Source organism: Pseudomonas sp. VE 267-6A, assembly GCF_024126555.1.
GTDB classification, from domain to species: Bacteria; Pseudomonadota; Gammaproteobacteria; order Pseudomonadales; family Pseudomonadaceae; genus Aquipseudomonas; species Aquipseudomonas palmensis.
Map to the genome: position 1 here is coordinate 1 of NZ_JAMYBY010000023.1, position 103,049 is coordinate 103,049.

91 protein-coding genes and 2 tRNA genes are annotated in these 103,049 nt (G+C 64.8%); 39 read left to right on the forward strand and 54 right to left on the reverse strand.

Going from position 1 to position 103,049, the window contains the following annotated elements; genetic code table 11:
• Positions 1-312: 312 nt before the first annotated feature.
• On the forward strand, positions 313-1,200 hold the full coding sequence (gene rhtA / locus NJH59_RS22515) for a threonine/homoserine exporter RhtA (protein WP_043859839.1): 888 nt from the start codon (positions 313-315) through the stop codon (positions 1,198-1,200).
• A gap of 181 nt (positions 1,201-1,381) precedes the next feature.
• The gene (locus NJH59_RS22520; RefSeq protein WP_043859840.1) at positions 1,382-1,663 is read left to right on the forward strand and encodes a hypothetical protein; all 282 of its coding nucleotides are present in this window, start codon (positions 1,382-1,384) and stop codon (positions 1,661-1,663) included.
• A 43-nt stretch (positions 1,664-1,706) separates the two neighbouring features.
• Here the strand turns inward: NJH59_RS22520 and NJH59_RS22525 are convergent, their stop codons facing one another.
• From NJH59_RS22525 to NJH59_RS22540, 4 genes are all read right to left on the reverse strand, one after another.
• Entirely contained in the window at positions 1,707-3,515 is a 1,809-nt protein-coding gene (locus tag NJH59_RS22525) for an aminopeptidase P family protein (RefSeq protein WP_253087337.1), read from the reverse strand.
• 54 nt (positions 3,516-3,569) lie between these two features.
• Entirely contained in the window at positions 3,570-4,730 is a 1,161-nt protein-coding gene (locus NJH59_RS22530; RefSeq protein WP_253087338.1) for an aminotransferase class V-fold PLP-dependent enzyme, read from the reverse strand.
• A 105-nt stretch (positions 4,731-4,835) separates the two neighbouring features.
• Entirely contained in the window at positions 4,836-6,275 is a 1,440-nt protein-coding gene (locus tag NJH59_RS22535; RefSeq protein WP_253087339.1) for an FAD/NAD(P)-binding protein, read from the reverse strand.
• 77 nt (positions 6,276-6,352) lie between these two features.
• Positions 6,353-7,333 carry a GlxA family transcriptional regulator gene (locus NJH59_RS22540; protein ID WP_058540605.1) on the reverse strand — a complete coding sequence of 327 codons (981 nt, stop codon included), beginning with the start codon at positions 7,331-7,333 and terminating at the stop codon, positions 6,353-6,355.
• A gap of 104 nt (positions 7,334-7,437) precedes the next feature.
• On the opposite strand from NJH59_RS22540, the gene NJH59_RS22545 reads away from it, so the two are divergent.
• Positions 7,438-7,995: a cysteine hydrolase family protein gene (locus NJH59_RS22545; protein ID WP_054915728.1), complete on the forward strand. Its 558-nt coding sequence runs from the start codon at positions 7,438-7,440 to the stop codon at positions 7,993-7,995.
• A gap of 7 nt (positions 7,996-8,002) precedes the next feature.
• Here the strand turns inward: NJH59_RS22545 and NJH59_RS22550 are convergent, their stop codons facing one another.
• Entirely contained in the window at positions 8,003-8,566 is a 564-nt protein-coding gene (locus tag NJH59_RS22550) for a helix-turn-helix domain-containing protein (protein WP_043859845.1), read from the reverse strand.
• Positions 8,567-8,650: 84 nt separating this feature from the next.
• On the opposite strand from NJH59_RS22550, the gene NJH59_RS22555 reads away from it, so the two are divergent.
• The 7 genes from NJH59_RS22555 (at position 8,651) to NJH59_RS22585 (ending at position 15,820) form a co-directional block, all read left to right on the forward strand.
• Positions 8,651-9,598 carry a DMT family transporter gene (locus tag NJH59_RS22555; protein WP_078480523.1) on the forward strand — a complete coding sequence of 316 codons (948 nt, stop codon included), beginning with the start codon at positions 8,651-8,653 and terminating at the stop codon, positions 9,596-9,598.
• Positions 9,599-9,747: 149 nt separating this feature from the next.
• On the forward strand, positions 9,748-12,666 hold the full coding sequence (locus NJH59_RS22560) for a monovalent cation/H+ antiporter subunit A (RefSeq protein ID WP_054915726.1): 2,919 nt from the start codon (positions 9,748-9,750) through the stop codon (positions 12,664-12,666).
• Positions 12,666-13,010 (forward strand): Na+/H+ antiporter subunit C, encoded by a 345-nt coding sequence (locus NJH59_RS22565; RefSeq protein ID WP_007986256.1) that lies wholly within the window; start codon positions 12,666-12,668, stop codon positions 13,008-13,010. Before NJH59_RS22560 ends, NJH59_RS22565 begins: the two co-directional genes overlap by 1 nt.
• Positions 13,007-14,692 carry a monovalent cation/H+ antiporter subunit D gene (locus tag NJH59_RS22570; protein ID WP_043860101.1) on the forward strand — a complete coding sequence of 562 codons (1,686 nt, stop codon included), beginning with the start codon at positions 13,007-13,009 and terminating at the stop codon, positions 14,690-14,692. The genes NJH59_RS22565 and NJH59_RS22570 overlap by 4 nt, the downstream gene beginning before the upstream one ends.
• Entirely contained in the window at positions 14,689-15,177 is a 489-nt protein-coding gene (locus NJH59_RS22575; protein ID WP_043860102.1) for a Na+/H+ antiporter subunit E, read from the forward strand. The genes NJH59_RS22570 and NJH59_RS22575 overlap by 4 nt, the downstream gene beginning before the upstream one ends.
• Positions 15,174-15,452 carry a K+/H+ antiporter subunit F gene (locus NJH59_RS22580; protein WP_043860103.1) on the forward strand — a complete coding sequence of 93 codons (279 nt, stop codon included), beginning with the start codon at positions 15,174-15,176 and terminating at the stop codon, positions 15,450-15,452. The genes NJH59_RS22575 and NJH59_RS22580 overlap by 4 nt, the downstream gene beginning before the upstream one ends.
• Positions 15,449-15,820: a Na+/H+ antiporter subunit G gene (locus NJH59_RS22585; RefSeq protein ID WP_043860104.1), complete on the forward strand. Its 372-nt coding sequence runs from the start codon at positions 15,449-15,451 to the stop codon at positions 15,818-15,820. The genes NJH59_RS22580 and NJH59_RS22585 overlap by 4 nt, the downstream gene beginning before the upstream one ends.
• Before the next feature lie 9 nt (positions 15,821-15,829).
• Here NJH59_RS22585 and NJH59_RS22590 read toward each other — a convergent pair whose 3' ends face one another.
• The 18 genes from NJH59_RS22590 to NJH59_RS22675 form a co-directional block, all read right to left on the reverse strand.
• Positions 15,830-16,039: a hypothetical protein gene (locus NJH59_RS22590; RefSeq protein WP_235384112.1), complete on the reverse strand. Its 210-nt coding sequence runs from the start codon at positions 16,037-16,039 to the stop codon at positions 15,830-15,832.
• Positions 16,036-16,503, reverse strand: a complete 468-nt coding sequence (locus NJH59_RS22595; protein WP_043860106.1) for a hypothetical protein — start codon at positions 16,501-16,503, stop codon at positions 16,036-16,038. The genes NJH59_RS22590 and NJH59_RS22595 overlap by 4 nt, the downstream gene beginning before the upstream one ends.
• Before the next feature lie 535 nt (positions 16,504-17,038).
• A complete protein-coding gene (locus NJH59_RS22600; protein WP_054915725.1) occupies positions 17,039-17,248 on the reverse strand; it encodes a hypothetical protein in 210 nt (69 codons plus the stop codon).
• A 117-nt stretch (positions 17,249-17,365) separates the two neighbouring features.
• Positions 17,366-18,973, reverse strand: a complete 1,608-nt coding sequence (locus NJH59_RS22605) for a methyl-accepting chemotaxis protein (protein ID WP_043860108.1) — start codon at positions 18,971-18,973, stop codon at positions 17,366-17,368.
• Positions 18,974-19,135: 162 nt separating this feature from the next.
• Positions 19,136-19,540, reverse strand: coding sequence for a TraR/DksA C4-type zinc finger protein (locus NJH59_RS22610; protein ID WP_043860109.1), 405 nt, complete (start codon positions 19,538-19,540; stop codon positions 19,136-19,138).
• 250 nt (positions 19,541-19,790) lie between these two features.
• On the reverse strand, positions 19,791-21,473 hold the full coding sequence (locus NJH59_RS22615) for a NahK/ErcS family hybrid sensor histidine kinase/response regulator (RefSeq protein ID WP_054915724.1): 1,683 nt from the start codon (positions 21,471-21,473) through the stop codon (positions 19,791-19,793).
• Positions 21,457-22,620 carry an alcohol dehydrogenase-like regulatory protein ErcA gene (gene ercA / locus NJH59_RS22620; RefSeq protein ID WP_043860111.1) on the reverse strand — a complete coding sequence of 388 codons (1,164 nt, stop codon included), beginning with the start codon at positions 22,618-22,620 and terminating at the stop codon, positions 21,457-21,459. Before ercA ends, NJH59_RS22615 begins: the two co-directional genes overlap by 17 nt.
• Positions 22,621-22,742: 122 nt before the next feature.
• Positions 22,743-22,814 carry a pyrroloquinoline quinone precursor peptide PqqA gene (gene pqqA / locus NJH59_RS22625; RefSeq protein WP_020289857.1) on the reverse strand — a complete coding sequence of 24 codons (72 nt, stop codon included), beginning with the start codon at positions 22,812-22,814 and terminating at the stop codon, positions 22,743-22,745.
• A 109-nt stretch (positions 22,815-22,923) separates the two neighbouring features.
• Entirely contained in the window at positions 22,924-24,444 is a 1,521-nt protein-coding gene (locus NJH59_RS22630) for an aldehyde dehydrogenase family protein (RefSeq protein ID WP_043860112.1), read from the reverse strand.
• A 130-nt stretch (positions 24,445-24,574) separates the two neighbouring features.
• The gene (locus NJH59_RS22635) at positions 24,575-29,152 is read right to left on the reverse strand and encodes a hypothetical protein (protein WP_253087340.1); all 4,578 of its coding nucleotides are present in this window, start codon (positions 29,150-29,152) and stop codon (positions 24,575-24,577) included.
• 72 nt (positions 29,153-29,224) lie between these two features.
• Positions 29,225-29,998 carry an enoyl-CoA hydratase gene (locus NJH59_RS22640; RefSeq protein WP_043860114.1) on the reverse strand — a complete coding sequence of 258 codons (774 nt, stop codon included), beginning with the start codon at positions 29,996-29,998 and terminating at the stop codon, positions 29,225-29,227.
• Between the two features lie 14 nt (positions 29,999-30,012).
• Positions 30,013-31,140, reverse strand: a complete 1,128-nt coding sequence (locus NJH59_RS22645; protein WP_043860115.1) for an acyl-CoA dehydrogenase — start codon at positions 31,138-31,140, stop codon at positions 30,013-30,015.
• Positions 31,141-31,148: 8 nt separating this feature from the next.
• The gene (locus NJH59_RS22650; RefSeq protein WP_058541898.1) at positions 31,149-32,342 is read right to left on the reverse strand and encodes an acetyl-CoA C-acyltransferase; all 1,194 of its coding nucleotides are present in this window, start codon (positions 32,340-32,342) and stop codon (positions 31,149-31,151) included.
• A gap of 14 nt (positions 32,343-32,356) precedes the next feature.
• Complete coding sequence (locus NJH59_RS22655; protein ID WP_058541897.1) at positions 32,357-33,124, reverse strand: SDR family NAD(P)-dependent oxidoreductase; 768 nt, start codon at positions 33,122-33,124, stop codon at positions 32,357-32,359.
• 9 nt (positions 33,125-33,133) lie between these two features.
• Positions 33,134-34,786, reverse strand: a complete 1,653-nt coding sequence (locus NJH59_RS22660; RefSeq protein ID WP_253087341.1) for an AMP-binding protein — start codon at positions 34,784-34,786, stop codon at positions 33,134-33,136.
• A gap of 136 nt (positions 34,787-34,922) precedes the next feature.
• Entirely contained in the window at positions 34,923-39,491 is a 4,569-nt protein-coding gene (locus NJH59_RS22665; protein ID WP_253087342.1) for an NEL-type E3 ubiquitin ligase domain-containing protein, read from the reverse strand.
• Positions 39,492-39,573: 82 nt separating this feature from the next.
• Positions 39,574-40,587, reverse strand: a complete 1,014-nt coding sequence (locus NJH59_RS22670; RefSeq protein ID WP_043859675.1) for an AraC family transcriptional regulator — start codon at positions 40,585-40,587, stop codon at positions 39,574-39,576.
• A 73-nt stretch (positions 40,588-40,660) separates the two neighbouring features.
• Positions 40,661-41,521: a LysR substrate-binding domain-containing protein gene (locus NJH59_RS22675; protein ID WP_058541894.1), complete on the reverse strand. Its 861-nt coding sequence runs from the start codon at positions 41,519-41,521 to the stop codon at positions 40,661-40,663.
• A gap of 112 nt (positions 41,522-41,633) precedes the next feature.
• Here NJH59_RS22675 and NJH59_RS22680 point away from each other — a divergent pair, with 112 nt between their 5' ends.
• A complete protein-coding gene (locus tag NJH59_RS22680; RefSeq protein ID WP_210014510.1) occupies positions 41,634-42,740 on the forward strand; it encodes a 2-aminoethylphosphonate--pyruvate transaminase in 1,107 nt (368 codons plus the stop codon).
• 49 nt (positions 42,741-42,789) lie between these two features.
• The gene (phnX, locus tag NJH59_RS22685; RefSeq protein ID WP_100634742.1) at positions 42,790-43,617 is read left to right on the forward strand and encodes a phosphonoacetaldehyde hydrolase; all 828 of its coding nucleotides are present in this window, start codon (positions 42,790-42,792) and stop codon (positions 43,615-43,617) included.
• Positions 43,618-43,717: 100 nt separating this feature from the next.
• On the opposite strand, the gene NJH59_RS22690 is transcribed toward phnX, so the two are convergent.
• Positions 43,718-44,272, reverse strand: a complete 555-nt coding sequence (locus NJH59_RS22690; protein WP_100634741.1) for an NADPH-dependent FMN reductase — start codon at positions 44,270-44,272, stop codon at positions 43,718-43,720.
• A 147-nt stretch (positions 44,273-44,419) separates the two neighbouring features.
• Here NJH59_RS22690 and NJH59_RS22695 point away from each other — a divergent pair, with 147 nt between their 5' ends.
• Positions 44,420-44,638, forward strand: a complete 219-nt coding sequence (locus NJH59_RS22695) for a hypothetical protein (RefSeq protein WP_043859680.1) — start codon at positions 44,420-44,422, stop codon at positions 44,636-44,638.
• 111 nt (positions 44,639-44,749) lie between these two features.
• On the opposite strand, the gene NJH59_RS22700 is transcribed toward NJH59_RS22695, so the two are convergent.
• Both NJH59_RS22700 and NJH59_RS22705 read right to left on the reverse strand, forming a co-directional pair.
• Positions 44,750-44,826, reverse strand: a tRNA-Val gene (locus tag NJH59_RS22700).
• Between the two features lie 157 nt (positions 44,827-44,983).
• Positions 44,984-45,060: transfer RNA gene (locus NJH59_RS22705), tRNA-Val, on the reverse strand.
• 204 nt (positions 45,061-45,264) lie between these two features.
• Between NJH59_RS22705 and NJH59_RS22710 the strand changes: the two genes are divergently transcribed.
• Positions 45,265-46,548, forward strand: coding sequence for an FAD-binding oxidoreductase (locus NJH59_RS22710; protein ID WP_043863032.1), 1,284 nt, complete (start codon positions 45,265-45,267; stop codon positions 46,546-46,548).
• Positions 46,549-46,566: 18 nt separating this feature from the next.
• On the opposite strand, the gene NJH59_RS22715 is transcribed toward NJH59_RS22710, so the two are convergent.
• Positions 46,567-47,304: a peptidase C39 family protein gene (locus NJH59_RS22715; protein ID WP_054915713.1), complete on the reverse strand. Its 738-nt coding sequence runs from the start codon at positions 47,302-47,304 to the stop codon at positions 46,567-46,569.
• 156 nt (positions 47,305-47,460) lie between these two features.
• On the opposite strand from NJH59_RS22715, the gene NJH59_RS22720 reads away from it, so the two are divergent.
• Positions 47,461-47,634: a hypothetical protein gene (locus NJH59_RS22720; RefSeq protein WP_167400240.1), complete on the forward strand. Its 174-nt coding sequence runs from the start codon at positions 47,461-47,463 to the stop codon at positions 47,632-47,634.
• Between the two features lie 82 nt (positions 47,635-47,716).
• Here the strand turns inward: NJH59_RS22720 and NJH59_RS22725 are convergent, their stop codons facing one another.
• Together NJH59_RS22725 and NJH59_RS22730 are read right to left on the reverse strand one after the other, a co-directional pair.
• Positions 47,717-48,475, reverse strand: a complete 759-nt coding sequence (locus NJH59_RS22725; protein ID WP_043863034.1) for a TerC family protein — start codon at positions 48,473-48,475, stop codon at positions 47,717-47,719.
• A gap of 31 nt (positions 48,476-48,506) precedes the next feature.
• The gene (locus NJH59_RS22730; protein ID WP_078480500.1) at positions 48,507-48,761 is read right to left on the reverse strand and encodes a hypothetical protein; all 255 of its coding nucleotides are present in this window, start codon (positions 48,759-48,761) and stop codon (positions 48,507-48,509) included.
• Positions 48,762-48,876: 115 nt separating this feature from the next.
• Between NJH59_RS22730 and nhaR the strand changes: the two genes are divergently transcribed.
• Positions 48,877-49,782 (forward strand): transcriptional activator NhaR, encoded by a 906-nt coding sequence (gene nhaR / locus NJH59_RS22735; RefSeq protein WP_043863167.1) that lies wholly within the window; start codon positions 48,877-48,879, stop codon positions 49,780-49,782.
• Between the two features lie 242 nt (positions 49,783-50,024).
• Complete coding sequence (sstT, locus tag NJH59_RS22740) at positions 50,025-51,236, forward strand: serine/threonine transporter SstT (RefSeq protein WP_043863036.1); 1,212 nt, start codon at positions 50,025-50,027, stop codon at positions 51,234-51,236.
• 65 nt (positions 51,237-51,301) lie between these two features.
• Here sstT and NJH59_RS22745 read toward each other — a convergent pair whose 3' ends face one another.
• Complete coding sequence (locus NJH59_RS22745) at positions 51,302-51,811, reverse strand: DUF1993 family protein (RefSeq protein ID WP_043863037.1); 510 nt, start codon at positions 51,809-51,811, stop codon at positions 51,302-51,304.
• A gap of 124 nt (positions 51,812-51,935) precedes the next feature.
• On the opposite strand from NJH59_RS22745, the gene NJH59_RS22750 reads away from it, so the two are divergent.
• Complete coding sequence (locus NJH59_RS22750; RefSeq protein WP_253087343.1) at positions 51,936-52,580, forward strand: DUF480 domain-containing protein; 645 nt, start codon at positions 51,936-51,938, stop codon at positions 52,578-52,580.
• 87 nt (positions 52,581-52,667) lie between these two features.
• Here the strand turns inward: NJH59_RS22750 and NJH59_RS22755 are convergent, their stop codons facing one another.
• Entirely contained in the window at positions 52,668-53,483 is an 816-nt protein-coding gene (locus tag NJH59_RS22755) for a shikimate 5-dehydrogenase (RefSeq protein ID WP_043863039.1), read from the reverse strand.
• A 192-nt stretch (positions 53,484-53,675) separates the two neighbouring features.
• Here NJH59_RS22755 and NJH59_RS22760 point away from each other — a divergent pair, with 192 nt between their 5' ends.
• The 6 genes from NJH59_RS22760 to NJH59_RS22785 all read left to right on the forward strand — a co-directional run bounded on the left by NJH59_RS22760 (position 53,676) and on the right by NJH59_RS22785 (position 59,798).
• Positions 53,676-54,038 (forward strand): hypothetical protein, encoded by a 363-nt coding sequence (locus NJH59_RS22760; RefSeq protein ID WP_253087344.1) that lies wholly within the window; start codon positions 53,676-53,678, stop codon positions 54,036-54,038.
• Between the two features lie 121 nt (positions 54,039-54,159).
• Positions 54,160-54,348, forward strand: a complete 189-nt coding sequence (locus NJH59_RS22765) for a hypothetical protein (protein ID WP_043863041.1) — start codon at positions 54,160-54,162, stop codon at positions 54,346-54,348.
• 191 nt (positions 54,349-54,539) lie between these two features.
• Positions 54,540-55,463, forward strand: a complete 924-nt coding sequence (gene pbpG, locus NJH59_RS22770) for a D-alanyl-D-alanine endopeptidase (RefSeq protein WP_043863168.1) — start codon at positions 54,540-54,542, stop codon at positions 55,461-55,463.
• 185 nt (positions 55,464-55,648) lie between these two features.
• Positions 55,649-57,001 (forward strand): pyoverdine-tailoring dipeptidase-like protein PvdM, encoded by a 1,353-nt coding sequence (pvdM, locus tag NJH59_RS22775; protein ID WP_104572294.1) that lies wholly within the window; start codon positions 55,649-55,651, stop codon positions 56,999-57,001.
• Between the two features lie 18 nt (positions 57,002-57,019).
• The gene (locus NJH59_RS22780) at positions 57,020-58,303 is read left to right on the forward strand and encodes an aminotransferase class V-fold PLP-dependent enzyme (protein ID WP_253087345.1); all 1,284 of its coding nucleotides are present in this window, start codon (positions 57,020-57,022) and stop codon (positions 58,301-58,303) included.
• A gap of 160 nt (positions 58,304-58,463) precedes the next feature.
• Positions 58,464-59,798, forward strand: a complete 1,335-nt coding sequence (locus tag NJH59_RS22785) for a SidA/IucD/PvdA family monooxygenase (protein WP_104572292.1) — start codon at positions 58,464-58,466, stop codon at positions 59,796-59,798.
• 15 nt (positions 59,799-59,813) lie between these two features.
• Here NJH59_RS22785 and NJH59_RS22790 read toward each other — a convergent pair whose 3' ends face one another.
• From NJH59_RS22790 to NJH59_RS22825, 8 genes are all read right to left on the reverse strand, one after another.
• Positions 59,814-60,893 (reverse strand): DUF1615 domain-containing protein, encoded by a 1,080-nt coding sequence (locus NJH59_RS22790; protein WP_253087346.1) that lies wholly within the window; start codon positions 60,891-60,893, stop codon positions 59,814-59,816.
• A 63-nt stretch (positions 60,894-60,956) separates the two neighbouring features.
• The gene (locus NJH59_RS22795; protein ID WP_054915706.1) at positions 60,957-61,625 is read right to left on the reverse strand and encodes a hypothetical protein; all 669 of its coding nucleotides are present in this window, start codon (positions 61,623-61,625) and stop codon (positions 60,957-60,959) included.
• Between the two features lie 78 nt (positions 61,626-61,703).
• Positions 61,704-62,198: a DUF1543 domain-containing protein gene (locus tag NJH59_RS22800; protein WP_043863045.1), complete on the reverse strand. Its 495-nt coding sequence runs from the start codon at positions 62,196-62,198 to the stop codon at positions 61,704-61,706.
• 13 nt (positions 62,199-62,211) lie between these two features.
• Positions 62,212-62,763, reverse strand: coding sequence for a hydrolase (locus NJH59_RS22805; protein WP_253087347.1), 552 nt, complete (start codon positions 62,761-62,763; stop codon positions 62,212-62,214).
• A 117-nt stretch (positions 62,764-62,880) separates the two neighbouring features.
• Entirely contained in the window at positions 62,881-63,600 is a 720-nt protein-coding gene (locus NJH59_RS22810; RefSeq protein WP_043863047.1) for an alpha/beta fold hydrolase, read from the reverse strand.
• Positions 63,601-63,610: 10 nt separating this feature from the next.
• Positions 63,611-63,835, reverse strand: coding sequence for an MbtH family protein (locus NJH59_RS22815; protein WP_043863048.1), 225 nt, complete (start codon positions 63,833-63,835; stop codon positions 63,611-63,613).
• Positions 63,836-63,957: 122 nt separating this feature from the next.
• On the reverse strand, positions 63,958-65,304 hold the full coding sequence (locus tag NJH59_RS22820; RefSeq protein WP_054915704.1) for an endonuclease/exonuclease/phosphatase family protein: 1,347 nt from the start codon (positions 65,302-65,304) through the stop codon (positions 63,958-63,960).
• Between the two features lie 18 nt (positions 65,305-65,322).
• Entirely contained in the window at positions 65,323-66,177 is an 855-nt protein-coding gene (locus NJH59_RS22825; RefSeq protein WP_253087348.1) for a hypothetical protein, read from the reverse strand.
• A 247-nt stretch (positions 66,178-66,424) separates the two neighbouring features.
• Between NJH59_RS22825 and NJH59_RS22830 the strand changes: the two genes are divergently transcribed.
• The 4 genes from NJH59_RS22830 (at position 66,425) to NJH59_RS22845 (ending at position 70,867) form a co-directional block, all read left to right on the forward strand.
• Entirely contained in the window at positions 66,425-67,039 is a 615-nt protein-coding gene (locus NJH59_RS22830) for a LysE family transporter (protein ID WP_043863051.1), read from the forward strand.
• 61 nt (positions 67,040-67,100) lie between these two features.
• On the forward strand, positions 67,101-68,111 hold the full coding sequence (locus tag NJH59_RS22835; protein WP_123752233.1) for an ABC transporter substrate-binding protein: 1,011 nt from the start codon (positions 67,101-67,103) through the stop codon (positions 68,109-68,111).
• Positions 68,108-68,953: a proline/glycine betaine ABC transporter permease gene (locus NJH59_RS22840; RefSeq protein WP_043863053.1), complete on the forward strand. Its 846-nt coding sequence runs from the start codon at positions 68,108-68,110 to the stop codon at positions 68,951-68,953. Before NJH59_RS22835 ends, NJH59_RS22840 begins: the two co-directional genes overlap by 4 nt.
• A 240-nt stretch (positions 68,954-69,193) precedes the next feature.
• Positions 69,194-70,867, forward strand: coding sequence for an ABC-F family ATP-binding cassette domain-containing protein (locus tag NJH59_RS22845; RefSeq protein WP_253087349.1), 1,674 nt, complete (start codon positions 69,194-69,196; stop codon positions 70,865-70,867).
• Here the strand turns inward: NJH59_RS22845 and NJH59_RS22850 are convergent.
• The gene (locus tag NJH59_RS22850; protein ID WP_253087350.1) at positions 70,778-71,308 is read right to left on the reverse strand and encodes a cysteine hydrolase family protein; all 531 of its coding nucleotides are present in this window, start codon (positions 71,306-71,308) and stop codon (positions 70,778-70,780) included. The two genes, NJH59_RS22845 and NJH59_RS22850, sit on opposite strands and share 90 nt — an antisense overlap.
• Positions 71,309-71,683: 375 nt before the next feature.
• Here NJH59_RS22850 and NJH59_RS22855 point away from each other — a divergent pair, with 375 nt between their 5' ends.
• From NJH59_RS22855 to NJH59_RS22865, 3 genes are all read left to right on the forward strand, one after another.
• A complete protein-coding gene (locus NJH59_RS22855; RefSeq protein ID WP_043863056.1) occupies positions 71,684-72,703 on the forward strand; it encodes a branched-chain amino acid aminotransferase in 1,020 nt (339 codons plus the stop codon).
• 170 nt (positions 72,704-72,873) lie between these two features.
• The gene (locus NJH59_RS22860; protein WP_043863057.1) at positions 72,874-73,554 is read left to right on the forward strand and encodes a response regulator transcription factor; all 681 of its coding nucleotides are present in this window, start codon (positions 72,874-72,876) and stop codon (positions 73,552-73,554) included.
• The gene (locus NJH59_RS22865; protein ID WP_054915700.1) at positions 73,532-74,920 is read left to right on the forward strand and encodes a HAMP domain-containing sensor histidine kinase; all 1,389 of its coding nucleotides are present in this window, start codon (positions 73,532-73,534) and stop codon (positions 74,918-74,920) included. The genes NJH59_RS22860 and NJH59_RS22865 overlap by 23 nt, the downstream gene beginning before the upstream one ends.
• Positions 74,921-75,023: 103 nt before the next feature.
• Here the strand turns inward: NJH59_RS22865 and cysS are convergent, their stop codons facing one another.
• Both cysS and NJH59_RS22875 read right to left on the reverse strand, forming a co-directional pair.
• Entirely contained in the window at positions 75,024-76,406 is a 1,383-nt protein-coding gene (cysS, locus tag NJH59_RS22870) for a cysteine--tRNA ligase (protein WP_253087351.1), read from the reverse strand.
• Between the two features lie 10 nt (positions 76,407-76,416).
• The gene (locus NJH59_RS22875) at positions 76,417-78,120 is read right to left on the reverse strand and encodes a glutamine--tRNA ligase/YqeY domain fusion protein (protein WP_043863060.1); all 1,704 of its coding nucleotides are present in this window, start codon (positions 78,118-78,120) and stop codon (positions 76,417-76,419) included.
• Between the two features lie 236 nt (positions 78,121-78,356).
• Between NJH59_RS22875 and NJH59_RS22880 the strand changes: the two genes are divergently transcribed.
• Entirely contained in the window at positions 78,357-78,860 is a 504-nt protein-coding gene (locus NJH59_RS22880) for a peptidylprolyl isomerase (protein WP_043863061.1), read from the forward strand.
• Positions 78,857-79,579, forward strand: coding sequence for a UDP-2,3-diacylglucosamine diphosphatase (gene lpxH / locus NJH59_RS22885; protein ID WP_043863062.1), 723 nt, complete (start codon positions 78,857-78,859; stop codon positions 79,577-79,579). Before NJH59_RS22880 ends, lpxH begins: the two co-directional genes overlap by 4 nt.
• Before the next feature lie 127 nt (positions 79,580-79,706).
• Here the strand turns inward: lpxH and NJH59_RS22890 are convergent, their stop codons facing one another.
• The 5 genes from NJH59_RS22890 to NJH59_RS22910 form a co-directional block, all read right to left on the reverse strand.
• On the reverse strand, positions 79,707-81,236 hold the full coding sequence (locus NJH59_RS22890) for a DHA2 family efflux MFS transporter permease subunit (protein ID WP_043863063.1): 1,530 nt from the start codon (positions 81,234-81,236) through the stop codon (positions 79,707-79,709).
• On the reverse strand, positions 81,233-82,435 hold the full coding sequence (locus tag NJH59_RS22895; RefSeq protein WP_043863064.1) for an HlyD family efflux transporter periplasmic adaptor subunit: 1,203 nt from the start codon (positions 82,433-82,435) through the stop codon (positions 81,233-81,235). Before NJH59_RS22895 ends, NJH59_RS22890 begins: the two co-directional genes overlap by 4 nt.
• 18 nt (positions 82,436-82,453) lie before the next feature.
• Positions 82,454-83,920: an efflux transporter outer membrane subunit gene (locus tag NJH59_RS22900; protein WP_213607268.1), complete on the reverse strand. Its 1,467-nt coding sequence runs from the start codon at positions 83,918-83,920 to the stop codon at positions 82,454-82,456.
• A complete protein-coding gene (locus tag NJH59_RS22905) occupies positions 83,917-84,390 on the reverse strand; it encodes a MarR family transcriptional regulator (protein ID WP_043863066.1) in 474 nt (157 codons plus the stop codon). Before NJH59_RS22905 ends, NJH59_RS22900 begins: the two co-directional genes overlap by 4 nt.
• Positions 84,391-84,581: 191 nt before the next feature.
• Positions 84,582-85,187 (reverse strand): tRNA isopentenyl-2-thiomethyl-A-37 hydroxylase MiaE, encoded by a 606-nt coding sequence (locus NJH59_RS22910; RefSeq protein ID WP_043863067.1) that lies wholly within the window; start codon positions 85,185-85,187, stop codon positions 84,582-84,584.
• Positions 85,188-85,346: 159 nt separating this feature from the next.
• Here NJH59_RS22910 and NJH59_RS22915 point away from each other — a divergent pair, with 159 nt between their 5' ends.
• Positions 85,347-86,213, forward strand: coding sequence for a universal stress protein (locus NJH59_RS22915; RefSeq protein ID WP_043863068.1), 867 nt, complete (start codon positions 85,347-85,349; stop codon positions 86,211-86,213).
• Between the two features lie 84 nt (positions 86,214-86,297).
• Here the strand turns inward: NJH59_RS22915 and NJH59_RS22920 are convergent, their stop codons facing one another.
• Positions 86,298-86,765 carry a DUF1289 domain-containing protein gene (locus NJH59_RS22920; protein ID WP_043863069.1) on the reverse strand — a complete coding sequence of 156 codons (468 nt, stop codon included), beginning with the start codon at positions 86,763-86,765 and terminating at the stop codon, positions 86,298-86,300.
• Positions 86,766-87,171: 406 nt separating this feature from the next.
• Between NJH59_RS22920 and acnB the strand changes: the two genes are divergently transcribed.
• A complete protein-coding gene (gene acnB, locus NJH59_RS22925; RefSeq protein WP_054915695.1) occupies positions 87,172-89,781 on the forward strand; it encodes a bifunctional aconitate hydratase 2/2-methylisocitrate dehydratase in 2,610 nt (869 codons plus the stop codon).
• Between the two features lie 71 nt (positions 89,782-89,852).
• Here acnB and prpD read toward each other — a convergent pair whose 3' ends face one another.
• From prpD to NJH59_RS22955, 6 genes are all read right to left on the reverse strand, one after another.
• Positions 89,853-91,337 (reverse strand): 2-methylcitrate dehydratase, encoded by a 1,485-nt coding sequence (prpD, locus tag NJH59_RS22930; RefSeq protein WP_043863071.1) that lies wholly within the window; start codon positions 91,335-91,337, stop codon positions 89,853-89,855.
• A 51-nt stretch (positions 91,338-91,388) separates the two neighbouring features.
• Positions 91,389-92,579, reverse strand: a complete 1,191-nt coding sequence (gene prpF / locus NJH59_RS22935; RefSeq protein ID WP_054915693.1) for a 2-methylaconitate cis-trans isomerase PrpF — start codon at positions 92,577-92,579, stop codon at positions 91,389-91,391.
• Positions 92,580-92,713: 134 nt separating this feature from the next.
• Positions 92,714-95,302 (reverse strand): Fe/S-dependent 2-methylisocitrate dehydratase AcnD, encoded by a 2,589-nt coding sequence (acnD, locus tag NJH59_RS22940; protein WP_253087352.1) that lies wholly within the window; start codon positions 95,300-95,302, stop codon positions 92,714-92,716.
• Positions 95,303-95,495: 193 nt separating this feature from the next.
• Positions 95,496-96,623, reverse strand: coding sequence for a 2-methylcitrate synthase (gene prpC / locus NJH59_RS22945; protein WP_043863074.1), 1,128 nt, complete (start codon positions 96,621-96,623; stop codon positions 95,496-95,498).
• 58 nt (positions 96,624-96,681) lie between these two features.
• A complete protein-coding gene (gene prpB, locus NJH59_RS22950) occupies positions 96,682-97,572 on the reverse strand; it encodes a methylisocitrate lyase (protein ID WP_043863075.1) in 891 nt (296 codons plus the stop codon).
• Complete coding sequence (locus NJH59_RS22955; RefSeq protein WP_043863076.1) at positions 97,569-98,285, reverse strand: GntR family transcriptional regulator; 717 nt, start codon at positions 98,283-98,285, stop codon at positions 97,569-97,571. Before NJH59_RS22955 ends, prpB begins: the two co-directional genes overlap by 4 nt.
• A gap of 210 nt (positions 98,286-98,495) precedes the next feature.
• On the opposite strand from NJH59_RS22955, the gene NJH59_RS22960 reads away from it, so the two are divergent.
• From NJH59_RS22960 to pabB, 4 genes are all read left to right on the forward strand, one after another.
• Positions 98,496-99,032 (forward strand): ATP-dependent zinc protease, encoded by a 537-nt coding sequence (locus NJH59_RS22960; protein WP_043863077.1) that lies wholly within the window; start codon positions 98,496-98,498, stop codon positions 99,030-99,032.
• Between the two features lie 5 nt (positions 99,033-99,037).
• Positions 99,038-100,570 (forward strand): inactive transglutaminase family protein, encoded by a 1,533-nt coding sequence (locus tag NJH59_RS22965; protein WP_043863078.1) that lies wholly within the window; start codon positions 99,038-99,040, stop codon positions 100,568-100,570.
• Positions 100,570-101,550: an alpha-L-glutamate ligase-like protein gene (locus NJH59_RS22970; RefSeq protein ID WP_043863079.1), complete on the forward strand. Its 981-nt coding sequence runs from the start codon at positions 100,570-100,572 to the stop codon at positions 101,548-101,550. Before NJH59_RS22965 ends, NJH59_RS22970 begins: the two co-directional genes overlap by 1 nt.
• A 109-nt stretch (positions 101,551-101,659) precedes the next feature.
• Complete coding sequence (gene pabB, locus NJH59_RS22975) at positions 101,660-103,003, forward strand: aminodeoxychorismate synthase component I (RefSeq protein ID WP_058541878.1); 1,344 nt, start codon at positions 101,660-101,662, stop codon at positions 103,001-103,003.
• The last annotated feature ends 46 nt before the right edge of the window (positions 103,004-103,049 follow it).

Genomic DNA, 103,049 nt, shown 5'->3' on the forward strand with positions numbered 1-103,049 from the left:
CTCGTAGCGGGAGGCGAATTCTACAGCGTTACAACCTGCTGTCAACCACCTTTTTCACCGCTGCCGATCTTTCGATCGAAGCACCTCCAGCCTAACCTGAAACGTCCAACTCGTTGATATTCAAGGAGTTTTTCGCTCAGACTGCGCCGGAAGTGGGGCGAATTATAGAGAGATTAAATCGCGCGTCAAGGGTTAATTGGCGATATGCGATGAACAAAGAAAGTTGCGCACTATATTGCTCATCTTCGCCTCCTTGCGCATCATAGACGCCAGGGCACACGCCTCTCTCTATATAAGGAAGCAACTCCAACAATGAACACCCACCCCCGCAGCCTGGCCTCCAGCCTCTTCCCCATTGGCCTGCTGCTAATTGCAATGGCATCCATCCAGTCCGGCGCCTCGCTGGCAAAAAGCATGTTCCCGCTGGTAGGTGCGCAAGGCACCACAACGCTGCGCCTGATTTTCGCCAGCCTCATCATGCTGGTGCTGCTGCGCCCCTGGCGCGCGCGCTTCACTTCCAGCACCCTCAAGTCGGTCATCATCTATGGCCTGGCATTGGGCGGCATGAACTTTCTCTTTTATATGTCCTTGCGCAGTGTCCCGCTGGGTATCGCCGTTGCCCTGGAGTTCACCGGCCCGCTGGCCGTGGCGTTGTACGCATCGCGCAGGGCCATGGATTTCGTATGGATCGGGCTGGCAGTGATCGGCCTGTTGCTGCTGATACCCATCGGGCAGACCGGGGCGGCCATCGACCTGGTAGGCGCCGGCTACGCACTGGGCGCCGGCGTGTGCTGGGCGCTCTACATTCTATATGGGCAGAAAGCCGGGGCCGAGCACGGCATTCAGACCGCCGCACTTGGCGTCATGGTTGCCGCACTGTTCGTTGCGCCGATCGGCATCGTTCATGCCGGCAGCGCCCTGCTCAACCCTGCCCTGCTACCCGTGGCGATTGGCGTGGCCATTCTGTCGACAGCATTGCCGTACAGCCTGGAAATGGTGGCCCTGACACGCCTGCCCGCCCGAACCTTCGGCACACTGATGAGCATCGAACCGGCATTCGGCGCATTGTCGGGACTACTGTTTCTCAACGAAGTGTTGAGCATGGCGCAATGGCTGGCCATCGCCGCGATCATTACTGCCTCGGTGGGTGCCACACTGTCCATGCGCAGGGAAAGCCCACCACTGGTCCCAGCCGACTGATTTGAGAAATATTTCCATTTGAACCTGTTTTTGTCATTGTGTCGCCATGGCACCCTGTTTAAGCTGTAATTCAATGCACTGCTTGAAGTTTTAACTTAAGACAAGGACGCGAGAGGCATCAGGAAGAGGCGCAGGTAACCGTCTCGGGCTTGCAGACCCGACACTCTTTGTAAGGACAGGAATGAAACGAATTTTGCTCATCCTAGCCATTCTGGCCATTGCTGGCTGTGCGGCGAACGCCAAAACTGAGGTCAAACACGGCAAGAAGGGCATGCACATCAACTGCTCGGGCCTGTCGTCTTCATGGAACAAGTGCTACGCCAAGGCCGCCAGTTCCTGCGGCACCAAAGGCTACAAAGTCGTCGCCAAGTCTGGCGATGGCGAAGACGAGCCAGGGGACTACCCCTTCGGGCTCAACCCCGCCGGCTACACCAGCCGAAGCATGATCGTCATCTGCAAGTAACGAAAAAGGGCAACCCGCAGGTTGCCCTTTTTCATGTGTCCGATCAGACAGCTTCGGTTCTTTGTTCCAGCCAGTGCAGAGCAGCACCTGCCAGCAATGGCGAAAGCCGTTCACGCACCGTGCGGTGGTAATCATTGAGCCATTCGCGTTCTTCGCTGCCCAGTTGCTCAGGCAACAGGCATCGTGTGTCGATAGGGCACAAGGTCAGCGTTTCGAATTCAAGAAAGTCACCAAAACCACTCTTGCCCGAATCCCGGGTGAACACCAGGTTCTCGATGCGCACGCCCCACTGCCCAGGCCGATAGGTGCCCGGCTCGATGGAAGTGATCATGCCGGCCTGCATGGCTGTGTGCGGTGCAGGCGAGGCCTGATAGGCGATCACCTGGGGCCCTTCGTGCACGTTCATGAAGTAGCCGACGCCGTGGCCGGTGCCATGCCCGTAATCCACATGCTCGGCCCATAACGGTGCTCGGGCAATCGCATCGAGCAAAGGCGAGGCAATGCCCCGCGGAAAACGCGCCCTGGATAGTGCAATCATGCCCTTGAGCACCCGCGTGCAATCCAGCTTCTGTTCCAGGCTTGGCGTGCCGATGGGCACCATACGGGTAATGTCGGTGGTCCCTCCCAGGTACTGCCCACCTGAATCGATCAACAACAGCCCATCACCTTCGATGAGCGCATGCGAGGCGTCGGTGGCGCGGTAATGCGGCATGGCCCCATTGCTGTTGAAGGCGGCAATGGTGGCAAAGCTTGGGGACACATGACCGGGACGTCGAGCCCGGGCTGCGCCGAGCAAGGTGTCAACACTGACCTCGGTAAGGGTCGAATGCCCCAGTGCGGCTTCGAAGTCCGCGAAGAACTCGCACAACGCCGCACCGTCCTGTTCCATCACCTGCCTGATATGAACGAGGTCCGCCTCGCTCTTTCTCGACTTGGACAGAACGCTTGGATTGATGCCTTCGAGCAGTTGCACCTGGGCACCGAGGTTGGCCAGCAACCCGCTGGTCACCCGTGCCGGATCTACCAGCAGGACACTGCCCGCCTCGATGCCTGCCAGCGCGCTGCCCACTGCTTCATACTCGCGCAGCTGCACCTCGTCAGACTCAAGTGCTTCGCGCACAGCGCTGTCGACCTTGCTCGATGCCACGAACAGAATGGCCTGATGCTGACCGATCAATGCGAAGGAAACGAATACCGGGTTGTATGAAACGTCGCTGCCACGCAGGTTGAACAGCCAAGCGATGTCATCCAGCGTCGCAATGAAATGCCAATCTGCGCCGCGCTCCTTGAGCGTTGTGCGCAGTTGCGCCAGCTTGTCGGCACGGCTGACGCTCGCGTGCGGCGGCAGGTGCTGGTAAACCGGGCTGCCTGGCAACGCAGGTCGCTCCAGCCACACCTGTGCCAGCAGGTCCCTGTCACTGAGCAGGCGCACATTGCGCACCCTGAGGCGATCCTGCAGCTGCCGCGCCGACGCCAGCTGCATCACCGCACCGTCTACTGCCACCGTGCCGCCTGCGGGCGCCTGCTCTGCCAGCCAGTCAAGGGCCCCCGGCTGACCCGGCATCAGCTTCATCAACGCGATACCGCTACCCGCCAGCTCCTTTTCGGCCTGCTCCCAGTAACGACTGTCGGCCCACAGCCCGGCAAAATCGGCCGTCAGCACCAGCGTACCCACCGAGCCATGAAACCCGGACAGCCATTGGCGCCCCTGCCAGTAGCCTGGGAGGTATTCGGACAGGTGCGGGTCTGCCGAGGGCACCAGCAGTGCATCGACCCCTTCGCGGTTCATCACTGCACGCATGCGCGCCAGGCGCGCGGTTACTGCTTCCTGCATTCCAGGCTGACTGTTCATTATGTTGTGCCACCACCGCGACCAATGTTCTGGTGGACGATAATGAAGCAGCACTCAACCGTGGGCAACCGCCCAGAAAGGCACATTGTGTAACGCTGCGTGGATGGCACCGGCAGCGCCGTCGATATCCTCTTCGCGGGTATAGCGCCCCAGGCTCAGACGCAACGTCTGCCGTGCCGCACGCTCGTCATGCCCAAGCGCCAGCAGCACATGCGAAGGCGCACTGCTGGCCGAATTGCAGGCCGACGTCGAGGAAAACGCCAGCGTACGGGCCAGCGCCTGCAGATCGATACCGTCACCGCCAAAGGTCAGGCTCAACGTATGAGGGATGCGCTGGACAGGGCTGCCGTTGAGCCCCAGGCCGGGAATATCGGCCAACTGCTCCAGCAGCCGCTCACGCAACCGGTGCATACGTGCAACCTCCTGCTGCTGCACCTGCCCGGCCAGTGCGAAGGCTGCGCCCATGGCGGCAATCTGGTGAGTGGCCAGGGTGCCCGAGCGCAATCCGTTCTCGTGCCCGCCACCGTGAATCTGTGCCTGCAGCAGCGGCGCGGCGCGCTTGCCGACGTAGAGCGCACCGATCCCTTTGGGCCCATACACCTTGTGCGCCGAAAACGACATCAGGTCCACCGGCCAGCGTGACAGGTCGATAGGCACCTTGCCTGCCCCCTGGGCGGCATCCACATGCAGCAATGCGCCGTGGCGGCGCACCCGCTCGCCGATGGCCTGCACATCGTTCAGGGTGCCCAGTTCATTGTTGACCAGCATCAGCGATACCAGAAAGGTGTCGTCACGCAGCGCCGCCGATACCGCCTGTTCAGTGATCAACCCCTGGGCATCGGGGCTCAGCCACGTCACCTCGATGCCTGCCAGCTCGAGCTGTCGGGCAGTATCGAGCACGGCCTTGTGCTCGATGCGGCTGGTGATGACATGCCCACCTGTGCGGCCCTGAGCCAGCCCTTTTAGGGCCAGGTTGTTGGATTCGGTGGCACCCGACGTCCAGATGATCTCGTCGGCCCGCGCCCCTACCAGGCCGGCGACCTGGGCCCGTGCCTGCTCGACCGCCAGGCGTGCCTGCTGACCATACCGATGGGAGCTGGAAGCCGGATTGCCAAAACGCCCGGATACCCCCAGACACTCCACCATTACCTGAATGACTCGCTCGTCGACGGGTGTCGTGGCGGCGTAGTCGAAATACAGCGGGAGTGTGGTCATGGCCAGGCGCTTCCTGAATGCGTGGAGTAGTCGTGCATCTATAGTGCACGAACACGCATAGAACCATTAATTATCAATTTTCATATTTATATAACAAAAATATAATTACGGTGATGACTCAGGCTCCCGCGTCAGACGAGCAGCCAATCCCTTGGCCTGCAACGCCACGTCGGTGACGGCAGTACTTTCCCACCACAGGCCACGCAGCGGCGGGCCCATCGCAAACAGGCGCGTACTGACCGCGCCATCGGCATCGATCACTGCGCCCTGCGGGTCGGCATCAATTCCAAGGGCCAGCGGCCCTGGCCGGATCAGCCTGCGCTGCAGCAATGCTTGCGGCAGCGGGCGTGCCACGCGCCGCCAGTCATACTCGATACCGGTGGAGTTGACCAGCGCGGCACCCTCGACCCGCGTCGCCTGGGCCTCGCCGCGAAACCGCAGGCGCACCCCCACCCCGGCTCCGGTAGCCGGTTCGACCCTCTGCAGGGAGGCCGCATGAATATGCAGGCGCCCCTCCTGGCGCAACCGCTCCAGCAGCGCTGCACCCTGGGGCGGCGAACGGTGATGATGGCTTTCCCACCAGGGCCGCACATGGCGCACGAACTGGCGGCGTTCGCGGTCACTGGCCTGGCTCCACAGCCTGGGGATATGCACCCGCACCGTGTCCAGCGGTGCCTGCCAGTCGATGCCCTGGGCCAACGCCAGCCTGCATTGCCGGCGCAGCGCACGCAGCAACTGGCGCGGGCTGCGCAGCGAAGGGTCCGCCTCGAGAAAATCCTCCCAGGGCGGTGGCTGACGGCGCTCGTGGGGCCACAACCCGTGGCGCGAGAACACCTCGACAGGCCCACGATGCCCGGCCAGTTGCAACGACACCAGGGTGTCGACCATGGTCAGCCCGGAACCGATGATCAACACTGTGCCTTGCGGGTCGATCGTGCGCATGGCGGCCACGTCCCAGGGGTCGATGGCTGCGGCGTTGAGGCTGTTCTCACCCACCTGCGCCGTGCGCGCCGCGGCAAACATGCCGGTAGCCAGCACCGCCTGGCGCGCCTGCACCCGGCGCCCATCCTGCAATTGCGCCTGAACCCTGTCATCGTGCACCTGCAGGTCAACCACCTCGGTACACACATGCTCCAGCGTGGAGCCGGCCTTGGCGCCGACACGCTCGGCCTCTGCCAGACGCTGGCGGGCATAGCGACCGAACAGACCTCGCGGCGGGAACAATTCGGCCACCGGCACGCCCTGCTCGGCGGATTCGGGCCACTGCCCGGCATCGATCTGCTGTTGCAGCCAGTGGGTCAGGTCATCGGGATTGTCCGGATCGACGCTCATGCGCGCCGCATTGCCATTGAGGGTATGACCGTTTTCGGTAGCGCTGTAGGCTTCGCCACGCCCCAGCTCCCCACGCGGCTCGACCACCAGCAGGCGCCGGCGTCCGGGGCGACGCAGCAATTGCGCCGCCAACAAGGCGCCGCTCAGGCCACCCCCGATGATCAGTACATCCGCCATGTCGTCGCAGGCAGGTGCCGGTTGTTGTTCGTGCATCGGTATCTCCTTTCCCGGGAGACCGGATAATAAGCAGCAATCCACCGCAAGGGCAGCGGTGCGGTACCAAAGGAGGATCAGCCCGCAGGCCCGACCACGTGCTTGCGGTACTCGCCTGGCGCAAGCCCTGTGACCTTGTGGAAGACCTTGCGAAACGCACCAGGGTCCTGGTAGCCAACACCCCAGGCGATCTGGTCGATGCTGCGGTTGGTGAACTCGAGCATCCGGCAAGCGCGCCCTACCCTCACCTGCTGACAGTACTCGGTGGGTTTGAGGCCGGTGGCGCTGCGAAAACGCCGCAGGAAGGTGCGCTGCTCGAGCCCTGCGCAGTCGGCCATCAAGGCCAGGTTGACCTCCCGCGCCCCCGTGCTCTGCAGCCAGTGCTGCACCTTGAGCACCGCTTCGTCGCCATGGTCCAGGCGCGGGCTGAACACGCTGCCCGGCCCAGGCATGGCATGCACTGGCGCCACCGCGAGAAATCGCGCCGTCTCAGCCGCCAGGGTCTGCCCCTGGAAGCGCTCGACCAGCTTGAGCCCCAACTCGGTCCAGGCCATCAATCCGGCCGAGGTAATGATGTCGCCATCTTCCAGCAACGGCAGGTTGGCCTCGACCTTGACCAGGGGAAAGCGCTCGGCCAGCGATTGGGCAAAATTCCAGTGAGTAGTGGCGGAGCGACCGTCGAGCAGGCCGCTGGCGGCAATGAAGAACACCCCGACACACACCGACACCAGCAGCGCGCCTTCGCGGTGCCACTGGCGCAGGTCGTTGCAGAAACGTTCGATCAGTTCGGGGCCCGGCTCCTCGGTCAGGCTGGGCGGGATGATCATCACTCGCGGGCGGTGATGCGCCTGCGGGTGACTGTCGAAGCTCACCGCCAGCGGCTGTCCCGGCACCTCGGCCCAGTGGCACACCCGCAGCAGCGGGCTGCGTCGCGCCCCGAGGTCCGCGGCCATGCGGTTGGCCACCGCGAACAGGTCGGTCAGGCCATGCACTGCCGCCATCTGGGCACCTGGGTAAACCAGAATACCGATCTCGACCTGATCGCCGATTGCATCCATTGTCAGTTTTTCCCGCCAATTTGTCGGTCGCGCCAATGCGCAAGCCTGTCGCACAAGCCTATAACTATCAGCACGTCACAACCATTCTCCTGAAGGACTGCACCATGAGCAAACAGGCACTGATCATCGTCGACATCCAGAACGACTACTTCCCCGGCGGCAAATGGACGCTGCACGGCGCCGATGCGGCCGCCGACAACGCCGCACGGATCATCCAGGCTGCCCGCGAAAACGGCGACCTGGTGGTCCATGTACGTCATGAGTTCGAGTCCGCCGATGCACCTTTCTTCACTCCGGGCTCCGAAGGCGCGCAGATTCATCCGAAAGCAGCCGCTCGCGAGGGCGAGCCGGTGGTGCTCAAGCACAACGTCAACAGCTTTCTGGGCACCGACCTCAAGGCCCTGCTCGACCAGCACAAGATTACCGGCCTGACCCTGGTCGGCAGCATGAGCCACATGTGCATCGATGCCGCCGCCCGGGCCGCCTCGGACATGGGCTATGGCACCACGGTGGTGCACGATGCCTGCGCCACCCGCGACCTGGAATTCAACGGCGTGGTCGTACCGGCGGCCCAGGCCCACGCGGCGTACATGGCATCGCTGGCCTTCGCCTACGCGCAGGTGGTCTCCACCCAGGAGTGGCTTGACGCCAATCGGCGCTGACAGGCCTTCAGATCACCACGTTGCGCACGAAGCGCGTCGCCACGTCGCCATCGTTGCGGTAGGCATGCATGCGGTTGCTGGCGAAGCTGTAGAAATCGCCAGCCGCCAGCACATGTTCCTGCGTTTCTATCACCAGGGTAAGGCGCCCCTCGAACACGTAGATCTGTTCGCTCCAGCCGTCGAAATCGGCCTCGGCCGGGTACACCTCGCCCGGCTCCAGGCGCCACTCCCACAACTCCACCTCGCGGCTGGCCCTGGAACTGGCCAGCAACACGGCCTTGCTGCCGGGGTGCACACCGGCCCAGGCCAGTTCGTTGATGCGATCAGGGTCACGGCTGTCAGGTGCCTGGATCAGGTCGCTGAACGCCACCGACAAGGCCTCGGCGATCAGGTCGAGGGTGGTCAGGCTGACATTCTTTTCACCCGCTTCTATTGCCACCAGCATGCGTCGGCTGACACCGGATTTTTCTGCAAGGGCGCTCTGGCTCAGCTCTGCCGCATGGCGCAGGCGCCGGATATTCTGGCTCACGTGCTGAAGCACGGAGGCCCGCTGACTGGAATCTTTGTGCACTATATTGCTCACTCACATGGCTTGCGCAGTATACTGCCCACCTTCCGACGCATTGTGCGTCGCTCGCCCCACGTGTGCAAGCCCATGACCTCGCCGACCACTGCCCGATCCCTCTTCCTTTCATTGCGCCTGAGCAAGGCCGAACTGGTGCTGGTGTTCATCACCATGCTCTGGGGCGCCACTTTTCTGCTGGTGCATAACGTGATGACCGTCAGCGGCCCGATGTTCTTCGTCGGCCTGCGCTTTGCAGCGGCGGCGCTGTTTGTCGGAGCGTTCAGTGCGCGTGCGCTGTCCGGCCTGACCTGGTTCGAAGTCAAGGCCGGCGTGCTGATCGGCGCCTCGATCATGCTGGGCTACGGCCTGCAGACCGTGGGCCTGCAAACCATCACCAGTAGCCAGTCGGCATTCATCACCGCCTTGTACGTACCTTTTGTACCGCTGCTGCAGTGGCTGGTGCTGGGCCGGCGCCCGGGGCTGATGCCGAGCCTGGGCATCGGCCTGGCGTTCGCCGGACTGATGCTGGTGGCCGGCCCCAGTGGCAGCTCGCTGCAGTTCAGCCCCGGCGAAATCGCCACGCTGATCGGCGCCGTGGCGATCGCAGCCGAGATCATTCTGATCAGCAACTATGCCGGCAAGGTGGACGTGCGCCGCGTGACCGTGGTGCAACTGGCTACCGCGTCGGCGCTGTCGTTCATGATGGTGGTGCCCACCCGGGAAGCCCTGCCGGACTTTTCCTGGCTGCTGCTGGGCAGTGCCGTCGGCCTGGGCGCCATGAGTGCGGTGATCCAGGTGGCAATGAACTGGGCCCAGCAATCAGTCTCGCCCACCCGGGCTACGCTGATCTACGCTGCAGAGCCGGTATGGGCCGGTATCGTCGGCCGCCTGGCGGGCGAGCGTCTGCCGGGCATCGCACTGCTCGGCGGGCTACTGATCGTGATCGCGGTGGTGGTCAGCGAACTGAAGATCAAACGCCGTGGCGAGCCCCTCGGCGCCAGTGATGACGATCAACAGGTGCAACAAACGGACCGGTAATCTGCAATAGCGGCACAATTCTTGTAAAAAACTGTTATAAAAAAACGCGTTGATGAGGCGCAAAAGTAGGATTCTGCGACAGCTTGCGTGTTGGTGATCGACGGGGCGCCACGTATGATCCCTTACAAACCTCTGCAGATTAGAAATCTATGTCCTTGATAGTTCTACTGCTTCTGCCGTTTGTTGGCAGCTGTCTGGCGGCTGTACTGCCGCACAACGCGCGTAACAGCGAATCACTTCTGGCCGGCCTTGTCGCGCTGGTCGGTACCGTGCAGGTCGCACTCCTGTACCCGCAAATTGCCGATGGCGGCGTCATCCGTGAAGAATTTCTGTGGCTGCCGAGCCTGGGCTTCAATCTCGTGCTGCGCATGGACGGGTTCGCCTGGCTGTTCTCGCTGCTGGTGCTGGGCATCGGCACCCTGGTGTCGCTGTATGCGCGCTACTACATGTCACCCCAGGACCCGGTTCCGCGTTTCTTCGCGTTTTTCCTGGCGTTCATGGGTGCCATGCTGGGCCTGGTGATCTCTGGCAACCTGATCCAGATGGTGTTCTTCTGGGAACTGACCAGCCTGTTCTCGTTCCTGCTGATCGGTTACTGGCACCACCGTGCCGATGCACGGCGCGGCGCCTATATGGCGCTGATGGTCACCGGGGCCGGTGGCTTGTGCCTGCTGGCGGGGGTACTGCTGCTCGGCCATGTGGTGGGCAGCTATGACCTGGACAAGGTCCTGGCCGCCGGTGACCTGATTCGCAGTCATGCCCTCTACCCCATTCTGCTTCCCCTTATCCTGCTCGGCGCCCTGACCAAGAGCGCTCAATTCCCCTTCCACTTCTGGCTTCCCCACGCCATGGCCGCGCCCACGCCGGTCTCGGCCTATCTGCACTCGGCCACCATGGTCAAGGCCGGGGTGTTCCTGCTGGCCCGGCTATGGCCGTCGCTGGCCGGCAGCGAAGAATGGTTCTGGATCGTCAGCGGCGCAGGGGCCTGCACCCTGCTGCTGGGCGCCTATGCGGCCATGTTCCAGAACGACCTCAAGGGCCTGCTGGCCTACTCGACCATCAGCCACCTGGGCCTGATCACCCTGCTGCTGGGCCTGAACAGCCCGTTGGCAGCGGTAGCGGCGGTGTTCCACATTCTCAACCATGCCACCTTCAAGGCCTCGCTGTTCATGGCCGCCGGCATCATCGACCATGAAAGCGGCACCCGCGATATCCGCAAGCTCAGCGGGCTGTTCCGGCTGATCCCGTTCACCGCCACCCTGGCCATGGTCGCCAGTGCCTCGATGGCCGGCGTACCCTTGATGAACGGCTTTCTGTCCAAGGAAATGTTCTTCGCCGAAACCGTGTTCATCAGTTCCACGGCCTGGGTCGAAACCACCTTGCCGATCATCGCGACCCTGGCGGGCACCTTCAGCGTCGCCTATGCGCTGCGCTTCACCGTCGACGTGTTTTTCGGCCCGCCGGCCACCGACCTGCCCCATACCCCCCACGAGCCGCCCCGCTGGATGCGCGCGCCGGTCGAGTTGCTGGTGCTGACCTGCCTGGTGGTGGGTATCTTCCCTGCGCAGTCGGTGGGCCCGCTGCTGGCCGCTGCCGCACTGCCGGTGGTGGGTGGCACGCTGCCCGAGTACAGCCTGGCCATCTGGCACGGCTGGAATGCACCACTGATCATGAGCCTGATCGCCATGTGCGGCGGCGTGGTGCTCTACCTGGTGCTGCGCAATCAGCTCAAGCGCGGGCGCTTCCTCTACCCGCCGCTGATCGAGCTGTTCAATGGCAAGCGCCTCTTCGAACACGGCCAGGTGCTGCTGATGCGTGTGGCGCGCCGCTTCGAGCGCCTGTTCACCACCCGCCGCCTGCAGAAGCAGCTGTTCATGCTGGTGCTCATCGCCCTGCTCGCCGGCGTGCTGCCCATGCTGCAAACCGGGTTGAGCTGGGGCGACCGGCCAAAAATCCCGGGCTCAGGTGTATTCGTGATGCTCTGGCTGATCGCGATCATCTGTGCCATCGGCGCTGCGTGGCAGGCCAAGTACCACCGGCTGGCGGCCCTGACCATGGTCAGCGTCTGCGGCCTGATGACCTGCATCACCTTCGTCTGGTTCTCGGCGCCGGACCTGGCACTCACCCAACTGGTGGTCGAAGTGGTCACCACGGTGCTGATCCTGCTGGGCCTGCGCTGGCTGCCACGGCGTATCGAAGACATCTCGCCCCTGCCCGGCAGCAAGGAACGCGCTGTGGCACGCCGCCTGCGCGACCTGCTGCTGGCGGTGCTGGTCGGCGGTGGCATGGCCTTGCTGTCGTACGCAATGCTGACCCGCCCGACACCCAACGTGATTTCTTCCTTCTACCTGAGCCGCGCGCTGCCCGAGGGTGGCGGCACCAACGTGGTCAACGTGATGCTGGTTGACTTCCGCGGCTTCGATACCCTGGGTGAAATCACCGTACTGGTGGCCGTGGCACTGAGCGTGTTTGCCCTGCTGCGCCGCTTCCGCCCGCCCAAGGAGAGCATCCAGCTGCCTGCCCAGCAGCGCCTGCTGGCGCCGGACGTGGTCACCGACCTGGTCAACCCGCGTCAGGCCGCCGATACCGCGCTGGGCTTCATGATGGTGCCCGCCGCCCTGGTGCGATTGCTGCTGCCTATCGCGCTGGTGATCTCGATGTACCTGTTCATGCGCGGCCACAACCAGCCCGGTGGCGGCTTCGTCGCCGGCCTGGTGATGTCGGTGGCGTTCATCCTGCAGTACATGGTCGCCGGCACCCAGTGGGTGGAAGCCCAGATGAGCCTGCGTCCGCTGCGCTGGATGGGCACCGGCCTATTGCTGGCAACCCTCACCGGGGCCGGGGCGATGCTGCTTGGCTACCCGTTCCTGACCACGCATACCGCGCACCTTGACCTGCCGATACTGGGCGACATCCATGTCGCCAGCGCCCTGTTCTTCGACACGGGCATCTTTACCGTGGTGGTCGGGTCCACGCTGCTGATCCTCACCGCACTGGCCCACCAGTCGGTGCGCAGCCACCGGCCGAGCAGCCAGCCCAAACCCACCGTCAACCCGGGAGCCGCCTGATGGAAGAAGTGATTGCAATTGCCATCGGTGTGCTCGCCGCGTCAGGCGTGTGGCTGATCCTGCGCCCACGGACCTTCCAGGTGGTGATGGGCCTGTGTCTGCTGTCGTACGGCGTCAACCTGTTCATCTTCAGCATGGGCAGTCTGTTCATCGGCAAGGAGCCGATCATCAAGGACGGCGTACCCCAGGACCTGCTCCATTACACCGACCCGTTGCCCCAGGCACTGGTACTGACGGCCATCGTCATCAGCTTCGCCATGACCGCCTTGTTCCTGGTGGTGCTGCTCGCTTCGCGCGGGCTGACCGGCACCGACCACGTGGATGGCCGGGAGCCTAAAGAATGAGTGTGATGAACCAACTGATCGTCGCGCCCATTCTGCTGCCGCTGCTGACCGCCGCACTGATGCTGCTGCTGGGCGAAAAGCGCCGGCCGCTCAAGGCCCGCATCAACCTGATCTCCAGCCTGGCCGGGCTGGGTATTTCGATCTGCCTGCTGCTGTGGGTGCAGGAGCAGGGCCAGGCCAGCTCGATCGGCGTGTACCTGCCGGGCAACTGGCAGGCACCTTTCGGCATCGTGCTGGTACTCGACCGCCTTTCGGCACTGATGCTGGTACTCACCGGCATCGTCGGGGTCAGCGCGCTGGTGTTCGCCACCGCGCGCTGGGACCGCGCAGGCGCCAGCTTCCACGCCCTGTTCCAGATCCAGCTGATGGGCCTGTACGGCGCCTTCCTGACGGCCGACCTGTTCAACCTGTTCGTGTTCTTCGAAGTGCTGCTGGCCGCCTCCTACGGCCTGATCCTGCATGGCTCGGGTCGTGCGCGGGTCAAGGCCGGCCTGCACTACATTGCCATCAACCTGCTCGCTTCCTCGCTGTTCCTGGTGGGGGCTGCGATGCTCTACGGGGTCACCGGTACCCTGAACATGGCTGACCTGGCCCTGAAGATTCCGCTGGTGCCCGAGGCCGACCGCGGCCTGCTGCATGCCGGCGCGGCGATTCTGGCCACGGCCTTTCTGGCCAAGGCGGGTATCTGGCCGCTCAACTTCTGGCTGGTCCCGGCCTACTCGTCGGCCAGCGCCCCGGTTGCCGCACTGTTCGCGATCATGACCAAGGTGGGCACCTATACCGTGCTGCGCCTGTGGACCTTGCTGTTCTCCGGTCAGGCCGGCGCTTCGGCGTTCTTCGGCGGCGAGTGGCTGGTCATCGGTGGCCTGGCCACCCTGGGCTGCGCGGCGCTGTCGATCCTGGCGGCGCAACGCCTGGAGCGCATGGCCAGCCTGAGCATCCTGGTCTCGGCCGGCACCTTGCTGGCCGCCATCGGCTTCGGCCAGGCGGCGCTGACCGCCGCCGCCCTGTTCTACCTGGTGAGCTCCACCCTGGCCTTGTGCGCGCTGTTCCTGCTGGCCGAGCTGATCGAGCGCTCGCGCTCGGCCAACGAGATCCCGCTGGAAGACGACACCGATGCGCTGCCCTCGCCCCTGGAATCGCTGCAGCCGCCCAAGGGCATCAACCTGGACGATGAACAGAAGGCGGTGATCGGCCAGGTGATTCCCTGGACCATGGCATTCCTGGGCCTGAGCTTCATCGCCTGCGCGCTGCTGATCATCGGCATGCCGCCGCTGTCCGGCTTCATCGGCAAGCTGAGCCTGATCAGTGCCCTGTTCAACCCCAACGGCCTGGGCGTGCCGGTCGACCAGCCGCTGTCTGCAGCCGGCTGGGGCCTGGTGGCCTTGCTGGTGCTCTCGGGCCTGGCATCGCTGATCGCCTTGACCCGTGTCGGCATCCAGCGCTTCTGGACCCCGCAGGAGCGCCCCTCGCCGTTGCTACGGCGCAATGAGTGCATTCCCATCGTGCTGCTGCTGGGGCTGTGCGTACTGCTGAGCGTGCGCGCCGAACCACTGCTGCGCTACACCCAGGACACGGCAGCCGGGCTCAAGGACCCTGCCAGCTACGTCAATGCGGTACTCGGCACGCGACCGGTGCCCGGCCCCACCAGCGAGGCGATTGCCGGGCAGGTGCAGCCATGAAGCGCCTGTTTCCCGCGCCACTGCTGTCGCTTTCGCTCTGGGGGTTGTGGTTGCTGCTCAACCTCTCGCTGAGCGCCGGCAACCTGCTGCTTGGCGCACTGCTGGCAATCCTGGCACCCATCCTGATGGCGCCGCTGCGTCCGCTACCGGTGCGCATACGCAAGCCGGGCACCATCGTGCGGCTGATTCTGCGAGTGGGGGGCGATGTGGTGATGTCCAACCTGCAGGTTGCCCGTAGCGTATGGCAGGCCGGTGGCCGGCCGCCACGCTCGCGCTTCATCCGTATTCCGCTGGACCTGCGCGATGCCCATGGCCTGGCGGCGCTGTCGATGATCACCACGGTCATTCCCGGCACCATCTGGTCGGAGCTGGCGCTGGACCGCAGCATCCTGCTGCTGCATGTCTTCGATCTGGACGATGAAACGCAGTTCATCGACCACTTCAAGCACACCTACGAACGTCCGCTGATGGAGATTTTCGAATGACTGGCCTGCTCGCCAACGCCATTCTCGCCAGCCTGTTCATCTTTGCCCTGGCCATGGCCCTGACCCTGGTGCGCCTGTTCAAGGGCCCTTCGGCGCAGGACCGGGTACTGGCGCTGGACTACCTGTACATTCTGGCCATGCTGATGATGCTGGTGCTGGGTATCCGCTACGCCAGCGACACCTACTTCGAAGGTGCGCTGCTGATAGCCCTGTTCGGCTTTGTCGGCTCGTTTGCCCTGGCCAAATTCCTGCTGCGTGGCGAGGTGATCGAATGAACTCGACCGTCGAATTGCCGTTCTGGCTTGAAGTGGTCACGGCTGTGCTGCTGGTCGTCAGCAGCCTGTTCGCCCTGAGCGGCGCGGTAGGCCTGCTGCGCCTGAAGACCTTCTTCCAGCGCATGCACCCGCCCGCCCTGGCGTCGACCTTCGGCACCTGGTGCGTGGCCATGGCTTCGATCCTGTACTTTTCGGGCCTCAAGCACTCGCCCGTACTGCACGCCTGGCTGATCCCGATCCTTCTGTCGATCACCGTGCCGGTGACCACCCTGCTGCTGGCGCGGGCCGGGTTGTTTCGCAAGCGGATGGCCGGGGATGACGTGCCCGAAGAGGTCAGCAGTGGCCGCGGGCGCGATACCGGGCACTGACACCTGGCCCTATCGAGCTGCCAACACCTGCAGCTCGCGGCGCACCATTGCCGCATATTCCGGCGGGCTCAGCTGATACAGCTGCCCTGCCACCCAGTTCAACCAGGCGCCCTGCAGCACCGCGCGTTGTGCCAGCCACTCCAGGGCCTGGGCCTGGGCGCGGGCCTGATGCTCGGCGTGGAAGCGCGCACGCCCCGACGCCGCAGCGGTACTGCTCACTCGCTGGCCTTGAAGGTCAGTTCGCCCTTGCGCCATTTGGCGGCCTTGGCCGTGGCAGCCTTCAGGGTCTTGGTCAGGCCTTCCTTGATCTGCTCGTGGGCAGCAAACACCATCACCACGGTCTGCCCCTCGCGGAACACGATGCCATGCCCTTCGGGCACGGTCACGAACGCATAATCGCCCAGTTCATAGACGGTCAGCTTGATGTCGCGAAAGCGGATCTCCAACTTGCCACCTTCGCGGCTGGGCAATACCGCCGCCCGAAAGTGATCGCCCACTTTCAGTTCAAGCCGCTGTTTGTCATCGACCACCAGGGCCTCTTCGGTATCGATCTCGGCAAGGTAGATACCTTCGGCACTTTGTTCGGTCACGTAGACGAAGCGCGATTGAAACTGTTTGACCAACTTGGCCCGCAGGTCGCCCAACACGAAGAGGGCGTGCATATCCAGATTACTGACTGCCAATGATTAATTCCTCAAAACCAGCATCACCCCGCCACCTCGCAGGCGGCACTGCGCCGCGAAGGTCCCGGTTTTCAATTTGAAGTCTGAAAGACTAGTGGATCAGTGCCAGGGTTGTTCGTACGCACAGACACCAGGCTGCGAAGGAAAACACGTCGTGCCCTGCCAGTTGATAACCGGCGGCTACAAACAGCCATTTCCCAAAGTGCAACCGATTTCTCTGACAGCGTGCTCGCTGAAAAAATGCGATAGCTGAAAGAAAGATCCCAGAACGAAGGACCTCTGGACGAACATGTTCACTGCACAGGGAAGCGAATATGCACGAAAACACCGAAACACGTCGAGTGGGCAATACACTAGAAGTATCAAAAAATATCGGGAGCGCATCCGGCAAAACCCGGCCGCGCTACATTGTAGTGCCGGCTGGCGTCGGTTTTTTCCATATCACGGAGTCTGCCACGGGCCGGGTGAAAGGCTTTCGCCGACATCACGGGGAGGCCTGCGCCCTGGCAAGGACCCTCGAGGCCAGGCCCCGCGCCTACCCGGCCTGACAGGCGTCCAGCCCCTGCCCATCGAACTGTGCCAGCCAGGCGGCGCGACAGGCGTGTGCCTCGTCACGGCTGGCGAACGCGGTGCCTCTGCGCTCACCGTTGACCAGCACCACCCAGCACACGCGCATGCCCACCGAACGCAGCGAAATGGGAACGCCACTGCCGATCATCACCGCCACATCGACCTTGCACTGCATGATTCCCTCCGGAATTTAATTAGCAGCCTAACGATGAGGCGATGATAAACCCCTGCCCCTTGCGGGAAAAAGCTATCCCCGGCATAGCTGTTTTGCATCAAGTGCAACAAATCCGGCTCAGGAAATCACGCTGTGCTGGGGTCGATAGCCCAGGCGCAAGCCACCCCAGTGGCGCCCCTGTACCTGGATCGGCACCGACAGGTCATGCATCAGCTCGCCCGTGTCACGGGTATAGGTCTGCAGCAGCACCGGTTGCTGATGGCTGCCGCAACGGATACCGGTGCGGTCGTCGAACTTGCGCTTGCTGCGGTTGTGCGCGGTATCGGTCGCCTCGTCACCGGTCAGTGGCTGGCTGAAGGCGTTGTTGTGGGTCGGCACATAGCCCTGCTGGGTACAGGCAATGGCGAACACCAGGCCTTCATGCTGGGCCAGCAGCGGCTCCTGGATCGCGGGCAGTACCTGGTCGGTGTAGTCGTCGAAACGCGTGCGGTAACGGGCCGGGCGGGTACCGGGCAGCAGCTGATACTGGCGATCGAACAGAGCATCGACGCTGATGCGCCCCTGGGCAATGTCGGCCTCGAAGCGTTCGGCGATTTTCTGGGCCCCCTGGCGGGCAAGGTCGTATACGCGCTGGTGGTAGTCATCCAGCCCCACCTCGGCCAGTCGCTCGCTGATACGCTCGGCCTGACCTTCCATCTGCACGGCTGCCTGGGCCAGGCGCTGGGTCTGCTGATCGCTCACCACCAGGTCGCTGCGCATCTGCGCCACGGCCTGGAACAGGCTGTCGAGCTGAGTACGGTTGGTCTCGGTACCGGCAGCGATCGCATCGATCTGCTGCTCGACGCCAGCGGCGAGCCCGGCGATGGCGTCCAGTTGCTCGCCGGTGTGCTCGACCTGGTCCACCCCCTGGTGCAGGTCATCGGACAACTCACGGATCTGCTCCACCACCTGGGCGGTACGCTGCTGGATATCGGCCACCATCAGGCCGACCTCCTCGGTGGCACTGGCGGTACGTCCGGCCAGGCCACGCACCTCATCGGCCACTACGGCAAAGCCACGACCATGTTCGCCGGCGCGCGCGGCCTCGATGGCCGCGTTCAATGCAAGCAGGTTGGTCTGGCTGGCGATGGTCTGGATCACCAGGGTGACCCGGGCAATGTCTTCGCTGCGCTGGTGCAGCGCCTCGATCAGTTCGCGGCTGTCGTTGGCACGGGCGCTGAGCTGGTGCATGCGCTGGATCGACTCGGCCAGCACCGTTCTGCCGGCAGCACTGCTGTGGTGGGCCTCGCGGGCCGCGCCCAGGGCCTGCTGGCTGAGCTGCGAAGTGGCTTTCTCGGTACCGATCATGACTTCGGCACTGCTGACGATCTGCGCCGCCGACACCAGTTGCGATTGCAGCTTGTCGGCCAGTTGCTGCACCGCATGGGCAACGCCAGCGGCAGACAGCGCGTTGTGGCTGGTGGCCTGGGCCAGGTCACGGGTCAGGTCGCCCAGCGGGTCCTGCTCGCTCACCACCTCGGCCGGCCGCTTGCGCATCAACGGCAGCCACAGGGCCAGCAAGGCCAATGGCAGACACAGGTAGAAGGACACATCGGCAAACGCCATGGCACTGAGCAACACCACCAGCACCAGGCTTTGCAGCGCCGTGCCCGACCAGCGCCGGGCGCCAGTGGACGTACCTTGCAGCGGCACCAGCGTGCCAGGCAGAGATCCTTCTCGCATCATAACAATGGTTCCCGCAGTGTCGTTATTGTGTCCCCATTAAACGCCACTACAAGGCCATTATCCATGCTTCGTTGGATGTAAGACCCTCCTGCTTGATGCAAGGCAAAGAAACGCAAAAGCCCCGGGCTGTGAACCCGGGGCTTGCTGGTACGACAGCGGGCGTCAGGCCTGACGCTGGTGCTTGTCGAGCTGCTCGTGGCGCTCTTGCGCCTCGATGCAGTACTTGGTGGTGGGGCTGATCAGCAGGCGCTTGAGGCCGATCGGCTCGCCGCTGTCTTCACACCAGCCGAAGCTGTCGTCCTTGATGCGGCCCAGGGCAATTTCCAGCTGGGGCAGCAGGCGCTGATCGCGGTCGATGGTGTTGACCAGCCAGTGACGCTCTTCTTCGACCGAGGCGGCGTCGGCAGGATCAGCAGGGGTGTCCAGGCTTTCGATGGCTACACGACTTTTCTCGATGCGCTCATGGATCTCCACTTTCATCGACTGCAGCAGCTCGGTGAAAAAGGCATGCTGCTCAGCGTTCATGTAGTCATCGGCCGGCATGGCCAGCAACTTTTCCTTTGTCATTGATTTCTCTATAAAAAATACGTGCATTTAGGCGATCGGGTGCTACCGGCGAACAGCTCGCCGGCGGCGCAATTCTTCAAGCACCATCCGGCACTCAATTTACAGGGGGCGGCAGTCTAAGGCCGAGTTTCGCAAGGGGCAATACAAATGAAGGTGGTTTTGTCCGAAATGCCCCTCGAACGAGCGTCAACGCTCCCCTGAGGGCGGCCTTTATAGCAAAAAAACTCGTCCGCGGGGGTAGTCTCGCTGTTTATCGCACGCCCGCCTCGCCCAGCAGCTGGCTCAGCACCGCACGCAGCTTGCCCGGCTTGACCGGCTTGTTGAGCAATGGCGCGCCCAGGCGCTGCATCGCACGGCGGCTCTGGTCGCTGCGATCGGCGGTGATCATCACGGCGGGTATGGTCACCGCAAAATGCTCACGCAGGTCGCGCACCACTTCGCAGCCGGTCACCCCGTGGTCCAGGTGAAAGTCCGCCAGCACCAGTTCCGGCGCGCGCCCCTGCAACACCTGAAATGCCGTCTCGCGGTCGGTCGCGGTCAGCACCTCGCACCCCCACTGGGCCAGCAGGGCGGCCATGCTCTGCAAGATGCTCAGTTCGTTGTCCAGCACCAGCAGGCGGCGCCCCGGCAGCGGGTCGCCGACGCTCGGCAGCGGTGCTGGCGCCAGCACCGGCGGGCAACGACGTTCGGTGGAGAGCGGCACATCGATGCTGAACACCGAACCGCGCCCCGGCCAGGAGCGCACCCGTACCGGGTAATCGAGGATCCGCGCAATGCGCTCGACGATCGCCAGGCCCAGGCCCACCCCCTTGCGATCGGCGGCGCGGCCCACATCGAGCTGGTTGAATTCGAGAAAGATCGATTGCAGGCGCTGCGCAGCAATGCCGCGCCCGGTATCCCAGACCTCCAGGCGCAGGCAGTCGCCACGCCGCCGCGCCCCCAGCAGGATGCGCCCCTGTTCGGTATAGCGGCAGGCGTTGCTGAGGAAGTTGCGCAGGATCCGCGTCAGCAGCCGCACATCGGTGCGGATCACCTGGCGCCCGCTGCGCAAACGCAGGCCCAGGCCCTCGGCAGCCGCCACCGGCTGGAACTCCGAGGCCAGCGGCGCCAGCACATCGTCCAACAGGTACAGGTCAAGGTCAGGCTTGATTGCCGCCTGGTCGAGCCGGGAAATATCCAGCAGATCGCTCAACAGGTCTTCGGCACCTTCCAGCGCCTGGTGCGCGCGCTCCACCAGCAATTGCTCGGCCTGCGGCAACTGGCGCTCGCGCAGGGTCGAAATCAACAGGCGTGCAGCGTTGAGCGGTTGCAGCAGGTCGTGGCTGGCGGCGGCCAGGTACTTGTCCTTGCTGCGGTTGGCCGCCTGGGCCGCATCGCGTGCCTCCATCAGCTGGCGGGTACGCTCGGCCACGCGCTGCTCCAGCTCGTCGTTGAGTTGCTGCAGACGCTCCTGCGCCAGCTTGCGCTCGGTGATGTCGGCGACGAACCCCTCGACCACGCCCTCCTCATCCGGGCGCAGCAACAGGTTCATCAGCACATCGATGCTGCTGCCGTCCTTGCGTCGCAGCTGGGTTTCGTAACCCAGCAGGGCCTGCTCGCGCTGCAGCACCTGGGCAATGTCCTGCAACTCGGCCTGGCCGCCCACGAACAGGTGGCTGGCCAGGTCACGCCGGGAAAACAGCACCGCCTGGGGGTCGGCATACCCCAGCATGCGCGCCAGCGCCGGGTTGGCGGCGCGCAGGCCATCGTCGAGGCTGGCCTGGAAGATACCGTGCACCGCATGCTCGAACAGCCACGAATAGCGCTTGCGCTCGGTTTCCAGCTCGTCCAGGCGCGCCGCCAGTTCCGGGTAGTGGCTTTTGCGAACAGTGTGGTTGCTCAGCCCCAGCAGCCCGGCCAGCGCATTCGCGCCAGGCTCAGAGGGCCTCGCCATACACCACCTCGACGTCACGCTGGCTCGAAGTCCGCGGGTTGGTGAGGATGCACGGGTCGTCCATCGCATGCTGCGACAGGAACGGAATGTCGCTGCTGCCCACCCCATGCAAGGCCAGGGTTTCGTGAAAGCCCACGGCGTGCTTGAGCGCGATCAGGTGCTCGACCAGGCGCTGGCGGACCTGATTGTGGTTCAGCCCGCGGCAATCGATACCCAGGGTCTGCGCGATCAACTTGAAGCGATCGGGGGCGGCGCTGTAGTTGAAGGCCACCACATGCTCGACCAGCACCGCATTGCACAGACCGTGGGGCAGGTCGAGAAACCCGCCCAGGCTGTGGGACATGGCGTGCACCGCCCCGAGGATGGCATTGGAGAAGGCCAGCCCGGCCTGCATGCTGCCGAGCATGATCTTCTCGCGCAGGGCGATGTCCTGCGGGTTGGCGATCATCTGCACCAGGTTGCCGTTGATCAGGCGCATTGCCTCCAGGGCATGGGGGTCGGTCAGCGGCCCATGACCGGTGGACACGAACGCCTCGATGGCATGCACCAGCGCGTCGATGCCGGTACAGGCCGAGAGGAACGGGTCCATGCTCAGGGTGGTTTCAGGGTCGATCAGCGACACATCGGGTACCACCGCCTTGCTGACGATGGAGAACTTCATGCGTTCCTGCTGGTTGGAGATGATCACGAACTGCGACACGTCGGCCGAGGTGCCGGCGGTGGTCGGGATCAGGATCAGCGGCGGGCTCGGCACTCGGATGGTGTCGACCCCTTCGAACTCCAGGATGTGCCGGCCGTGGGCCGCCACGATGCCGATGCCCTTGGCGCAGTCCATCGGGCTGCCGCCGCCAACGGCCACGATCACGTCGCACTGTTCGCTGCGATAGCGCTCGGCGCCGGCCATGACCTCTTCGACCCGCGGGTTGGGCGACACGTCGCTGTACAGGCAGTAATCGATGCCCTGCGCCTGCAGGCTGGCCTCGATGTCGCCGACCCAGCCGGCGGCGATCACGCCAGGGTCACTGACCAGCAGTACCTTGCGCGCGCCGAAGGTCCTGGCGTAATTGGCCACATGGTGCCGACAGCCGGCACCGAAGATGATTTCCGGAGAGACGAATTTACGCAACTGGCTCAGGTTCGGGCTCATGCGACGCCTTCTTGTTCTTTTAAGGTAGCGCCAGCCTAAAGCATCAGGAGGGTTTTGCAATCAGACGATAGGGGGGATGCACAAGGCAGCGCCGGTGCCTTGGGGCACCGGCGCAAGAGGGATCAACGGCTGGCGAAGTACATGGTCACTTCAAAGCCGATACGCAGATCAGTGAACGCGGGTTTTTTCCACATAGGTCCATCCTCTTCTGGCACCACAGGATTGCGGTGCGTCTATTAATACACCGTTGCCGGCGCAGGTCGAATGCTACTTTGGAACAGATTTTCCCACAGCCATCGGGCGTCAGAAGAAGCCCAGCGGATTGATGTCGTAGCTCACCAGCAGGTTCTTGGTCTGCTGGTAGTGGTCGAGCATCATCTTGTGGGTTTCACGACCCACGCCGGACTTCTTGTACCCGCCGAACGCGGCGTGCGCCGGGTACAGGTGGTAGCAGTTGGTCCACACGCGCCCGGCCTTGATGCCACGGCCCATGCGGTAGGCACGGTTGATGTCGCGGGTCCACAGCCCGGCGCCCAGGCCGAACTCGGTGTCGTTGGCGATTGCCAGGGCCTCGGCCTCGTCCTTGAAGGTGGTCACGCCCACCACCGGGCCGAAGATCTCTTCCTGGAACACGCGCATCTTGTTGTGGCCCTTGAGCAGGGTCGGCTGGATGTAGTAGCCGGTCGACAGGTCGCCGGCCAGGCGCTCGCTGGCGCCACCGGTCAGTACCTGCGCGCCCTCTTCGCGGGCGATGTCCAGGTACGAGAGGATCTTGTCGTACTGCTGCTCGGACGCCTGGGCACCAACCATGGTTTCGGTGTCCAGCGGGTTGCCACGCTTGATCTGGGCGATCTTCTTCATCACCACGGCCATGAACGGCTCGTAGATCGATTCCTGTATCACCGCACGCGATGGGCAGGTGCACACTTCGCCCTGGTTGAAGAACGCCAGCACCAGACCTTCGGCGGCTTTCTCGATGAAACTCGGCTCGGCCTGCATGATGTCTTCGAAGAAGATGTTCGGCGACTTGCCGCCCAGTTCCACGGTGCTGGGGATGATGTTCTCGGCAGCGCACTTCATGATGTGCGAGCCCACCGGGGTGGAACCGGTGAAGGCGATCTTGGCGATGCGCTTGCTGGTGGCCAGCGCTTCACCGGCCTCGCGCCCGAAGCCCTGCACGATGTTGAGCACGCCCGGCGGCAGCAGGTCGCCCACCAGCTCGGCGAACACGGTGATCGACAGTGGGGTCTGTTCAGCCGGCTTGAGCACCACGCAGTTGCCGGCGGCCAGGGCCGGGGCGAGCTTCCAGGCGGCCATCAGCAGCGGGAAGTTCCATGGAATGATCTGCCCGACCACGCCCAGCGGTTCATGGAAGTGGTAGGCGGCGGTGTTTTCGTTGATCTCGGCGGCGCTGCCTTCCTGGGCACGGATGCAACCGGCGAAGTAACGGAAATGGTCGGCCGCCAGCGGCACGTCGGCATTCAGGGTTTCGCGAATGGCCTTGCCGTTGTCCCAGGTTTCGGCAATGGCCAGCACTTCGAGGTTCTGCTCGATACGGTCGGCAATCTTGAGCAGGATGCGCGAGCGGTCCTGCACGCTGGTACGGCCCCAGGCATCGGCAGCGGCGTGGGCGGCGTCCAGGGCGCGCTCGACGTCTTCGGCGCTGGAACGTGGAAATTCGGCGATGACCTGGGCGTTCACCGGCGAGCTATTGGTGAAGTACTGGCCGTTCAGCGGGGCAACGAACTCGCCGCCGATGTAGTTGCCGTAACGCGGTTTGAAGTTGACAAGGGCGCCTTCGGTGCCGGGAGCTGCATAGATCATGTTCGGGCCTCTGTTGATCCGGGCCTGTCATGACGACAGGCGGTGTACGGATCTTAGGCAGCCCGGGGCGGCTGACGAATCGCCCTTTGGCAGAGGACAACTCGTCATTTGGTAGTAGGTGCGGGCGCCGCTACAGGTCCAGGAACAGCGCCCGGGCCGAGCGGCTGTCGATCTGGCTGCGGTAGATCTGGATCACGCGCTCATTGTCGGCGTCTGCCGGCAACTGGTACTGCCCCCCCTCGAACCGCTGTGCGGCGGTTTTCAGATGCGCCGCGGTGTACAGCCCAGGCTCTGCGTCCAGGGTCGCGTAATGAAAGTGCGCCACCCACAGCAACTGCCCCGCCTTGTCGTGGATTTCGTACTCCTGAAGGAAATCCTGGGCATGACCCTTGCGTTTTCGCGTGGGCTTGCGCGGCTGGAGCCTGTGCAGGCTGACCTCGCCCTGGGCCTTGAGGTAGGCCACCCGACTGACCGTCGGCAACTGTGCCAGGGTCATCTGCACACGCAGACGCCGCCCTTCATCACGCAGGTGCTTGGCCTGCTCGAGCAGGGCCTTGGCTTGCAGCGCCGCATCCTGGCCGGCAGCAGACCGGTCGGTGTCGTTGCCGGCAGTCAATGCCTGTTCGATCTGCCGGGCCAGCTCGTCAAGCGGGCGCGCCTGGTGCGTCAGGATTTCTTCCATCTCCACCGGAAGCATGGCGGTCCTGACCTGGGCGACGGCGCGCCTGAGCTGCTGCGCCGAGTCGTTCAGCAACCGCGTGGAGCGCTCCAGCAAGCCCGGCAACTGTGCCTGGGTGGCGCGCGCAGGTGCTGGGCGGGGGCGCTCCACCGGCTGCCAGATACCGGCCTCGGCGGTTTCCTCGTAGCGGGCCAGCTCGCGCTGTTCCACCGGGTCGATCACCACCACCACGTCGCTGTCGGCCCCTGCCAGCCGACGCTGCTGGCCCACCACCACGCCGCGGTTGCGGGTGCGTATCAACGTGCGCGAGCGGCTGCCTGAGGCCGGTGGCGCCGAAGGTTGGCGTGGCAGGTCGCGAATCAGCCCGGCCAGTCGCTTCTGGGCAGCATCATGCAGGGCCAGCAGCACCTGCTGGTACTCTTCCACCTGTGCCGCCCCCTGCAAAACCGCGCTGGAGGCCTTGTACAGCTGGGTGCCCTGCAGTGCACTGGCATAGTGGCGCACACTGCTGTCGAGCATCTGCACCCGTTCCTGATCGGTGAACGCCCCGCCCATCTCGAGCTCCAGTTGCAAGCCCAATCGGGCAGACAACACCGTCTCGTAGATACCCTCGCCTCCGGCGTGCCCGCGGTCTGCCTGCAGCACCAACACCCCCAGCATGTTGATCTGGGACGAACGCCAGGCCTGGACTGACAGCTCTTCACCGCGCATCGCCTCGATCCTGCTTGCCTGGGCCGGGCCGCCGGGCAGGATCTGGCGCAGCTGCCCGGTCAGGCGATCGAGGGCCTGATAGCAGTCGATGATCTGCTCGGTCAGGGTCTTGGCCCCTTCGAGCAGCACCACCAGTTGCCGATAGGTGGGCGAAGTGCCTTCCAGCACCAGTTCGCGCAGACGGTCCTGACCCTGGCCGCCGCGAAGGTTGTTTATGCCGTCCTTGTTATGCATGAACAGGCTTCGCAAGGCGTACAGCAACTGCACGGTAATGCTGGACTCCTCGAACAGGTAGTTGCCCTGCTGGGCGCGAAAGTTTGCCAGGGTTTTAAGCTGGTTCAGTTGCGCATGGCTTTCCCGCGCCTTGGCCAGCCCCTGCCCGTGCCGTCGCAGATCATCCACATAGCGGCGCAATCGCTCGGCCGAGGGCTGCGGCTCCTGTTTCACCACCTCGTCCAGATCGCGCTTGAGCTGCAAGGCGCTGGCCTGGCGCACCGGCTGGTAGTCGTCCAGTTCCTTCTGCAGAACCTCCACGCGAGCCTGGTTGGCCAGGCGCAACTGCTGGATGCGCCGATTCAGCGGCATGCCGCCACGCAAGCGCAAGCCCAGGTCGAATTGCCAGCTGCCATCGGCGGCGTGCCGCAGCCAGGGCCCGGGAGGCTGTTGCGCGTCGCGGATTCGCAGGCCGGCATCCTCCTCCACCACGGGGTAGACCTGCCCGCTGACACCCACCCACAGACGGTCCTCATGCAGGTACAACCCCTGCCAGGGCCCGTGGCTGATCGGTGCCCCCAGCCCCTCGCGGCCCTGCACGCGCTGCAGGGGCACCAGCCGCGCGCGCTGTTCGCCGCTCAGTCGGTCCGCCGCCGCTGCCCAGCTGAAATCCAGGCTGTCCAACGCCTGGCCCGAGGGCGAAGCGAGGGCATGGCCGAACTCGGGCTCCAGCACCTGGGCCAGCGGCGACTCGCCCCTCTGCGCAGGGGTTGAGAGCTTGAGCCGGGTGGTGTCGGTCCTGCTCGCCAGCAACGTCAGCGCCAGGTTGAACAACCATCCCGCCAGCTGCCCGTCACCCTCGCTCTGGTGTTGCTGCAAGGTATCGCGCAGGCCCGCCGTCAGTTGCACCAGCCAGCCGGCCACCGCAACCGGGCCATTGCACAGTGGCAACAGCGTGTTGAACATCAGCCAGCCCAGTTCGGCATAGGCCGCCCAGCGCTGTTCGCTGGATGACTGCGAGCCGGCCCGGGCGCGGGCCACCAGTTCCTGGGCGCAGCTACGGTACAGATGCACCAGCGGGTCGCCGTCGATCAGCGCGTCGCTGAACGACGCCGGGGCCGGCACCTGAAGGGGAGCGAAGTCCGAGCCGGGCAGAAAGCGCACCGTATGCGGCTGCTCCAGCCCGCCACGCGCGTACACCGGCTGTGCCTTGGCAGGCAGCCGCGCCAGCAGATCGTCGTGCAGCGCGCCGGGCTCGCACAACCGCTCGAACAGGGCCTGGCGCGAGCTGAACTCCTGCAGCGGCTCGCGGTGCAGTGGGCGATACAGCAGGCACGGCCCCTGGCGCGGGTCGCGACCCTCGACCAGGTACGCATTGAGCGCGACATCGGGGTGTGCACCCGCCTCGCGCAACAGGCCCAACGGACGCAGCACCGCGTCGGTTTCCTCGCCACGGCACAGTGCCGTGACCCGCCGGGCACTCAGTGCACTGACCCCTTCGCGTTGACGCAGGCAATACTCCAGCACCAGCATCGGCAGTTGTTCGCGCAACTGATCGACGAACAGCTGCTGGCGACTGGCCGACTGCACAGGGTCATCCAGCAGGCTGTGCTGCAACAGGTCCGGGTAGGTCTGGCCCACGTCCAGGCGGGTGACCTGGGCCTTGATGAATGCAAGATCCAGCCATGTCGGCAGCACTGCGCCGCTGCGGCTGCGCAAGGTGACGCTGCCTGCCCTGAGCAGCCCCAGGTTGCCCACCGCCAGTTGGGCCAGGTTCAGCGTCACCTCGCGAATGCTGCCCGCCGGGGCAAAATCCCCCCCACTGCCGCCGGCGCCGGCAATCACCTGGCGGTTGACCAGCTCGACATCCTCCAGCTCGGCACGGGTGAAGCCCGGGTGCCCGGCACGCACCGCCGCCTGCCACTGGGCCCAGGCGTACTCCGGCATGCCGGGCAGGTCATGCAGGAACGACTGCCCGCCACTGCGCTGCTGCGCCCGCGCCAGGCGCACCAGCATCTCGGTGTACTGCAGGCGCGGCGCCTCGTCAGCGTCGCGCAACCACGTCGGCAACAGCCCGCGCAGGCTGGCCAGGGTCTGGCGCTCGCTCACATCGCATACCTGCACCAGCGAGGTGGCTTCGTCCAGGCGCGCGACCAGCGTCTGCACCGGGTCGACCTGCGAATCGAGAGGTGCTGCGGCGATGGCATCGATCAGGCGCAATTGCTGTTCGAACAACAACCGCGCCTGGGCCTGGAAAATCGACAGTTCGGTCTGGTACAGGTTGAGCTTGAAGGTGCCCGAAGCCTGCGCGCCCCAGCCCCTGGCCAATGCCTCCAGCAGTGCCTGGCGCGAATCGAAGCGATACAGCCCACCCGCCAGGGTGTAGAGCACCACGACAGTGCGCAACTGGCCGAGCACCTGGCGCTCGATCAGCACCGCGCTGGCCAGTTCAGGGTCCAGCCCGCCACCGGGTTCGGCATCCAGGCACAGCAGCGACACGCGTACATCCGCGCCGTTGCCGAACTGCGCGCGCTGCGTCGCCCGTGGATAGATGCCGACCATCGTCGCCGTGGCCAGCTCCAGCCCGTCCAGCACGCCAGCCCCTCGGGCCAGTTCGCAGGCGCTGGAAAAACGGCTTTTGAGGTAATCGGCCAGCCAGTCCCAGCGCGCGGTCTGGCCCGGCTCGGCCTGGCCCCAGTAACGGCTGAGCACACGCTTGTATTCATCGAGCAGCAACGGCCCGCATTCATTGAGCAGGGTTTCGACCGCGTGCAGGTCGACATCGGCGGCCTGCGGATACTCGGCGCCGCGCTGCAGGGTGAGGTAGTCCAGCCCGCTGGCCAGGTTGAGGCAGGTGCGTTCGCAATAGCGCCGTATCAGGGCATCGGCCAGCGAATCGAGCCGCGCGCCCTGCCCCGGCCGCCCCCTGACCAGGGTCAAGGCCGATGGCGCCGGGCCCTTGATCCCGCGCACCTGCCATTGCTGCGCGCACACCTGCGCAGCCACGGCGTGCAACGAGGGCCGGGTGACCATCTGGCGGCCGATGGGGCCGCACAGCGAAGCGTGTGTGGCCAACTGCCCGAAAAGCGTATCTGCTGCATCCATGATGCGACTTCCTTGTGAGTAAAGAAGCCGCAGTACAGCGTCACGCCCTGCCGGGCGGGTAGTAGATGTTGCTCAGCGGTCCTTGAACTGGGCCTCGCGCTTGGCGATGAACGCCGCCATGCCTTCCTTCTGGTCTTCGGTGGCAAACGCGGCATGGAACACCCGGCGCTCGAAGCGCACGCCTTCGGACAGGCTCACCTCGAAAGCACGGTTGATGCTCTCCTTGACCATCATCGCCACCGGCACCGACTTGCTGGCGATCTGTGCCGCCACCTTGAGGGCCTCCTCGAGCAGCTGCTCCTTGGGCACGATACGCGCCACCACGCCGGCACGCTCGGCCTCCTCGGCCCCCATCATGCGCCCGCTCAGGCACAGCTCCATGGCCTTGGCCTTGCCCACCGCGCGGGTCAGGCGCTGGGTGCCGCCCATGCCCGGCAATACGCCCAGGTTGATTTCAGGCTGGCCGAACTTGGCATTGTCGGCGGCCAGGATGAAGTCGCACATCAGTGCCAGCTCGCAGCCACCGCCCAGGGCGAAGCCGGACACCGCGGCGATGATCGGCTTGCGGCGGTTGGCGATGCGGTCGCTGTCGCTGAACAGGTCGTCGATGTAGATCTGCGGGTAGCTCAGCTCGGCCATTTCCTTGATATCGGCACCGGCGGCGAAGGCTTTCTCCGAACCGGTCAGCACCACGCAGCCGATGTTCGGGTCGGCTTCGAGCTGGTCCAGCGCCTGGTTCAGCTCGCGCACGATCTGCGCGTTGAGGGCGTTGAGCGCCTGGGGGCGGTTGAGGGTGATCAGGCCGACCTTGCCACGGATGTCCAACAGAATGGTTTCGAAACTCATGCAAGCTGCTCCCTTCAAAGATTGCGCGCAATGACCATGCGCTGAATGTCGCTGGTGCCTTCGTAGATCTGGCAAACCCGCACGTCACGGTAGATCCGCTCCAGCGGGAAGTCGCTCAGATAGCCATAACCGCCCAGGGTCTGCAAGGCATCGGAACAGACCTTTTCGGCCATTTCCGAAGCAAACAGCTTGGCCATCGAGGCCTCCACCAGCGCCGGGCGCCCGGCATCACGCAAGGCGGCGGCATGATGCACCATCTGCCGGGCCACGGCGATGCGCGTGGCCATGTCGGCCAGGCGAAACGCCACCGCCTGGTGTTCGATCAGGGGCTTGCCGAAGCTCTCGCGTTCGCGCGCATAGTCACGTGCCACCTCGAACGCGGCCCGCGCCATGCCCACCGATTGCGCGGCAATACCGATGCGCCCGCCTTCCAGGTTGGCCAGGGCGATCCGGTACCCCTCGCCCTCCTCGCCCAGGCGATTGGCCAGCGGCACACGCACGTTCTCGAAGACGATCTGGCAGGTATCGGAGGCATGCTGGCCGAGCTTGTCCTCCACCCGCGCCACCTGGTAGCCAGGCGAGTCGGTGGGCACGATAAAGGCACTGATGCCGCGCTTGCCGGCTGCCGGGTCAGTCACCGCGAACACGATCACCACGCCGGCATTCTGCCCCGAGGTGATGAACTGCTTGCAGCCGTTGAGCACATAGTGATCGCCCTCGAGGCGCGCACGGGTTTTCAGGCTGCTGGCATCGGAGCCCGCCTGGGGCTCGGTCAGGGCAAAGGCACCGAGCATCGCGCCCGTGGCCAGCGGCGTCAGAAACTGCTGCTTCTGCTGCTCGCTGCCGAACTTGAGGATCGGCACGCAGCCCACCGAGTTGTGCACGCTCATGATGGTCGAGCAGGCACCATCGCCGGCGGCGATTTCCTCCAGGGCCATGGCGTAGGCGACATAGCCGGTGTCGCTGCCGCCCCACTGCTCCGGCACCAGCATGCCGAACAGGCCCAGCTCGGCCATCTGCTCGATAGCCTCCCGTGGGAAACGGTGCTCGCGGTCCCACTGCTCGGCAAACGGCCGCAGGCGCTCCTGGGCAAACTGGCGAACGGCGTCGCTGATCTGCTGTTGTTCATCGTTGACTAGCATGGCGCACCTCAGTCCAGACACTCGACAGCCATGGCCGTGGCTTCGCCACCGCCGATGCAGATGGCCGCGATGCCGCGGCGCAGGCCCTTCTGGCGCAGCGCGGCAAGCAGGGTCACCAGAATACGTGCGCCCGATGCACCGATGGGGTGGCCCAGGGCGCAGGCGCCGCCGTGGATGTTGACCTTGTCGTGAGGCAGGTCCAGCTGCTTCATCGCCGCCAGGGTGACCACCGCGAACGCCTCGTTGATTTCGAACAGGTCGACCTCGGCCAGGCTCCAGCCGGTGCGCTTGAGCAGCGCATCGATGGCGCCGATCGGCGCGGTGGGGAACAGTGCAGGCTCGTCGGCGAACGCCGCATGCCCGTGGATCACCGCCAGTGGCTTGAGGCCGCGCTGCTCGGCCTGGGACCTGCGCATCAGCACCAGCGCCGCCGCACCGTCGGAAATCGAGCTGGAGTTGGCTGCCGTGACCGTACCGCCTTCGCGAAACGCCGGCCTGAGCTGCGCGATCTTGTCCAGGCGGGCCTTGGGCGGCTGTTCGTCGTGGCTGACCAGGCGGGTCTGCCTGCCCTCGGTCACCTCCACCGGCACGATCTCGGCGGCAAAGCTGCCGTTCTCGATCGCCTGTTGCGCACGGGTCAGCGAGGCAATCGCAAAGTCGTCCTGAGCCTGGCGGCTGAAGCCCTGGGCCTGGGCGCAGTCCTCGGCAAAGGTGCCCATCAGGCGACCCTTGTCGTAGGCATCTTCCAGACCGTCGAAAAACATGTGGTCGATGACCTTGCCGTGGCCCATGCGGTAGCCGCTGCGCGCCTTGTCCAGCAGGTACGGGGCGTTGGACATGCTCTCCATGCCGCCGGCCACCACCACCTCGGCGGTACCGGCCAGCAGCAGGTCATGGGCCATGATCGCGGCTTGCATGCCCGAGCCGCACATCTTGTTCAGGGTGGTGCAGGTGGTGCCCTTGTCCAGGCCGGCCCCCAGGGCCGCCTGGCGTGCCGGGGCCTGGCCGAGACCGGCCGGCAGCACGCAGCCGAACAGCACCTGGTCGACGCTGTCGGCAGCCACGCCCGCACGCTCGACGGCTGCGCGAATGGCGGCAGCGCCCAGTTGCGGTGCAGTCAGGCTTTTGAGATCGCCCTGCAGGCCGCCCATGGGCGTGCGCACGGCGCTGACGATTACGATGGGATCATGGGACATGCTCATGCGGTTCTCCTGAATTACTTGGCAGCCATGCGCAAGGCACCGTCGAGGCGGATCACCTCGCCGTTGAGCATGCTGTTTTCAATGATGTGACGCGCCAGCGCCGCGTACTCCTGCGGGCGGCCCAGACGCGGCGGGAACGGCACGCCGGCCGCCAGCGAGTCGCGTACTTCCTGGGTCATGCCGGCCATCATCGGGGTTTCGAAGATGCCCGGCGCGATGGTCATCACGCGGATACCGAAGCGCGCCAGTTCGCGGGCGGCCGGCAGGGTCAGGCTGGCAATCGCGCCCTTGGAGGCAGCGTAGGCCGCCTGGCCGATCTGCCCGTCATAGGCGGCGATGGAGGCGGTATTGATGATCACCCCGCGCTCGCCGTCGGCGTCGGCACCGCCTTCGGCCATGGCCGCTGCCACCAGGCGCAGCAGGTTGAAGCTGCCGATCAGGTTGACGTTGATCACCCGGCTGAAGCTGTCCAGGCCGTGCGGCCCCTGCCTGCCCAGGACCTTCTCGGCGCCGACGATGCCGGCACAGTTGACCAGCCCGTGGAGGCTGCCAAAGGCGCTGACGGCCGCGTCCACGGCGGCCTTGGCCGGGGCCTCCTGACTGATGTCGGCCACGGCGAAACGGGCCTTGTCACCCAGGGCTTGCGCCTTGGCTGCAACGGCCTCGGCGTTAAGGTCCACCAGCATCACCTGGGCACCGGCGCCGATCAGCATCTCGGCGGTGGCGGCGCCCAGCCCGGAGGCGGCGCCGCTGACGATGAAGTTCTTGTTGGCAATTTGCATAAGGGGTCCTCAGGCGCTGGCGACGGGCGCCGGCGCGGTGTGTTGTTTGGCTATTTCCTGATTGCGCAGGATGAAACGCTGCAGCTTGCCGCTCGGGGTCTTGGGCAGCTCGCCGACAAATTCGATTTCGCGCGGGTAGGCATGTGCATAAAGGCGCTGGCGCACATGCTGGCGCAGGTTTTCGGCCAGCTCCGGCGTGCCCTCCACGCCGCTGGCCAGCACCACGAACGCCTTGATCAGTTCGGTGCGCTCCGGGTCCGGCTTGCCGACCACGGCGGCCTCGATCACCGCCGGGTGCTCGATCAGCGCGCTTTCCACATCGAACGGCCCGACCCGATACCCGGAGGTGGTGATCACGTCGTCGCTGCGCCCGACAAAGCTGATGCTGCCGTCTTGGTTCAGCTCCACCGTGTCGCCGCTGAGGTAGTACTTGCCGACGAAGGCCTTGGTCTGGACCCCGTGGTAGCCACCGAACCAGCACAGCGGTGACTGCTCGCGGTCCACCGCGAGGATGCCGGGCTGGCCGGGCGGCAGTTCGTGCTGCTGTTCATCAAGCACAACGATGCGATGACCCGGGATGGCAAAGCCGGCCGAGCCCAGGTGCACCGGGTGACGCAGGCCGTGGTGGTTGCACAGCACCATGCCCAGTTCGGTCTGGCCATAGTGATCGTGGATGAGCACCTGCAGGTGTTCGGCGAACCAGCGGATCACCTCCGGGTTGAGCGGTTCGCCGGCGCTGCTGACCACCCGCAGGCGGCCCTTGATCGGCTCGGCGAAGGCCTGGCCGGCAGCGATCAGCATGCGATAGGCCGTGGGCGACCCGGCCAGGTTGGTGATGGCGTACTTGTCGATCACCCGGCAGGTACTTTCGACACTGAACGGGCCGTCGAAGAAGGTGGTGGCCTGGCCCAGCGCCAGCGGCCCGGTGACGGCGTAGTACAGGCCGTAGGCCCAGCCGGGGTCGGCCAGGTTCCAGAAGTTGTCTTCGGGGCGCAGGTCGATGGCGTCGCGCATGTAGCCCTGAAACGCCACGATGGCCCGCAACGGCACCTCCAGCGGCTTGGCCGGGCCGGTGGTGCCGGAGGTGAACATCAGCAGGAAGGGGGCCTCCCCGGACAACAGCACAGGCGCGCAGTCGGCGCTGGCAGCGTCGAGGGCAGTGTGAAAATCCAGGTCGCCGCTGCCGGCCTGGGCATCGACGGTAATGATCCGCGCACAGCCCTCGACCTCGTCGAGCTTCGGGCGGTTGGTGCGGTCGGTGACCACCACGCGGGCGCCGGAACTGTGCAGGCGGTGCTCGATGGCCTTGGGCCCGAAGGCAGTGAACAGGGGCTGGTAGACCGCCCCCAGTCGCCAGGTGGCGAGCACCGTGACCAGCAGCTCGACGGTGCGCGGCAGCAGCCCCGCCACCCGGTCGCCCGGCCCCACGCCTTGCGCCTTGAGCACATTGGCCAGGCGTGCGGCGCGCTGCTGCAGGTCGGCAAAGGTGTACTGCGCGCAGGCCCCGTCGTGGCGCTCCCAGTACAAGGCCACGCCGCCCTCGGCGGCGTGCCGGTCGCAACACTCGACGCAGGCGTTGAGCGCACCCAGGTTGCCCGCCAGCACGGCATCGGCAGTGTGCAGGTAATCGAAAGCACGCTGCGCGTCGTGGTAATCACGCATTGCCAGACTCCTCGTTTCTTATTGTTGGAATAGAACGAATGATCTGACGATAGTCGCGCCACCAGCGCGCAGCGACAATGGCCAAAGCTGTCAATCTGGATGACTGGTTTGGCCACTGCCTGCACAGCCCCCAGCGCTAGCCCGCAGGCGGCGCGGCAGCCTCCAGCGCCGCCTGGGTCAGGCGCAATGCCAGCGCCTGCACTGCCGCCTCGCGTTCGCTGCGCAATGCGTTCATTCGCGTCAGGTACACCCCTTCCTGCAGCGTGCCCTGTTGCGCGGCCAGCACCTCGAGTCGATCCCAGAACGGTTGTTCGACCTGCTCGAACTCGCCTTCGTGAGCCTGGCGCAGGTAGGCCAGCCAGAAATCCCGGCCGCTGATGAACGTTGCCAGCTGGTCGGTCTGCTCGGCAGCCAGCACGACCCGCTGGGCCTCGTGTATCTGTGCCGGTGCCACGGCGGCCACTTCGGCGAACTGCATGTTGCGCGGTTGCCCGGGCAGGTCCAGTGCAGCGGCCAGACGGGTGCGATAGGCCAGGCTCACCTCGACCTCGTCCACCCCACGCGCCTCCTGCGTCCTGGCCTGGATGTCGGCACGCGCGAACTGTTCGACCTGTTCAAGACGAAACAGACGCCGCGCAAAGGCGAGCAACGCTTCGCCCTGCTGCTCGTTCGGGCTGTCCGCGCGCACGGTCTGAAACAGCAAATACCGCACTTCGAGCGCACTGTAGGTGGACGACACGCTGTCCACGCACGTGGTCGGGCTGGCCGCCAGCTCGAACAGTTCCTCGCGCAGCGCCGTGTGCTGCGCCATCGCCTCGAGCATGCGCCACACGCGCTGGTCCAGTTCGGCCCGGGTATGCTGGAAATCCGCCGACCCGGTCAGTTCGGTCAGCAACTGGAAGAAGTCTGCGGCGCCAGGCTCTGCAATCAGGCTGTCCCAGTAACGGCTGCGCACATCCAGCTGCGCCTCGTTCGCCAGCTCCAGCCATAGTGCGCGGGCTTGCGCAGTCGTTTCAGCACGTACCATGACACCGGCCGCAGCCTCCACCACGGGCAGCAACTGCTGCAGATCGTTGATGCGGTCCCAGGTGGCTTGCGGCAGGGGGTTACGCTGGAGCAGGTAGATGTTCAGCGACTCGGGCACGAAGAACGTCTCCGGCAACTGGGTGATGAGGTTGTCGCGCAAGTCGACCACATCCAGAAACGGGCATTCGAGCAACCCGGTCGGGAACAGCTGCAGGCGCGTACTGCGCAACCACACGTGGCGCAAGTTGTACATGCCGGCCATGTTCGGCAGGATCTCGATGGGATTGTTGTCCAGGTTCAGCACTTCAAGCCGATGCAGGGACGCAAGGGTATTGACCCCGGTGTTGCGCAGGTTGATCTGGTTGAGGTTCAGGTTCACCTCACGCAACCAGTTCATGCCGTTCAAGGCAGGCGGTATGCGCCCGAAGCGGTTGTTGGCCAGGTTGAGCCAGCGCACGCCGACAAAGCGTTGCAGGAAGCTGTTCGACAGCTCGGTCAGGCCCATGCCCACCAGGCTCAGGTCTATCACGTGGGAAAAATCGATACCGGCCCCCAGCGGCGGCAGATGCCCCACCGGCATCGCCACCAGGTTCAGGCGATAGCCGATCAGCGTGCCACCCCCATTGGTCACGCGATCGGTCTGTCGTCGCCAGCACCGGCGCAGCTCATCGGCCACCAGGCGTCGCCACTCGCGGGACTGGCCAAAGACCTCCCGACACCACAGCTGTAGGCTCGCATCGAGGCGCTGGTACTGGTCCAGCAGGCGCATCAGTGCCGTCATCGGTTCAACCGAGCCCCCCTGCAGTTCGGTCAGAAGCACATCGATCTGGAGTTGGTCATAGCCCGGGAACAGCACACGCACCACACTGACCAGGGACCGTTGTGTCGCACTGCCCCGGCCACTGAGCGGATACCCGATGCGACCGTCGGGCAAGCGTTGGGGCGGGCTGAAGCGCCCGGCCGAGCGCGCCTGCCCGATCAGTTGCGCGGCCTCGGAGGGATTGGCCAGGGCCCGCGCAGCCAGGGCCTCGCGCATTTGTGCCGCGCTGTCATGACGCGTCCAGCCCAGGGCGCGACGCTGCTCGCGCGTCAGGCAGCAGGCAATCGCCTCGAACATCCCCTGGGGCGCCGGGATCTCGTCGTCGAGCTCGTAGCCTTCAGTGTCGTACACCGAAAACTGCCCGTCGCGACGCACCAGCACGCGGGTCTGGCGGGTATCGCTGAGTGACAACTGGCGCTCGATCACCCGCCCGCTGGACGAACCTTCGCGCAGCTCCAGGTTCAGCCCGTCGGGCCAGGCCGGCATGCGTCGCAGCAAGCCGAAGGCCAGGCCCACGCTGTCGTCACTGTGCACGTTCTGCAGGCACAACCCCTCCAGCGCCCTGCTCAATCGCGCCTCACGCAAGGTGTGGCGTGCCTGCTCGGCGACCGCCAGGGGAATGCGGCGAGTCTGATCCATCATCTGGCGCTGCGTGGCATCGGCCTGCTCTGCCAGCGCTTGGGCATAGCGTCGCGCCAGCCCGGGGAAGTCACGTTGCAACAGGCTCACACGGCTATCGGCAGCGGTCAGCGTGGCCGCCTCAAGGTGCTCGAACAGTTCGAAGCGCAAGCGCGGCATCTGCTCCCAGATGTGATCGAGCTCCGAGTCCTGCCCCGCGTCTTCGACACCCTGCAGATGCTCCCTGCAGAAGGCATGGAGCACAGGGTCCAGGCCCTGGGCATCGGTTTGCCGGTGCAGACGCTCGAAGAATGTCGAGATGCGCGTATCGATACCGAAGCGGACCAGGGTATCGCGCAGGCGAACCGGCATGCCCCGGTTCTCCACGTGCAGGCCGCGCAGGCGCGCCTCGTCCATACCGGCAATGACCATGACCTGGTCGATCTGCGCATCGCTCAGCCCTTCGGCCAGCGGGCCCAGGCGCCGCATCAGCAGGGCATTGCCCGCCCACTGCAGCGCATGCTCGCCAGGCAGGCGCCAGGCGCCTTCGCCATTGGTTTCCAGGCCGGGCGAGTAGGCTTCGGCACGCTGCGGGTGCACCATAACCCAGCGCCCATTGCGCTGCTGAACCTGATAGGTCTGCCCTTCATGCCTGAGCCACAGCGCGCCTGCATCCTCATACAAGCCATCGCTGCGCGGCACCAGGGTTTCAGGCAAAGGGTGGGCATGACGGTAGCTTGCCAGGTCTTCGTTCCACAGCCTGTATTGGTCCGTGCTGCGCACTATCGGCATGAGGCCGTCGACGAAGGCCGACCGTTTGGCCACCGCCACCAGGCCCGCCACACCCGCCCCTGTTGCAACGCTGGCCAGCACGTTTTCGGCCACGCCGGTCAGATGCGCCAGGGCCTCCTTGCGCTGGCCCTTGCTCCAGTCGACGGCGCCCTCATAGACCTCGCCCAGCAACTGCCCGACGCTACTGAGCAGCATGATCTGGCCAACCCCGGGGACGAACGAGGCCGCTATGCCGAGCAGGGTTTCACCTGCGGCCAGGTAGGCCTCGCGACGTGCTTCGGCCAGCGCATCGTCGACCCTGGCCGTAGGCACGGCAAGCACCGCTGCGTCGGCCTTGAGCCGGGCGATACGCCATTGCGCAAGGCTGGCGAACAACTCTCCGGCCAGTGGGTAATCGAGCAGTTCCAGGTCCGGGCGCGCCGCGTCTCGCTGCGCCTGCCACGCCGCGCCGAAAGCTGCACGCTCCTGCAGGCTGATCAGGCTCTGGAAGTAGCTCAGGTAATCAGCCGATTTCAAGGCCAGGCCCAGATCGGTTGCACAGGCATACCAGGTCGGATACTGACGCAGCGGGCGCTGCGGATCGCCAGGCAGAAACACCACCACCTGGCGCACCAGGCCGGCCTCGGTCCAGCGTATCGCCCCCTCCAGGGGTTCGCCACGGGCCAGAAAGGCGACCGCGCCCTGTACCTGCTGCCCCAGCACCTCGATGCTGCGCACCCTTACCGGGTGCTCGGCGTAAGTCACCTGGCTCGCCCCGTCGACCACCTGGCGCAGCATGCGGTAGGCCACCTCGTCGATGTCCTTTTTCAGGTAGCCGACCTGGGCGGCCACATCCAGCTGATCGCGCTGTTCGCGGGCCAGCAGCGCATGGCGCTGGCGCTTGAGTGCGTCATCCGGCGGGTCGAGCACACTGTCCAGATGAGCCTGATACTTCTGGCCCAGGTCCAGCGTGCGGCACAGGCCGGCAAACCGCTCGGGCGCGACGCCCAGTGCCTGACCCGCAGACACGATCGCCGTGCCGCGAAAGAATCCCCAGTAGCCGCCGGCAGTCTCGCTGAAGTTCTGCAGGGCACGCTGCAACAGCGGGCTCTGGATCTCGATCGCCTCCAGATAAGGCATGGGCGTGACCGAAAGCCCCGGGCGGTACTGACGCAGGCGCACTTCCTTCCAGTGCGCCGCACGCGTGTCCAGTTGCAGCCCCAGGGTGTCGCGCAAGGCCTTGTCCAGCAGGGGCGCAGCGAACACGTCGGGCGACTGCAGGAGCTGGAACAACTCGGTCAACGCTTCAAGCGACGCCTGATGCCGGATCAATGCAGCGCTCACTGCGCGCGCCTGTTCCCTGGATGCCGTGCGCAGCCAACCCGGCAGGCGTTCGGCGATGAATTGATCGAGAATGGTGGGATCGTCTGTGGTGCCGGTGGTTTTGCGGGTGCTCGAGGTCGGGCTCATGGCGCCTGCTCCATCAAGGGGTGGGCACCCAGACTAGGAACAGCCCCGCCGGCAAGGGAGCGGGAAGGCTTGCCTCGCGGCCTCAGCCCGAACCCAGCACGAGGCTGCGGTAATGCCCGGGGTTGCACCCCGACCACTTGCGAAAGGCCTTGTAGAACGAACTGGTGTCGGCAAACCCCAGGCGTTCGGCGATCTCCACGTAGCTGACCTGCGCATCGGCCAGCCAGCCGATGGCCAGCTCGCGGCGCACGCTGTCCTTGAGGGCCTGGTAGGTCTGGCCCTGCTCGGCCAGGCGTCGACGCAGGGTGGAGGCCGACAGGCACAGCTGCTGGGCCAGTGCCTCGGCATCCGGCCACTGGCTGGCGGGCAACTGGCGCAGGTCGTCGCGGATCCGCCGCGCCAGGCTGGTGGGGTCGCGGTACTTCACCAGAATGTTGGCCGGCGCCTCGGCCAGAAAACGCTGCAGCTCTTCGGGTGTGCGCCTGAGCGGCAGGTCCAGGCAATCGGCAGCGAAAATCAGCCGCGTGCGTGGGCGCTCGAACTGCAGGTTCTGTGAAAACATCACGCGGTAGTCATCGCAGTAGTCCGGCTCGGCGCAGCGCAATTCGATGGCCAGAATCGGAATGCGCCGACCCGCCAGCCAGCAGGCCACACCATGCACGATCATCCAGAAGGTGAAATAGGTGAAGGGTCGGCGCGGCGCCTCGGCGGGTTCGCCGATCACGATTTCAGCCAGGCTCTGCTGGCGCACCAGCACCGGGTGCAGGTGCTCGAGCATCAGCGACAGAAACCCCAGCGCGCACTCCAGGCCCGCGCCCAGGGTCGGCTGGGCCATGGACGAGCGGCAGATGAACGCCAGGCTGCCGCTGCGCAGCCCACGCGGGTCCATGCAGAAGAACTCGTCGTTGCAGCGCCGCGCCAGCAGCCGCCACAGCCGGGCATAGGCACTGGCCGGCACGCGGGCCTGGGGCTGCTCCAGTTGCTGCGGGTCGATCCCCACCCGCTGCAGCAACGCCGCAGCCGCCGCGCCGGGTGCGCTGCTTTGCAACAGGGCCTCGCGCACCAGTTGCATGGAGATGGTGTCTTTCTCCTTCATCGACCCTCACTCGTGTTGCAGGTGGTGTGTGCCGGCCATCTTAGGGGGCCGACGGCAAAACGCCAACGCCGTGTCATGCCGGTGACGCCAGGCCGAGAAAGGCCTGGATCAGGCGCAACTCGCGGCGCCGCTCCAGGCAACCGAGCATGTGCTGGTTGACCAGCCCTGGCCCCTCTATGGGCCGGGCCACCACCCGCGGATCGTGGCTGGTCTCCATCGACGAGACGATACCCAGCCCCAGCTGCGCGGCCACCGCCTCGGTCACCGCTTCGCGGCTGTCGAGCTCCAGCAGCACCCGTGGCTGCACCCCGGCCCGGGCACAGGCCTGGTCGAAGGTGCGCCGGGTGATCGAGCCGGGTTCGCGCAGCACCATGATCTGCTGGTCCAGTTCGGCAAGGGGCAACTCGGGGCGGCTGGCCCAGCGATGGCCGGCCGGCAGCAAGGCACAGATACGCGACGACCCCAGGGCCTGCAGGTGCAGGCCCTTGCGCGGTTCGACCTCGGTCAGCACGGCCACGTCGGCATGCTCGGACAGCAGCGCCGCCAGGGTTTCCTGGGCATTGCCCAGGCGCAGGTTGACCGTGATGCCGGGGTAGCGCACGCGCAGTTGGGCCAGCATCGGCATGACCTGGTGTGGCCCGTCGGCGGCAACTTCCAGGCGCCCGGTAAGCAACTGGCGGTTGGCTTCGAGCATCACCTGCGCCTCCTCGGCCAGGCCGAACATCGCGCGGGTGATGGCGGCCAGGCGGGTGCCCTCCTCGGTCAGCTCCACACGCCGCGCAGTGCGCCGCAGCAGGGTGATCTGGTAATGCTCCTCGAGTGCCTTGATGTGCCCGGTGACCGCTGGCTGGCTGATGAACAGGCGCGCGGCAGCGCGAGTAAAGCTGCCCTCGCGGGCCACCGCATCGAAAGCGCGAAGCTGGAACAGGTTCATATCTATCGGCCTGACTTATGGTTGGCATAACAACAAACAATTTGATTGATGAAGCGCGCAATTGCAACGTAGGCACCGTAGTTTCAGCCCACCGCTTGCGAGGAGCATCGCCATGACCCACACCCCCGTCCTGCTGACGCCGGGCCCCCTGACCACCTCGGCACGCACGCGGCAGGCGATGATGCTCGACTGGGGCTCATGGGACCGCGAATTCAACACCTTGACCGCCAACCTGTGCCAGCAGTTGCTGAGCATCGTCAATGGCCACGCCAGCCACCACTGCGTGCCCCTGCAAGGCAGCGGCACCTTCGCCGTGGAGGCGGCCATCGGCACGCTGGTGCCCCGTGACGGCAAGGTGCTGGTACTGGTCAACGGCGCCTATGGCCAACGCCTGGCCAGGATCTGCCAGGTGCTGGGCCGCGCATTCACCACCTTCGAGACCGCCGAAGACCAGCCCACCACCGCCGCCGATGTCCAACGCCTGATCCGCGCCGATGCCAGCATTACCCACGTGGCGCTGATTCACTGCGAAACCAGTACCGGCATCCTCAACCCGCTGGCGCAGATCGCCCAGGTCGTCGCCGATCACGGCAAGCGCCTGATCATCGACGCCATGAGCTCGTTCGGCGCCCTGCCGATCGACGCGGCCCAGGTGCCTTTCGATGCCCTGATCGCGGCGTCCGGCAAGTGCCTCGAAGGCGTACCGGGCATGGGCTTCGTGTTCACCGACAAGACCGCACTGGCTGGCGCCGAGGGCAACTCGCCGTCGCTGGCCTTGGACCTGCATGACCAGCATGCCTACATGGCCCGCACCGGCCAGTGGCGCTTCACCCCGCCCACCCACGTGGTGGCGGCGCTGCACGAGGCGCTGCTGCAGTACCACGAGCAAGGCGGCCTGGCGGCGCGCCACCAGCGCTATGCAAGCAACTGCAAGACCCTGCTCGACGGCATGGCGGCCATCGGCTTGCGCAGCTTTCTGCCCGCCGCCATCCAGGCCCCGATCATCGTCACCTTCCACGCCCCGCGTGACCCGCGCTACCAGTTCGCGGACTTCTACGAACGGGTCAAGGCCAAGGGGTTCATCCTCTATCCCGGCAAGCTGACCCAGGTCGAGACATTCCGCGTGGGCTGCATCGGCTGCGTCGGCCCCCACGAGATGCGCGCCGCGGTCCGGGCCGTGGCCGATGCGCTGCGGGAAATGGAAGTGCTGCACATCTGATTCCGTTTTATCCCCATTTTCTGCGGTATACCGAACAAGGAACGCAATGATGAACTACAGCAACCCCACAAAGCTGCAAGCGGCCATTCTCGACTGGGCCGGAACCGTGGTCGACTTTGGCTCGTTCGCCCCCACGCAGATCTTCGTCGAGGCCTTTGCCGAATTCGATGTACAGGTGTCCATCGAGGAGGCCCGCGGCCCCATGGGCATGGGCAAGTGGGACCATATCCGCACGCTGTGCGACCAGCCGCAGATTGCCGAGCGCTATCGCGCGGTGTTCGGCCGCGTGCCGAGCGATGATGACGTGACGGCGCTCTACAACCGCTTCATGCCGCTGCAGATCGAAAAGATCGCCACCCATTCGGCGCTGATCCCCGGCGCACTGCAGACCATCAGCGCCCTGCGCCGGCAGGGCCTGAAGATCGGTTCGTGCTCCGGCTATCCGAAGGTGGTGATGGACAAGGTAGTGGAACTGGCTGGGCACAATGGCTATGTGGCCGACCATGTGGTGGCCACAGACCAGACCCCCAACGGTCGCCCGTGGCCGGCCCAGGCGCTGGCCAACGTGATTGCGCTGGGTATCGACGATGTGGCGGCGTGCGTGAAGGTGGACGACACCGTACCGGGCATTCTGGAAGGGCGTCGTGCCGGCATGTGGACCGTGGCGCTGGTGTGCTCGGGCAACGCGCTGGGGCTGACCCATGAAGGTTACCTGGCACTGGATGCCGAGCAACTGGCCAGCGAGCGTGCGCGCATTCATGCGCTGTTCGAAGGGTCACGCCCACACTACCTGATCGACACCATCAATGACCTGCCGCAGGTGGTGGAGGATATCAATCGGCGTTTGGCGCAGGGTGAGATGCCGCAGGGGGTATAGACCACGTTGGGCTTTCGCCGGCAAGGCCGGCTCCTGCAATCGGCAAGGCGGCTCCTGCAGGCCAGGAGCCGCCCTCGCCAGCCAAGGGCGCGCCTGGGCCCTATGCCAGGTGCCGCGCCACCCACGCCGCATAACTGTCGATGAAGCTCTGCAGAAACGGCCGGGTCTTCTCCGAAAGCTTGCCATGTTCGTCGAACAGCGTCGCCGCCCCACCCACATAGGCCTCTGGCTGCTGCATGCAGGGCACATCGAGAAACACCAGGGACTGGCGCAGGTGGTGGTTGGCACCAAAGCCCCCCACCGCCCCCGGCGACACACTGATCACCGCCCCCGGCTTCTTGCTGAACACGCTCTGCCCATACGGGCGCGAGCCGACGTCGATGGCGTTCTTGAGCACCCCGGGCACCGAGCGGTTGTACTCGGGGGTCACGAACAGCACCGCGTCGCTGGCACGCACCTTGTCGCGAAAGGCCTTGTAGGCTGCCGGTGGGTCGGTGTCGATATCCTCGTTGTACAACGCCAGCTCGCCAATTTCGACGATACCTAGCTTGAGGCTGGCCGGTGCCAGCTCTGCAAGCGCCCTGGCGACCTTGCGGTTGATCGACTCCTTGCGCAAGCTGCCTACCAACACCGAAACCGAATAGACCTGGCTCATGACCACGCTCCAACCTGATCGACATAGAGAAGTGGTAGTTATAGACGCTACGGCGCGGCCCACAGGTTTTTTTCCAGGGGGACTAAACTTCCCAGGCAAAACAGTGGTCTATGGCCCATAGAGAACATTTCAGAGGGCACACGCCAAATGACAGCAGTACTGGTCGGACAATTTCATGCTCGGGATGCTGAAGGACGCATCTACCCCGTTCATGAATTTCAGGAAGCCACCCTGCAGGCCGATGGAAGTGCCGACTCCTTGCCGATCACCAGCTATCGCCTGGCCATCGGCGATCGGGTCAACCACCTGGGCGAGGATCGCTTCGAGCTGGTACAGAGCGGCGTGGAGATCACCCGTATCCCCTGATGCACCGCGCGGCCCGAGCAATCCGGCTGCGCCCTTTGCTTCAGGCAAACAAAAAGGGCGACCCTTGCGGGTCGCCCTTTTTGTGTTACCGCCAGCAGGGGCGGTGATGTTTGGTAGGCACAATTGGATTCGAACCAACGACCCCCACCATGTCAAGGTGGTGCTCTAACCAACTGAGCTATGTGCCTGCTGCGGGGCGCATTCTACTCAGGTTCAAGCCCCCTCGTAAAGCGAAATGTACAAAAAAATCAGCAGCTTTGCCGCGCCCATGAAAACGGCCCAAACGAAAAAGGCGACCCTCTCGGATCGCCTTTTTCGTGTACCGCCAGCAGGGGCGGTGATGTTTGGTAGGCACAATTGGATTCGAACCAACGACCCCCACCATGTCAAGGTGGTGCTCTAACCAACTGAGCTATGTGCCTGCTGTGAGGCGGCATTCTACGCAATCGACGCAGCGTGTCAATACTTTTTTTCACGCTAAGCCACTGAATACTAATATTTTTTACCCCAGCCCGGGTTTGCGCGATTTTTACCGTCTGGCTGGCGGGTGTTTATTATTGTTGATACGATCTGCACAATCGTAAAAAATATAGAACATACAACTACAAACCCTGAGGTGCCCGCACATGGCCAACACCCCCTACCCCCAGTCGTATTACGCCGCATCGGCCAACCCCGTCCCGCAGCGCCCGAGCCTGCAGGAAGAAGTACAGACCGACGTCTGCGTGATCGGTGCGGGTTACACCGGCCTGTCCAGTGCCCTGTTCCTGCTCGAGAACGGTTTCAGCGTCACCGTGCTTGAAGCCGCCAAGGTCGGCTTCGGTGCCTCTGGCCGCAACGGCGGTCAGATCGTCAACAGCTACAGCCGCGACATCGACGTGATCGAACGTACCGTCGGCCCCAAGCAGGCACAGCTGCTCGGCCAGATGGCCTTCGAGGGCGGGCGCATCATCCGCGAGCGCGTGGCCAAGTACAACATCCAGTGCGACCTGAAGGACGGTGGCGTGTTCGCCGCCCTGACCAAAAAGCAGATGGGCCACCTGGAATCCCAGCAACGCCTGTGGGAACGCTACGGCCACACCCAGCTGGAACTGATGGACCAGCGCCGCATCCGTGAAGTGGTCGCCTGCGACAGCTACATCGGCGGCATGCTGGACATGAGCGGCGGCCATATCCACCCGCTCAACCTGGCCCTGGGCGAAGCCGCCGCAGTGGAATCGCTGGGTGGCAAGATTTACGAACAGTCCCCGGCCATCCGCATCGAGCGCGGTGCCAACCCGGTCGTGCATACCCCGCAGGGCAAGGTGCGCGCCAAGTTCATCATCGTGGCGGGCAACGCCTACCTGGGCAACCTGGTACCGGAACTGGCCGCCAAGTCGATGCCATGCGGCACTCAGGTGATCACCACCGAGCCGCTGAGCGAAGAGCTGGCACGTACCCTGCTGCCGCAGGACTACTGCGTGGAAGACTGCAACTACCTGCTCGACTACTACCGCCTGACCGGCGACAACCGCCTGATCTTCGGCGGTGGCGTGGTATACGGCGCGCGTGACCCGGCCAACATCGAGGCGATCATCCGCCCGAAAATGCTCAAGGCCTTCCCGCAGCTCAAGGACGTGAAGATCGACTACGCCTGGACCGGCAACTTCCTGCTGACCCTGTCGCGCCTGCCGCAGGTAGGTCGTCTGGGCGACAACATCTACTACTCCCAGGGCTGCAGCGGCCACGGCGTCACCTACACCCACCTGGCCGGCAAGGTGCTGGCCGAGGCCCTGCGCGGCCAGGCCGAGCGTTTCGACGCCTTCGCCGAACTGCCGCACTACCCGTTCCCGGGTGGCCAGATGCTGCGCGTACCGTTCAGTGCCCTGGGCGCGTGGTACTACAGCCTGCGCGACCGCCTGGGCGTGTAAGCCGGCAACCCCGGGCCGTCACTGCCCCACGGCATTGACGGCCTGGCGGGCCGCCTGCTCCTGGCCTGCCTGGGCCAGTTCATTGGCGGCCTTGAGCCAGCGCTGGCGGTCCACCTGGGCCGGCAGTTGGCCGGGCGGCTGCACCAGCACCGCCCAGCTCCCCTCCTTCTTCCAGGCTGCGGCGAAATCGTCGAAGTCCATCAGCAAGCGCCGATTGTTGCCCGCACGCAGCAGCACCCGCGACTTGTAGCGGTCATAACCCACCAGCAGGGCATAGCGCGGCTCGCTCCAGAACGCCGAACCTTCCTGATAGCGCAACAGCACCGGATTGCCCGCGGCCACCTGGGTCAGCAACGCCGGCAGGGTGCCGTCGAGCGGGTACACCACCATGCCGTACTGGCGTGCCACAGTCGCTACCGAGGCCTGCAGCCTGTCGACACCTTGTGGCAGTTGCAAGGGCCCTTCGAGCAGGCCGGGGGTGATGCGCACCCCCTGCTGCGAGAGGATCGCGGCCAGCGCCATCGGCGCGCTCTGGTTGGCGTTACCACGGTAGAACGGCACCGCGCCCAGTTCCACGCGCTGGGGCAGGCTGTTGAGCTGGGATGAAGGCTGGCTGGCGCAACCGGCCAGGCTGGCGGCCAGCAGGCAAGCCAGCAGCAGACGATGGGACACGCGACGTTTGGGGGCGGTGGGCAACATGGACACTCGCTTGTGCTGATGCCGGGCAGACGACGCCCGGCCCTGGCTTGCGATCATAGGCTGGCGCAGGCCTGCAGTATAGCCCGCGGCACGCTTAGAGCGAACTGAACCAAGGCGCTGGACCACTGGTCAACCGTCTGTCACAGACGATGGGCTAGACTGAGCTTGTGTCCGAATGGCGAGTGCAGCTTGCCCAGTCGAAGGAGGCACGCAATGAGTCTGACGATGGGAATCTTTCTGTTGATAGGCACGTGGCTGGTGGTAGCCGCAGCCATGCTCTGGGGGGTGTTGCGCATCGCGCGCCGCCACCATCTGCACCATCCGCAGCCGACCAGGGCTGCATCCGAGGCACAGCGGCACGCTCGCCGCCACGCCAACGCGCACTGACGCGACACTGCATAACAACCTTCGCCGACAACGCCGGCATCTGCAGGTGCGTCCTGCAGAGCCGACGTCGCTGGCGAAGCGGTCAGTCAGGTTTCGCTTGCAGCGCCTCGCGCCGCTCGCGAGCCCGGCGCGACATGATGTTGAGCACCTCGATCGCGGTGGAGAACGCCATCGCCGCATACACATAACCCTTGGGCACATGGGCACCGAAGCCTTCGGCGATCAGGGTCATGCCGATCATGATCAGGAAGCCCAGGGCCAGCATCACCACGGTAGGGTTGTCGTTGATGAACCGGGCCAGCGGGTCGGCGGCCACCAGCATCACGATCACCGCACTGATCACCGCGATGATCATGATCGGCAAGTGCTCGGTCATGCCCACGGCCGTGATGATGCTGTCGATCGAGAACACGATGTCCAGTACCAGGATCTGCCCGATCGCCGCGGCAAAGCCCAGGGTCACGGTAGACGACGCCTTGGTCTCTTCCTTGGCACGCGGGTCGACGCTGTGGTGAATCTCGGACGTCGCCTTCCACAGCAGGAACAGGCCACCGGCGATCAGGATCATGTCCTTCCACGAGAAGGCATGGCCGAACACGTCCACCACCGGCTCGGTAAGCTGCACGATCCACGCCACGGTGCTGAGCAGGCCCAGGCGCATCACCAGCGCCATGCTGATACCGATGCGCCGTGCCTTGGAGCGGAACTGCTCAGGCAGCTTGTTGGTGAGAATCGAGATGAAGATCAGGTTGTCGATGCCCAGCACGATCTCCATGGCCACCAGGGTAGCCAGGGCCACCCAGGCGGTCGGGCTTGCAGCAAGTTCCAACAGGTATTCCATGAATCAATCCTGAATCAGTGTGAGTAAAAAATCAGATTTCCCGGGCGCTGTCGTCGCGCTCGGGTTTGTCCTGGGACTCATCGGGCTTTTTCGCCAGGGGCGAACCGGTCGCGTCGCTGAGCGCCTGCTGGGCGGCATCGTTGGTCTTGTCGATCGCTTCCTTGGCCGACTGGGCAGCCTGGTTGAGCATCTGCTGGGCAGATTTTTCCGCCTGCTCGCAACCGCTCATGGCCAGCAGCGCCAGCGCCATCACCAGGGGTGTGCCAATCGATTTGAAATACAGCATGGGTTCCTCTCTGAAGGTCTTGCCTTGATAGCGACGCATTCTAAAGAGACTGAAACATCCGGAAAATTCGTATTTTCAGCAGTTATACTTCGGTTTTTACGAATCGGAGATGCACATGCTCAACTACCGACAACTGCATTACTTCTGGGTCGTGGCCAAGACCGGCAGCATCGTGCGTGCCGGCGAGCAGCTCAATCTCACCCCGCAGACCATCAGCGGGCAGATCAGCCTGCTTGAGCATAGCTACGGTATCGAATTGTTTCGCCGTGTGGGACGCCAGCTCGAACTGACCGAGACCGGGCGCCAGGCCCTGTCCTACGCCGAGCAGATGTTCCAGATTGGCGGCGAACTGGAAGCAGTGCTGCGCGCCCAGCCCGATGAGCAGCAGATTCTGTTTCGCGTGGGGGTGGCCGACGTGGTGCCCAAGTCGATCGTGTACCGGCTGCTGGCGCCGACCATGGAGCTGCCCGACCCGCTGCGCCTGACCTGCCGCGAGGACAAGCTCGAACGCCTGCTGGCAGATTTGGCAGTACAGCGCCTGGACATGGTGATCTCCGACAGCCCGATGCCCAGCCATCTCGACATCAAGGGCTACAGCCAGAAGCTCGGGGAGTGCGGCATCAGTTTCTTCGCCACCCCGGCACTGGCTGCCCTGCATCCGGCGCCCTTTCCTGTCGGTCTGCAGCATGCACCGATGCTCATTCCCGGCCAGGAGACGGTGGTGCGCAGCCGGCTGCTGCGCTGGTTCGCCGAGCAACAGTTGCAGCCGCGCATCGTCGGCGAATTCGATGACAGTGCGCTGATGCAGGCATTCGGGCAGTCGGGCAGCGGCATCTTCATCGCCCCCAGCGTGATCGCCGACGAGGTCTGCCGCCAGTACGGGGTGGAGTTGATCGGCCAGACCGATGCCGTCACCGAGTCGTTCTATGCCATTTCGGTAGAGCGCAAGGTCAAGCACCCGGGTATCGTCGCGATCACCGAAGGTGCCCGCCGCGAGCTGTTCAACTGGCCTGCGCCCTGAGAGACACACGGCACCGACATCACATCCCGGGCCTAAACATTCCACGGCCCGAACCGTCGATAGAAGGACGCGCCGACGCATCGCGACAACACGCCCCACCTACCGCCAGGCAGTGTGCTGCGGTCAGGGCCCGCGTGCTGTGCTAAAGTCCCGCCCCTTTCGCCGCAGGGCTAGCCCGCGGCATGCCTTTGCTACGCTATCCGGGCCTCCCGGACCTTGCACAAGAACGAGAAACACCTGTCATGACCCCACTTCTGAACCTGTTGAACCGTACCAGTCTGGTACTGCAGATCGTGATCGGCCTGGTGGCCGGCATTGCCGTGGCGCTGCTCTGGCCAGCCGCCGCGCTGAACCTGGCATTTATCGGCAAGGTATTTGTCAGTGCACTCAAGGCGGTGGCACCCATTCTGGTGTTCATCCTGGTGATGGCTTCCATCGCCAACCACAGGCACGGCCAGGAAACCCATATCCGCCCTATTCTGGTGCTCTATCTTTTCGGCACCTTTTCCGCAGCGGTAGTGGCGGTGGTCGCCAGCATGCTGTTCCCCTCCCAGCTGGTGCTGGCCACTCACGATGTGGCGATGAGCCCGCCTGGTGGCATCAGCGAAGTGCTGCAAGGCCTGCTGCTGAGCGTGGTGGCCAACCCGGTGACCGCGCTGATGGAGGCCAACTTCATCGGTATCCTGGCCTGGGCGATCGCCCTGGGCGTGGCTATCCGACATGCCGGTGAAACCACCCGCACCGTGGTCGACGACCTGTCCAAGGGCGTAACGCTGATCGTGCGCATGGTCATCCGTTTCGCGCCTCTGGGGATCTTCGGCCTGGTGGCTGCGACCCTGGCCGAATCCGGCCTGGGGGCCCTGCTGGGCTACCTGCACCTGCTGGCGGTGCTGATCGGCTGCATGCTGTTCGTGGCGCTGGTGATGAACCCGCTGATCGTGTACTGGAAAATCCGTCGCAACCCATTCCCGCTGACGCTGCTGTGCCTGCGCGAAAGCGGCATCACCGCGTTCTTCACCCGCAGCTCGGCCGCCAACATTCCGGTCAACCTGGCACTGAGCGAAAAACTCGGGCTGCATGAAGACACCTACTCGGTGTCGATCCCGCTGGGTGCGACCATCAACATGGCCGGCGCGGCCATCACCATCACCGTGCTGACCCTGGCGGCGGTGCATACCCTGGGCATCAGCGTCGACCTGCCCACGGCCATCCTGCTCAGCGTGGTCGCCGCCGTGTGCGCATGCGGCGCCTCGGGGGTGGCGGGCGGCTCGCTGCTGCTGATTCCGCTGGCGTGCGGCCTGTTCGGCATTCCCAGCGAGGTGGCCATGCAGGTGGTGGCGGTAGGCTTCATCATCGGCATCCTGCAGGACTCGGCCGAAACGGCGCTCAATTCGTCCACCGACGTGCTGTTCACGGCCGCCGCGTGCGAGGCCGAGGAACGCCAGGCGAGCTGATCCTGGCAGGCATGAAAAAGCCCGGCAAGGCGTTGACCTTGCTGGGCTTTTTCATGCCTGGGTAATCAGAACGCGCCCATGTAGTCGCGCTTGCCGATTTCCACGCCATTGTGGCGCAGGATGGCGTAGGCCGTGGTCACGTGGAAGAAGAACTGCGGCAGGCCGTAGGTCAGCAGGTAGCTCTGGCCGGTGAAGCGTTTTTCTTTCGGCGTACCCGGACGGGTGATGATCTCGATGCCTTCCTTGCCGTCGATCTGCTTCGCCTCGATCTGCTCGACAAAGGCCAACACCTTGGCGATCAGCGCCTGCAGCTCGGCAAAGGTGGTTTCAGTGTCGTCGTACTTGGGCAGTTCGACCTCGGCCAGGCGGGCCGAAACCCCCTTGGCGAAGTCCACGGCAATCTGCACCTGGCGAACCAGCGGGAACATGTCGGGGTACAGGCGCGCCTGCAGGAAGACATTGGCGTCGATATTCTTCGCCTCGGCGTGCGCCTGGGCCTTGCCCAGCACATCGCTCAGGGCATTGAGCATCTGCTTGAAAACGGGAACAGAGGCGGCGTACAGGGAAATGGTCATGACAGTCTCGCTGGGTGATGGATTGAGCGTGGCCGATTATAGACACGCTTGGCGGCGCCCGGCGGCTTGTCTTTTATTCTGCAAGGATTAGGCTAGTTGCCTTCCACAGCATAGGGAACGCGCGATGAGCACTGAGTTGGACACCCCCGTTGACGAGCAACGCCTCGACAGCACGCAAATCCGTATCCTCGGCGCCTTGATCGAAAAGCAGGCCACAAGCCCCGAAACCTACCCCCTCACCCTCAACGCCGTGGTGCTGGCCTGCAACCAGAAGACCAGCCGCGAGCCGGTGATGAACCTGACCCAGGGCCAGGTCGGCCAGAGCCTGCGTGCCCTCGAAAGCCAGGGCCTGGCGCGCCTGCAGATGGGCAGCCGGGCCGACCGCTGGGAGCACCGCGTCGACAAGGCGCTGGAGCTGGTACCAGCGCAACAGGTACTGCTGGGGCTGATGTTCCTGCGCGGGCCGCAGACGGTCAGCGAGCTGCTGACGCGCAGCAACCGCATGCATGAATTCGAGGATGCCGAACAGGTGCTGCATCAGCTGGAGCGCCTGGTAGCCCGGGGCTTTGCCCTGCACCTGCCGCGCCAGCCCGGCCAGCGCGAAGACCGCTACAACCATGCCTTCGGCGACCCGGCCGACATCGAAGCGATTCTGGCGGCACGCCAGCAAGGCGCGGAACGCCCTGTCGGCGGCGTGTCGGCCGAGCGCATCGAGGCACTGGAGGCGCGTATCGCGGCGCTGGAAGAACGCCTGGCGCAGCTGGAGTAGCCAGCTCGGCACAGGGTCGAGCAATGCTTTGCGGGAGCACGTTCAGCCGCTCCCGCTCACTGCCTGGCGCGAACCTGCCTGCAGGGCTCAATCGCCCCGCGCAAACGCCACCGCTTCGGCGATCTGCCGTGAATCGGGGCGCACCCCGGTATACAGCACGAACTGCTCCAGCGCCTGCAACGCAATCACCTCCAGCCCGGTAACCACTGGTTTGCCAGCAGCCTGGGCGGCCACGATCAAGGGCGTCTGCGCCGGCATCGCCACCACGTCGAACACCGCCTGCGCCGCCTCGATCTGCTCGTGCTCGAAGGCCAGTTGCTGCGCCTCGGCCCCGCCCGCCATGCCGATCGGCGTCACGTTCACCAGCAACCGGGCCCGCACACCGTGTGGCTCGGCCTGCCAGCGATAGCCACAGGTGCGGGCCAGCCGCTCGCCAGCCTCGCGATTGCGCGCAACGATCGTGCCGTCGCTGAAACCGGCATCGCGCAGCGCGCACGCCACCGCCTTGGCCATGCCGCCGCTGCCGCGCAGCGCCACGCTCCATGCAGGGTCCAGGCGATGCTGGTGGATCAGTTGACGCACCGCCAGGTAGTCGGTGTTGAAGCCCTTGAGATGCCCCTGGGTGTTGACCAGCGTGTTCACCGAATCGATGGCCGCAGCCGAGGGGTCCAGCTCATCGAGCAACGCGATGCAGGCCTCCTTGAACGGCATCGACACACCGCACCCACGCACACCCAGCGCGCGAATGCCGGCCACGGCGGCCGGCAGGTCGGTGGTGGTCATGGCCTTGTAGTAGTAATCCAGCCCCAGCTGCTGGTACAGATGGTTATGAAAGCGCACGCCGAAGGTACCGGGGCGCCCGGCCAGGGACATGCACAAAACGGTGTCTTTGCTGGGGGTCATCGATTGGCTCCTGAAAACGGCAGGGGCACCAGTATGCACTCACTGCCCACCGAACCGTTGATCGGGGCTTACACAACCTTTACTCAACGCCCATGCCATTTTTCCGGGGGCTGCGGTCTTATGGGTATCCCCGCGCCACGTCTTGGGTGTCTCGACAGCACCAGCGCCGGGGCTGCAATCCGAGGAGTCTCCATGAACCGTCACATCCCGAGAATCGCCCTGCTGGTTGGCGCCCTGGCCGTCTGCGGGCAAGCGGCCGCCCACGGTGGTGGCGGCGGCTGGCACGGCGGTGCCGGCCCGGTGCTTGGCGCGGCCGTCGTCGGTGCCGTGGTGGGTGCGGTGGTGTCCGGCAACCACGACCGTACCGTCTACGTCGAGCGCCAGCCGGCCTACTACGGTCCCCCGCCGGTGTATGTCCAGGCCCCGCCGCCGGTGTACTACCAGCCGTACCCGCCGTATCCGGTTGTGGAGCGCTACGTACCGGTGCCGCCGCCGTATTACCGCGAGCGCTACTACGGCCCGCCACCGGTGTACTACGGACCGCCCCGCTGGTAGCACCGGCCCTGAGCCCTGCCTGCGGGCAGGGCGCAGGCTGTCGGGGAAACCGCCCGCATTGGCTTGATCGCCGTTCAGGCCTAGGCTGGCAAACCCTCACAGCCTGAACCCAGGAGTTCGCATGACCGCTGAAAAAGGATTTCCAGCCCCGCTCGACCCAGCCCAACACCCCCTTGCCGCCGCGCAACAGATGACCCTGGCGATCATACTCAGCGGCCAGTACAAGCTGCCACAGACGCCCGCCAAGGCGGCCGAGGCAGGCCACGAGCTGCTCAAGGCCGTCACCGCCGGCTACCTCAAGTCCCGCTAAGGTCCCGCTCGGCTGGTTCGGCACGCCGATCCAGCCGCTGCAAACGAAGCCCAGGGTTAAATAAATTTCATAGTTCGCCCAATGTTTACGGGGCAATCGACACAGACTCGACCATACTCCTAGAATGTAACGGCTTGTAATAAAAAACCCGTGCACAGCCAACGACATACCTACATTTAGTGAGCACCAACGTGAAAACCTCCCTGTCTATTCTCAGCCTGCTGCTGATGCTCACTGGCACTGCCAGCGTCACGTCGAACGCTGTTGCCCAACCGGCCCCCCAGGTCCAGCGCGACCCTGCCAAGCTGCACCTGGCCTCGGGCAGTGCACTGCTGATCGACCTGCAGACCAACAAGGTGCTCTATGCGAGCAACCCGGACCGTGTGGTGCCGATCGCCTCGGTCACCAAACTGATGACCGCGATGGTGGTGCTCGATGCCAAGCAGGCCATGGACGAACCCCTGACCATCACCATCGCCCAGACCAAGGAAATGAAGGGCGTGTACTCGCGGGTTCGCCTGGGTAGCGAGCTGAACCGTCGCGACACCCTGCTGATTACCCTGATGTCCTCGGAAAACCGGGCCGCCGCGACCCTTGCGCACCACTACCCCGGTGGCTACGCCGCCTTCATCAAGGCCATGAACGCCAAGGCCAAGGCCCTGGGCATGAGCCATACCCGCTATGTGGAACCCACCGGCCTGTCGACCAGCAACGTGTCCACCGCCCGCGACCTGAGCAAGCTGCTGCTGGCCGCGCGCAGCTACCCGCTGCTGAGCGAGCTGAGCACCACCCGCGAAAAGACCGTGGCCTTCAAGAAACCCAACTACACCCTGGGCTTTCGCAACACCGACCACCTGGTCAACAAGAGCAACTGGGACATCAAGCTGACCAAGACCGGCTTCACCAACGAGGCCGGTCATTGCCTGGTGCTGCTGACGCGGATGGACAATCGCCCGGTGGCCATGGTGATACTCGATGCCTTCGGCAAGTACACCCATTTCGCCGATGCCAGCCGCATGCGCCAATGGCTGGAAACCGGCGACGCCAAACCCGCCCCGGCCGTCGCGATCCGCTACAAGGCCGAACGCAGCCAGAACCGCCCTGCGGTCGACTGATCGCACACACTGCCGTGCCTCGCGCACGGCAGACACCCCACCCGCCAAGATCGTGAAGCCACAACTCCGAGCGCGCGCCGGAGGTTGTAAATTTAGCCCTCCATCAATCGTCCTTCCCCTGACACCCGACCTTCGCCTGACACAGCCAGGCCGTCGGACCGATCAGTACTGCGACCGAGATGGCAATGACCAGAACCCGTTCCCGAAAAGCCCTGTACATCGGCCTGCCGCTTGCCCTGGCAGCAGTCGTGGGCGCAGCCGCCGCTGGCTACCTGTACTGGAAGCAAGGGCCTGCCTACCCCCGCGAGATCGTCGAGCAGGCCAATGCCCTGCACGAGCACATGCTGTCCTTCGATAGCCACATCACCGTACCGCTGGACATGGGCACCGCTGGCCACGAGGTGGACAAGAACAGCGGCGGCCAGCTCGATCTGGTCAAGGCCGGCCAGGGGCGACTATCCGGCGCGGCGCTGACGATCTTCGGCTGGCCCGAACTGTGGAACGGCCCGAATGCGCCCCACCGCCCCACTCCGGGATTTGTCGACGAGGCCCGCCACCAACAGGAGGTGCGCTACAAGATCATCAGCGCCATGGTGCGCGACTTCCCCAACCAGATCGGCATCGCCTACACCCCCGACGACATGCGCCGCCTGCATGGCGAGGGCAAGTTCGCCATCTTCATCAGCATGCTCAACGCCTACCCACTGGGAAACGACCTGTCCCAGCTCGACCTGTGGGCGGCCCGTGGCATGCGCATGTTCGGCTTCAGCTACACCGGCAACAATGACTGGGCGGACTCCTCGCGGCCGCTGCCGTTCTTCAACGACACCGCTGACGCCCTGGGAGGGCTGTCGCCAATCGGCAAGCAGGCGGTCAAGCGCCTGAACGATCTGGGGGTGATCATCGATGTCTCGCAGATGTCGACCCTGGCCCTGGAGGACGTGGCTCGCCTGAGCCGCACCCCGATCGTGGCCTCGCACTCGGCGCCACGGGCGTTGGTGGATATCCCGCGTAACCTCAGCGACAAGGAACTGAAACTGATCAGGGACAGCGACGGCGTGGTCCAGGTCGTCGGCTTCGGCACCTATCTCAAGCCCCTGAGCAAACCGACCCTGGACAAACTCGAGGCTCTGCGCGCCCGCTTCGACCTGCAGCCCCTGCAGGGGCTGGCCAATGCGCTGATGCCGGGCGATGCGGTGATTGCGATCTGGCCCGAGGCGCGCTTTGGCGATTATGCCGGCAACCTCTACGGCATCATCGATGAGGAGCCCAAGGCCACCCTCAAGGATTTCGGCGATGCAATCGACTACGTCGTGAAGAAGATCGGCATCGACCATGTGGGCATCAGCTCGGACTTTAACGACGGTGGCGGCCTGGACGGCTGGAAGGACGCCAGCGAAACCCGCAACGTGACTGCCGAACTGCTCAGCCGCGGCTACTCCGAAGCAGACATCGCCAAGCTGTGGGGTGGCAACTTCCTGCGCGTGTGGGCCCAGGTGCAGAAAGCCGCACAACCCGTTGCCACGCTAGCCCCCTGACCCTTATCGAGCGCCGACATGACCGACCGTCGTACATTCCTCAAGCAGGCCGGGGTACTTGCCGCCAGCCTGCCGCTAGGCACCAGCCTGCTGCCAGCCGCCCAGGCGGCCCCTACCGCGCAGCTAAACGGCCCGGACAAATGGCGAAACCTGCGTCAACTGTTCCCGCTGGACCCGAATGTGGCCCACTTCGCCAACTTCCTGGTCACCGCCCACCCCAGGCCGGTACAGGAGGCCATCGATCGGTTTCGTGCCGAAGTCGATCTCAATCCCGCCGAGCAGATGGACTGGGAAAGCCAGAACGAGTGGAAGCGTGAAGGCGAAGTGCGCAACTGGGCGGCCCGTTATCTGGAGGTCAAGCCCCGCCAGATCGCCCTTACCGGCAGTACCACCGAAGGGCTGGGCATGATCTACGGTGGCTTGCAGGTGGGCCCCGGGCAAGAGATCCTGACCACCGAGCACGAGCATTACTCCACGCATAAATGCCTGGCCTTCCGCCACCAGCGCCAGGGCACGTCCGTGCGCAAACTGCGCCTGTTCGAGCAGCCCTGGCAGGTGTCCACCGACCAGGTGCTGAGCACAATCGACCAGAATATCCGCCCCAACACCCGCGTGCTCGGCATGACCTGGGTGCACTCGGGCAGCGGGGTCAAGTTGCCGGTGGGCGAGATCGGCGCTCTGGTGCGCCGCCACAATCGCGAACGCAGCGAGCAGGACCGCATCCTGTATGTGATCGACGGCGTGCACGGGTTCGGCGTGGACAACCAGCGCTTCGACGACTTCAACTGCGACTATTTCATCGCTGGTACCCACAAGTGGATGTTCGGTCCGCGGGGTACGGGAATCATCTGCGCCGCCTCGGAAAAAATGCAGCATCTGGTGCCCACCTTCGCGACCTTCTCCGAGGATGAGGACTTCGCCACCATCATGACCCCCGGGGGCTACCACGCCTTCGAGCATCGATGGGCACTGGGCAAGGCCTTCGAACTGCACCTGCAACTGGGCAAGGCGCAGGTGCAGGCACGCATCCACCAGCTCAACAACGCGCTCAAACAGCGCCTGCTCGAACACAAGGCGATCGAGCTGGTGACACCGTTGAGCACCGAGTACTCCGCCGGGTTTACTTTCCTGCGCGTCAAGGACCACGACGCCCGCGCCGTGGCCGCCCATCTGGTACGCAACCGCGTGATGGTCGATGCCGTCTCCCGCGATGCCGGGCCGGTGATCCGCTTCGCACCCGGCCTGCTCAACGACGAACAGCAGATCGATCGGGCCATGGCCCTGCTGACCCAATACCTCTGACAGAGCCCGTTTCCAGCCCTGCCGCCGGGCGGCAGGGCTCCCTGAAGCAGAGTCAGCGGTAAATTCCAAGCCTCACAGCTCGTTCTATCGGAGTACCTGAGCAGGATCAGGGGCGCAAAAAACTGGCGCCCCACCTCGACCACACACGGGAGCCGCACCCATGAACCAGCCCTCAACATCCGAAACAATCCACGACCTGATCGGCGTCGGCTTCGGCCCCTCCAACCTGGCCCTGGCCATCGCCCTGGAAGAACTCGCCCAGACCAACGGCCATGCCCTCGATGCGCTGTTCATCGACAAGCAGAGCGACTACCGCTGGCACGGCAACACCCTGGCCACCCAGAGCGAACTGCAGATTTCCTTCCTCAAGGACCTGGTTTCCCTGCGCAACCCCACCAGCCCCTACAGCTTCGTCAACTACCTGCACCAGAAGAAGCGCCTGGCCGACTTCATCAACCTGGGCACCTTCTACCCCTGCCGCCTGGAGTACAACGACTACCTGCGCTGGGCCGCCGAGCACTTCGCCACCCAGGCGGTGTATGGCGAGGAGATCCTGCGCGTGGAACCTGAACTGCTGGACGGGCGTATCGACCACCTGCGCGTGATCTCCCGCAGCGCCCAGGGCCATGAACGACTGCGCCGGGCACGCTCGGTGGTGGTGGGCAGCGGCGGCACGCCGAAGATCCCGCCGGTATTCGCGCCCTTCAAGGACGATCCGCGCGTGTTCCACCACTCCCAGTACCTGAACAGCCTGGAACAACTGCCGTGCACCCAGGGCAAGCCCATGCGCATCGCGATCATCGGCTCGGGGCAAAGCGCCGCCGAGGCCCTGATCGACCTGAACGACAGCTACCCGTCGGTCAAGGCCGACATGATCCTGCGCGGCTCGGCACTCAAGCCGGCCGATGACAGCCCGTTCGTCAACGAGGTCTTCACCCCCGACTACACCGACCTGGTGTTCAACCAGCCCCAGGCCGAGCGTGCCAAGCTGATTTCCGAGTACCACAACACCAACTACTCGGTAGTGGACATCGACCTGATCGAACGCATCTACGGCATGCTCTACCGTCAGAAAGTCGCCCATCAGTACCGTCACGCCGTTCTGTGCCGACGCAACATCGAGGCCGCCGTCAGCACCGACAAGGGCATCGAGCTGACCCTGCGCGACCTGGCCACCGGCATTCAGCAGACCCACGTGTACGACGCGGTGATTCTTGCCACCGGCTATGAGCGCCGCTCCCATCGCGAGCTGCTGGCGCCGCTGCAACAGCACCTCAAGGACTTCGAAGTGGACCGCGACTATCGCGTGCTGGCCAGCCCGGAGCTCAACGCGGCGGTCTACCTGCAGGGCTTCTGCGAAGCGTCACACGGCCTGAGCGATACCCTGCTGTCGGTACTGCCGGTGCGCGCAGCCGAGATCGGCCAGTCGCTGTACCAGAGCCTGGGCCAGCGCGCCAGCAACGCCCGCGCCAGCGCGACCCTGGCCAGCGCCTGAACCTGCCCCGTGCTATCAGCGCTGCATGCAGCGCCGATAGCGCTCATCCACCCGTTTGGCAAACCATGCCGTGGTCAGCTTTCGGGTGATCTTGGGGCTCTTGAGTTCGATGCCTGGCAACTGTGCCCGCGGCAACGGCTTGCCCGCAGCCGCCTCGGCCAGTGCATACACCCGCTGATACAGCCGCGTGCGCTCGAATGCCAGGCTGTCCCCCTCCTCCAGCTGACTGCGAATGGTCGGGTTGCGCAGGCCGAGCCTGTCACCCAGGCGCCGTACCGCCTGTTCGGTGGCCCCCGGAAAAATCGCCCCTGGCGCGATCAGGTCGCCGTCCAGCGCCAGTTCCACGCCCGACGCCTGGCTGACCGCATGCTGGAACGCCGCGTTGCGGCTTGCGTACCAGCCTGCATTGAAGTCGGCAAACCGATACAGCGGCTGCTCGTAGCTGGCTGGGTAACCCAGCAGATGGGCGATGCCGAAGTACAGCCCGCCGCGCCGAGTGAACACTTCCTGGCGCAGGGTGCCGCTGTAGGCATAGGGGTAGTCCTGGGCGTGGCGTTCGGCGAACGCGATGCTGACCTGCATCGCCCCCCCGGTGCGCACCGGGTTCAGGTCGCCGAGCAAGGTACGCCCAAGCGGCAGCGAACCGATCAGGTCGTCGAACAGTGCACTCAGTTGCTTCTCGCTGCGCACCGCCGCCAGTCGCTGGCTGTAGGTTCTGCCATCGGGCGAGTGGGTTTGCAGCGCGGCCTCCACCAGCCGCTGCGGAACATGCAGACGCGCCGCACGCCGGTCGATCTCGGCGCGGGCAATGCGCCCCAGGCCGGGCACTTGCGGGTCGGCCTGGTAGGTCGACTCCTGCTCGGTCACCGCCAGCACCGCGCACAGGTTGCTGCGGCTGGGGTCGAGCTTCTGTGCGGCAAACGCCGTCTGAATGTCCGCCGCCCACCCTTCACGGTCACCAGTGGCGGCTGGCATCAGTGCAACCACCGTGGCGCGCACCTGGGCCGGCGTGGTCTGTTGCGCCCCACGCTGGCCGGCGCACCCCTGCAACAGCAGCGCCAGCGTGGCCAGCACCATCCATCCGCGTAAAGGCATACAGCCCCCGGCTATCGGTCGAGGGCCCCACAGTACACAGCCGGGGCCGGCCCGTGCAAACCGTCAGCAGCCCGGCTTGGTCAACTCGGTGCCGATGGTGACCGCATTGACCTTGACCTTGTCGAAGCTGGCCTGCGCCACTTCATCGAAGGTGCGCTCGCAGTTGAAGCGGGTGTCCACCACAAAGTCGTCACCCTTGGCCTTCTGCATGGCCTCGCTCCAGTGACCGGCCGCCGCGCTGGCCTCATCATCCACCAGCACCACCTCCAGCAGCACTTCGGTAAACCCCACTGCCCGCGGTCCTTGCCAGAGCGCGTACACCGACGGGTCGGCGGCATTGCCGCACATGCTCAGGCAACTGGCGTAGAACTCCAGCCCGCCTCCCGAAGACCCGGCCATTGCACCGAACGTCAGGGGCTGCGCCGCCGGCGGCGCAAAGTCGCCGATGAACGTGCTCAGGTCTGCCTTGCAGGTGGACGAGAGCTCCATGCGCAGCTCGCTGACCGTGCCGCCGCCGGCCGTGGCGGTGATTTCGCAGCCTTGCACCTTGTAAGTATGGGTGTCGCCGAACGAGGTACGCGCAACACCGGCTACCGACTCGAAGAAACGCAGGTTGGTGCCCAGCATCTCGCCATTGAACACCTGGGCCACCGTGGCCTGGGCCAGGGCCAGATTCGGCAGAGCGCTGAGGGTGAGTGCGCAGCAGAAGCCAGACAGTGCACGTGAACGCATCGGAACATCCTGTAAGGGCAGAAAATGAAGCGCGTACTGTAATCCAGGCTAACGGCAAATAGCCATCAAGCTCGCCCATCAGCCCAGCACGATGTAGTCGCTGCGCTGCACCAGCGGGGCATGCTCGCCTGCAATCAGGCGCACGTATCGGCCACCGAGCTGGTCGATGGCGATGCAGTCATCCACGTCCATCACTGCATCGGTGTGCGCCTGGCTCCAGTGACGTGCCATGCGTTGCTTGCCGATGGCCTTGGCCTGGGCCTTGCTGGTGGCCACCACCAACAGGTACTGGTGCGCCTCGCCGAACGCACCGGGCTCGTAGCCGCCCAGGTTGATGAAATACAGGCGTGGCTCGCCGGCAGCCGGCTGCATGTCCGACCAGTGCAGCTTGTAGCCGTCGACCCCGTCGACCTCCAGCCAGGAATCGATATGCACGCCCCTGGCGCTGCCGAACCATTGCTCGCGCAATTGCGGGTAGGCCGCTTCGAGGGTCGGGGCCACCACGAACACCACATCGTGCACTTCGATGCGGGCCCGGGGGTGTTTGCCCCCCAGCATCACCACGAACAACATGATCCGCCCACCCTCAAGGTTGCTCGCCGACCAGGAAGGTCTTGCTGATGTGGCGAAATTTCTCGTGGCCGGCGCTGCCCAGCAGCTCGAACACCACCATCTCGCGGGTCACGATCTGCGCGCCGGCATCACGCATGCGCTGCAGGCCGGCGCTCTTGCTGAGCAGGCTGCGGCTGTCGCAGGCGTCCTCCACCACGAACACCTGCCTGCCCAACGCCAGCAGGCCGAGCACTGTCTGCAGCACGCACACGTGGGTTTCCATGCCGCACACAATTACCTGGTGGCGGGCCAGCAGGCTGGCGGGCAGGCAGTCGGCAGCCACGCAGGAAAAGTGCACCTTTTCCACCACCTCGGCAGCGGGCGCCGCCTCGAGCAGCGCACCGACGGTGTGCCCGAGGCCCTTGGGATATTGTTCGGAAATCACCGTGGGCAACCCCAGTTCGGCCGTCGCCGCCAGCAACCAGCGGGTGCGGGCCAGCGTGCCGGGAGGGTCGCTGACCGCGCCGATGAGTTTTTCCTGAACGTCGATGACCAGCAGCGTGGCCTGGGTAGGGTCGATCAGCATTGCGTGCGCTCCATGGCGGGCGCCGGGGCGATGGGTGTCACCGCCAGGCGGCTTGCGGACAGAAACCCGGGCAGCGCGATGGCTGCCCGGGCCCGGTCGGATGCTACCACGCGAGGCTCATGCGGTCAGGCGGTGCGGCTCCAGGGCCTGGCTGAGCACGCCCAGCACCTGCTCTTCATGCTCATGGATGAAGAAGTGCCCGCCGGGGAAGAGCGCCAGCGAGAAATCACCCTGGCTCTCCTGACGCCAGGCCAGCAACTGTTCCTGGGTCGCGCGATCCTCCTCGCCCCCCAGCACATGCAGCGGGCAACGCAGTGCCGGGCGCTGCCGATAGGCGTAGCGTCCGCACAACAGAAAGTCTGCGCGCAACACCGGCAGGGTCAGGCTCATCAGTTCCTCGTTGCCCAGCACTTCCTCCGAAGTACCGCCCAGGGTGCGCAACTCTTCGATCAGTTGCGGGTCGCTCTTGGGTTCGCGCCAGCTTTCGTCGTCGTAGCCTTCACGACGGGTCGGCGCCGCCGTACCGCTGGCAAACAACGCCACCGGTGGCGGGCAGCCCAGCGCCTGCAGCTCGTGCACCAGCTCGAACGCCAGCAGCGCCCCCAGGCTGTGCCCCAGCACCGCGTAAGGCTGGTGGGCGACAAGGCTCTGTTCGGCGGCCAGTTGCCGGGCCAGGGCCTGCATGTCGGTGTACAACGGCTCGCCAAGGCGTGCACCCCGCCCTGGCAGCTCCACCGGGCGCACGTTCAACCAGGCGGGCACCTTGCGCCGCCAGCGGCTGAAGACCATGGCGCTGGCACCCGAGTACGGCAGGCACAACAGGGTCAGTGACGACACGTGCCGCCCCTCACTGCGCCGCAGCGGTTTCGGCCATCTTCTGGCGCAGGCTCAGCGGGCGCATGTCGGTCCATACCTCATCGATGTACGCCAGGCACTCAGCCTTCAAACCGCTCTTGCCGACGGTGCGCCAGCCGTTGGGGATAGCCTTGTAGTCCGGCCAGATGGAGTACTGTTCCTCGTGGTTGACCACAACCTGGAACACGATATCGTCGCGATCGAATACGGAAGTCATTGCCTGTCTCCTTGGTTGAATGAGGCTCGTGGCGCGGGAGGCGTACGGGCGCTACTGGAGGAGACGAAGCGGCGTGCGGATAAATTAGCGACGCTGGGAAAATCCCGCGGCACCTGCCGGTGCTAGCAGTTGAAGGTCAGGTTGTAATGCACCGAGCGGTGGTCCGATGCCCCCGGCGCAGAGACGTTCCCCGGCGCCGGCACCTGCGAGGTGCCATTGGTCACCGCATAGTCCAGCATGTTGCTCGGCGCCACGCTGGGGTGGGTACTGCCGCCCGCCAGCTCGATACGGGCGATGTCTTCGGGCGACACCCAGTTGCCACGCGTCGGCACCGGGGGAGTGGTCGGTCGCGGATCGCGGTTGAAATCCCCCAGCAGCGCGAACGGCGTATCGGTGTGCCAGCTGATCTCCCTCAACATGCGCGCGGCGTTGACGCCCCCGCCGGAAATGGCATGCAGGTTGAAGATCGCCAGCTCCGGCGTGTTGCCCGCCAGCGCTCGTCGCCTCACACGCACCCCCATGGCCGGGCGGTAAAGGGGCGGGCCCGCCACCGGCAATTGCCCGTCCGAGATGATGGCCAGTTGGCTGACCATGAACTCGCCGGGGTCAGGCATCACGATCGCCAGGTTCACCCGCAACCGCTGCACATCGAGGAAGTAGATCAGGTAGCGCTCGGGCCGGCTGCGGGTGCCGGCCTGCCAGCTGTAGACATGGATGTCGTGGTGACTGCCGAACTGGTCGGCCACCCGTTCGGTGCGGCTGAACACCGCAGAATGCGGGGCAACGCCGACCTCCTGCAGAACCACCACATCGTTGCTGCGCAGCAGCGGCAGGACCCCGGTCAACCATTTGCTCTCGGTGCTGACCGATGCGCCCTGCAGGTTCCAGGTGGCCACCCGTATCGGCACCTCAGTGCGCGCGCTGCGACCTATTTCGATCTGTGCCGAGGGCCCTGCAGTGTTCAATCGGCTGTGGTAGTAATCACGAATGCGCCCATGCAGGCGAATGTGCGCATGCCACGGGCCGAAGATGGCCATGACCCCGTGCTGGAGCATGCGCAAGGGGTCGCCAGGATCCAGCAGGTGTGGCCCCTGTACGCTCCTTAGGCCATTCATGACCAGGGCATGGTGCACACGGTAGAGCCCGATCATCACGCCATGACGATACAGCCCTGGCGAGGCCTGAAGATGCTGCAGCACCGTGGTGTCGCTGTACCAGCGGCGCAACAGGGTGGTCATGCATGCCCCATAGCCGGCCTGTGCCTCATGGTTGCTGCTGCGTATCAGGCGTGCCGAAACGATGTAGTTCAGGTAGACCAGGGTATGCACGCAGTCCCGGGGCCTGGCGGCGGCGAGCAGCGCCACCGCGTCCATGAACACCACGTCGACCTGCTCTTCGAACGCAACGGCCGGCATGTCGGGCACCAGGTTGTTGTCGATGTACAGGCCAATGACACGGTCAACGGGCATGGGAACACCTCCACCGGGTCAAGCCTTCTGGAACAGCGCAAACAGCTCGCCATCGAGCACGCCCAGCCCCACCCGCTCGGTAGCGGCCAGGTTGCTGCTGACCGTTGCCGGGCTGAGGGCATTGCCGTCATAGGCGTATTGATAGAGCGCGCGACCGTTGGCATTGGCAATGCTGCGGGTGAAGGCGAGTTTGAGCAGCCCCGCGTGAACCGTCACACCCGGCATGAACGGGTAGGCCTGCTCGATGAACACCCGTGGCTCGGTCCAGGCCTGCTTGCCGTCGTACTTCACCAACAGGGTCCGACCATCGCCATCCTTGTAGAACAGGTGGATCAGGCCCTGGTAGACAATGGCGATCGGGTCGTCGGGGGTGGTCACCGCTACCCCCCTGGCCCTGAGCACCGGGCCATTGCCCCAGTTTTCCAGGTCTTCGCTGCTCAGGCACTCGATCTGCCTCGTGTGGCCGTGCCGATAGAAGGCGTGCAACCGCCCTTGAAACTCCACCAGCGACGGCGAGCCGTGCATGGGCTGACTCAACGTCATGGGCTCGAACCCCATGAGCGTGTCGTTGTAGGAGGCCAGGGTGTATTCACCCTGGTCATCGCTTCGAAACGCATGGACCTTGTCCTTGAACACAAAAAGCGCCAGTGACCTGCTCGGGGTCACCATCAGTGGCAGCACCGCCGGCGTCGTCCATACGTCGATGCCACTCACTTTCGCGACGAATTCGGCCACGTTGCCGTCGGCGTTGTAGGCGCAATAGAGCACGCCCCGGTGTACGACTACCCGGCAACCGCCAGCCACAGGCTGCGACTCGGTAGGGAAAGCACGGTTGAAGATGCCGTGCATGTTGGCTGCGTAACAAAGTTGCATCGCCTGCTCCAGAGGTACAAAGAGCCCCCAGTAGAACAGCGCAGCCCGGCCGGATCAGCCGGGCAAAGCCCAGCGTGTACGTGAGAAACCGGAAGTTGCACGGGCCCGGGCGTGACCTGCCGGGCTGGCAGCAGGCGCACATCGCTGTGCGATTGTTCGGGCCAGATGCACAACACGGGGTTCGCACCGGCGCAGCGCAGGCGTATCGTATGCACTCGAATCCTGATAGGTAACACGGAGTTTCCCCATGCTTGGCGTAACGGACTACGGTGCCTTCGTGATTGCCTTCCTGGTGCTGCTGGCGATCCCGGGGCCGGGCAATTTCGCGCTGATCACTGCCACCGGCAAGGGCGGCATCAAAGGCGGCCTGGGCGCCACCTTCGGCGTCATCCTGGGTGACCAGGTGCTGTTGTGGCTGGCCGTGGCCGGTGTGGCAGCGCTGCTCACCACCTACCCGGCAGCGTTCCATACCGTGCAATGGCTGGGTGCAGCGTACCTGGCCTACCTGGGCCTGCGCATGGCCCTGGCCAAACCCGGCAGCACGCCGGTACGGCCGATGAAGTCCAAGCACTACCTGCGCCAGACCATGATGATCACCCTGCTCAACCCCAAGGCGATCATGTTCTACATGGCGTTCTTTCCGCTGTTCGTCGACCCGGTCCGGCATCAGGGCTTCGTGACGTTCGGCTTCATGGCGGTGACCATTGCCGTGCTGACCTTCCTGTATGGCCTGGTGGCCGTGCTGCTGACCCACAACCTGGCCGCCCGCCTGCGCGCCAACCCCAAGGTCTCGAACCTGCTCGAACGCCTGGCCGGCATGTGCCTGGTGGGCTTCAGCATCAAGTTGGCGGTACTGCGCTAAACCCCTGGCGCGGGTCTACTACACTTGCCTGACCTTGAAGCGGCGCGGCAAGTGAGACGACATGAAGCGACTGACACAATTGATCGGCGGCGCCCTGCTGGCACTGGGCCTAGCCTCCCAGAGCCTGGCGGCGCCCGCTGCGGCCCCCATCCACTTTGGCGACATCACCTGGGAAAGCGGCAGCCTGACCACGCAACTGCTGCGCTTTATCGTCGAGAAAGGCTACGGCTACCCCACCGACACCCTGCCCGGCAGCACCGTGAGCATGGAGGTGGCGCTGGCGCGCAACGACATCCAGGTGATCGCCGAGGAGTGGGCTGGCCGCAGCCCGGCCTGGACCAGGGCCGAGCAGGCCGGCCAGGTGTTCAGCATCGGGGACACGGTCAAGGGCGCCGACGAAGGCTGGTACGTGCCCGCCTACGTGATCAAGGGCGATGAACAGCGCGGCCTCAAGGCACTGGCCCCGGACTTGCGTTCCGTCCAGGACCTCAAGCGCCATGCCCCACTGTTCAAGGACCCCGAGTCACCCGACAAGGGCCGCTTTCTCAACAGCCCCAGCGGCTGGACCTCCGAGACCGTCAACAGCCAGAAGCTCAAGGCCTACGGGCTGGACGGGCAGTACGTGAACTTTCGCAGCGGCTCGGGCGCGGCGCTGGACGCCGAAATCACCTCCGCCATCCGCCGTGGCAAGCCGGTGCTGTTCTACTACTGGTCGCCCACCCCGCTGATGGGCCGCTACGAGCTGGTGCGCCTTGAAGAGCCGCCATTCGACGCCCAGGCCTGGGCCACCCTCACCGACCCGGGCAACACCGAGCCCAAAGGCACCCGCTCGCTGCCGGCCAGGCTGTCGATCGGCGTATCGGCGCCGTTTCGCCAGCAGTACCCGGAGCTGGTGGCATTCTTCGCCAAGGTCGATCTGCCGATCGCCACCCTCAACAGCGCCCTGGCAACGATGAGCGAGCAGCGCCAGGCGCCGGACGCTGCAGCGCAGGCCTTTCTCAAGGCGAACCCGAGCATCTGGAAGGCCTGGCTGCCCGCCGAGGTGGCGACCAGGGTCGAGTCGGCCCTGTGAGTACGGGCTTTCCCGAGGCGCTGCACGTTTCGTTCGCAGACAGCGTCAATCGCTTCGTCGACTGGCTGGTGCTGGCCTACGGCGACCAGCTTCGGGCGGTCTCGGACGGCCTGCTGCAACTGCTGGTAGGGTTGGAAAACCTGCTGCGCGCCACGCCGTGGTGGTTGCTGCTGGCGCTGGTGGCACTGCTGACCTGGCATGCCACGCGCAGTGTACGGCGGGCGCTGCTGCTGAGCGGCCTGCTGTTTCTGATCGGGGTGGTCGGCCTGTGGGACAAGCTGCTGCAGACCTGCGCGCTGGTGCTGGTGAGTACCGGCCTGTGCCTCCTGATCGGCATCCCGTTCGGCATCTTGCTGGCCAGCCGGCCACTGGCGCGCCGGTTGCTGATGCCGGTGCTGGACGTGATGCAGACCCTGCCCAGTTTCGTGTACCTGATCCCGGTGCTGATGCTGTTCGGGCTGGGCAAGGTGCCGGCGATCTTCGCCACCCTGGTGTATGCCCTGCCGCCGCTGGTACGCCTCACCGAACTGGGCCTGTCGCAGGTGGACCCGTCGCTGACCCAGGCCGCCCAGGGGCTGGGCGCCAACCGCTGGCAGCGCTTGCGCCGGGTGGCGTTGCCGTTGGCGCTGCCGAGCATCCTGGCCGGCCTGAACCAGTCGGTGATGATGGCGCTGTCGATGGTGGTGGTGGCCTCGATGATCGGCGCGCGCGGCCTGGGTGAGGACGTGCTGGCCGGCATCCAGACACTGAACGTGGGCAAGGGGGTCGAGGCCGGGCTGGCCATCGTTGCGCTGGCGATCGTGATCGACCGCATCACCCAGGCGTATGGCAAGCCGCGTTAAACCTGCTGCAGCCAGACAAACGGACAATCGGCAGTGTCCATGCTCATCGCGAATTGCGCAGCCGCGAGCGGTGCTGAAAAGATGGCCCTCTTTACCTGCGCCAGATCCCCCCTTAGACTACAGGCCTTTTCCCGCATCCCGAGGTATTCGTCCAATGCGCCATTGATGCCACCGTCGTTTCAGACGGCCCGTCTTCAGCCCCTTCACCGGGGGAAGCACCAGGCATCCTTGGAGGTTCGCATGACGAACACGTCATCCCTGACGCTGGACAGCGTCACCTATGCACTGCCAGACGGCAGGCTGCTGTTTTCCAACCTCACCGAACGTTTCGACCAGCGCCGCACCGGCCTGGTGGGGCGCAACGGCGTGGGCAAATCCATACTCGCACGCCTGATGGCCGGTCAGCTCGAGCCCAGCGATGGCCGCTGCCTGCGCCAGGGTCGCGTGCACTACCTCGCTCAACAGCCGATCACCTCCCGCACCACGGTCGCCGACCTGGCCCAGGTACGCCAGGTGATCGAAGCCCTCCAACGCATCGAGGCTGGCAGTACCGCCGCGAGCGACTTCGAGACTGTCGGCGAACGCTGGAACATACGCGAGCAACTGCACAGCCACCTGGCCCGCGAGCAGCTCGGCATGCTGCGCTGGGATCGCCCCGCCGAAACGCTGAGCGGCGGCCAGGCCATGCGCGTGGCACTGCTGGGTGCGTTTCTCGGCGACGCCGACTACCTGATTCTCGACGAGCCCACCAACCACCTGGACGCCCCCAGCCGCGCCGCCCTGATGATCATGCTCGAACGCTGGAACAAGGGGCTGCTGGTCATCAGCCACGACCGCACGCTGCTCGCCAGCATGCAGCGCATCGTCGAGCTGTCGCCCTCGGGCCTGCACAGCTACGGGGGCGACTACAGCGCATTCACCGCTTGCAAGGCCCGCGACACCGAACTGGCCGAGCGCAATCTCGAACGTCTGAAGCTCGAACGCCAGCGCCAGGCCCGCGACCTGCAGCGTCAACACGAGCGCCTCGAACGCCACCAGGCCAGGGCCGGCCACGAGGCCAGGCACAGCAATCAGGCGAAGATCCTGCTCGACCGTCAACAGCAACGCAGCGAGGCCACCGCAGGCAGGCAGCAGCGCAACCACCTGGCCACGCGCCAGGCCATGGACGCCCAGGTGCGTGAAGCCGCTCAACGCCTGGACCCACAGCAGCCGGTGGTACTGCACGCGCCGGCACGTCAGTTGCCGCCAGGCAGCCAGATCGCCTGGCTGCGTGACCTTGAGCTACCCCACATCGAGCATCCGCACGCGCTCGACCTGGTGCTGTACGTCGGCCAGCGCCTTGCCCTCACCGGCGCCAACGGCAGCGGCAAATCCACGTTGCTCAAGGTGCTGGCCGGGCAACTGCCGCCCCGCAAGGGTGAATGCGAGACCCGCGCCAGCGTGGCGTACCTGGATCAGCAGTGCAGCCTGCTCGACCCGAGCGTATGCGTGCTGGAGCATGTGCGCGAGGCGTGCCGTGAACTCGACCAGAGCAGCGTGCGCACCCGATTGGCACAACTGGGCCTGGATGCAGACCGCATCACCCTGCCCAGCGGCCTGCTCAGTGGCGGCGAACGGCTCAAGGCAGCGCTGGCCGCGGTACTCTACAGCGACCAGCCAGCGCAATTGCTGTTGCTCGACGAACCCAGCAACCACCTCGACCTGCCATCGTTGCAGGCCCTGGAACAGATGCTCTGCCAGTATCAGGGGACCCTGCTGGTGGCGTCCCATGACCTGGTGTTCCTGCAACACCTGCAGTTGCAGGGGCAGCTGTGCATGCCGCAATCAGAACTGCACGGCTTCGGTGACGCACAAGGTGGCGAAGCCACTGCCCAGGGTGAGGTTGTGATGGGCGACGATGGCCTCGGCGCCTAGGCCGGAGGTATCCATGCAGGTGTGCGCGTCGCTGACCAGTACCGGGCGCACGCCCAGCTCGGCAGCAACGCGGCAATTGGTATCGACGCAGTACTGGGTTTTCATGCCGACCACCACCAGCTCTTCAACGCCCGCCTGCTGCAGCCACTCACGCAGCGGCGTGTTCCAGAAGGCACTGGGCCGGAACTTGTCGAACACACGGTCGTGTTGCTCGTCTACCTCCAGCGCCGGGAGCAGTTGCCAGGGTGTGCTGCCGGCCTCGATCGGCGAACCCTGCGGGCCGGTGTGGCGCGCGACGAATATCGGCGCCCGGGCCGCCCGTGCGGTGCCGATCAGGCGGTTGATGTTGGCCAGTATCCGCTCGCCCTGCCAGGGCTGTTCGGGGCCATGGAACAGGCCGACCTGCATATCCAGAATCAGTAACGCGCGCCGTACGGGCATGGTGTCTCTCCTTAAGATGCCAGCCGGACGCGCCAACCAAAAGGCCCCGTCCATTGCTGGCGGGGCCTTGGGTGACCTGCTGCGTTCGCTTTACACAGCCACCCATCGCCCGCCGATGGCGGTCGTGGTGGTGCGGGTCGAGGTCAACAGGTCGATATTCATGTCACGCACAATGCTCCACGAGCCCTGCGTCGGTCAAGCCCATGGCGGCGCGACCACTCACGCTCGTCACGCCGGACCTGAAGCGCTGGCGGCCGGGCACCGGCGCAATCGGCATCTGCCCGTTTCCGATCTGCACGGGATGTATTATCGTGGCTGCTTGCGCAATATGCGTGGCCTGACCATACAGGCATTTGCCAACCGATCGAGGGTGCCATGAGTAACGAGAGCATTAACTGGGACAAGCTGGGCTTTGACTACATCAAGACCGACAAGCGCTACCTTTCCTACTTCCGTGATGGCGAGTGGGACAAGGGCACCCTGACCGAAGACAACGTACTGCACATCAGCGAAGGCTCCACCGCGCTGCACTACGGCCAGCAATGCTTCGAAGGCATGAAGGCCTACCGCTGCAAGGATGGCTCGATCAACCTGTTCCGCCCCGACCAGAACGCCCTGCGCATGCAGCGCAGCTGCGATCGCCTGCTGATGCCGCGGGTGCCGACCGAACAGTTCATCGAGGCCTGCAAGCAGGTGGTCCAGGCCAACGAACGCTTCGTACCGCCGCACGGCAAGGGTGCCCTGTACCTGCGTCCGTTCGTGATCGGCGTGGGTGACAACATCGGCGTACGCACCGCGCCGGAGTTCATCTTCTCGATCTTCGCCATCCCGGTTGGCTCGTACTTCAAGGGCGGCATGACCCCGCACAAGTTCCTGATCTCCGATTTCGACCGTGCCGCGCCCCAGGGCACCGGCGCCGCCAAGGTCGGTGGCAACTACGCAGCCAGCCTGCAACCAGGCTATGAGGCCAAGAAGGCCGGCTTTGCCGACTGCATCTACCTCGACCCGCTGACCCACAGCAAGATCGAGGAAGTGGGTTCGGCCAACTTCTTCGGCATCACCGCCAACAACGAGTTCGTGACCCCGAAATCCGCCTCGGTGCTGCCGGGCATCACCCGCCTGTCGCTGATGCAACTGGCCGAATCGCGCCTGGGCCTGAAGGTGATCGAGGGCGACGTGCTGATCAACCAGCTGGACCGCTTCATCGAAGCCGGTGCCTGCGGCACCGCTGCGGTGATCACCCCGATCGGCGGCATCCAGTACAACGGCAAGCTGCACGTGTTCCACAGCGAGACCGAAGTCGGTCCGGTGACCCAGAAGCTCTACGCCGAGCTGACCGGTATCCAGAGCGGTGACGTCGAAGCGCCGGCGGGCTGGATCGTCAAGGTCGCCTGAATGCATCGCGGGTCAAGCCCGCTCCCACGGGTTCATCGTAACCCTGTGGGAGCGGGCTCGACCCGTGACTGGCTGCGCAGCAGCCCTTTTTCAAGATGAATTTTTCTTTAACCCGGGCACCGCCTATTCTTTGGCACAATCGAGTCTCCACACGCCGCCCAGGTAAAAGCATGCCCCGCGTACTGACTATCGAAGACGATGCCGTCACCGGCCAGGAAATCGTCGCCGAACTCTCCAGCCACGGCCTTGAGGTCGACTGGGCCGACAACGGTCGTGAAGGCCTGGCCAAGGCAATCGCCGGCGGCTACGACCTGATCACCCTCGACCGCATGCTGCCCGAAGTCGACGGACTGACCATCGTCACCACCCTGCGCAACCTCAAGATCGCCACGCCGATCCTGATGATCAGCGCCCTCTCCGATGTCGACGAACGCGTGCGCGGCCTGCGCGCCGGTGGTGACGACTACCTGACCAAGCCGTTTGCCTCCGACGAGATGGCGGCGCGCGTGGAAGTGCTGCTGCGCCGCAACAGCGTGCCGATGGCCCAGACCCGCCTGCAGGTCGCCGACCTGGAGCTGGACCTGATAAGCCACGAGGCCCGGCGCGGCGAGCAGACCCTCAACCTGCTGCCCACCGAGTACAAGCTGCTGGAATTCCTGATGCGCCACGCCGGCCAGGTCATCACCCGCATGATGATCTTCGAGGAAGTCTGGGGGTACCACTTCGACCCCGGCACCAACCTGATCGACGTACACATCGGGCGTCTGCGCAAGAAGATCGACGCCGCCGGGCAAACCCCGCTGATTCGCACCGTGCGGGGCTCCGGCTATGCCATTGCCGAACCCGTCTAAGGGCTGGAGTTCGTCCACCAGCCGCCTGCTGGCGCTGTACAGCTTTCTGTTCGTGGCCTGGAGCAGCATCCTCATGGGGGTGCTGTACTTCGAGGTGTCCGGCTACCTGAACAAGCTCACCCGCCATTCCCTGTTGCAGCGCCAGCATCTGTTCGCACACATGAGCGGCAAGCAGCTCGACGACGCCCTGATCGCCAGCCAGGCCTTCGACGAACGCAGCTTCGATGCCTACGGGCTGTTCGACGCGCAGTTCAACCCACTGGGCGGGCAGATCCGCCAGATCCCGCCCGAGCTGGGCCTGGATGGCAGGATCCACGAGCTCAGCCGCTGCCTGGACGCCGACGACCCGCGCATGCCAAAAGACAGCTGTGATGCCGTGGCGCTCAAGGTGCGCGATGGCCGCTGGCTGGTGCTGGTACGCGACAACGGTTCGCTGTTCGTGGTCACGCGGATCATTCTGCATGCGTTGCTGTGGGGGCTGTCGCTGACCATCATTCCCGGCATCGCCGGCTGGTACCTGCTGCGTCGCCGCCCGCTCAAGCGCATAAGGGCGATCCAGGCCAGTGCCGAGCTGATCGTGGCCGGCGACCTCACCCACCGTCTGCCGCTGTCGTCGCGCCGTGACGAACTGGACATGCTGGCAGCCATCGTCAACGCCATGCTCGACCGCATCGAGCGGCTGATGCATGAGGTCAAAGGCGTGTGCGACAACATTGCCCACGACCTGCGCACCCCGCTGACGCGCCTGCGGGCCCAGCTGTACCGGATCCGCCAGCAGGTCGGCGACGACTCGATCCAGGCCGACCAGATGGACCAGGCCATCAGCGAAACCGACACCCTGATGGCGCGTTTTCGCGGGTTGCTGCGCATCAGCGAACTGGAAGACCGCCAGCGCCGTGCCGGCTTCGTCGAGCTGGACCCGCGTGCCCTGCTGGTAGAGCTGCATGACTTCTACCTGCCGCTGGCCGAGGACGGCGAAATTCGCCTGACCCTGGTGCTGCCCGACCAGTTGCCGGCGCTCAAGGGCGACCGCGAGCTGCTGTTCGAGGCCCTGGCCAACCTGCTGGGCAATGCCATCAAGTTCACTCCGGCCGGTGGTCAGGTGCGGATGCGAGCCCGTGAAGACGCCCAGGGCGTGCTGATCGAGGTGGAGGACAGCGGGCCGGGGATTCCGGCGGACGAGCGCGAGGCCGTGCTCAAGCGGTTCTACCGCAGCGAGGAAGGTCATCGGCACAACGGGTTCGGGCTGGGGCTTTCGATCGTTGCAGCGATCGTCGACCTGCATGGGTTTGAGCTGGAGGTAGGAGACAGCGAATTGGGCGGGGCGCGGCTGGTGTTGCAGTGTCGGCCGAAGGTGGCCAGTTAGGGCCTCATCGCGGGTCGAGCCCGCTCCCACAGGTTGATCACTGATCTAGAGCACAGTGATCAACCTGTGGGAGCGGGCTCGACCCGCGATGAGGGCAGCGCGATCAGTCAGCCAGGCGCCAGGTCGTCGTGCCCTTGCCGTCTTCCAGCACCACGCCCATGGCGGTCAGCTGGTCGCGGATGCGGTCCGATTCGGCCCAGTTCTTGTCGGTACGTGCCTGCAGACGCGCCTGGATCAACGCCTCCACTTCAGCCGCATCGACCTTGCCTTCGGCGCCCGCCTGCAGGAAGTCGTCGGCCTCCAGCTGCAACACGCCCAGCAGCTCGGCCAGCTCGCGCAAACGGCCCGCCAGGCCAGCGGCCACCTCAGGCTCGGCCTCGCGCACGCGGTTGATCTCGCGCACCAGGTCGAACAGCACCGCACAGGCTTCAGGCGTGCCGAAGTCGTCGTTCATGGCCGCGGCAAAACGCTCGACATACGCCTCGCCACCTTGCGCGGCCACGCGCGGCAAGCCGCGCAGCGCATGGTAGAAGCGTTCCAGCGCGCCCTTGGCTTCGCGCAGGCTGTCCTCGGAGTAGTTGATCGAGCTGCGGTAGTGGCTCGACACCAGCAGGTAGCGCACCACCTCCGGGTGATACTTGTCGAGCACGTCGCGAATGGTGAAGAAGTTGTTCAACGACTTGGACATCTTCTCGCCATTGATACGGATCATGCCGCAATGCATCCACGCCTTGGCGTACTGCTTGCCGGTGGCCGCCTCGCTCTGGGCAATCTCGTTCTCGTGGTGCGGGAACTCCAGGTCGTTGCCGCCACCATGAATGTCGAAGCTCTCGCCCAGGCAGCAGGTCGACATCACCGAGCACTCGATGTGCCAGCCCGGACGGCCCGGGCCCCACGGCGATTCCCAGCTCGGCTCGCCGGGCTTGACGCCCTTCCACAGCACGAAGTCGAGCGGGTCCTGCTTGGCCTCGTCGACCTCGATGCGGGCACCGATGCGCAGGTCTTCGATCTTCTTGCGCGACAGCTTGCCGTAGCCGACGAACTTGCCGACGCGGTAGTACACGTCGCCATTGCCCGGCGCGTAGGCATAACCCTTGTCGATCAGGGTCTGGATCATCGCGTGCATGCCGGCGATGTGGTCGGTGGCACGCGGCTCCTGGTCCGGCGGCAGGATGTTCAGACGGCGCTCGTCCTCGTGCATCGCGTCGATCATGCGCGCGGTCAGCGCTTCGAACGATTCGCCGTTCTGGTTGGCGCGGTTGATGATCTTGTCGTCGATGTCGGTGATGTTGCGCACATAGGTCAGGTCGTAGCCGCTGTAGCGCAGCCAGCGCGTGACCAGGTCGAACGCGACCATGCTGCGCCCATGGCCCAGGTGGCAGAAGTCGTACACGGTCATGCCGCACACGTAAATGCGAACCTTGTTGCCATCGAGCGGAACGAAAACTTCCTTGGTCTTGCTCAGGGTGTTGTAGATGCTTAGCACGTAGAGTTCCTTAGCTGCCCCACGAATCGCGCAGGGTCACGGTGCGGTTGAACACCGGCTTACCCGGCGTGGAGTCTTTCAGGTCGACGCAGAAGTAGCCTTCGCGCTCGAACTGGAAGCGGTCTTCGGGCTGGGCCTGGCCCAGCGAAGGTTCCGCACGACAACCGCTCAGCACCTGCAGCGAATCGGGATTGATGTTGTCAAGGAAGCTGCCGCCGTCGTCGGTCTTCTCGGGGTTGGCCGAACGGAACAGGCGGTCATACAGACGCACTTCGCACTCGACGCTGGCCGCGGCCGGCACCCAGTGGATCACACCCTTGACCTTGCGGCCCTCGGGGTTCTTGCCCAGGGTGTCGGGGTCGTACGAGCAGCGCAGCTCGACGATGTTGCCCTCGGCATCCTTGATCGCCTCGTCGGCGCGGATCACGTAGCTGCCACGCAGGCGCACTTCACCGGCCGGCTCCAGGCGCTTGTAGCCCTTGGGCGGCTCTTCCATGAAGTCGTCGCGGTCGATGTAGATCTCGCGGGCGAACGGCAGTGCACGCACGCCCATGTCTTCCTTGGGGTGACGCGGCAGTTCGAGCTGCTCGACCTGGCCTTCGGGGTAGTTGGTGATGACTACCTTCAGCGGGCGCAGTACGCACATGGCCCGTGGCGCGGTGCGGTCCAGGTCGTCACGGATGCTGAATTCGAGCATCGACATGTCGACCACGCCGTCGGAACGGTTGGTGCCGACCATCTCGCAGAAATTGCGGATAGACGCCGGGGTGTAGCCACGACGGCGGAAGCCCGACAGCGTGGACATGCGCGGGTCGTCCCAGCCCTGTACGTGCTGCTCGTCCACCAGTTGCTTGAGCTTGCGCTTGCTGGTGATGGTGTAGTTCAGGTTCAGGCGGCTGAACTCGTACTGGCGCGGCTTGCACGGCACCGGCAGGTGGTCGAGGAACCACTCGTACAACGGACGATGGCTTTCGAACTCCAGGGTGCAGATCGAGTGGGTGATGCCCTCGATGGCGTCCGACTGGCCATGGGTGAAGTCGTAGATCGGGTAGATGCACCAGGTGTCGCCGGTCTGGTGATGATGGGCATGGCGGATGCGGTACAGGATCGGGTCGCGCAGGTTCATGTTCGGCGAGGCCATGTCGATCTTGGCGCGCAGCACGCGCTCGCCATCCTGGAACTCGCCGGCCTTCATGCGCGCGAACAGGTCGAGGTTTTCCTCGACGCTGCGCTCGCGGAACGGGCTGTTCTTGCCCGGCTCGGTCAGGTTGCCGCGGTACTCGCGGGCCTGCTCCGGGGTCAGGTCGCACACATAGGCATTGCCCGACTTGATCAGGTCGACCGCCCACGCGTGCAACTGCTCGAAGTACTGGGAGGCATAGCGCACCGGGCCGGTCCACTCGAAGCCCAGCCACTTGACGTCACGCTGGATGGCGTCGATGTACTCCTGGTCCTCTTTGGCCGGGTTGGTGTCATCGAAGCGCAGGTGACAGGCACCGCCGAATTCCTGGGCCAGGCCGAAGTTCACGCAGATCGACTTGGCGTGACCAATGTGCAGGTAGCCGTTGGGCTCCGGCGGGAAACGGGTGACGATGCTGGTGTGCTTGCCCGAATCCAGGTCGGCCTGCACGATCGGACGCAGGAAGTTCACAGGGACGGCGGGCGCGCCTTTGGCAGCGGCGTTGGGAGCGTTGTCAGCGGTGGGCTTGCTCATAGGATCCTTGAAATACCGGTACACGGCCCGGGTAGGCCGACTGAATCAAAGCGCTTATCATAGCCCAAGCGCCCGAGCTGCCGACAGGGCAGCGCCGACAAACTGGCGCTATATTCGGCTGGCCGGGCAAAAAAACTGCCGTGACGTGCGTATCGTGGCCTGTAAACTGTGCGTCAGGGTTACTACGCGATCCTGCGCACCCATTTCTTGAATGCCTGAAAAGCGAGAATTTGAGCATGACCCAAGTCAAACTGACCACCAATCACGGTGACATCGTCATCGAGCTGAACGCCGAGAAAGCCCCGATCACCGTGGCAAACTTCATCGAGTACGTCAAAGCCGGTCACTACGAGAACACCGTGTTCCACCGCGTCATCGGCAACTTCATGATCCAGGGCGGCGGTTTCGAGCCGGGCATGAAAGAGAAGAAAGACAAGCGCCCGAGCATCCAGAACGAAGCCGACAACGGCCTGAGCAACGACAAGTACACCATCGCCATGGCCCGTACCATGGAGCCGCATTCGGCCTCGGCGCAGTTCTTCATCAACGTCGCCGACAACAGCTTCCTCAACCACAGCGGCAAGAACGTGCAGGGCTGGGGTTACGCAGTGTTCGGCAAAGTCACCGAAGGCACCGACGTGGTCGACAAGATCAAGGCCGTTGCCACCGGTTCCAAAGCCGGCCACCAGGACGTGCCAGCCGAAGACGTGATCATCGAGAAAGCCGAGATCATTGGGTGATACTGCTGATCTCCGATCTGCACCTGCAAGAAGAACGCCCGGACATTACCCGGGCGTTTCTTGATCTGCTGGCCACCCGTGCCCGCAGCGCGCAAGCGCTGTACATTCTCGGGGACTTTTTCGAGGCCTGGATCGGCGACGATGCCATGACGCCCTACCAGGCGTCGATCTGCCAGGCCCTGCGTGCGCTGAGCGACACAGGCACCCAGGTGTTCCTGATGCACGGCAACCGCGACTTCCTCATCGGCCAGGCGTTCTGCAAGGCCGCAGGCGCCACCCTGCTACCCGACCCCAGCGTGGTCGAGCTGGGCGGCGAGCCGGTGCTGCTGATGCATGGCGACAGCCTGTGCACCCGTGACGAAGGCTACATGAAGCTGCGCCGTTACCTGCGCAACCCCGTGAGCCTGTGGGTGCTGCGCCACCTGCCGTTGCGCACGCGGCACAAGCTTGCGCGCAAGCTGCGCAGCGAAAGCCGCGCGCAGACGCGCATGAAGGCCAATGACATTGTCGATGTGACGCCCGAGGAGGTACCGCGGGTGATGCAGCAGCATGGCGTGCGCACCCTGGTGCATGGGCACACCCATCGCCCGGCGATCCACAAGCTGATGGTGGGCGATGCGCCGGCGCGGCGTATCGTGCTGGGCGACTGGGATCGCCAGGGGTGGGCGCTGCAGGTGGATGAACAAGGGTTCCAGCTGGCACCCTTCGACTTTGCCTGAAGGCCGTGCGGGCCCTATCGCGGGTCAAGCCCGCTCCCACAGGTAGATCATTGCTCTGATGATCATTGATGTACCTGTGGGAGCGGGCTTGACCCGCGATGTCAGCGCAGCGCGCTGACGCTGTGCCTCAGTGCCCCGCCGATGCCGGCCCGGCCTTGGCCGCGAACGGCGGCTTGGCCAGCCACACCAGCAGCACCAGCCCGACGAACACCCAGCCCATCAACGTGAAGTAATCCACCGTCGACATCATGTACGCCTGGCTGTTGAGCATCTGCTCCAGCTGCGCATACGACTGCCCGTTCGCCCCGCCCAGGTGGCCGAGCATGTCACGGGTGGCCGGCTCATAGGTACTGATGCTTTCGCTCAGGTACGCATGGTGCTGGTCGGCCCGGCGAATCCAGATCCAGGTGGTCAGCGACGCGGCAAAGCTGCCGCCAAGGGTCCGCAGGAAGGTCGCCAGCCCCGAGCCGTCGGCGATCTGCTGCGGCGGCAGGTCCGAAAGCAGGATGCTCAAGGTGGGCATGAAGAACAGCGCCACGCCGATACCCATGAACAGCTGCACCAGGGCGATGTGCTGGAAGTCCACTTCGTTGGTGAACCCTGCCCGCATGAAGCAGCTGGCACCGATTGCCACGAACGCCAGCCCCGCCAGCACGCGCAGGTCGAACTTGTGCGCGTACTTGCCCACGAACGGCGACATCAGCACCGGCAGCAGGCCGATCGGCGCCACCGCCAGCCCCGCCCAGGTGGCGGTGTAGCCCATCTGGGTCTGCAGCCATTGCGGCAGGATCAGGTTGATGCCGAAGAACCCCGCATACCCGCCCACCAGCACAATGGTGCCGATGCGAAAGTTGCGGTGGGCGAACAGGCGCAGGTTCACCACCGGGTGCTTGTCGGTCAGTTCCCAGATGATGAACACCGCCAGGAACACCACCGAAATCAGGCTGCCGATGACGATGAAACTGGACTCGAACCAGTCCAGGTCATTGCCCTTGTCGAGCACGATCTGCAATGCCCCCACCCCGACGATCAGGCTCAACAGCCCGATGTAGTCCATCGGCTGGCGGCTGGTGCTCACCGGCCGGGTACGCATCTGCTGACGCACCACGGCGGCAGCGAACAGGCCGATCGGCACGTTGATGAAGAAGATCCACGGCCAGCTGTAGCTGTCGGTGATCCAGCCACCGAGTATCGGCCCGGCAATCGGCGCCACCACCGTGACCATCGCCAGCAGCGCCAGGGCCATACCCCGCTTAGCCGGGGGGTACACCGCAATCAGCAGGGTCTGGGTCATGGGGTACAACGGCCCGGCCACCACGCCCTGCAACACGCGAAAGCCGACCAGCTCGGGCATCGATTGCGAGATACCGCACAGGAACGACGCCAGCACGAACAGCAGCGTGGCCCAGATGAACAGCTTCACCTCGCCGAAGCGCCGGCTCAGCCAGCCGGTCAGCGGCAAGGCTATCGCGTTGCTCACCGCGAACGAGGTGATGACCCAGGTGCCCTGCTCCGAACTCACCCCCAGGTTGCCGGAGATGGTAGGCAGGGCGACGTTGGCGATGGTGGTGTCGAGCACCTGCATGAACGTCGCCAGCGACAGGCCGATGGTGGTCAGCAGCAGGCTTGGCGGGGTGAACGAAGCCTGCCCGCTCATCGCTGCGCAGTCTTGCCGCTGGCGGCGCTGTTGTCATGGATCAGGCGCGCGATCAGGGTATCGGCCTCCACCAGCTGGCGGTCGTACACCTGGGTGGCGAACGAGGCCTTCTGCGGCGGCTGTTGCGCCAGCACCGGGCCGCTCTGGTCGTGCAGGTCGACGTCGACCTGGGTCGACAGGCCGATCCGCAGCGGGTGTTCGGCCAGTTGCTCGGGGTTGATGTGGATCCGCACTGGCACGCGCTGGACGATCTTGATCCAGTTGCCGGTGGCGTTCTGCGCCGGCAGCAGGGCGAAGGCGCTGCCGGTACCGGCGCCCAGGCTGTCGATGGTGCCGCTGTACTTCACGTCGCTGCCGTACAGGTCGGCAACGATGTCCACCGGCTGACCGATACGCATGTTGCGCAGCTGGGTTTCCTTGAAGTTGGCGTCGATCCACAGCTGATCCAGCGGAATCACCGCCATGGTCGCGGTGCCCGGCTGCAGGCGCTGGCCCAGTTGCACCGTGCGCTTGGCCACATAGCCGGTGACCGGCGCCACCAGGGTGGTGCGGGCATTGTCCAGGTAGGCCTGGCGCAGGTCGGCGGCGGCAGCCTGCACTTCGGGGTGCGAGGAGACCACGGTGTCGTCGACCAGCGCGGTGGTGGTGTTGAGCTGCTGCTGGGCATTGCTCAGCGCGCTTTGTGCCGATGCCAGGTCGTCACGGGCGTGGGACAGCTCCTCCTGCGAGATCGCCCCGCCGGCGGCCAGGGTCTTGCGTCGGTTGTAGTTTTCCTGGGCCTTCTGCAGCTCGGCCTTGCGCGCCGCCACCTGGGCCTTCTGCCCGTCGACGTTGCTGTAAAGCCCACGCACCTGGCGCACGGCGCGGGCCAGCTTGGCCTCGGCGCTCTGCAGGCCGACCTCGGTGTCGCTCGGGTCGAACTGGATCAGCACCTGGCCGGCGTGCACCAGGTCGCCATCGTCGGCGCCGATGCTGGTGACGGTGCCGGTGACCAGCGGGGTGATTTCCACCACGTTGCCGTTCACATAGGCGTCGTCGGTGTTTTCGCTCCAGCGCCCGTAGAGCTCGTGCCAGGCCCACACACCGGCGCCAAGCACGAGTACGAGCACCAGCAGCCCGAGCAGCAGCGTCTTGCGCTTGCGCTGATTGTTGAGGTCCTGCTCGGTAGGGGCAGTGTCCGGGGAGGATGCAGTGGCCATGAGAAATACCTTGGCGTTTTATTGATTGCGGGAAGTCGAGGGCAATGCGGCGGCCTGGGTGTCGGCCTGGTAGCCGCCCCCCAGCGCCTGCATCAACTGGATCGACAGGTCGATCTGTTCGGCGTTCAGTTCGGCCAGCTGACGCTGCGACTGCAGCAGCTGCTGTTCGATGCTCAGCACATCCAGGTAGTTGCCGATGCCGGAGCCATAGCGCTGCATCACGGTGTCGTAGGACTGCTGGGCGATGTCGGTGGCACGTTGCTTGGCTGCAATCTGCTGGCCCAGTGCATGCAACTGGTCGATGCTGTCGCTGACCTCGCCCAGTGCACGCACCAGGCTCTTGTTGTATTGCGCCACGGCCAGGTCGTAGTCGGCATCACGGGCATCGAGGTCGGCGCGCAGGCGCCCGCCGTCGAAAATCGGCAGCGACACGGTCGGGGCGATGTTGAAGAAGCGGCTCGGCGCGCCGAAGATCGCATCGCCCAGCAGTGCCTGGGTGCCGGCGGCGGCGCTCAGGTTGAGGTTGGGGTAGAAGCGTGTCTTGCTCGCATCGATCGACTTGCTCGCCGCCTCGACCCGCCAGCGCGCGGCCACCAGGTCCGGACGCCGGCCCAGCAACTCGGCCGGCAGCACCGAGGGCAGCGCCACCGCAGCAGGCTTGAGCACATTGGGGCGGGCGATCTGCTGGCCACGGTCGGGGCCCTTGCCCAGCAGCACCGCCAGCGCGATCTGCGCGCTGCGCAGCTGCTTCTGGGCATTGATGGCCTGCTCCTGGGAGCTGGCCTCCAGGCTTTCGGTCTGCTGCAGCTGGTACTGGCTGTCGATACCCGAGGCCAACCGGCGCTGGCTGAGTTCGAGCATCTGGCGGGTACGCTTGAGGTCTTCCTGGGTCAGGTCGTTGACGATGTGCGCCTGGCCCAGCTGGCTGTAGGCACGGGCAACGTCGGCGGCCAGGGTCAGTTGTGCGGCCTGGCGGTCCACCTCGGCGGCACGGGCCTGGCCCAGGGCGGCTTCCCAGGCATCGCGTTGCCCACCCCAGAGATCGAAGGTGTAGTTGAAGGTCGCGCTCAGGCTGCGCAGGGTGGAGTAGCTGCCGCCCTGCCCCGTCGGGTCCTGGTCACGGGCCAGGCGCGAGCGGCTGACCCCAGCGCTGGCATCCAGCGTGGGCATGCGCTCGGCGTCGGCAGCGTAGGCTGCGGCGCTGGCCTGATGGGCACGGGCGCTGGCAACCTGCATGTCGGGGCTGTCGCGCAAGGCCTCGCCGATCAGGCTGTTCAGTTGCGGGTCGCCAAGGCGGGTCCACCAGTCGCCCTTGGGCCAGGCCGCAGGCGACAGGGCAACACCGCCGAGGGTCTTGCCTGCCTGCAGGTCGGCGGCGCCGAGGCGCCGGCCCTGGGTATCGAGGCCACTGTAGTTGGCGCAACCGGCCAGGCTCAGGGCAAACACCAGCAGGCTTGCACCGGCACGCAGGGCTCGTGGTTTCATTGGGCCTCCACGCGCAGAGCGGTGACGGCATCGCCGGCCGCCAGCAGCACCTTGGTCAGAATTTTTTCCAGGGTCTTGAGCTCGTCCGGGGCCAGCACGCCAACCAGCTCGTTCATCGCCGAGGCACCGATCTGGGGCAACTGGCCGGCCAGCACATCGCCATCGGCGGTGAGCTCCAGGCGTACCTGGCGCCGGTCCTGCGGGCAGCGGCTGCGGGCGATCAGGCCCTTCTGCTCCAGACGATCGAGCATGCGCGTCATCGACCCGCTGTCCAGGCTGAGGAAACGGCACAGTTCGGCGGGGGTATCGACCCCGTACTGGGACACGATGATCAGCACCTTGAACTGCGCGGCGGTGACGCCGAAGTCCTGCAGGTGGCTGTCCAGAATGCGGTCCTTCACCAGTGCGGCGCGCCCCAGGAGCATGCCGATGGTGCAGGACTGGAAGTTTTCGGGGGTGAAGTGCTGCATGAAGGGAGATACCTGCTTAGGCAGTGGATGCCGCAGATATTACTGCTCAGGCAGCGAATGGCCAAGCATTAATTAGCTTGCTTTCTATTTGGTCGACAAAAGGAGGTATTGCGGCGCCCGTATCGCGGGTCGAGCCCGCTGCCACAGGATGGGGTCATCAGCCTGTGGGCGCGGGCTTGGCCCGCGATGCTTCAGGCCGGCACGCCGCTATGGAAGCGAAACTCCACGTCCGGCGTGGTGATCAGTTCGGCTTCCACCTCGCGCACCCGCTCCACGGTGCGCTCCACATCCGCCGCCTCGCCATACTGATACGCCAGCTTCAGGTACCCCTGGTAATGGCGCGCCTCGCTCTTGAGCAGCCCGTGGTAGAACTTGCCCAGTTCCTCGTCCAGGTGCGGCACCACCGCAGCAAAGCGCTCGCAGCTGCGCGCCTCGATGAACGCGCCGACCACCAGCGTGTCCACCAGCTTCACCGGCTCGTGCGCGCGCACCACCTTTCGCAGCCCCGAGGCATAGCGCCCTGCCGACAATGGGCGCAAGGCCACCTTGCGCTTCTTCATCAGGCGCAGCACCTGCTCGTGATGCACCAGCTCCTCGCGGGCCAGGCGCGACATCATGTTGATCAGGTCGACATGCGTGTTGTACTTGGCAATCAGGCTCAGCGCCGTGCTGGCGGCCTTGAACTCGCAGTTCTTGTGGTCGATCAGCATCGTCTCCTGGTCGGCCAGGGCGGCATCGACCCAGGCATCCGGGGTGCGGCAGGCGAGGAAGGCTTCGATTTCGGGAATAAGGGACATAGGCTCACAAACGGGCATGGGGTGTCGACAAGACCGGCGATTATACCGGCGGCAGTGGCGATCACCAGTGACTATGCTTGATGCATATCAACATCCACCGCATCCGGGGCGCCGACTATAGTCAGGCATCGCATGCCATTGTCGAAGGAGTTCTCCCTCATGCTTTTAGAAGTTCGCAGCATCCTGGTGGTGCTCGACCCCGACCACGCCCACAGCAAGGCCCTGACCCGCGCCAAGCTGATCGCCGGCGTCACCAAGGCACGCCTGCACCTGCTGATGTGCGACAAGAAGCAGGACCACAGTGCCCTGCTCAGCCTGCTCGCCAGCCAGTTGCACGACGATGGCTACGACAATGTCACCTATGAGCAGGCCTGGCACGACACCCTGCACGAGTCGATCATCGACGTGCAGAAAGCCGAAGGCTGTGAGCTGGTAATCAAGGAACACCGGCCGGAAAACGCGCTGAAGAAGTTCCTGCTGACGCCTTCGGACTGGAAACTGCTGCGCCAGTGCCCGTGCGCGGTGCTGATGGTCAAGACCGAGCGCCCCTGGACCGGTGGCGTGATTCTGGCGGCGGTGGACGTGGGCAACGACGATCAGGAGCATCGCAAGCTGCACGCCAGCATCATCGACCACGGCTATGCCATTGCCAGCGTGGCCAAGGGCAACCTGCACGTGATCAGCGCCCACCCCTCGCCCATGCTCTCGGCGGCGGACCCGGTGTACCAGCTCAAGGACACCATCGAGAAGAAGTACCGCGACGAATGCGCTGCGTTCCAGGCCGAATTCGATATCGCCGACGATCGCCTGCATGTGGCCGAAGGCCCGGCGGACGTGCTGATTCCGCACACGGCTAAAAAGTACGAAGCCGTGGTGACGGTGATGGGTACGGTGGGGCGTAGCGGGATCACCGGTGCGCTGATCGGCAACACCGCCGAGGTGGTGCTCGATTCGCTGGAATGCGATGTGCTGGTGCTCAAGACCGAGGACCAGGTGAAGCACCTGGACGAGCTGGCCAGAGGCTGAAGACCCCATCGCGGGTCAAGCCCGCGCCCACAGGGTAAGCGGTGATCCAGTGGGCGCGGGCGTGACCTGCGATGGGAACACCGCTTAACCCAGCGCATCCTTGAGAAAGCCCGGCGCGATGTAGCGTTGATAGTGCGCCTCGGACAACAGAAAGAATTCCCGATCGATGGCATCGCGCAGCTCGGGCAGCTCCCAGTCGCGAAACTCCGGCAGCAGCACCATCCCGTACGCTTCCAGCTCGCGGATCACCCGCGCGCCCCGCGCAATCAGCTGATAAGCCCAGCAATACTCGGACTGATGCGGCACGAATCGAATCTTGCGCAGCTCCAGCTGGCCGCGCAGCTTGTCGGCGTCGAACACCTCCAGCTTGGCCGCCATCACCTGCACCAGCAGGTGTTCCAGGCGCAGCCACACCGCACGCTTTTCATCGTCGTTGTAGCCGTTCCAGTGGATCACCTCATGGTGAAAACGCTTGCACCCGCGACACACCAGGTCCCCGTAAACCGTGGAACACAGGCCGACACAAGGCGTTTTTATTGACTGATTGGACATGAAAGATTCAACGGCATGGCGATGGAACAGACGGCCATGTTAGCCCTTTGTCTAACGGGGGTCACGCCGTAAAGTCGTTGCAATCGCCTTACCTTTGGCGCGTTTTTACCGTAGAATCACCCGGCCTTTTTAAGGCAGCAATGTCCGTTAGAAGCTGTTTTCAAAGCGTCACGAGCACAGTTGATCCGGTAGAACGGCGTTGGCTCGGGGTATTCGAACATCGAATGCACCGCGCCAGCCCTCATCAGCCTCCGTTCTACAGGCGTAAAACTTTGAAAGCAGCTTCTGTAAGGATGTCCTGCAACCCTGGCTACGCGGCTCAAAAAGCCGTATTGCGCATGGGTGCCGGCCATTCTGGATGAGCGTCCCGGACACCCATTTGGGACCACTGATGAGGGTAATAACTGTGCTTGAAGCCTACCGCAAACACATCGAAGAGCGTGCCGCCCAGGGTATCGTGCCCCAGCCGCTTAACGCCGAACAAACCGCAGGCCTGGTCGAGCTGCTGAAGAATCCCCCCGCTGGCGAAGAAGCCGTCCTCGTCGACCTGATCACCAACCGCGTACCACCAGGAGTGGACGAAGCCGCCTACGTCAAGGCCGGTTTCCTGTCGGCGGTCGCCAAGGGCGAAGCCACCTCCCCGCTGATCAGCAAGCAGCGCGCCGTTGAACTGCTGGGCACCATGCAGGGCGGCTACAACATCGCCACCCTGGTCGAGCTGCTGGACGACGCCGAACTGGCCGCCGTTGCCGCCGAACAGCTCAAGCACACCCTGCTGATGTTCGACGCCTTCCACGACGTGGCCGAAAAAGCCAAGAACGGCAACGTTCACGCCAAGGCGGTACTGCAGTCCTGGGCTGACGGCGAGTGGTTCAAGAAGCGTCCGACCCTGGCCGACAAGATCAGCCTGCGCGTCTTCAAGGTCACCGGCGAAACCAACACCGACGACCTGTCCCCTGCCCCGGACGCCTGGTCGCGCCCTGACATCCCGCTGCACGCCCTGGCCATGCTGAAAATGGCCCGCGACGGCATCGTGCCGGACGTGCAAGGCGCCATCGGCCCGATGAAGCAGATCGAGCAGATGCGCAACGAAGGCTTCCCGATCGCCTACGTCGGTGACGTGGTCGGTACCGGTTCCTCGCGTAAATCGGCGACCAACTCGGTGCTGTGGTTCTTCGGCGACGACATCCCTTACGTGCCGAACAAGCGCGCTGGCGGTTTCTGCTTCGGCTCCAAGATCGCCCCGATCTTCTACAACACCATGGAAGACGCCGGCGCCCTGCCGATCGAATTCGACGTGTCGAACATCCACATGGGCGACGTGATCGACCTGTACCCGCACGCCGGCAAGGTGTGCAAGCACGGTACCGACGAAGTCATCACCACCTTCGAGATGAAAACCCCCGTGCTGCTGGACGAAGTCCGCGCCGGTGGTCGTATCCCGCTGATCGTCGGCCGTGGCCTGACCGAGAAGGCGCGCGCCGAGCTGGGCCTGGGCCCGACCGACCTGTTCAAGCTGCCTGAAGCACCTGTCGACACCGGCAAGGGCTACACCCTGGCCCAGAAGATGGTCGGCAAGGCCTGCGGCCTGCCAGTGGGCAAGGGCGTTCGTCCTGGCACCTACTGCGAACCGAAGATGACCACCGTCGGCTCCCAGGACACCACCGGTCCGATGACCCGTGACGAACTGAAAGACCTGGCGTGCCTGGGCTTCTCGGCCGACCTGGTCATGCAGTCGTTCTGCCACACCGCGGCCTATCCGAAGCCGATCGACGTGACCACCCACCACACCCTGCCGGATTTCATCCGCACCCGTGGCGGCGTGTCCCTGCGTCCAGGCGACGGCATCATCCACAGCTGGCTGAACCGCATGCTGCTGCCGGACACCGTCGGTACCGGTGGTGACTCGCACACCCGCTTCCCGATCGGCATCTCGTTCCCGGCCGGTTCCGGCCTGGTCGCCTTCGCCGCTGCCACTGGCGTGATGCCACTGGACATGCCGGAGTCGGTACTGGTGCGCTTCAAGGGCAAGCTGAACCCAGGCATCACCCTGCGTGACCTGGTTCACGCCATCCCTTACTACGGCATCCAGAAAGGCCTGCTGACCGTCGAGAAGAAGGGCAAGATCAACGCCTTCTCCGGCCGCATCCTGGAAATCGAAGGCCTGGACGACCTGACCGTGGAACAGGCATTCGAACTGTCCGACGCCTCGGCCGAACGTTCGGCTGCCGGTTGCACCATCAAGCTGCCTGAAAAAGCCATTGCCGAGTACCTGAAGTCGAACATCACCCTGCTGCGCTGGATGATCAGCGAAGGCTACGGCGATGCGCGCACCATGGAGCGCCGTGCACAGGCGATGGAAGCCTGGCTGGCCAAGCCCGAGCTGCTGTCGGCCGACGCCGATGCCGAGTACGCCGAAGTCATCGAGATCGACCTGGCCGATATCAAGGAGCCGGTTCTCTGCGCTCCTAACGACCCGGACGACGCTCGCCTGCTGTCCAGCGTCCAGGGCCAGAAGATCGACGAAGTGTTCATCGGTTCGTGCATGACCAACATCGGTCACTTCCGCGCTGCCGGCAAGCTGCTGGACAAGGTCAAGGGTCAGTTGCCAACCCGTCTGTGGCTGTCGCCGCCGACCAAGATGGACGCTCACCAGCTGACCGAGGAAGGCTACTACGGCATCTACGGCAAGGCTGGCGCGCGCATGGAAATGCCGGGCTGCTCGCTGTGCATGGGTAACCAGGCACGTGTAGAGCCGAACTCGACCGTTGTGTCGACGTCGACCCGTAACTTCCCGAACCGTCTGGGCGATGGTGCCAACGTGTTCCTGGCCTCCGCCGAACTGGCTGCCGTTGCCTCGATCCTGGGCAAGCTGCCAACCGTCGAGGAGTACATGGAGTACGCGGCGAATATCGACAGCATGGCTGCAGACATCTACCGCTACCTGAGCTTCGACCAGATCGCCGAGTTCCGTGAAGCCGCTGCGAACGCCAATATCCCGGTCGTTCAAGCGTAAGCTGACTTAGCGTGAAAAGAAGCCCCGCCAATTGGCGGGGCTTTTTGTTGCCTTCTGAAAAGCTTCGCCCCTCAGATCACGAACAGATCCATGAACCGATGCACCGCCGTCGCCTCAAGCCTCGCCTGATCCTTGCACAGCGCAAGAATTTCGGCCGAACGCTGCGCAGTAAACCGCGTCGCCAGGTTGGCCTTGAACTTGTCCTCCAGCAGCGGGATGCCCTGGGCGCGTCGGCGCCGGTGCCCGATGGGATACTCCACCACCACCTGCTCGGTGCTCGAGCCGTCGGTGAAGAACACCTGCACCGCGTTGGCGATCGAGCGCTTGTCGGCCTCCAGGTACTCGCGACTGAAACGCGGGTCTTCGACGATCACCATCTTCTCGCGCAAGCGGTCGATGGTCGGGTGCGCCGCATGGAAATCATCTTCGTAATGCTCGGCCACCAGGTTGCCGAAGATCAGCGGCACCGCCGTCATGTACTGCAGGCAGTGGTCCCGGTCCGCTGCGTTGGCCAGCGTGCCGACCTTGGAAATGATGCGAATCGCCGACTCATGGGTGGTGATCACGATGCGCTCGATTTCATGCAGGCGATTGCGCACCTGTGGATGCAGGGTCACCGCCGCCTCGCAGGCGGTCTGCGCATGGAACTCGGCCGGGAAGCTGATCTTGAACAGTATGTTCTCCATCACGTAGCTGCCGAACGGCTGCGACAGGCTGAACTCGCGCCTGCCCTCGGGCTTGAGCGCCAGGTCCTTGTTGGTATGGCTGAACAGCACGTCATAGAAGCCCCACTGCGGCGCGGTGAGCACGCCGGGGATGCCCATCTCGCCGCGCAGGGCGATGTCCGCCAGGCGCACCCCGCGACTCGACGCATCACCGGCCGCCCACGACTTGCGCGAGCCGGCATTGGGGGCATGGCGGTAGGTGCGCAGCGCCTGGCCATCGACAAAGGCCTGGGACAGGGCCGCCAGCAACTGCTCGCGATTGGCGCCCATGAGCCGGGCGCACACCGCCGTGGATGCGACCTTGACCAGCAGCACGTGGTCCAGGCCCACCCGGTTGAAAGCGTTTTCCAGCGCGAGCACGCCCTGGATCTCGTGGGCCATGATCATGGCCTCGAGCACCGTGTGCAGGGTCAGCGGCGCGTCGCCGTTGGCCACGCGCTTTTGCGAGAGGTGGTCGGCCACCGCGAGGATGCCGCCGAGGTTGTCGGAGGGATGACCCCATTCTGCGGCCAGCCAGGTATCGTTGTAGTCCAGCCAGCGCACGATGCAGCCGATGTCCCAGGCCGCCTTGACCGGGTCGAGGCGGTACGCGGTGCCGGGCACCCGCGCGCCATGGGGCACCACGGTACCCTCCACCAGCGGCCCCAGGTGCTTGGTGCACTCGGGAAAGCGCAGCGCCAGCAGGCCGCAACCCAGGGTGTCCATCAGACAGTTGCGCGCCGTGTCCAGCGCCTCCCCCGGCTCGGCCCTGAAGTGCAGGACATAGTCGGCAATGTCCTGCAGGACCCGGTCGTAGTCGGGGCGGTCGTTCAGGTCAACATTGGCACTCATTGTCGTCTCTCTGTTCACATGGGGTGAAAGGAGAGCCGAGCACCGCTGCCTCTAGAAGGTATCGCCAGGTACGCGTACCCAACCCTCCATCAGCACGCGAGCGCTGCGGCTCATGATTGCTTTGGTAACGGTCCAGTCGCCATTCACCTGGCGCGCCTCGGCGCCCACGCGCAAGGTGCCCGAGGGGTGACCGAAGCGCACGGCGCTGCGCTCGCCGCCACCGGCAGCAAGGTTGACCAGGGTGCCGGGGATGGCCGCCGCGGTGCCGATGGCCACCGCTGCCGTACCCATCATGGCGTGGTGCAGCTTGCCCATCGACAACGCACGCACCAGCAGGTCGATATCGCTCGCTGCCACGGTCTTGCCGCTGGAGGACTGGTAGTCGGCCGGCGCTGCCACGAACGCCACCTTGGGCGTGTGCTGGCGCTGCGCGGCCTGCTCGACGTGCTCGATCAGGCCCATGTGCACGGCGCCGTGGGCACGGATGGTTTCGAAACGCGCCAGGGCCTCGGGGTCGCCGTTGATTGCGTCCTGCAGCTCGGTGCCGGTGTAGCCCAGGGCCTGGGCGTCGATGAAGATGGTCGGGATGCCGGCGTTGATCAGGGTTGCCTTGAAGGTGCCGACACCGGGCACCACCAGGTCGTCGACCAGGTTGCCGGTGGGGAACATCGAGCCGCCCGCGCCGTCTTCGTCGGCGGCCGGGTCGAGGAATTCGAGCTGCACCTCGGCGGCCGGAAAGGTCACGCCGTCGAGTTCGAAGTCGCCGGTTTCCTGCACTTCGCCTTCGGTGATCGGTACGTGGGCGATGATGGTCTTGCCGATGTTGGCCTGCCAGATGCGCACCACAGCCACACCATTGCGCGGGATGCGACTGGCGTCGACCAGGCCGGCGCTGATGGCGAACGAGCCGACTGCCGCCGAGAGGTTGCCGCAGTTGCCGCTCCAGTCGACGAAGGCCTTGTCGATGGCGACCTGGCCGAACAGGTAGTCGACGTCGTGCCCGGGCTTGATGCTACGCGACAGGATGACCGTCTTGCTGGTGCTGGAGGTGGCCCCGCCCATGCCGTCGATCTGCTTGCCGTAGGGGTCGGGGCTGCCGATAACCCGCAGCAGCAGCGCATCGCGCGCGGCGCCGGGGAGCTGGGCGGCTTCGGGCAGGTCTTCGAGGTTGAAGAACACGCCTTTGCTGGTGCCGCCACGGATGTAGGTGGCGGGGATTCTGATCTGGGGTACGTGTGGCATGGAAACATGTGTCCTCTGGAATACAACACAATCCTGTGTAGGAGCCGGCCTTGCCGGCGAAGGGGCTGGTACATCAATGCACCCTGCGTCGCTCCCTTCGCCGGCAAAGCCGGCTCCTACAGGTCAGGTGTACGTCAAGCCACCGACGACTCGAGGAAGTCCTGGGCAAAGCGCTGCAGTACACCGCCCGCCTCGTAGATCGACACCTCTTCCGCCGTGTCCAGACGGCAGGTCACCGGCACCTCCAGGCGCTCGCCGTCACGCCGCGTGATCACCAGGGTCAAGGTGGCCCGCGGTGTCCGCTGCCCCACCACGTCATAGGTCTCGCTGCCATCGATACCCAGGGTCTTGCGGTCGGTGCCCGGCTTGAACTCCAGAGGCAACACGCCCATGCCCACCAGGTTGGTACGGTGGATACGCTCGAAGCCCTCGGCCACGATGGCCTCGACACCGGCCAGGCGCACGCCCTTGGCCGCCCAGTCGCGTGACGAGCCCTGGCCATAGTCGGCACCGGCCACGATGATCAGCGGCTGCTTGCGCTGCATGTAGGTCTCGATGGCCTCCCACATGCGCGTCACCTTGCCCTCCGGCTCGATACGCGCCAGCGAACCCTGCTTGACCTTGCCGTTCTCCTGCACCATCTCGTTGAACAGCTTGGGGTTGGCGAAGGTCGCGCGCTGCGCGGTCAGGTGGTCGCCACGGTGGGTGGCGTAGGAGTTGAAGTCCTCTTCGGGCAGGCCCATCTTCGCCAGGTACTCGCCTGCGGCGCTGTCGAGCATGATCGCGTTGGACGGCGACAGGTGGTCGGTGGTGATGTTGTCCGGCAGCACCGCCAGCGGGCGCATGCCCTTGAGCGAGCGCTCGCCTGCCAGCGCGCCTTCCCAGTACGGCGGGCGACGGATGTAGGTGCTCATGGCGCGCCAGTCGTACAGCGGGTCGACCTTGGGTCCGGTGTCTTCGTGCACGGCGAACATCGGGATGTACACCTGGCGGAACTGCTCCGGCTTGACCGCAGCCTTGACCACTGCATCGATCTCTTCGTCGCTGGGCCAGATGTCCTTGAGGCGGATTTCCTTGCCGTCCACCACGGCCAGCACGTCCTTCTCGATATCGAAACGGATGGTACCGGCAATGGCGTAGGCCACCACCAGCGGCGGCGAGGCCAGGAAGGCCTGCTTGGCATACGGATGGATACGCCCGTCGAAGTTGCGGTTGCCCGACAGCACGGCGGTGGCGTACAGGTCGCGGTCGATGATTTCCTGCTGGATCACCGGGTCCAGAGCGCCGGACATGCCGTTGCAGGTGGTGCAGGCAAACGCCACGATGCCAAAGCCCAGCTGCTCCAGCTCATCCTCCAGGCCCGCCTCTTTGAGGTACAGGGCCACGGTCTTGGAGCCTGGCGCCAGCGACGACTTGACCCACGGCTTGCGCGTCAGCCCCAGCCTGTTGGCATTGCGCGCCAGCAGCCCGGCAGCGATCACGTTGCGCGGGTTGCTGGTGTTGGTGCAGCTGGTGATGGCAGCGATGATCACCGCGCCGTCAGGCATCTGCCCCGGCACCTCTTCCCATTGCCCGGCAATGCCCCTGGCAGCCAGCTCGCTGGTGGCCACCCGCGCATGCGGGTTGGACGGGCCGGCCATGTTGCGTACCACGCTCGACAGGTCGAACTGCAGGCCACGCTCGTATTCGGCATTGACCAGGCTGTCGGACCACAGGCCGGCGACCTTGGCGTAGGTTTCCACCAGCTTGACCTGGGCGTCTTCACGACCGGTGAGCTTGAGGTAATCGATGGTCTGCTGGTCGATGGAGAACATCGCCGCCGTCGCGCCGTATTCAGGGGCCATGTTGGAGATGGTCGCGCGATCGCCCAGGGTCAACGTACGGGCGCCCTCGCCGTAGAACTCGAGGTAGGCGCCTACCACCTTGGCCTTGCGCAGGAACTCGGTGAGCGCCAGCACCACGTCGGTGGCGGTGATGCCTGGCTGCGGCTTGCCGGTGAGCTGCACGCCGACGATTTCCGGCAGGCGCATCCAGGACGCACGACCCAGCATCACGTTCTCGGCCTCCAGGCCGCCGACGCCGATGGCGATCACGCCCAGGGCATCCACGTGGGGGGTGTGGCTGTCGGTACCGACGCAGGTATCGGGATAGGCCACGCCCTGCTCGGCGTGGATCACCGGCGACATCTTCTCCAGGTTGATCTGGTGCATGATGCCGTTGCCGGGCTGGATCACATCGACGTTCTTGAACGCCTTCTTGGTCCAGTTGATGAAGTGGAAGCGGTCTTCGTTGCGACGGTCTTCGATGGCGCGGTTCTTCTCGAACGCCTGCGGGTCGAAGCCGCCGCACTCCACGGCCAGCGAGTGGTCGACGATCAGTTGCACCGGCACCACCGGGTTGACCTGGGCCGGGTCGCCGCCCTTGTCGGCGATGGCGTCACGCAGGCCGGCAAGGTCAACCAGTGCGGTCTGGCCAAGGATGTCATGGCACACCACGCGGGCCGGGTACCAGGGGAAGTCGAGGTCGCGCTTGCGCTCGATCAGTTGGCTGAGCGAGGCATCGAGGGTTGCCGGGTCGCAGCGGCGCACCAGGTTTTCGGCCAGTACGCGGGAGGTATAGGGCAGCTTGTCGTAGGCGCCGGGGCTGATGGCGTCGATGGCGGCGCGGGCGTCGAAGTAGTCGAGCGTGGTGCCCGGCAGGTGCTTGCGAAATTCAGTATTCATGGACGCGGGACTCAATCACGGATAAGTCGGCGGTGCGCAGCAACGATGGGAAACCTGTAGGAGCCGGCCTTGCCGGCGAACGGTAGAACTGACACCGCGGTGCTTCCTTCGCCGGCAAGGCCGGCTCCTACAACAGCAACGCCGGCCTCTCCAAAGGCAAGGCCAGCGCCTTCATCGGTACTGCACGCCAGTCTCAGCGTTGTTCGATTGGCACGAACTTGCGCTGTTCGACGCCGGTGTATTCGGCGCTCGGGCGGATGATGCGGTTGTTGGCACGCTGTTCGAACACATGCGCCGCCCAGCCGGTCAGGCGCGAGCAGACGAAGATCGGGGTGAACAGCTTGGTCGGGATACCCATGAAGTGGTAGGCCGAGGCATGGTAGAAGTCGGCATTGGGGAACAGTTTCTTCTGCTCCCACATGGTCTTGTCGATGGCTTCGGACACCGGGTACAGCACGGTGTCGCCCACCTCGTCGGCGAGCTTCTTCGCCCAGCCCTTGATCACTTCGTTGCGCGGGTCGGACTCCTTGTAGATGGCATGCCCGAAGCCCATGATCTTGTCCTTGCGCTCGAGCATGCCGAGGGTGCCGGCAACGGCTTCCTGCGGGGTCTTGAAGCGCTCGATCATTTCCATCGCGGCCTCGTTGGCACCACCGTGCAGCGGCCCGCGCAGCGAGCCGATGGCCGCCGTCACGCACGAGTACAGGTCCGACAGGGTCGAGGCACACACCCGGGCAGTGAAGGTCGAGGCGTTGAATTCGTGCTCGGCGTACAGGATCAGCGAAACGTTCATCACCTTGACATGCAGCTCGCTCGGCTTCTTGCCGTGCAGCAGGTGCAGGAAGTGCCCGCCCAGGGTGTCTTCGTCGCTGGTGCAGTCGATGCGCACGCCATGGTGGCTGAAGCGGTACCAGTAGCACATGGCCGCCGGGAACAGCGCCAGCAGGCGGTCGGTCTTCTCGTGCTGCAGGCCGAAGTTGAGCTCCGGCTCCAGGGTGCCGAGCACCGAGGAGGCGGTACGCATCACGTCCATCGGGTGGGCGGTGACCGGAATGCGCTCGAGCACTTCCTTGAGCGCCTGGGGCAGGTCGCGCAGCGCCTTGAGCTGGTGCTGGTACTCGCTCAGCTCGGCCTGGGTCGGCAGCTCGCCGTACAGCAGCAGGTAGGCGACCTCTTCGAACAGCGCGTGCTCGGCCAGGTCGCGAACGTCATAGCCACGGTAGGTCAGGCCGGCGCCGGCCTGGCCCACGGTCGACAGAGCGGTTTGCCCGGCCACCTGACCACGCAGGCCGGCACCACTGAGTACTTTTGCTTCGGCCATTGGTTTTCTCCACTTTTGAATTTGTTATGGGAATCGGCTAATTGCGGTGTGCTGCGGTTCAGCTCTTCTTCTGAGCGAACAGTGCGTCGAGCTTCTGCTCGAACACGTGGTAGTCGATGGCATCGTAAAGCTCCATGCGAGTCTGCATGGTGTCGATGACGTTTTTCTGCGTGCCGTCACGGCGCAGCGCGGTGTAGACGTTCTCGGCCGCCTTGTTCATGGCGCGGAACGCCGACAGCGGATACAGCGCCAGCGACACGTCGGCCGAGGCCAGCTCTTCGGTGGTGTACAGCGGCGTGGCGCCGAATTCGGTGATGTTGGCCAGGATCGGCGCCTTCACGCGGTTGGCGAAGGTCTTGTACATCGACAGCTCGGTGATGGCCTCGGGGAAGATCATGTCGGCACCGGCCTCGATGCACGCCGCAGCGCGATCCAGCGCGGCCTCCAGGCCTTCGACCGCCAGGGCGTCGGTACGCGCCATGATCACGAAGCTGTCGTCGGTACGCGCGTCCACGGCCGCCTTGATGCGGTCGACCATCTCCTGTTGCGAGACGATTTCCTTGTTCGGACGATGGCCGCAGCGCTTGGCGCCCACCTGGTCCTCGATATGAATGGCGGCGGCGCCGAACTTGATCATCGAGCGGACCGTGCGCGCCACGTTGAACGCCGACGAACCGAACCCGGTGTCCACGTCCACCAGCAGCGGCAGGTCGCACACGTCGGTGATGCGGCGCACGTCGGTCAGCACGTCATCCAGGCCGGTGATGCCCAGGTCGGGCAGGCCCAGCGAGCCTGCCGCCACACCGCCACCGGAGAGGTAGATGGCCTTGAACCCGGCGCGCTTGGCCAGCAGCGCATGGTTGGCATTGATGGCGCCGACGACCTGCAGCGGGTGCTCGGCGGCGACTGCATCGCGAAAACGCTGGCCGGGACTGCTTTTCTGACTCATGACTCACCTCGTGGGCTAGGGGCGGTGGCGTCTTTGTAATGACGCTCGATATTGCGCTTGGATGCGCCGATGTGGCGGCGCATCAGTAATTCGGCCAGCTCGCCGTCACGGTCGGCGATGGCATCGAGAATCCGGTGGTGTTCGGCGAACGCCTGGTGCGGGCGGTTGGGCGTGGCGGAGAACTGGATGCGGTACATGCGCACCAGCTGGTACAGCTCGCCGCACAGCATCTGCACCAGGGTGCGGTTGCCGCTGCCCTGGATGATGCGGTAGTGGAAGTCGAAGTCGCCCTCCTGCTGGTAGTAGCCCACCCCGGCCTGGAACGCGGCATCACGCTCATGGGTGTCGAGCACCCGGCGCAACTCGTCGATCTCGGCTACGCTCATGCGTTGGGCAGCCAGGCGGCAGGCCATGCCCTCGAGGGACTCGCGAATCTCGTACAGCTCGATCAGCTCGGCATGGCTCAGCGACACCACCCGCGCCCCTACGTGCGGCACCCGCACCAGCAGGCGCTGGCCTTCCAGGCGGTGGATGGCCTCGCGCAGCGGGCCGCGGCTGATGCCGTAGGTACGCGCCAGCTCCGGCTCGGAGATCTTGCTGCCGGGGGCGATCTCGCCCTTGACGATCGCGGCCTGGATGCGCCGGAAGACGTTTTCGGAAAGCGTCTCCGAATCTTCCTGAAGGGGGGCGGAGGCTTGGGCTGCATCCAGCATATTGTCGACACCTTGAAAATCTGTAGGGCCAAAACTAGCTAATTAAGCCACCCCAGTCAAAGACAAATTCAATATTGTCGACAATCGTCTAAGAACGAACTTCGTGTCTGTCGGTGTTGTCTGACTCCAGCCGCTGGCATCGACACACCAGCGTGGTAGAATGCCGCCGCCTCTGAGGGGGCAAACCCCCACAGCATCGCGTCAGGATTTATGAGACTCACACCCTTTCTACTGTTACTCAGCCTCTGTGGGCTGCCTGCCCTGAGCCAGGCGGCAGACAAGACTGTCTATGGCCTCAATGAATATGCCCGCCTTGTCGATATCGACCTCGAGGTTGCGGCCAAGCTCGACACCGGGGCCAAGACCGCCTCGCTGAGCGCGCGCGATATCAAGCGCTTCAAGCGCAACGGCGAATCGTGGGTGCGCTTCTATCTGGCAATTGACGCAGCCCATTCGCATCCGATAGAACGACCACTGGCTCGTGTCAGCAAGATCAAGCGACGCGCCGGTGACTACAACCCGGACGAAGGCAAGGCCTACACCTCCCGCCCGGTGATCGCGCTGAATATCTGCATGGGTACGGCCCTGCGCAGCATCGAAGTGAACCTGACCGACCGCAGTGCCTTCCAGTACCCGCTACTGATCGGCTCCGAGGCGCTCAAGCACTTCGACGCGCTGGTCGACCCAAGCCTTAAATACGCTGCCGGCAAACCTGCCTGCGCCACTGACGCTCATACCGCAGAGTAATTTCGATGCGCTCTCTTACCCTTCATCTGAAAGTCCTGATCACCCTCCTGGTGTTGCTGGGTGTGTCGATCACGGCGTACCAGATCTTCATGCTCGGCATCCCGGTGACCGAAGACGAAACCGACGACCTGTGGAACATCGATGCCAAGGTCGAGTTCGTCGCCAGCCCCAAGGACCCGATCAAGATCCAGATGTTCGTGCCGCCATTGAGCAACGACTACGTCAGCCTCAATGAGAGCTTCATCTCCAACAACTACGGCGTGAGCGTCAACCGTGTCGATGGCAACCGCAAGGTGACCTGGTCGGCGCGGCGCGCCAAGGGCAACCAGACCCTCTACTACCGCCTGGTACTGACCAAGCGCTACAGCAGCGAAAAGGTCAAGATCAAGGGCCCGACCTTCCGTGACAGCCAGCCGGTCGAAGGGCCGGAGAAGATCGCCGCCGAAGCGTTGATGGCACCTATCCGCCAGCACTCGGCCGACGTCGAGACCTTCGTCAGCGAGACCATCAAGCGGGTCAACAACCCCAACGACGACAACGTCAAGCTGCTGCTGGCCGGCGATGCTTCTTCGCTGAACAAGGCCAAGGTCATCGACCTGCTGCTGTCGATCGCCCACGTACCGGTGGAGAAGGTGCACACCATCCGCCTGCTGGCCGACCAGCCGCAGAGCCCGGAACTGTGGCTGCGCAGCTTCAACGGCAACGACTGGCTGTACTTCAACCCGGACACGGGCGAGCAGGGCCTGCCGGCCGACCGCCTGCTGTGGTGGACCGGCGATGATCCGCTGATCACCGTCGATGGCGGCAAGAAGGTCAACGTCAGCTTCAGCCTGAACAACAGCGAGATGAACGCCATCCGCCTGGCCAAGCTGACCGACGAGAACACCGACGCCGACTTCCTCGAATACTCGCTGTACGGCCTGCCGCTGCAGACCCAGCAGACCTTCATGATCATGGTGATGATCCCGATCGGCGTGCTGGTGATCCTGGTGCTGCGCAACCTGATCGGCCTGCAGACCCTGGGTACCTTCACCCCGGTGCTGATCGCCCTGGCCTTCCGTGAGACCCAGCTGGGCTTCGGTATCGCCCTGTTCACGGTGATCACCGCGCTGGGCCTGACCCTGCGCTCCTACCTCGAACACCTGAAGCTGCAGATGCTGCCGCGCCTGTCGGTGGTACTGACCTTCGTGGTGGTGCTGATCGCGGCCATCAGCTTGTTCAGCCACAAGCTGGGCCTGGAGCGCGGGCTGTCGGTGGCACTGTTCCCGATGGTGATTCTGACCATGACCATCGAACGCCTGTCGATCACCTGGGAGGAACGCGGCGGCGGCCATGCCATGAAAGTCGCCATCGGCACCCTGTTCGCCGCCTCGGTCGCGCACCTGCTGATGAGCGTGCCCGAACTGGTGTACTTCGTGTTCACCTTCCCGGCGGTGCTGCTGATTCTGGTGGGCTTCATGCTGGCGATGGGTCGCTACCGCGGCTACCGCCTGACGGAGCTGGTGCGCTTCAAGGCCTTCGTGAAGGCTGACGCCTGATGTTCGGCCTATGGAAAACCTGGAAGGCCCTGGAAGCCCGGGGCATCATGGGTATCAACCGGCGCAACGCGGACTACGTGCTCAAGTACAACAAGCGCAACCTGTACCCGATCGTCGACGACAAGATCATCACCAAGGAGCGGGCGATCAAGGCCGGCATCCACGTGCCGGAAATGTACGGGGTGATCTCCACCGAAAAGGACATCGACAAGCTCGACGAGATCATCGGCGGGCGCAGCGACTTCGTCATCAAGCCGGCGCAGGGCGCCGGTGGTGACGGCATCCTGGTGATCGCCGACCGCTTCGAGAACCGCTACCGCACGGTGTCCGGCAAGATCATCACCCACGAGGAAATCGAGCACCAGGTGTCGAGCATCCTCACCGGGCTGTATTCGCTGGGTGGCCATCGCGACCGCGCGCTGATCGAGTACCGGGTAACCCCGGACCAGATCTTCAAGAGCATCAGCTACGAAGGCGTGCCGGACATCCGCATCATCGTGCTCATGGGCTACCCGGTCATGGCCATGCTGCGCCTGCCCACGCGCCAGTCCGGCGGCAAGGCCAACCTGCACCAGGGCGCCATCGGCGTGGGTGTGGACCTGGCGACCGGCCTGACCCTGCGCGGTACATGGCTGAACAACATCATCAGCAAGCACCCCGACACCACCAATGCGGTGGACGGCGTGCAACTGCCCAACTGGGACGGCTTCATGAAGCTGGCCGCCGGCTGCTATGAACTGTGCGGCCTGGGCTACATCGGCGTGGACATGGTGCTGGACCAGGACAAGGGCCCGCTGATCCTGGAACTCAACGCCCGCCCCGGCCTGAACATCCAGATCGCCAACGATTGCGGCCTGACCCTGCGCACCCACGCCGTCGAGGCGCACCTTGAGGAACTGGCCAGCAATGGCATCAAGGAAAGCGTCGAAGAGCGCGTGCGCTTCGCCCAGGAACTGTTCGGCCACATCCCGGCGCAGTAATCTGCCACCGCCCTGGCGCAGCAGCGCACAGGGCGGTCGCCGATCCGCTAGGAGCATCGCCTGCACAGGGCTACAATGCTCGCCCCCGCCTCGACAGCTGTTCACCCGAATGCCGACCTGCACACTTCACCCCCTGCCCTACCAGGCCGACCCGGCCGCCTACTTTGCCCGTATCCGCCAGGCACCTGGCGCCGTGCTGCTCGACAGCGCGCGGCCTGGCGCCGTGCGTGGGCGCTTCGACCTGCTCAGCGCCTGGCCACTGTGCACGCTGACCCCGGACGCCGAAGAAGACGGCCAGCACTACCTGCAGCGCCTGCGCGAGCAACTGGCCGGGCTTGGGCGCGCGCACTTGCCGGCAGGTGTCGAGCTGCCGTTCGCCGGCGGCCTGATCGGCTACCTGAGCTACGACTTCGGCCGGCGCCTGGAGCGCCTGCCCGCCATTGCCTGCGACGACCTGGGGCTGGGTGACGCAAGCCTGGGGCTGTATGCCTGGGCACTGATCAGCGACCATCAGCTGCAGCGCAGCCAGCTGGTGTTTCATCCGGCGCTGCCCGCCACCGAACGCGAGCGCCTGGTGGCACTGTTCGAGCACGACGCCGCGACGGCAACCGGCGCATTCAGGCTTGCGGCGCCAATGCGCGGCGACCTCGCAGCCGAGGATTACCGTCAGGCGTTCGAGCGGGTACAGCAGTACATCCATGCCGGCGACTGCTACCAGATCAACCTTACCCAACGCTTTCGCGCACCCTGCCAGGGCGACCCGTGGACGGCCTACCAGGCGCTGCGGGCTGCCTGCCCTACGCCCTTCTCCGGCTATCAGGTACTGGCCGATGGCAGCGCGCTGCTGAGCTTCTCGCCCGAGCGCTTCATCAGGGTCAGCCAGGGCGAGGTCGAAACCCGCCCGATCAAGGGCACCCGTGCGCGCAGCGCCGACCCCGTGCAGGATGCCGCCAATGCTGCCGAGCTGCTGGCCAGCACCAAGGACCGCGCCGAGAACCTGATGATCGTGGACCTGCTGCGCAACGACCTGGGGCGCAGCTGCGCTACCGGCTCGGTGCAGGTGCCGGAGCTGTTCAGCCTGGAGAGCTACCCCAACGTGCACCACATGGTCAGCAGCGTGACCGGACGCCTGGCACCGGGCAAGGATGCGCTGGACCTGATAGCCGGCAGCTTCCCCGGCGGCTCGATCACCGGGGCGCCGAAGATTCGGGCGATGCAGATCATCGACGAACTGGAGCCGAGCCGGCGCGCACTGTATTGCGGCTCGCTGCTGTATGTGGACGTGCGCGGGGAGATGGACAGCTCGATCGCCATCCGCAGCCTGCTGGTGAAGGACGGCCAGGTGTGCTGCTGGGGGGGCGGGGCGGTGGTGGCGGACTCGCAGTGGGAGGCGGAGTACGAGGAGTCGATCACCAAGGTCAGGGTGTTGCTCCAGACCCTGCAGGGCCTCTAGAACGCTTCGCCGGCAAGGCCGGCTCCTGCACGCTGTAGGAGCCGGC

Excerpts from the sequence above, each read along its gene's own strand:
- rhtA (WP_043859839.1), top strand. The coding sequence starts at position 313 with ATGAACACCCACCCCCGCAGCCTGGCCTCCAGCCTCTTCCCCATTGGC.
- NJH59_RS22520 (WP_043859840.1), top strand. The coding sequence starts at position 1,382 with ATGAAACGAATTTTGCTCATCCTAGCCATTCTGGCCATTGCTGGCTGT.
- NJH59_RS22525 (WP_253087337.1), bottom strand. The coding sequence starts at position 3,515 with ATGAACAGTCAGCCTGGAATGCAGGAAGCAGTAACCGCGCGCCTGGCG.
- NJH59_RS22530 (WP_253087338.1), bottom strand. The coding sequence starts at position 4,730 with ATGACCACACTCCCGCTGTATTTCGACTACGCCGCCACGACACCCGTC.
- NJH59_RS22535 (WP_253087339.1), bottom strand. The coding sequence starts at position 6,275 with ATGCACGAACAACAACCGGCACCTGCCTGCGACGACATGGCGGATGTA.
- NJH59_RS22540 (WP_058540605.1), bottom strand. The coding sequence starts at position 7,333 with ATGGATGCAATCGGCGATCAGGTCGAGATCGGTATTCTGGTTTACCCA.
- NJH59_RS22545 (WP_054915728.1), top strand. The coding sequence starts at position 7,438 with ATGAGCAAACAGGCACTGATCATCGTCGACATCCAGAACGACTACTTC.
- NJH59_RS22555 (WP_078480523.1), top strand. The coding sequence starts at position 8,651 with ATGACCTCGCCGACCACTGCCCGATCCCTCTTCCTTTCATTGCGCCTG.
- NJH59_RS22560 (WP_054915726.1), top strand. The coding sequence starts at position 9,748 with ATGTCCTTGATAGTTCTACTGCTTCTGCCGTTTGTTGGCAGCTGTCTG.
- NJH59_RS22565 (WP_007986256.1), top strand. The coding sequence starts at position 12,666 with ATGGAAGAAGTGATTGCAATTGCCATCGGTGTGCTCGCCGCGTCAGGC.
- NJH59_RS22570 (WP_043860101.1), top strand. The coding sequence starts at position 13,007 with ATGAGTGTGATGAACCAACTGATCGTCGCGCCCATTCTGCTGCCGCTG.
- NJH59_RS22575 (WP_043860102.1), top strand. The coding sequence starts at position 14,689 with ATGAAGCGCCTGTTTCCCGCGCCACTGCTGTCGCTTTCGCTCTGGGGG.
- NJH59_RS22580 (WP_043860103.1), top strand. The coding sequence starts at position 15,174 with ATGACTGGCCTGCTCGCCAACGCCATTCTCGCCAGCCTGTTCATCTTT.
- NJH59_RS22585 (WP_043860104.1), top strand. The coding sequence starts at position 15,449 with ATGAACTCGACCGTCGAATTGCCGTTCTGGCTTGAAGTGGTCACGGCT.
- NJH59_RS22600 (WP_054915725.1), bottom strand. The coding sequence starts at position 17,248 with ATGCAGTGCAAGGTCGATGTGGCGGTGATGATCGGCAGTGGCGTTCCC.
- NJH59_RS22605 (WP_043860108.1), bottom strand. The coding sequence starts at position 18,973 with ATGATGCGAGAAGGATCTCTGCCTGGCACGCTGGTGCCGCTGCAAGGT.
- NJH59_RS22610 (WP_043860109.1), bottom strand. The coding sequence starts at position 19,540 with ATGACAAAGGAAAAGTTGCTGGCCATGCCGGCCGATGACTACATGAAC.
- NJH59_RS22615 (WP_054915724.1), bottom strand. The coding sequence starts at position 21,473 with ATGGCGAGGCCCTCTGAGCCTGGCGCGAATGCGCTGGCCGGGCTGCTG.
- ercA (WP_043860111.1), bottom strand. The coding sequence starts at position 22,620 with ATGAGCCCGAACCTGAGCCAGTTGCGTAAATTCGTCTCTCCGGAAATC.
- NJH59_RS22630 (WP_043860112.1), bottom strand. The coding sequence starts at position 24,444 with ATGATCTATGCAGCTCCCGGCACCGAAGGCGCCCTTGTCAACTTCAAA.
- NJH59_RS22635 (WP_253087340.1), bottom strand. The coding sequence starts at position 29,152 with ATGGATGCAGCAGATACGCTTTTCGGGCAGTTGGCCACACACGCTTCG.
- NJH59_RS22640 (WP_043860114.1), bottom strand. The coding sequence starts at position 29,998 with ATGAGTTTCGAAACCATTCTGTTGGACATCCGTGGCAAGGTCGGCCTG.
- NJH59_RS22645 (WP_043860115.1), bottom strand. The coding sequence starts at position 31,140 with ATGCTAGTCAACGATGAACAACAGCAGATCAGCGACGCCGTTCGCCAG.
- NJH59_RS22650 (WP_058541898.1), bottom strand. The coding sequence starts at position 32,342 with ATGAGCATGTCCCATGATCCCATCGTAATCGTCAGCGCCGTGCGCACG.
- NJH59_RS22655 (WP_058541897.1), bottom strand. The coding sequence starts at position 33,124 with ATGCAAATTGCCAACAAGAACTTCATCGTCAGCGGCGCCGCCTCCGGG.
- NJH59_RS22660 (WP_253087341.1), bottom strand. The coding sequence starts at position 34,786 with ATGCGTGATTACCACGACGCGCAGCGTGCTTTCGATTACCTGCACACT.
- NJH59_RS22665 (WP_253087342.1), bottom strand. The coding sequence starts at position 39,491 with ATGAGCCCGACCTCGAGCACCCGCAAAACCACCGGCACCACAGACGAT.
- NJH59_RS22670 (WP_043859675.1), bottom strand. The coding sequence starts at position 40,587 with ATGAAGGAGAAAGACACCATCTCCATGCAACTGGTGCGCGAGGCCCTG.
- NJH59_RS22675 (WP_058541894.1), bottom strand. The coding sequence starts at position 41,521 with ATGAACCTGTTCCAGCTTCGCGCTTTCGATGCGGTGGCCCGCGAGGGC.
- NJH59_RS22680 (WP_210014510.1), top strand. The coding sequence starts at position 41,634 with ATGACCCACACCCCCGTCCTGCTGACGCCGGGCCCCCTGACCACCTCG.
- phnX (WP_100634742.1), top strand. The coding sequence starts at position 42,790 with ATGAACTACAGCAACCCCACAAAGCTGCAAGCGGCCATTCTCGACTGG.
- NJH59_RS22690 (WP_100634741.1), bottom strand. The coding sequence starts at position 44,272 with ATGAGCCAGGTCTATTCGGTTTCGGTGTTGGTAGGCAGCTTGCGCAAG.
- NJH59_RS22695 (WP_043859680.1), top strand. The coding sequence starts at position 44,420 with ATGACAGCAGTACTGGTCGGACAATTTCATGCTCGGGATGCTGAAGGA.
- NJH59_RS22710 (WP_043863032.1), top strand. The coding sequence starts at position 45,265 with ATGGCCAACACCCCCTACCCCCAGTCGTATTACGCCGCATCGGCCAAC.
- NJH59_RS22715 (WP_054915713.1), bottom strand. The coding sequence starts at position 47,304 with ATGATCGCAAGCCAGGGCCGGGCGTCGTCTGCCCGGCATCAGCACAAG.
- NJH59_RS22720 (WP_167400240.1), top strand. The coding sequence starts at position 47,461 with ATGAGTCTGACGATGGGAATCTTTCTGTTGATAGGCACGTGGCTGGTG.
- NJH59_RS22725 (WP_043863034.1), bottom strand. The coding sequence starts at position 48,475 with ATGGAATACCTGTTGGAACTTGCTGCAAGCCCGACCGCCTGGGTGGCC.
- NJH59_RS22730 (WP_078480500.1), bottom strand. The coding sequence starts at position 48,761 with ATGCTGTATTTCAAATCGATTGGCACACCCCTGGTGATGGCGCTGGCG.
- nhaR (WP_043863167.1), top strand. The coding sequence starts at position 48,877 with ATGCTCAACTACCGACAACTGCATTACTTCTGGGTCGTGGCCAAGACC.
- sstT (WP_043863036.1), top strand. The coding sequence starts at position 50,025 with ATGACCCCACTTCTGAACCTGTTGAACCGTACCAGTCTGGTACTGCAG.
- NJH59_RS22745 (WP_043863037.1), bottom strand. The coding sequence starts at position 51,811 with ATGACCATTTCCCTGTACGCCGCCTCTGTTCCCGTTTTCAAGCAGATG.
- NJH59_RS22750 (WP_253087343.1), top strand. The coding sequence starts at position 51,936 with ATGAGCACTGAGTTGGACACCCCCGTTGACGAGCAACGCCTCGACAGC.
- NJH59_RS22755 (WP_043863039.1), bottom strand. The coding sequence starts at position 53,483 with ATGACCCCCAGCAAAGACACCGTTTTGTGCATGTCCCTGGCCGGGCGC.
- NJH59_RS22760 (WP_253087344.1), top strand. The coding sequence starts at position 53,676 with ATGAACCGTCACATCCCGAGAATCGCCCTGCTGGTTGGCGCCCTGGCC.
- NJH59_RS22765 (WP_043863041.1), top strand. The coding sequence starts at position 54,160 with ATGACCGCTGAAAAAGGATTTCCAGCCCCGCTCGACCCAGCCCAACAC.
- pvdM (WP_104572294.1), top strand. The coding sequence starts at position 55,649 with ATGACCAGAACCCGTTCCCGAAAAGCCCTGTACATCGGCCTGCCGCTT.
- NJH59_RS22780 (WP_253087345.1), top strand. The coding sequence starts at position 57,020 with ATGACCGACCGTCGTACATTCCTCAAGCAGGCCGGGGTACTTGCCGCC.
- NJH59_RS22785 (WP_104572292.1), top strand. The coding sequence starts at position 58,464 with ATGAACCAGCCCTCAACATCCGAAACAATCCACGACCTGATCGGCGTC.
- NJH59_RS22790 (WP_253087346.1), bottom strand. The coding sequence starts at position 60,893 with ATGCCTTTACGCGGATGGATGGTGCTGGCCACGCTGGCGCTGCTGTTG.
- NJH59_RS22795 (WP_054915706.1), bottom strand. The coding sequence starts at position 61,625 with ATGCGTTCACGTGCACTGTCTGGCTTCTGCTGCGCACTCACCCTCAGC.
- NJH59_RS22800 (WP_043863045.1), bottom strand. The coding sequence starts at position 62,198 with ATGTTGTTCGTGGTGATGCTGGGGGGCAAACACCCCCGGGCCCGCATC.
- NJH59_RS22805 (WP_253087347.1), bottom strand. The coding sequence starts at position 62,763 with ATGCTGATCGACCCTACCCAGGCCACGCTGCTGGTCATCGACGTTCAG.
- NJH59_RS22815 (WP_043863048.1), bottom strand. The coding sequence starts at position 63,835 with ATGACTTCCGTATTCGATCGCGACGATATCGTGTTCCAGGTTGTGGTC.
- NJH59_RS22820 (WP_054915704.1), bottom strand. The coding sequence starts at position 65,304 with ATGCCCGTTGACCGTGTCATTGGCCTGTACATCGACAACAACCTGGTG.
- NJH59_RS22825 (WP_253087348.1), bottom strand. The coding sequence starts at position 66,177 with ATGCAACTTTGTTACGCAGCCAACATGCACGGCATCTTCAACCGTGCT.
- NJH59_RS22830 (WP_043863051.1), top strand. The coding sequence starts at position 66,425 with ATGCTTGGCGTAACGGACTACGGTGCCTTCGTGATTGCCTTCCTGGTG.
- NJH59_RS22835 (WP_123752233.1), top strand. The coding sequence starts at position 67,101 with ATGAAGCGACTGACACAATTGATCGGCGGCGCCCTGCTGGCACTGGGC.
- NJH59_RS22845 (WP_253087349.1), top strand. The coding sequence starts at position 69,194 with ATGACGAACACGTCATCCCTGACGCTGGACAGCGTCACCTATGCACTG.
- NJH59_RS22850 (WP_253087350.1), bottom strand. The coding sequence starts at position 71,308 with ATGCCCGTACGGCGCGCGTTACTGATTCTGGATATGCAGGTCGGCCTG.
- NJH59_RS22855 (WP_043863056.1), top strand. The coding sequence starts at position 71,684 with ATGAGTAACGAGAGCATTAACTGGGACAAGCTGGGCTTTGACTACATC.
- NJH59_RS22860 (WP_043863057.1), top strand. The coding sequence starts at position 72,874 with ATGCCCCGCGTACTGACTATCGAAGACGATGCCGTCACCGGCCAGGAA.
- NJH59_RS22865 (WP_054915700.1), top strand. The coding sequence starts at position 73,532 with ATGCCATTGCCGAACCCGTCTAAGGGCTGGAGTTCGTCCACCAGCCGC.
- NJH59_RS22875 (WP_043863060.1), bottom strand. The coding sequence starts at position 78,120 with ATGAGCAAGCCCACCGCTGACAACGCTCCCAACGCCGCTGCCAAAGGC.
- NJH59_RS22880 (WP_043863061.1), top strand. The coding sequence starts at position 78,357 with ATGACCCAAGTCAAACTGACCACCAATCACGGTGACATCGTCATCGAG.
- NJH59_RS22890 (WP_043863063.1), bottom strand. The coding sequence starts at position 81,236 with ATGAGCGGGCAGGCTTCGTTCACCCCGCCAAGCCTGCTGCTGACCACC.
- NJH59_RS22895 (WP_043863064.1), bottom strand. The coding sequence starts at position 82,435 with ATGGCCACTGCATCCTCCCCGGACACTGCCCCTACCGAGCAGGACCTC.
- NJH59_RS22900 (WP_213607268.1), bottom strand. The coding sequence starts at position 83,920 with ATGAAACCACGAGCCCTGCGTGCCGGTGCAAGCCTGCTGGTGTTTGCC.
- NJH59_RS22905 (WP_043863066.1), bottom strand. The coding sequence starts at position 84,390 with ATGCAGCACTTCACCCCCGAAAACTTCCAGTCCTGCACCATCGGCATG.
- NJH59_RS22910 (WP_043863067.1), bottom strand. The coding sequence starts at position 85,187 with ATGTCCCTTATTCCCGAAATCGAAGCCTTCCTCGCCTGCCGCACCCCG.
- NJH59_RS22915 (WP_043863068.1), top strand. The coding sequence starts at position 85,347 with ATGCTTTTAGAAGTTCGCAGCATCCTGGTGGTGCTCGACCCCGACCAC.
- NJH59_RS22920 (WP_043863069.1), bottom strand. The coding sequence starts at position 86,765 with ATGTCCAATCAGTCAATAAAAACGCCTTGTGTCGGCCTGTGTTCCACG.
- prpD (WP_043863071.1), bottom strand. The coding sequence starts at position 91,337 with ATGAGTGCCAATGTTGACCTGAACGACCGCCCCGACTACGACCGGGTC.
- prpF (WP_054915693.1), bottom strand. The coding sequence starts at position 92,579 with ATGCCACACGTACCCCAGATCAGAATCCCCGCCACCTACATCCGTGGC.
- acnD (WP_253087352.1), bottom strand. The coding sequence starts at position 95,302 with ATGAATACTGAATTTCGCAAGCACCTGCCGGGCACCACGCTCGACTAC.
- prpC (WP_043863074.1), bottom strand. The coding sequence starts at position 96,623 with ATGGCCGAAGCAAAAGTACTCAGTGGTGCCGGCCTGCGTGGTCAGGTG.
- prpB (WP_043863075.1), bottom strand. The coding sequence starts at position 97,572 with ATGAGTCAGAAAAGCAGTCCCGGCCAGCGTTTTCGCGATGCAGTCGCC.
- NJH59_RS22955 (WP_043863076.1), bottom strand. The coding sequence starts at position 98,285 with ATGCTGGATGCAGCCCAAGCCTCCGCCCCCCTTCAGGAAGATTCGGAG.
- NJH59_RS22960 (WP_043863077.1), top strand. The coding sequence starts at position 98,496 with ATGAGACTCACACCCTTTCTACTGTTACTCAGCCTCTGTGGGCTGCCT.
- NJH59_RS22965 (WP_043863078.1), top strand. The coding sequence starts at position 99,038 with ATGCGCTCTCTTACCCTTCATCTGAAAGTCCTGATCACCCTCCTGGTG.
- NJH59_RS22970 (WP_043863079.1), top strand. The coding sequence starts at position 100,570 with ATGTTCGGCCTATGGAAAACCTGGAAGGCCCTGGAAGCCCGGGGCATC.
- pabB (WP_058541878.1), top strand. The coding sequence starts at position 101,660 with ATGCCGACCTGCACACTTCACCCCCTGCCCTACCAGGCCGACCCGGCC.